Annotated in this window: 104 protein-coding genes, 1 tRNA gene and 2 pseudogenes (1 of these 107 only partly in view); 43 read left to right on the forward strand and 64 right to left on the reverse strand. The window is 61.0% G+C overall.

All coding sequences use genetic code 11. The annotated features are described in order from the left end of the window. The 4 genes in view from CGZ66_RS31880 to CGZ66_RS31895 are tightly spaced (at most 40 nt apart) and all read right to left on the reverse strand, a layout consistent with a single transcriptional unit that may run on beyond the window. A protein-coding gene (locus tag CGZ66_RS31880) for an extracellular solute-binding protein (RefSeq protein ID WP_095090686.1) crosses the window boundary here: on the reverse strand, positions 1-165 show its start. It extends 870 nt beyond the left edge of the window; the window shows 165 of its 1035 coding nt (coding positions 1-165); the start codon lies at positions 163-165; the stop codon falls past the left edge of the window. A gap of 40 nt (positions 166-205) precedes the next feature. After that, complete coding sequence (locus CGZ66_RS31885) at positions 206-1006, reverse strand: ABC transporter permease (RefSeq protein ID WP_095091672.1); 801 nt, start codon at positions 1004-1006, stop codon at positions 206-208. After that, a complete protein-coding gene (locus CGZ66_RS31890) occupies positions 999-1919 on the reverse strand; it encodes an ABC transporter permease (protein WP_095090687.1) in 921 nt (306 codons plus the stop codon). The genes CGZ66_RS31885 and CGZ66_RS31890 overlap by 8 nt, the downstream gene beginning before the upstream one ends. A 4-nt stretch (positions 1920-1923) precedes the next feature. Next, complete coding sequence (locus CGZ66_RS31895) at positions 1924-3015, reverse strand: ABC transporter ATP-binding protein (protein ID WP_095090688.1); 1092 nt, start codon at positions 3013-3015, stop codon at positions 1924-1926. Between the two features lie 249 nt (positions 3016-3264). On the opposite strand from CGZ66_RS31895, the gene CGZ66_RS31900 reads away from it, so the two are divergent. Then, on the forward strand, positions 3265-6363 hold the full coding sequence (locus CGZ66_RS31900; protein WP_143748920.1) for a caspase family protein: 3099 nt from the start codon (positions 3265-3267) through the stop codon (positions 6361-6363). 16 nt (positions 6364-6379) lie between these two features. Here CGZ66_RS31900 and CGZ66_RS31905 read toward each other — a convergent pair whose 3' ends face one another. Next, positions 6380-7336, reverse strand: a complete 957-nt coding sequence (locus tag CGZ66_RS31905; protein WP_095090690.1) for an NAD-dependent epimerase/dehydratase family protein — start codon at positions 7334-7336, stop codon at positions 6380-6382. A gap of 666 nt (positions 7337-8002) precedes the next feature. Here CGZ66_RS31905 and CGZ66_RS31910 point away from each other — a divergent pair. Both CGZ66_RS31910 and CGZ66_RS31915 read left to right on the forward strand, forming a co-directional pair. Next, positions 8003-8776 (forward strand): NAD kinase, encoded by a 774-nt coding sequence (locus CGZ66_RS31910; RefSeq protein ID WP_095090691.1) that lies wholly within the window; start codon positions 8003-8005, stop codon positions 8774-8776. Between the two features lie 194 nt (positions 8777-8970). Continuing rightward, positions 8971-10563, forward strand: coding sequence for a DEAD/DEAH box helicase (locus CGZ66_RS31915; protein WP_167392337.1), 1593 nt, complete (start codon positions 8971-8973; stop codon positions 10561-10563). A 101-nt stretch (positions 10564-10664) separates the two neighbouring features. Here the strand turns inward: CGZ66_RS31915 and CGZ66_RS41415 are convergent, their stop codons facing one another. After that, positions 10665-11558, reverse strand: a complete 894-nt coding sequence (locus CGZ66_RS41415; RefSeq protein ID WP_095090693.1) for a LysR family transcriptional regulator — start codon at positions 11556-11558, stop codon at positions 10665-10667. Positions 11559-11673: 115 nt separating this feature from the next. Here CGZ66_RS41415 and CGZ66_RS31925 point away from each other — a divergent pair, with 115 nt between their 5' ends. Then, positions 11674-12555, forward strand: a complete 882-nt coding sequence (locus CGZ66_RS31925) for an NmrA/HSCARG family protein (protein WP_095090694.1) — start codon at positions 11674-11676, stop codon at positions 12553-12555. A gap of 47 nt (positions 12556-12602) precedes the next feature. After that, positions 12603-12875, forward strand: coding sequence for a DUF2798 domain-containing protein (locus tag CGZ66_RS31930; protein ID WP_095090695.1), 273 nt, complete (start codon positions 12603-12605; stop codon positions 12873-12875). Between the two features lie 277 nt (positions 12876-13152). On the opposite strand, the gene CGZ66_RS31935 is transcribed toward CGZ66_RS31930, so the two are convergent. The 8 genes from CGZ66_RS31935 to CGZ66_RS31970 form a co-directional block, all read right to left on the reverse strand. Next, the gene (locus CGZ66_RS31935; RefSeq protein WP_095091673.1) at positions 13153-13758 is read right to left on the reverse strand and encodes a hypothetical protein; all 606 of its coding nucleotides are present in this window, start codon (positions 13756-13758) and stop codon (positions 13153-13155) included. Positions 13759-14002: 244 nt separating this feature from the next. Then, a complete protein-coding gene (locus CGZ66_RS31940; RefSeq protein ID WP_095090696.1) occupies positions 14003-14653 on the reverse strand; it encodes a YiaD family glycine zipper/OmpA-like lipoprotein in 651 nt (216 codons plus the stop codon). 152 nt (positions 14654-14805) lie between these two features. Next, on the reverse strand, positions 14806-15174 hold the full coding sequence (locus CGZ66_RS31945) for a GFA family protein (RefSeq protein WP_095091674.1): 369 nt from the start codon (positions 15172-15174) through the stop codon (positions 14806-14808). 136 nt (positions 15175-15310) lie between these two features. Then, the gene (locus tag CGZ66_RS31950) at positions 15311-15685 is read right to left on the reverse strand and encodes a hypothetical protein (RefSeq protein ID WP_095090697.1); all 375 of its coding nucleotides are present in this window, start codon (positions 15683-15685) and stop codon (positions 15311-15313) included. 192 nt (positions 15686-15877) lie between these two features. Beyond that, a complete protein-coding gene (locus CGZ66_RS31955) occupies positions 15878-16297 on the reverse strand; it encodes a GFA family protein (protein WP_095090698.1) in 420 nt (139 codons plus the stop codon). A gap of 141 nt (positions 16298-16438) precedes the next feature. Further along, positions 16439-17570, reverse strand: a protein-coding gene (gene prfB, locus CGZ66_RS31960; RefSeq protein WP_143748921.1) for a peptide chain release factor 2 whose coding sequence is annotated in 2 segments (ribosomal slippage) — positions 16439-17503 and positions 17505-17570 — 1131 coding nt in all. Because the reading frame shifts where the segments join, the coding sequence is not laid out codon by codon here. 117 nt (positions 17571-17687) lie between these two features. Further along, positions 17688-20144 carry a penicillin-binding protein 1A gene (locus tag CGZ66_RS31965; RefSeq protein WP_095090700.1) on the reverse strand — a complete coding sequence of 819 codons (2457 nt, stop codon included), beginning with the start codon at positions 20142-20144 and terminating at the stop codon, positions 17688-17690. Between the two features lie 213 nt (positions 20145-20357). Further along, positions 20358-21620 carry an N-acetylmuramoyl-L-alanine amidase gene (locus tag CGZ66_RS31970; protein ID WP_095090701.1) on the reverse strand — a complete coding sequence of 421 codons (1263 nt, stop codon included), beginning with the start codon at positions 21618-21620 and terminating at the stop codon, positions 20358-20360. Between the two features lie 653 nt (positions 21621-22273). Between CGZ66_RS31970 and CGZ66_RS31975 the strand changes: the two genes are divergently transcribed. Next, entirely contained in the window at positions 22274-25252 is a 2979-nt protein-coding gene (locus CGZ66_RS31975) for an Rne/Rng family ribonuclease (protein ID WP_095090702.1), read from the forward strand. Between the two features lie 177 nt (positions 25253-25429). Here CGZ66_RS31975 and CGZ66_RS31980 read toward each other — a convergent pair whose 3' ends face one another. From CGZ66_RS31980 to CGZ66_RS31995, 4 genes are all read right to left on the reverse strand, one after another. After that, positions 25430-28171 (reverse strand): beta strand repeat-containing protein, encoded by a 2742-nt coding sequence (locus CGZ66_RS31980; protein ID WP_095090703.1) that lies wholly within the window; start codon positions 28169-28171, stop codon positions 25430-25432. 122 nt (positions 28172-28293) lie between these two features. Continuing rightward, complete coding sequence (locus CGZ66_RS31985) at positions 28294-31305, reverse strand: beta strand repeat-containing protein (RefSeq protein WP_095090704.1); 3012 nt, start codon at positions 31303-31305, stop codon at positions 28294-28296. 204 nt (positions 31306-31509) lie between these two features. After that, positions 31510-32439, reverse strand: a complete 930-nt coding sequence (locus CGZ66_RS31990; protein WP_095090705.1) for a glutaminase — start codon at positions 32437-32439, stop codon at positions 31510-31512. A gap of 4 nt (positions 32440-32443) precedes the next feature. Further along, positions 32444-33592, reverse strand: coding sequence for a pyridoxal phosphate-dependent aminotransferase (locus CGZ66_RS31995; protein WP_095090706.1), 1149 nt, complete (start codon positions 33590-33592; stop codon positions 32444-32446). 145 nt (positions 33593-33737) lie between these two features. Between CGZ66_RS31995 and CGZ66_RS32000 the strand changes: the two genes are divergently transcribed. From CGZ66_RS32000 to aat, 6 genes are all read left to right on the forward strand, one after another. Beyond that, the gene (locus tag CGZ66_RS32000) at positions 33738-35132 is read left to right on the forward strand and encodes a M48 family metalloprotease (protein WP_095090707.1); all 1395 of its coding nucleotides are present in this window, start codon (positions 33738-33740) and stop codon (positions 35130-35132) included. Between the two features lie 71 nt (positions 35133-35203). Further along, complete coding sequence (locus CGZ66_RS32005) at positions 35204-36007, forward strand: DsbA family protein (RefSeq protein ID WP_095090708.1); 804 nt, start codon at positions 35204-35206, stop codon at positions 36005-36007. Between the two features lie 148 nt (positions 36008-36155). Next, entirely contained in the window at positions 36156-36590 is a 435-nt protein-coding gene (gene aroQ / locus CGZ66_RS32010) for a type II 3-dehydroquinate dehydratase (RefSeq protein WP_095090709.1), read from the forward strand. 26 nt (positions 36591-36616) lie between these two features. Then, positions 36617-37075 (forward strand): acetyl-CoA carboxylase biotin carboxyl carrier protein, encoded by a 459-nt coding sequence (gene accB, locus CGZ66_RS32015; protein WP_095091675.1) that lies wholly within the window; start codon positions 36617-36619, stop codon positions 37073-37075. Positions 37076-37085: 10 nt separating this feature from the next. Continuing rightward, complete coding sequence (gene accC / locus CGZ66_RS32020) at positions 37086-38429, forward strand: acetyl-CoA carboxylase biotin carboxylase subunit (RefSeq protein WP_095090710.1); 1344 nt, start codon at positions 37086-37088, stop codon at positions 38427-38429. Between the two features lie 12 nt (positions 38430-38441). Continuing rightward, entirely contained in the window at positions 38442-39059 is a 618-nt protein-coding gene (gene aat, locus CGZ66_RS32025; RefSeq protein ID WP_095090711.1) for a leucyl/phenylalanyl-tRNA--protein transferase, read from the forward strand. A gap of 11 nt (positions 39060-39070) precedes the next feature. Here the strand turns inward: aat and CGZ66_RS32030 are convergent, their stop codons facing one another. The 3 genes from CGZ66_RS32030 to CGZ66_RS32040 form a co-directional block, all read right to left on the reverse strand. Then, complete coding sequence (locus CGZ66_RS32030; protein WP_095091676.1) at positions 39071-39457, reverse strand: hypothetical protein; 387 nt, start codon at positions 39455-39457, stop codon at positions 39071-39073. 75 nt (positions 39458-39532) lie between these two features. Next, a complete protein-coding gene (locus CGZ66_RS32035) occupies positions 39533-40162 on the reverse strand; it encodes a DUF2155 domain-containing protein (RefSeq protein WP_095090712.1) in 630 nt (209 codons plus the stop codon). 141 nt (positions 40163-40303) lie between these two features. Further along, positions 40304-40702: an NADH:ubiquinone oxidoreductase subunit NDUFA12 gene (locus tag CGZ66_RS32040; protein ID WP_095090713.1), complete on the reverse strand. Its 399-nt coding sequence runs from the start codon at positions 40700-40702 to the stop codon at positions 40304-40306. A gap of 226 nt (positions 40703-40928) precedes the next feature. Between CGZ66_RS32040 and panB the strand changes: the two genes are divergently transcribed. Continuing rightward, positions 40929-41771 (forward strand): 3-methyl-2-oxobutanoate hydroxymethyltransferase, encoded by an 843-nt coding sequence (gene panB, locus CGZ66_RS32045; protein WP_095090714.1) that lies wholly within the window; start codon positions 40929-40931, stop codon positions 41769-41771. After that, complete coding sequence (gene panC / locus CGZ66_RS32050) at positions 41768-42619, forward strand: pantoate--beta-alanine ligase (protein ID WP_095090715.1); 852 nt, start codon at positions 41768-41770, stop codon at positions 42617-42619. Before panB ends, panC begins: the two co-directional genes overlap by 4 nt. 21 nt (positions 42620-42640) lie before the next feature. Here panC and CGZ66_RS32055 read toward each other — a convergent pair whose 3' ends face one another. From CGZ66_RS32055 to CGZ66_RS32085, 7 genes are all read right to left on the reverse strand, one after another. Beyond that, the gene (locus CGZ66_RS32055; protein WP_167392338.1) at positions 42641-42985 is read right to left on the reverse strand and encodes a VanZ family protein; all 345 of its coding nucleotides are present in this window, start codon (positions 42983-42985) and stop codon (positions 42641-42643) included. A gap of 178 nt (positions 42986-43163) precedes the next feature. Continuing rightward, the gene (locus CGZ66_RS32060) at positions 43164-43862 is read right to left on the reverse strand and encodes an AIM24 family protein (RefSeq protein ID WP_095090716.1); all 699 of its coding nucleotides are present in this window, start codon (positions 43860-43862) and stop codon (positions 43164-43166) included. A 161-nt stretch (positions 43863-44023) separates the two neighbouring features. Next, positions 44024-44506, reverse strand: a complete 483-nt coding sequence (locus CGZ66_RS32065; protein ID WP_095090717.1) for a GNAT family N-acetyltransferase — start codon at positions 44504-44506, stop codon at positions 44024-44026. A gap of 11 nt (positions 44507-44517) precedes the next feature. After that, positions 44518-45213 carry a hypothetical protein gene (locus tag CGZ66_RS32070; protein ID WP_095090718.1) on the reverse strand — a complete coding sequence of 232 codons (696 nt, stop codon included), beginning with the start codon at positions 45211-45213 and terminating at the stop codon, positions 44518-44520. Continuing rightward, the gene (gene gatB, locus CGZ66_RS32075; protein ID WP_095091677.1) at positions 45210-46715 is read right to left on the reverse strand and encodes an Asp-tRNA(Asn)/Glu-tRNA(Gln) amidotransferase subunit GatB; all 1506 of its coding nucleotides are present in this window, start codon (positions 46713-46715) and stop codon (positions 45210-45212) included. The genes CGZ66_RS32070 and gatB overlap by 4 nt, the downstream gene beginning before the upstream one ends. 210 nt (positions 46716-46925) lie before the next feature. Next, positions 46926-47357, reverse strand: coding sequence for a CBS domain-containing protein (locus CGZ66_RS32080; protein ID WP_095090719.1), 432 nt, complete (start codon positions 47355-47357; stop codon positions 46926-46928). A gap of 90 nt (positions 47358-47447) precedes the next feature. Continuing rightward, positions 47448-48209 (reverse strand): rhomboid family intramembrane serine protease, encoded by a 762-nt coding sequence (locus CGZ66_RS32085; protein ID WP_095090720.1) that lies wholly within the window; start codon positions 48207-48209, stop codon positions 47448-47450. Positions 48210-48598: 389 nt separating this feature from the next. Between CGZ66_RS32085 and CGZ66_RS32090 the strand changes: the two genes are divergently transcribed. The 5 genes from CGZ66_RS32090 to CGZ66_RS32110 all read left to right on the forward strand — a co-directional run bounded on the left by CGZ66_RS32090 (position 48599) and on the right by CGZ66_RS32110 (position 52629). After that, complete coding sequence (locus CGZ66_RS32090; RefSeq protein ID WP_095090721.1) at positions 48599-49231, forward strand: PAS domain-containing protein; 633 nt, start codon at positions 48599-48601, stop codon at positions 49229-49231. 117 nt (positions 49232-49348) lie between these two features. Continuing rightward, on the forward strand, positions 49349-49966 hold the full coding sequence (locus tag CGZ66_RS32095; protein ID WP_095091678.1) for a PilZ domain-containing protein: 618 nt from the start codon (positions 49349-49351) through the stop codon (positions 49964-49966). 279 nt (positions 49967-50245) lie between these two features. After that, positions 50246-50854: a transglutaminase-like cysteine peptidase gene (locus CGZ66_RS32100; RefSeq protein ID WP_095090722.1), complete on the forward strand. Its 609-nt coding sequence runs from the start codon at positions 50246-50248 to the stop codon at positions 50852-50854. A gap of 341 nt (positions 50855-51195) precedes the next feature. Further along, positions 51196-51945, forward strand: coding sequence for an NYN domain-containing protein (locus tag CGZ66_RS32105; protein ID WP_095090723.1), 750 nt, complete (start codon positions 51196-51198; stop codon positions 51943-51945). A gap of 123 nt (positions 51946-52068) precedes the next feature. After that, positions 52069-52629, forward strand: a complete 561-nt coding sequence (locus tag CGZ66_RS32110) for an ankyrin repeat domain-containing protein (RefSeq protein WP_095090724.1) — start codon at positions 52069-52071, stop codon at positions 52627-52629. Between the two features lie 40 nt (positions 52630-52669). Here CGZ66_RS32110 and CGZ66_RS32115 read toward each other — a convergent pair whose 3' ends face one another. Beyond that, the gene (locus CGZ66_RS32115) at positions 52670-53197 is read right to left on the reverse strand and encodes a gamma carbonic anhydrase family protein (RefSeq protein WP_095090725.1); all 528 of its coding nucleotides are present in this window, start codon (positions 53195-53197) and stop codon (positions 52670-52672) included. 19 nt (positions 53198-53216) lie between these two features. Next, entirely contained in the window at positions 53217-53558 is a 342-nt protein-coding gene (locus CGZ66_RS32120; protein WP_095090726.1) for a DUF6949 family protein, read from the reverse strand. A 121-nt stretch (positions 53559-53679) separates the two neighbouring features. Between CGZ66_RS32120 and CGZ66_RS32125 the strand changes: the two genes are divergently transcribed. Beyond that, positions 53680-54411, forward strand: a complete 732-nt coding sequence (locus tag CGZ66_RS32125; RefSeq protein ID WP_095090727.1) for a hypothetical protein — start codon at positions 53680-53682, stop codon at positions 54409-54411. A 64-nt stretch (positions 54412-54475) separates the two neighbouring features. Here CGZ66_RS32125 and CGZ66_RS32130 read toward each other — a convergent pair whose 3' ends face one another. The 3 genes from CGZ66_RS32130 to CGZ66_RS32140 form a co-directional block, all read right to left on the reverse strand. Continuing rightward, positions 54476-54679 (reverse strand): DUF3126 family protein, encoded by a 204-nt coding sequence (locus CGZ66_RS32130; protein WP_006200852.1) that lies wholly within the window; start codon positions 54677-54679, stop codon positions 54476-54478. A gap of 152 nt (positions 54680-54831) precedes the next feature. Then, entirely contained in the window at positions 54832-55680 is an 849-nt protein-coding gene (gene cysE, locus CGZ66_RS32135) for a serine O-acetyltransferase (protein WP_095091679.1), read from the reverse strand. Positions 55681-55965: 285 nt separating this feature from the next. Next, positions 55966-56604 carry a VOC family protein gene (locus tag CGZ66_RS32140; RefSeq protein ID WP_095090728.1) on the reverse strand — a complete coding sequence of 213 codons (639 nt, stop codon included), beginning with the start codon at positions 56602-56604 and terminating at the stop codon, positions 55966-55968. 210 nt (positions 56605-56814) lie between these two features. Between CGZ66_RS32140 and CGZ66_RS32145 the strand changes: the two genes are divergently transcribed. Then, entirely contained in the window at positions 56815-57447 is a 633-nt protein-coding gene (locus CGZ66_RS32145) for an HD domain-containing protein (protein WP_095091680.1), read from the forward strand. Here the strand turns inward: CGZ66_RS32145 and CGZ66_RS32150 are convergent. The 3 genes from CGZ66_RS32150 to CGZ66_RS32160 form a co-directional block, all read right to left on the reverse strand. After that, positions 57426-58193, reverse strand: a complete 768-nt coding sequence (locus CGZ66_RS32150; RefSeq protein ID WP_167392339.1) for an alpha/beta fold hydrolase — start codon at positions 58191-58193, stop codon at positions 57426-57428. The two genes, CGZ66_RS32145 and CGZ66_RS32150, sit on opposite strands and share 22 nt — an antisense overlap. A 20-nt stretch (positions 58194-58213) precedes the next feature. Continuing rightward, a complete protein-coding gene (locus tag CGZ66_RS32155; protein ID WP_095090730.1) occupies positions 58214-58777 on the reverse strand; it encodes a DUF192 domain-containing protein in 564 nt (187 codons plus the stop codon). Between the two features lie 215 nt (positions 58778-58992). After that, complete coding sequence (locus CGZ66_RS32160) at positions 58993-59589, reverse strand: cold-shock protein (RefSeq protein WP_095090731.1); 597 nt, start codon at positions 59587-59589, stop codon at positions 58993-58995. Positions 59590-59797: 208 nt separating this feature from the next. Between CGZ66_RS32160 and CGZ66_RS32165 the strand changes: the two genes are divergently transcribed. Then, the gene (locus tag CGZ66_RS32165) at positions 59798-60238 is read left to right on the forward strand and encodes a VOC family protein (protein ID WP_095090732.1); all 441 of its coding nucleotides are present in this window, start codon (positions 59798-59800) and stop codon (positions 60236-60238) included. Positions 60239-60377: 139 nt separating this feature from the next. Further along, positions 60378-60671, forward strand: coding sequence for a DUF2218 domain-containing protein (locus CGZ66_RS32170; protein ID WP_095090733.1), 294 nt, complete (start codon positions 60378-60380; stop codon positions 60669-60671). A 5-nt stretch (positions 60672-60676) separates the two neighbouring features. Here CGZ66_RS32170 and CGZ66_RS32175 read toward each other — a convergent pair whose 3' ends face one another. Then, a complete protein-coding gene (locus tag CGZ66_RS32175; protein WP_095091681.1) occupies positions 60677-61237 on the reverse strand; it encodes a DUF1697 domain-containing protein in 561 nt (186 codons plus the stop codon). Between the two features lie 15 nt (positions 61238-61252). Beyond that, on the reverse strand, positions 61253-62509 hold the full coding sequence (gene ilvA, locus CGZ66_RS32180; RefSeq protein ID WP_095090734.1) for a threonine ammonia-lyase IlvA: 1257 nt from the start codon (positions 62507-62509) through the stop codon (positions 61253-61255). A 203-nt stretch (positions 62510-62712) separates the two neighbouring features. Here ilvA and CGZ66_RS32185 point away from each other — a divergent pair, with 203 nt between their 5' ends. From CGZ66_RS32185 to CGZ66_RS32195, 3 genes are all read left to right on the forward strand, one after another. Beyond that, positions 62713-64116, forward strand: a complete 1404-nt coding sequence (locus CGZ66_RS32185) for an aminopeptidase P family N-terminal domain-containing protein (protein WP_095090735.1) — start codon at positions 62713-62715, stop codon at positions 64114-64116. 86 nt (positions 64117-64202) lie between these two features. Next, the gene (locus CGZ66_RS32190) at positions 64203-65276 is read left to right on the forward strand and encodes an alpha/beta hydrolase (protein ID WP_095090736.1); all 1074 of its coding nucleotides are present in this window, start codon (positions 64203-64205) and stop codon (positions 65274-65276) included. A 141-nt stretch (positions 65277-65417) separates the two neighbouring features. Then, positions 65418-66581, forward strand: coding sequence for an alpha/beta hydrolase (locus tag CGZ66_RS32195; RefSeq protein ID WP_095090737.1), 1164 nt, complete (start codon positions 65418-65420; stop codon positions 66579-66581). A 24-nt stretch (positions 66582-66605) separates the two neighbouring features. Here the strand turns inward: CGZ66_RS32195 and ade are convergent, their stop codons facing one another. Further along, entirely contained in the window at positions 66606-68423 is a 1818-nt protein-coding gene (ade, locus tag CGZ66_RS32200; protein WP_095090738.1) for an adenine deaminase, read from the reverse strand. A gap of 105 nt (positions 68424-68528) precedes the next feature. Beyond that, positions 68529-68906: a SecDF P1 head subdomain-containing protein gene (locus CGZ66_RS32205; protein ID WP_095090739.1), complete on the reverse strand. Its 378-nt coding sequence runs from the start codon at positions 68904-68906 to the stop codon at positions 68529-68531. A gap of 185 nt (positions 68907-69091) precedes the next feature. On the opposite strand from CGZ66_RS32205, the gene CGZ66_RS32210 reads away from it, so the two are divergent. After that, positions 69092-69757 carry an outer membrane protein gene (locus CGZ66_RS32210; RefSeq protein ID WP_095090740.1) on the forward strand — a complete coding sequence of 222 codons (666 nt, stop codon included), beginning with the start codon at positions 69092-69094 and terminating at the stop codon, positions 69755-69757. 729 nt (positions 69758-70486) lie between these two features. Next, positions 70487-71134 (forward strand): hypothetical protein, encoded by a 648-nt coding sequence (locus tag CGZ66_RS39565; protein ID WP_143748923.1) that lies wholly within the window; start codon positions 70487-70489, stop codon positions 71132-71134. Positions 71135-71563: 429 nt separating this feature from the next. Here the strand turns inward: CGZ66_RS39565 and CGZ66_RS32220 are convergent, their stop codons facing one another. From CGZ66_RS32220 to CGZ66_RS32245, 4 genes are all read right to left on the reverse strand, one after another. Continuing rightward, on the reverse strand, positions 71564-71947 hold the full coding sequence (locus tag CGZ66_RS32220) for a hypothetical protein (protein ID WP_143748924.1): 384 nt from the start codon (positions 71945-71947) through the stop codon (positions 71564-71566). A gap of 201 nt (positions 71948-72148) precedes the next feature. Beyond that, a tRNA-Leu gene (locus CGZ66_RS32225) sits at positions 72149-72233 on the reverse strand. A 365-nt stretch (positions 72234-72598) separates the two neighbouring features. Then, a complete protein-coding gene (locus CGZ66_RS41165; RefSeq protein WP_245331332.1) occupies positions 72599-73228 on the reverse strand; it encodes a hypothetical protein in 630 nt (209 codons plus the stop codon). 1745 nt (positions 73229-74973) lie between these two features. After that, positions 74974-75552, reverse strand: coding sequence for an NUDIX domain-containing protein (locus tag CGZ66_RS32245; protein ID WP_095091682.1), 579 nt, complete (start codon positions 75550-75552; stop codon positions 74974-74976). 155 nt (positions 75553-75707) lie between these two features. On the opposite strand from CGZ66_RS32245, the gene CGZ66_RS32250 reads away from it, so the two are divergent. The 4 genes from CGZ66_RS32250 to CGZ66_RS32265 all read left to right on the forward strand — a co-directional run bounded on the left by CGZ66_RS32250 (position 75708) and on the right by CGZ66_RS32265 (position 77961). Continuing rightward, positions 75708-76811, forward strand: a complete 1104-nt coding sequence (locus CGZ66_RS32250; RefSeq protein WP_095090746.1) for an NADH:flavin oxidoreductase/NADH oxidase — start codon at positions 75708-75710, stop codon at positions 76809-76811. 131 nt (positions 76812-76942) lie between these two features. Then, on the forward strand, positions 76943-77260 hold the full coding sequence (locus tag CGZ66_RS32255; protein ID WP_095090747.1) for an SH3 domain-containing protein: 318 nt from the start codon (positions 76943-76945) through the stop codon (positions 77258-77260). 153 nt (positions 77261-77413) lie between these two features. Further along, positions 77414-77692: a DUF982 domain-containing protein gene (locus tag CGZ66_RS32260; protein WP_095090748.1), complete on the forward strand. Its 279-nt coding sequence runs from the start codon at positions 77414-77416 to the stop codon at positions 77690-77692. Between the two features lie 29 nt (positions 77693-77721). Beyond that, positions 77722-77961: a DUF2188 domain-containing protein gene (locus tag CGZ66_RS32265; protein WP_095090749.1), complete on the forward strand. Its 240-nt coding sequence runs from the start codon at positions 77722-77724 to the stop codon at positions 77959-77961. 159 nt (positions 77962-78120) lie between these two features. Here CGZ66_RS32265 and CGZ66_RS32270 read toward each other — a convergent pair whose 3' ends face one another. Next, positions 78121-78405: a hypothetical protein gene (locus tag CGZ66_RS32270; protein ID WP_095090750.1), complete on the reverse strand. Its 285-nt coding sequence runs from the start codon at positions 78403-78405 to the stop codon at positions 78121-78123. A 53-nt stretch (positions 78406-78458) separates the two neighbouring features. Beyond that, positions 78459-79472 (reverse strand): alpha/beta fold hydrolase, encoded by a 1014-nt coding sequence (locus CGZ66_RS32275; protein WP_095090751.1) that lies wholly within the window; start codon positions 79470-79472, stop codon positions 78459-78461. Between the two features lie 184 nt (positions 79473-79656). Between CGZ66_RS32275 and CGZ66_RS32280 the strand changes: the two genes are divergently transcribed. The 6 genes from CGZ66_RS32280 to CGZ66_RS32305 all read left to right on the forward strand — a co-directional run bounded on the left by CGZ66_RS32280 (position 79657) and on the right by CGZ66_RS32305 (position 87554). Then, positions 79657-80400, forward strand: coding sequence for a competence/damage-inducible protein A (locus tag CGZ66_RS32280; RefSeq protein ID WP_095090752.1), 744 nt, complete (start codon positions 79657-79659; stop codon positions 80398-80400). 97 nt (positions 80401-80497) lie between these two features. Continuing rightward, positions 80498-81331 carry a universal stress protein gene (locus CGZ66_RS32285; protein WP_095090753.1) on the forward strand — a complete coding sequence of 278 codons (834 nt, stop codon included), beginning with the start codon at positions 80498-80500 and terminating at the stop codon, positions 81329-81331. A gap of 215 nt (positions 81332-81546) precedes the next feature. Continuing rightward, complete coding sequence (gpt, locus tag CGZ66_RS32290) at positions 81547-82047, forward strand: xanthine phosphoribosyltransferase (protein ID WP_006200882.1); 501 nt, start codon at positions 81547-81549, stop codon at positions 82045-82047. Between the two features lie 204 nt (positions 82048-82251). After that, complete coding sequence (locus tag CGZ66_RS32295) at positions 82252-82740, forward strand: NUDIX hydrolase (RefSeq protein ID WP_095090754.1); 489 nt, start codon at positions 82252-82254, stop codon at positions 82738-82740. Positions 82741-82866: 126 nt separating this feature from the next. Next, complete coding sequence (locus CGZ66_RS32300) at positions 82867-83178, forward strand: PilZ domain-containing protein (RefSeq protein WP_095090755.1); 312 nt, start codon at positions 82867-82869, stop codon at positions 83176-83178. A gap of 593 nt (positions 83179-83771) precedes the next feature. Continuing rightward, on the forward strand, positions 83772-87554 hold the full coding sequence (locus CGZ66_RS32305) for a vitamin B12-dependent ribonucleotide reductase (RefSeq protein ID WP_095090756.1): 3783 nt from the start codon (positions 83772-83774) through the stop codon (positions 87552-87554). A gap of 411 nt (positions 87555-87965) precedes the next feature. Here CGZ66_RS32305 and qatD read toward each other — a convergent pair whose 3' ends face one another. The 4 genes from qatD to qatA form a co-directional block, all read right to left on the reverse strand. Beyond that, the gene (gene qatD, locus CGZ66_RS32310) at positions 87966-88715 is read right to left on the reverse strand and encodes a Qat anti-phage system TatD family nuclease QatD (RefSeq protein WP_095090757.1); all 750 of its coding nucleotides are present in this window, start codon (positions 88713-88715) and stop codon (positions 87966-87968) included. Continuing rightward, the gene (gene qatC / locus CGZ66_RS32315) at positions 88708-90090 is read right to left on the reverse strand and encodes a Qat anti-phage system QueC-like protein QatC (protein WP_095090758.1); all 1383 of its coding nucleotides are present in this window, start codon (positions 90088-90090) and stop codon (positions 88708-88710) included. The genes qatD and qatC overlap by 8 nt, the downstream gene beginning before the upstream one ends. After that, the gene (gene qatB / locus CGZ66_RS32320; protein WP_095090759.1) at positions 90087-90761 is read right to left on the reverse strand and encodes a Qat anti-phage system associated protein QatB; all 675 of its coding nucleotides are present in this window, start codon (positions 90759-90761) and stop codon (positions 90087-90089) included. Before qatB ends, qatC begins: the two co-directional genes overlap by 4 nt. 256 nt (positions 90762-91017) lie before the next feature. Beyond that, on the reverse strand, positions 91018-92970 hold the full coding sequence (qatA, locus tag CGZ66_RS32325; RefSeq protein WP_095090760.1) for a Qat anti-phage system ATPase QatA: 1953 nt from the start codon (positions 92968-92970) through the stop codon (positions 91018-91020). A gap of 387 nt (positions 92971-93357) precedes the next feature. On the opposite strand from qatA, the gene CGZ66_RS32330 reads away from it, so the two are divergent. Next, the gene (locus tag CGZ66_RS32330) at positions 93358-94521 is read left to right on the forward strand and encodes a hypothetical protein (protein WP_095090761.1); all 1164 of its coding nucleotides are present in this window, start codon (positions 93358-93360) and stop codon (positions 94519-94521) included. A gap of 31 nt (positions 94522-94552) precedes the next feature. On the opposite strand, the pseudogene CGZ66_RS32335 reads toward CGZ66_RS32330, so the two are convergent. The 7 genes and pseudogenes from CGZ66_RS32335 to CGZ66_RS32360 all read right to left on the reverse strand — a co-directional run bounded on the left by CGZ66_RS32335 (position 94553) and on the right by CGZ66_RS32360 (position 102959). Then, positions 94553-95737, reverse strand: a pseudogene (locus tag CGZ66_RS32335) (IS1380 family transposase). A gap of 360 nt (positions 95738-96097) precedes the next feature. Beyond that, positions 96098-96757 (reverse strand): GntR family transcriptional regulator, encoded by a 660-nt coding sequence (locus CGZ66_RS32340; RefSeq protein ID WP_143748925.1) that lies wholly within the window; start codon positions 96755-96757, stop codon positions 96098-96100. 222 nt (positions 96758-96979) lie between these two features. Then, entirely contained in the window at positions 96980-97834 is an 855-nt protein-coding gene (gene proB / locus CGZ66_RS32345; protein ID WP_095090763.1) for a glutamate 5-kinase, read from the reverse strand. Positions 97835-97996: 162 nt separating this feature from the next. Further along, entirely contained in the window at positions 97997-99220 is a 1224-nt protein-coding gene (locus tag CGZ66_RS32350; RefSeq protein WP_095090764.1) for an ATP-grasp domain-containing protein, read from the reverse strand. A gap of 186 nt (positions 99221-99406) precedes the next feature. Then, a pseudogene (locus tag CGZ66_RS41170) lies at positions 99407-99911 on the reverse strand (transposase); the annotation flags it as partial. Positions 99912-100231: 320 nt separating this feature from the next. Next, the gene (locus tag CGZ66_RS32355) at positions 100232-101809 is read right to left on the reverse strand and encodes a M81 family metallopeptidase (RefSeq protein ID WP_095090765.1); all 1578 of its coding nucleotides are present in this window, start codon (positions 101807-101809) and stop codon (positions 100232-100234) included. 241 nt (positions 101810-102050) lie between these two features. Further along, positions 102051-102959 (reverse strand): dihydrodipicolinate synthase family protein, encoded by a 909-nt coding sequence (locus CGZ66_RS32360; protein WP_095090766.1) that lies wholly within the window; start codon positions 102957-102959, stop codon positions 102051-102053. A 165-nt stretch (positions 102960-103124) separates the two neighbouring features. Here CGZ66_RS32360 and CGZ66_RS32365 point away from each other — a divergent pair, with 165 nt between their 5' ends. Continuing rightward, positions 103125-103832, forward strand: a complete 708-nt coding sequence (locus CGZ66_RS32365; RefSeq protein WP_245331334.1) for a GntR family transcriptional regulator — start codon at positions 103125-103127, stop codon at positions 103830-103832. Positions 103833-103983: 151 nt separating this feature from the next. Here CGZ66_RS32365 and CGZ66_RS32370 read toward each other — a convergent pair whose 3' ends face one another. The 5 genes from CGZ66_RS32370 to CGZ66_RS32390 are packed head-to-tail and all read right to left on the reverse strand — an operon-like array spanning position 103984 to position 110365. Then, positions 103984-104826, reverse strand: a complete 843-nt coding sequence (locus CGZ66_RS32370) for an ABC transporter permease (RefSeq protein ID WP_095090767.1) — start codon at positions 104824-104826, stop codon at positions 103984-103986. 12 nt (positions 104827-104838) lie between these two features. Beyond that, on the reverse strand, positions 104839-105783 hold the full coding sequence (locus tag CGZ66_RS32375) for an ABC transporter permease (protein ID WP_095090768.1): 945 nt from the start codon (positions 105781-105783) through the stop codon (positions 104839-104841). 28 nt (positions 105784-105811) lie between these two features. Further along, positions 105812-107407, reverse strand: coding sequence for an ABC transporter substrate-binding protein (locus CGZ66_RS32380; protein WP_095090769.1), 1596 nt, complete (start codon positions 107405-107407; stop codon positions 105812-105814). Between the two features lie 26 nt (positions 107408-107433). Next, positions 107434-109296, reverse strand: coding sequence for an ABC transporter ATP-binding protein (locus tag CGZ66_RS32385; RefSeq protein ID WP_095090770.1), 1863 nt, complete (start codon positions 109294-109296; stop codon positions 107434-107436). A gap of 52 nt (positions 109297-109348) precedes the next feature. Continuing rightward, on the reverse strand, positions 109349-110365 hold the full coding sequence (locus CGZ66_RS32390) for a dipeptidase (RefSeq protein WP_095090771.1): 1017 nt from the start codon (positions 110363-110365) through the stop codon (positions 109349-109351). 149 nt (positions 110366-110514) lie between these two features. Here CGZ66_RS32390 and CGZ66_RS32395 point away from each other — a divergent pair, with 149 nt between their 5' ends. Continuing rightward, a complete protein-coding gene (locus CGZ66_RS32395; RefSeq protein ID WP_245331335.1) occupies positions 110515-111753 on the forward strand; it encodes an NAD(P)/FAD-dependent oxidoreductase in 1239 nt (412 codons plus the stop codon). A 427-nt stretch (positions 111754-112180) separates the two neighbouring features. Here CGZ66_RS32395 and CGZ66_RS32400 read toward each other — a convergent pair whose 3' ends face one another. Beyond that, on the reverse strand, positions 112181-113305 hold the full coding sequence (locus tag CGZ66_RS32400; protein WP_095091684.1) for an IS630 family transposase: 1125 nt from the start codon (positions 113303-113305) through the stop codon (positions 112181-112183). A gap of 45 nt (positions 113306-113350) precedes the next feature. Here CGZ66_RS32400 and CGZ66_RS32405 point away from each other — a divergent pair, with 45 nt between their 5' ends. After that, a complete protein-coding gene (locus tag CGZ66_RS32405; RefSeq protein ID WP_245330990.1) occupies positions 113351-113656 on the forward strand; it encodes a LexA family protein in 306 nt (101 codons plus the stop codon). A gap of 19 nt (positions 113657-113675) precedes the next feature. Then, positions 113676-113936 (forward strand): hypothetical protein, encoded by a 261-nt coding sequence (locus CGZ66_RS39570; protein WP_143748926.1) that lies wholly within the window; start codon positions 113676-113678, stop codon positions 113934-113936. Here CGZ66_RS39570 and CGZ66_RS32410 read toward each other — a convergent pair. Then, on the reverse strand, positions 113904-115163 hold the full coding sequence (locus CGZ66_RS32410; protein ID WP_095090773.1) for an ATP-grasp domain-containing protein: 1260 nt from the start codon (positions 115161-115163) through the stop codon (positions 113904-113906). The genes CGZ66_RS39570 and CGZ66_RS32410 overlap by 33 nt on opposite strands. Positions 115164-115343 lie beyond the last annotated feature (180 nt).

Genomic DNA, 115343 nt, shown 5'->3' on the forward strand with positions numbered 1-115343 from the left:
GGTGACGGTGACCTTGACCTTGTAGATCTCCTCGAACTTCTTGATGAGATCGGGGTTGGTGTAGTTGCCCCAATTGTAGATGTTGAGCTCACCTTCGGCGCGGGCAGCACCCGTCACGGCCAGCAGCGACAGCCCGATCGCCGTCGCGGTCAGTTTCCAGTTCATGCTCCATGCTCCCATTGTTGGGACCGTCGGCGTTGCCGCCTCAGGTCCGTTTCCTGCTGATGAAAAAGAAAGCCGTGACGATGCCTATCGACAGCATGAGGAAGGCCGTCGAGATCGCATTGACTTCCGGCGTGACGGTGCGCCGGAGCTGGCCGAGCATGTAGGTCGGCAGCGTGTCCTGCCCGCCCGATTTGACGAATTCGGTTATGACGACGTCATCCAGCGAGACGACGAAGGCGAGCATCAGTCCGGCGAGGATGCCCGGCCAGAGCAATGGCAAGGTCACGTGCAGGAATGTCTTCCACTTCGTTGCGTAGAGATCGGCCGCCGCGGTCTCGAGTGCCAGGTCCATGCTTTCAAGCCGCGCCCGGATCGGCAGATAGGCGAACGGGATGCAGAAGGCGGTGTGCGCTGCGACGAGGTAGCCGAGCCCGGAATACCCAGTCCAGATCTTGATGCGCGAGAACACGATCAGCAGCGCCACCGCGGTGACGATCTCCGGCACCATCAGCGGCTGGTTGATGAAGGCGTATTTGAGCGTCAGCCCCGGATATGGTTTGGTCCTGGTCGTCGCCAGCGCCGCCATCGTGGCGGTGATCGTCGCCAACATGGCGGCGACAGCGGCGATCTGGAACGAGCGGATCGACGCCTCGATGACCAGCCCATTGTTCCAGGCGATGTGGAACCAGCGCAGCGAAAAGCCTTTCCAGATCACAATGGAATCATTGTCGTTGAAGGCGTAGACCACGAGCGTGGCGATCGGCAGGTAAAGCAGGAAGAAACACACCATCGCCACGCTGACGAAGCCGTTCTGCCGCCGGACGTCGAAGCGATTAGCCATGGGCGCCATCCGACCTGGTCGTGTTGCGGACATAGAACAGCAACGCCACCATGACGATCGCCATCAAGGTGATCGAAAGCGCCGCACCAAGCGGCCAGTTTCTGCCCTGGCCAAACTGCAGCTCGATCAGGTTGCCAATCATCAGATTGGTGCCGCCGCCGAGCACCCTTGGCGTCACATAGGCGCCGAGCGAGGGGATGAAGACGAGGATCGAGCCGGCGACGATGCCTGGCGTGACCAGCGGGACGATGATGCGCCTCAGCACCTGGGACCGCGTCGCGTAGAGGTCGTAGCCCGCCTCGACCAGGCGGAAGTCGATCTTCTCCATGCTGGCGTATAGCGGCAGCACCATCAGCGGCAGGAACACGTAGACCATGCCGGCCAGGACGGCGAAATTGGTGTACATAAGCTGCACTGGATGGTCGGTGATCCCAAGCAGTTGCAGCACCGAATTGATGATGCCGTCATTGCGCAGCACCTGTTGCATGGCGAAGGTGCGGATCAGGAGGTTGGTCCAGAACGGGATGGTGATCAGGAACAGCCAGATGTCGCGCCGGTGGTCCGGCCGTGTGGCAATGAAATAGGCGGTGGGGAAGCCGAGGATCAGGGTCAGCACAGTGGTTGCCAGCGACAGCGATACCGAGCGCCAGAAGATCGACAGATAGGCGGTGGCCAACGACAGCGTGTCGTCGAAGACGTCACGCTCGAACAGCACGCTCACCCAGGCATCGGTCGAGAACTGCCATTTCACATCGCCGTAGTTGCCTGGCGTCAGAAAGGAATAGACGACCACGATCAGCAGCGGCCCCAGGGCCGCGACGAAGACGATCAGCAGCGCCGGGGTGGAAAGCAGCCAGCGTGACCTGATATCGTCACGTTCAGCCTTTTCGGCTACCTCTATCGCGGTCGCCATAGCCCTAGTCCTTCAGCACTTGGGCAGCGTCGTCGCCGATCGATATGCCGACCTTGTCGCCGTTTTCGAAGCCGCAGCTGGCGCTGCGCGAGTTCTGCTGGCGCACCATGAAGGCGTTGCCTTCATCCAGCCGGACATGGATATGCGTGTCGGTGCCGAAATAGACGATGGTCTCGATCGTGCCGGTCAGGTCGCCGCGGCCTTTGACGAGCTTGGCATGCTCAGGCCGGACCATCAGCGTTGCGTTGCCGCCTGCGCGGAAGTCCGCGGCGGCGGTCGCGCAGATCTTCGCACCCGAGCGCAAGGTAATCCGCGCCCGGCCATCGCCTGCACTTTCGACCATGCCGGTCAGGAAGTTCGTCTCGCCGATAAAGTCGGCGACGAAGCGTTCCGACGGGTGGTCATAGACGTCCCAGGGCGTGCCGACCTGCAGGATGTTTCCCGCCGACATCACCGCGATGCGGTCCGACATCGTCAGCGCTTCCTCCTGGTCGTGGGTGACGAAGATGAAGGTGATGCCGGTCTCGTGCTGCAGCCGCTTCAGCTCGATCTGCATTTCCTTGCGCAGCTTGTAGTCGAGCGCCGACAAGGGTTCGTCGAGCAGCAGCACCTTCGGCTGCGGTGCGAGTGCCCTTGCCAGCGCCACACGCTGCTGCTGGCCGCCGGAGATCTGGCTGGTGCGGCGATTTTTGAGCGCCTGCATGTGGACGAGCTTCAGCATCGCGTCGACACGCGCCTCTATCTCGGCCTTCGGCCTGCCCAGCATCTTCAGGCCAAAACCGATGTTGTCGGCGACCGTCATGTGCGGAAACAGCGCATAGGACTGGAAGACGGTGTTGACCGGCCGCTTGAACGGCGGCAGCGGCGCGATGTCCTGGCCATAGAGCAGGATTTCGCCGTCAGTCGGATAGTCGAAGCCGGCGATCAGCCGCAGCAGCGTCGTCTTTCCGCAGCCCGACGGGCCGAGCAGCGTGAAGAATTCATTTTCGCGGATCGCGACGGAGACGTTGTCGAGTGCTCTGACCTGGTCCTGACCGGTTTCCCGAAAGATCCTGGTGACGCCCTTCGCCTCAACGGCGGGCCGTATGGCTGTCAAGATATTCCCTCTCCTCCGTGGTCATTCACCAGCGCAAACCGGCTGACCAACTTGATCCTCACCACTAGGGATAACTATGACTAAACATACAGTCAATATCTTTTTGTGACCACGAGCAGGGCATCAACCGTTGAGGATGCGGCCGATGCGTCGATGAACCCATCATGATATGCTCGGGACGAGGCCGTTGATGAATTTGGGGCAAGTCGTGGCGTGACCGCCGCGGCCTGCAGGGTTTGGATCAAGCTCATGCGCCTGTTTCTGGCGGCCGTGCTGCTGATGACCATGGCGCTCTTCTCCGCTGCGCGCGGCGAGGAGCGTATTGCGTTGGTTGTCGCCAGTCCTGCCTATGAAGGCGCGTCGGCCATCGACAACGCCGAGATGAGCGCCGAGCTCGTTGCAACAACCCTGCGGTCTCTCGGTTTCACCGTCCGGCAAGTGGCTGACGGCGACCGCGCCGATGTGGCGCACGCCATGTATGGCTTCGCCAAGTCTCTGAGTGCCGCCGATTCCGTCGGCATCTTCTACTATGTCGGCCATACGGCCCAGGCCAATGGCAAGAACTATCTGCTGACGCGCGGCACGCGAATCGAATCGAAGGATGCGATCGATCAGACGGCGCTACCTCTCGATCTGTTCATGCAGGCCCTCGAGGCCACACCGACTTTGAAGGTGGTTGTGCTGGACAATCCTGGCGACGGGCACAACCCCACTCCGGGCGTGATGCAAGGTCTGGCGGAGGTTGACCCGCTCTCTCACGCCATCGTCGCCCTCTCGGCCAAGCCGGGAAGCGTCGCGCTGAAGGAAGCCACACCCGTCACGGTGTTTGCCGATGCGCTCACGGCTGCGCTGACCAGACGAGGTGTGGGTATACGCACCATCCTCGCCTCGGTCAGGCAATCCGTTTTCGACAGGACATTCGGTACTCAGTGGCCGTGGGTGGCCTATGGCCGTTCGGCAGACACAAATTTTGTGCTGACGCCGAGCGAGCCGGCCACCGCCGCACCAGCACCGGCCGAGGCGCCGCCTGAGGCGGCCGCGCCAGAGCCCGCACCGGCGCCCTCGATGAGCGCAGGCGGTAGCGGCTATGACAGCCCGGCCAGCGGCTACGATTTGCCAGGCGGCGGCTCGGCGATCGACGGTAGTGAGTACGGCTCCGGCGGCTACGATGGCAGCAGCCAGGAGCCGCCGCCCGCGATGGATGTCGCGCCGGGGTCGGGCAGTCCCGACGCAGGGACGGGAAACAGCACCGACGAAGCCGCTCAATATGAGGAATACAAGCGGCAGGAGCTGCAGCGTCAACAATATGAGGAGCAGGCCCGACAGAAGTACGAGGAGCAGCGAAAGTATCAGGAGGACGCGGCCAAGGCGGCAGCCGCGGCGCAGAACAATCTCGGCGATACCTATCCGGGTGACGGCGGAGCCGCCGGCATGGAACCCAGCCCGCCTTCCGACGCGCCATCGACCATGACGCCACCTGCCCCGTTGCCTGACACGGCGACATCCGAAGAGCCTCCGGCGTTGCCGCCTGTCCCGTCGCCAGCGCCCGCCCCACCGCCTGTCATAAAGCCGCTTTACCCGTTACCCGATTTGCCGACGGCCGAAGCGCCTTCCGTGCCGCCGTCGGAGGCGCCTCCCGACGCCGTTCCTCCACCGGCGGACAACAATGCGGTTGAGGTCGTGCGCCATCCGACCATCGACGCGCCCAACGAGGTCGTGGCAGGAGAGATCGTGACGGTGTCGATCGCACTGACCGAGGAGCAGTTGACGCCCGAGGTGAAAGTGAAGGCGGCGCCCGGCTCGTCGGTAGCGGCCGACGGTGCACTTTCAATGGCGATGCCGGCGGGAACCGACGCCTGGCCCATCGACATCGATCTGTTCGCCTCCGGCTTCGACCTCGCCGATGGCGGCAAATGGAGCCGGCAAACGACGCTCTACCGCGAAGGCGACAGCGATTTCGTCCGCTTCGACCTCAAGGCGCGGCCCATTGCAAAAGACAGCAAGCCCGCCCAATTCATCGCCCGCATCTACAGCGCCGGACGGTACCTCGGATCGGCATCGCGACCCGTCACTGTTCGTCGAAAGACGCCCGTCGAGGCCGGCGCCCAGGACACGACAGCCAATCGCGCTGCCGCACCTGCCATGCTGATGCTCGCCTCTGCCCCTCCGCAGCCGGCGCTGACCGGCAGCGTCCAACTTGGCAATGCCAGTCCCGACGACGTCGCCGATCTCGATGTCACCATCCTTTATGACGATCCGAGCGGACTGGGTCCTGGCCAGATCATCATCCATTCGCCGCATCTGGCCGGTCCGGTGACCGACACCTTCTCGACGCCACCGCAAATGGCGGCATGGCTGGATTCTGAATACCGGCGGCTGCTGCAGCTCGGGTTGAGCTTGCGCGGCGCGGTGTCGTTGCAGCAGCCTGCCGCAACCAGCGACCCGGACGAGCAAAAGCGCTTTGTCACACTGGCCGCCGAGGGTTTTGGCGACATGCTCTACCGCGATTATGTGCCCGCGGCGTTCAAGGATGTGTTCTGGTCGCTGCGCGACAAGGGCGAACTGCATTCGATCCAGGTCACCTCCAACAGCCCCACGCTGCCGTGGGAGCTGATCCGCCCGCAAAGTGCCGACGGCGCAACTCGCGACGGCTTCCTCGGCATGAGCTACCGGCTGGCCCGCTGGGCGCCGCGCAGCACCTCCTCGCAGGTCGACAATCCACTCGACCGCATGGCTTTCACCGGCGTCGCGGCCGTCGCTCCCTCCTATATCGACAAGCAGTTGCTGCCATTCCAGGAGGTCGAGATCGACGCGTTGAGCAAGCTCGCCGGCTATCGCCGCTTCGATGGCGATTTCGTCTCTTTCGAAAAACTGGTCGGTGAGGTCTCGACCGGCTTCATCCATTTTTCCGGCCACGGCGAGTTCAACCAGCCGAGCAGCGGCCGGCCGGTGTTTGCTATCGACCTGGTCGACCAGTCGCTCGATCCCGATACCTGGCGTGCGCTGGTCAGCGCCGCGCATGGCAAGGGCAATCCGTTCTATTTCTTCAATGCCTGCGACACGGGCAAGTCCCAGCTGCTCGGCGGCTTCGTGCAGGGCTGGGGCCCGGCGGTGCTGGCCGGTGGTGCGTCGGGCTTCATCGGCGGCATGTGGCCGTTGACCGACCGCGCGGCCGCAGCCTTCTCAAGTGACTTCTATGGCGGCATCAGCGCACGGCTCAAGGACGGACCGGTTTACCTCGCCGAGATGCTGCAAGTGGTGCGCAAGCGCTTCTATGAAACCGGTGACCCGACCTATCTTGCCTATACATTCTACGGCAACGCCAATTTGCAGGTGGTGGCGCAGTGAGTGGCCGATTTTTGCGTCACATCCTGGCTGCGGCGATCTGTTGGCGAAACCACTCGAACGTCCGTTCGATGCCTTCCTGGTAGCCGGTTTTTGCTCGCCAACCAGGAAGGACCTGCCTCGCCAAAGTCAGGTCCGGACATCGGTTGGTTGGATCCTGGGGAACCGGAGGCTGGTGCTCGATGCGGCTGCCAGGGACAAGCGAGCTGACGAACTCAGCGATGCGCAGAACCGAAACCTCTTGATTGTTGCCGATGTTCAGCGGACCGCGGTGCGAGATGCTGTCGCGCCAGAAGAAACGTTCCAGTCCCTCGACAATGTCGTCGACATAACCCCAGCTGCGTGATTGGGAGCCGTCGCCGTAAACCGTCAGGACCCCTGTCGTCAGAGCCTGGATGACAAAGTTCGAAATGGCGCGGCCGTCGTCCATCCGTGTTCGCGCCCCATAGGTGTTGAAAATCCTGACGACACGAACATCAAGCCCGCTGACCCGCTGCTGCTCGAACAGCAATGCCTCGGTGCAGCGCTTGCTTTCATCATAGGCGGCCCTGGGACCTGTGCAGTCCACCGATCCCCTGTAACTTTCGGATTGCGGGGAAACCTGGGGATCGCCGTAGATCTCCGAGGTCGAGGCAAAGCAGAAACGACCGCCGGGCTTGAGCAGCGTCAGAAGATTGAGCGCACCACCTATGTTGGCCTTGATCGTGCGTATCGGCTCGCGCATGTACCAAATCGGCGAAGCGGGCGACGCGAGATGGATGATCTCGTCAAAGCGCTGACTGGATGAAAAGCTTTCGGCGTCGGCAACCTGGAGGCTGAAACGCGGGTCGGTGACATGCGCAATGTTGTCTCGCGTGCCGGTCCATAGATTGTCGACGACGACCAGTCTTTCCAGATCGCTTCGCCGCAGCAGACGGTCGATCAGATGTGAGCCCAAGAAACCGCAGCCACCTGAAACCAACACGCTGCGCGACATGGAAAATTCCCGCTCCAGACACCCGGCCAGTCAACGCGCCGCAGGGCTTGTTTCCCAAGAACATCGGATAGCTGGCTACCGCCACCGACCCAAAGTTCATCCGCCAATCAAGGCTCTCATCTACGTTGCAAAGGGCCGCAGGCGCAACGAGCAAGCTTTGTCGCACGCCATCGACGCGCGCGGGCCACCGGCCTCGGCTCAGGGAGAAACAACAATATGTCTTCGGGAGTTACAGCGCCCGTTGCGGGCATGGCGCTCCGGCTGCGTCGCCGCAGCGCGACGCCGTGGGCTGAGGCCGGAAGCTCATCTCTTCGGACTGGCGCACCAGTGCGGCGAAGACAAGAGCGAAACTTCCCAGCATCAGGAAGACGATGATAAGGCGTGCTACCGGCAATATGTCGGCCTCGACTGGCTAGGCCCCCGCCACCATCCACTGTCGGCTACCATGACCGATGCGGCTTTACGATAGTTTAACCTTCGTCTTAACCATCACATTCGCGTTGCCTTTGACATGATGCGCGAACGGCATGTCCGCATTTCGCCGTTTTGCGATCGCCAGCCTGCCGGAACAACGGCTCTCTTTGCAGACGTACCCTGCCCATGCTACCCCGGCGCTGGCGCGGCCCCGGTAACCGGCTGCCGCCAATCGGTCGTCATCGGGGAGCCATGAGCCAAACCGCCAGCCGCATCGCCTTCGTCTCGTCCGACACCGCTGACGCCAAGACGGCGCTGGAAAGCCTGTCGGCGCGCTATGGACAATCCTCCATCGAGGATGCCGGGATCGTCGTCGCCCTTGGCGGCGACGGCTTCCTGCTGCAGACCCTGCGCGACACGATGGGGACGGGCAAGAAGGTCTACGGCATGAACCGTGGCACCATCGGTTTCCTGATGAACGAATATCGCTCCGGTGGCCTCACCGAGCGTCTCGCGGCCGCCGTTGCCGAAACGATCCGCCCGCTGGAGATGCTGGCGGTGACCTCGGAAGGCGAAACGGTTTCGGCGCTGGCGATCAACGAGGTGGCGCTTTGGCGCCAATCCTATCAGACGGCCAAGATCCGCATCACCGTCGACGAGCAGGTACGGCTCGAGGAACTGAGTTGCGACGGAGTGATGATCGCGACGCCTGCCGGGTCCACCGCCTACAATCTTTCCGCGCATGGGCCGATCCTGCCGCTAGACGCGCCGCTGCTGGCGCTAACCCCGGTCAGCCCGTTTCGCCCGCGCCGCTGGCGCGGCGCACTGCTCTCCAACAAGGCGACCGTGCGCTTCGACATCCTCGAGCCGGAAAAGCGGCCGGTGAACGCCGCCGCCGACCATACCGAGGTCAAGGCGGTGACCTCGGTCACGGTGCGGGAATCACCAACCGCGACGGCAACGTTGCTGTTCGATCCCAATCATTCCTGGAACGAACGCATTCTCGCCGAGCAGTTCCGCTATTGAGCTAGCGCAGTGATCAACGCCTCGATTAAGCATCGCGATTAAGGTTACAACTTCACAATCGTGCCATTCCCACCCGTTTCTGTTGACAAATCGTGGGCTTGCGCCTAATCGCAATACCAATCTTGCAGGCGCGTGGCGCTTGCCGCGACACACATGCTGTTGCGCTTCCCCGAACCAGCCAAAGACAACAACACTTGTCCTCAGACACCACGACCGCTCCAGAAGCGTTGACCTTTTCAGACCTAGGCCTGTCGCCGAAGGTCCTTTCCGCAGTCACCGATGCCGGCTACACCCAGCCGACGCCGATCCAGGCCGGCGCCATCCCGCACGCGCTTCTCGGCAAGGACGTGCTGGGCATCGCCCAGACCGGCACCGGCAAGACGGCATCCTTCGTGCTGCCAATGCTCACAAGGCTGGAAAAGGGGCGCGCCCGCGCCCGCATGCCGCGCACCCTCATTCTCGAGCCGACCCGTGAACTCGCGGCGCAGGTCGAGGAAAACTTCGTCAAATACGGCAAGAACCACAAGCTCAACATCGCGCTCTTGATCGGCGGCGTCTCGTTCGACGAACAGGACAAGAAGCTTGAGCGCGGCGCCGACGTCTTGATCGCCACGCCCGGCCGACTGCTCGACCATCGCGAGCGCGGCAAGCTGCTGCTCAACGGCGTCGAGATCCTCGTCATCGACGAAGCGGACCGGATGCTCGACATGGGCTTCATCCCCGACATCGAGCGCATCTGCGAGATGATCCCGTTCACCAGGCAGACGCTGTTCTTCTCGGCGACGATGCCGCCGGAAATCACCAAGCTCACCGAGAAATTCCTGCACGCGCCGGTGCGCGTCGAGGTCTCGAAGGCCGCGTCAGCCGCCACCAACATCATCCAGCGCCTGGTCAAATCCGGCTCCAAGCCGTGGGACAAGCGCGAGACGCTGCGCAACCTGATCAAGGCTGAGGACGCGGAGCTGAAGAACGCCATCATCTTCTGCAACCGAAAGGTCGAGGTGTCGGAGCTGTTCCGCTCGCTGCTGAAGTATGATTTCGATGCCGGCGCGCTGCATGGCGACATGGACCAGCGTGCGCGCATGCAGATGCTGGCCAATTTCCGCGATGGCAAGCTGCGCTATCTCGTCGCTTCCGACGTCGCCGCACGTGGCCTCGACATCCCCGACGTCAGCCACGTCTTCAACTACGACGTGCCGATCCATGCCGAAGACTACGTCCATCGTATCGGCCGCACCGGCCGCGCCGGGCGCTCGGGCAAATCCTTCACCATCGCGACCAAGTCGGACACCAAGTATATCGACGCCATCGAGCGGCTGATCGGCAACAAGATCGAGTGGCATGATGGCGACCTGTCGACAGTGGTCGCCAGCGAAGGCGGCGAGGACGATGCTCCGCGCCGTGGCAAAGGCGCGCCGCGCCGTGCCGGTCGCAAGGACGACGATCGCAAGGACAGGGGCGAGCGCAAGAGGGGCGGCGAACGCCGCTCCAAACACAGCGAGGAAGACGCCCCGGCCGTCATTGCGCAGCAGCACGAACAGCCTGACGTGGCAGAGACCGCAGTCACCGACATCGGCGAACGCCGCGCGCGCAAGGATGCGATCCGCTCGGAAAATACCGAGCGCAAATCATCCGATCGCAACGAACCGCGCGCTCCGGAACGTGGTGACACCAGGCCGCAGCGCGACAGCAACCGCCCTGCCCGCCACCGCCAGGAAGACAACGACGCCACTGTCGGCTTCGGCGACGACATGCCGGCCTTCATGCGGATCGTCGCCAAGGTCTGACCCCCAAGAGCCGCGCGTCCCGAGGATGCGCGGCAACCGCAAAACCGCCTCGATCTGCCCGGTCGCTCCTGACCTGGGAACCTTCAAACAGCCCGTCGATGCTACAGGCTTTTGAGTTCCAGGCGGGATGCCAATAAATCCAGAAACGCGCGAACCTTGGCCGAAGATGACCGGCCTTCCTGCCACAAGGCATGGATCGGCACCAGCGCCGGCTCGAATTCCGTCAAAACCAGCTCGACGCGACCATCGTCCACCAGATGTCTTATCTGCCAAAGCGGCGAGAAGCCCAAACCCAGTCCGTGGACTGCGGCGGCATAGACCGAGGTCATCAGATTGGAGCGAAAGGCGCCCGAGACCTTCACGGTCCGGGGTTTCCCGTCGACCTGAAACGTCCATTCACCTGGACGCTCGTTGACGGTTCTGACGATGCAACTGTGCTCACTCAGTTCGAAGGGATGGGTCGGCCGACCGCACCGCGCAAAATAGGAAGGCGCGCCGAACACGACGCGCCGCAACGCTCCCAGGCGTTTGGCTTTCAAGCTGGAATCCGGCAAGTCGCCGATGCGTATTGCCAGATCGAGACCTTCAGCACCAAGATCGGCAAATCCATCGGAAAGTTGAAGATCGACCTCGACCCGGGGAAACGTCCGCATGTATTCGGCGATGACGGGCATCAGGACGTTCGGGCCAAACAGAACCGGCGCCCCGATGCGCAGGACGCCCGATGGCTCCGATCGTTGATTGATCGCTTGAAGACTTGCGTCGTTTATCTCGTCGACCGCGGGCTTGATCCGGTTGAAAAACGCTGCCCCGACTTCACTCGGTGTCGAGCGACGCGTTGTTCTGTGGACCAACTCGACGCCGACTGATCCCTCCAACGCCGCCAAGGATCGGCTGACCGACTGCAGCGAGCGATTCAGGCGGCGTGCAGCAGCCGTCAGACTTCCAAGCTCGACGATCGCGATGAAAGCCTCGAGATCGTCTATCCGGCTCATGCATTCTCCCGATTATCGACATAATCTATCACAGTTCAGGATAATTGTAACGCCGTTTGCGACATCGTACCTCTCTGCAAGTTGTCCCGCGAGGACAGGCTTGAAGGGAGTTGTCATGCAAGCACCCAATCCAAGCGTACTGGTTGTTGGCGCCAGCGGCCGATTTGCCGGATTGGTCGTGCCCGAACTTGTGCGCCGCAATGCCACGGTTCGCGCGCTCGTCCATGATCCGGAGAACGCCGAGAAGGCCCGAATGCTAGGCGCATCCGAGGTCGCCACTGGCGATTTACGCAATCGCCGGAGCCTCGAAAGCGCTGTCGAGGGCGTTGACGGGGTCTTCCATATTGGACCGGCCTTTGCCCCCGATGAAGCCGCCATGGGGGTTGCCATGGTTGAAGCCGCTGCGCAGGCGGGCGTTCAGAAATTCGTCTTCTCGTCGGTGATCCAGCCGACCAATACGAAGCTGAAAAACCATGCAAGCAAGGTGCCAGTCGAGAACGCTCTCTACTCGACGACGATGGAATATACGATCCTGCATCCTGCCAATTTCATGCAGAATATCGCAGCGGCCTGGCCGTCGGTCGTTGAGCACGGTGTTTTCTCGGAACCTTTTCCAAAGACAGCGAAGGTGGCGCGTGTCGATTACCGCGATGTTGCTGAAGTGGCAGCGATCGCCTTGACCGAAGCGCGACTGTCCTATGCGACGATCGAGCTCTGCGCGGGTATGCACAGCCGGGAAGAGATCGCGTCAATGATGGGGGAGGAACTTGGCCGCCCGGTCATCGCGGGCAAGCCGACATTTGCCGAGTGGGCTGCGAATGTCCCCCTCCCCTACAACGACCTCCAGATGCAATCATTGGCCAGGGTATATGGCCACTACGCCCTCCATGGCCTTGGCGGGAACAGTCTGACATTGCGCGCCGCTCTGGGTCGCGAACCGCGTTCGTTGCGCAGCTTCATTCGCAGCCTGGCCCTGCAAACGGCACACGCCACCTGATCGCGCTCAGCCGCGCATGCGTCCACTTTCTGAACAGGAGATACTTGATGCGATCGTCATCGGACAACGCTTTGAAATCGAAGAAACTACCGCCCTCCTACAATGCGCTGGTAATGCCATTCGTTCTTTCCATCTTGATGTCGAGCATTGTTTCGGCGGTATCGACGCTGATCAATGCGGGCTGGACAACCGGTTTCGTGGCGACCTGGCCGTATGCATGGGGAGCATCATGGCTTGTGGCGTTTCCGAGTCTGCTGCTGGTCTTGCCGATCGTGCGCCGGATCGTCGCGGCAATTGTCGATCAGCCGACCTCGACCTGATGGCGTCGCCAGGGTCTGATCCCCAGCCGCTTTCGAGGGCAAGCCAGCCAGCCATCGGCTTGCCCTGATGGTAAGCTCCTAGCGGTTCATCGCTTCACCGAAACGACGGACCGCTCCAAATCTTGCTTTGACGCAATTTCCTGAGGGAAAGCGCGATGCGCTTTCCCGGGAGAACCGTCTCACACCTTTCCGGGAATTGCCTCTTCGTTTGGACGCAATTCCGGACGGAAAACCGCTTCACACTTTTCCTGGAATTGCTCCCAGCCTGGCTCGCCCGTTACATCGGGCCAGGCATCATCTTGGTCGGTTTCTCAAGCATCGGAAACTCGGCCTTGTTGCACTTCACCTTCGGGTTCGTCGGACTGAACAGGCCGTTCGGATTGTCCACGAACCAGGCGTGAAGATCGTAGTGGACGAACTCCCTCGGGATGAGCGGATAGTGTCCCTCCATCGGGCCCATGAAGGTTTGGCCAAACAGCTTCGGCGGCGCTTTGATGTCCGGTGTCAGTGGCACCAGCCATTCCGCCCCGACAAGGCGCAGACCTTTTCTCGTCGGTTCGTAGATCAGCACATTGGGGTGCATCGGATCGAGTTTTTGGCCGACACTTGGGACGTTGACGAAATGGATGCCCATGGCGCCTTTCGGGTAATCCATCGTGCCGGGTATCTTTTCTCCGCTGTAGTAGACGCAGCCGACCGTCGACAGATAGAGGTCGCGGACGGCGGCGGTATAGTCCTCATATTTGGCAAGCGACTTCTTCAAGGCATCTATGTCGGCCTTGCCGGCATCCTCGGCCTGAGCCGTGGCGACGCCCAACCATGCGCCTACAAGACTGGTTAAAGCGAGGACGCCGCAGCGCCCAAGGCTGGCTGTTCTTGTCATGCATTCCTCCCAGATTGTCTGAATCTGGCCGTGCAAGACCGAGGCGGGAAAAAATGCTGATTGCGCGGCCAGTTGTATCCGCCTCATCCCCTCCGGAACAGGGACGATGCTATTCCTTTCCGTGGCTGCGGGAAACTAGTTCGTTAGAACTAGCTAATTCTCTGAACGCAAATCTGCGCCGGCATCCGCTCAAACAAAAACGGCCCCATATATGGGGCCGTTTTGCATTCGCTTGCCGGACAGATCAGGTGAGCGGCGACAGCTGGATCTCGACGCGGCGGTTCTGGGCGCGGCCTTCGGCCGTCGCATTGGATGCGATCGGCCGTGTCTTGCCGAAACCGGTGACGGCGAAGCGGCGCTGATCGACACCCTGACCGGACAGGTAGTTGGCAACCGCCAGCGCGCGCCGCTGCGACAGATCGAAATTGTGCTGGTCGCCACCGGTCGAATCAGTGTGGCCGAAAACGTCGACCGTGGTCTGCTTGAACTTCTTCAGCACCAGCGCGACCGAATTCAGCACCTGGTAGAAGCCGGGCTTCACAGCATCCTGATCCGTGTTGAAGGTGATGTCGGAGGGCATGTTGAGGATGATCTGGTCGCCGCTGCGGGTCACGCTGACACCGGTGCCCTGAAGCTGCCGGCGCAGTTCGGCTTCGTTCTGGTCCATGGTGGCGCCGATGGCACCACCGGCAAGCGCGCCGATACCCGCGCCGATCAGTGCGTTGCGGCGGTCGTTGCCGCCGGCAAGCAGGCCGAGGCTGGCACCTGCCAGGGCGCCAAGACCGGCACCCGCGGCTGTGTTGGAAATCTTCTGGTCGCCCGTGTATGGATCGGTGGTGGTGCATGCGCTCACAAGCAAAGCCGTCGCCACAACGACGAGCACAGTCTTTTTCATAGGATCGTCCCTCTCCAGGTCACGCCATTGCGATGGCGCCAAATCAGCCCTTCCCGCGACTTGTAACATGAAATGCGGCGAAAAGCGGAACGGCAAAAGCTACCGCAACGGCTTTTCCCCGACGCCGATTGGCCGGTCGCCCCATGGCGAGGCTACCAGAGATTCTTGCCGTCGATGACGACCACCTCAACCTTGTCGAGATCGAAATCGTCGAACAGCCGCGAATTGACACTGATCTTGGGATTGTCGAAATCCGGCTCGCCAGTCGACCAATCCGGCGTTTCCGTGAAGGTGCCGCAGCCGCATGTGGCGCAAAAACCGTGCTTTACGGTTTTTGATCCCCATTGGTAGACGGAAACATTCTCCGGCGGGCTGGTGAGCTTGAACTGCGACGGGACGTAATAGGCCCAGAGCGAGCCGCGTTTCGAGCAGAACGAGCAGGTGCATTGCGTCACCGTCTGCGGCGCCTGCGAAACCTCGAATGTCGTCCCCTTGCAATGACAGCTTGCCTTGATGGTCATCAACGAACTCCTCCTGTCGCCCACCGCCTCGTGCGGCAAAGGCAGCATAAAGAGGCGCTCCTGACAACTCTCTGTCAGCAGAGGCGCCAGACGGCGCGCCGTCTGAACCTTCATTCTAAATCCAGGCCGGAAAGGCCTAGAAGGACGACGGCGGCACGAACAGGCAGATGGTCTTGCCGGCATCGAGCCCGGCTTCATGCGCGCACCAATGGAACTCGCCGTCGGGCGAATCCTTGATCCGTCTGTCGCTGTAGGCCAACACCTCCCCGGTGTCCTTGATGACATACCCTTCCGGGCGCTCGCTGATCGAGGTTTGCGACACCTCATGGCAATCGTAATTGGCGCAGCAGGCGAACGGATAGCTCCAGCCTTGCGGCTTCGCCGCGGTCGGCTTGGCATCATGCGCCAACGCCGGGGACGACAGCATTGCGATCATTGGAATTGCAAGCAGGGAAAACAGGAGTCGGCCGGCCGGTCGAACGGCTTTGGCCGATCTGGGTGTGGCAGACATGGAAACGTTCCTTTCAGACGAGCCATCAAGCGTTTCGCTTGCCCGTTCCCTGAACGTCTCTTCCCAGCGGCCGGATCGTCAGCTAGCAGATATGCCGCGCCCAGCCATAAATGCTTTTGTCTCCCCTCAATGCGGTGATGGTGAGCGCAAATGTGAGTCGGCGCAAGAAATTGCTGCGTGGCTGACCGACGCCTATTCGTCGACAGATCCGGCAATCACGTGCTCTTGATATTGCGGCAGGTCGTCGGTGATGGTGAACCAGCCCGCCTTGGACCCGACGAAGATATGGGCGGACGGGCGGATCGACGGATCGTCGGCAAGGGTTCCCATCGCCACGTGGACGAAAGCCCCTTTGCGAACCAGCGAATAGAGCAATGAGCCGCACAGCCCGCAATGCGCATCATGGCCGCTTTGATCGCCGAAGATCAGCAGCTTGTCCTCGCCTTCGCTCAAGGCAAATTTTTCGAGCTCGATACCGGCGAACGGCTTGAAGGCCGAACCCGTGGTTCGTCGGCAATTGGAACAGTGGCAGTTGGCCGCGTAAACAAACTCGTCCCGAACGGCGTATTGCACAGCGCCGCACAGACATTTTCCGACAAGCTTGCGAGCCATTGTCCTATCCAGGTCTATGTGGGGCCGCGGTTCTGGAGCCCTGCTCCATCCAGACGGAATCGGGAGGGAATTCCATCTCAGTGTTTGAACATGAACCTTTCGGAAAACCGGTACCCGATTTTCGGGATCATGCTCCCAGGACTAATCCAGATCCGCCACCGCTTCACCCGCACCGCCCTCGATACGCTGCGACAAGGAGGCTTCCATGAAATCGTCCAGGTCGCCATCGAGCACGCTTGACGGGCTGGTGCTCTCGACGCCGGTGCGAAGGTCCTTCACCAGCTGGTAGGGCTGCAGCACATAGGAGCGGATCTGGTGACCCCAGCCGATATCGCTCTTCGACGCTTCGGTGGCGTTGGCAACCGCCTCGCGCTTCTTCAGCTCTTCCTCGTAGAGGCGCGAGCGCAGCATCTCCCACGCCTTGGCCTTGTTCTTGTGCTGCGACCGTTCGGCCTGGCAAGCGACCGCGATGCCGGTGGCAAGGTGGGTGATGCGCACCGCCGAATCGGTGGTGTTGACGTGCTGGCCGCCCGAGCCGGACGAGCGATAGGTGTCGATGCGGACATCGGATTCGGAAACGTCGATCTCGATCGTGTCGTCGATGACCGGATAGACCCAGATGCTGGCGAACGACGTGTGACGGCGCGCGTTGCTGTCATAGGGCGAAATGCGCACCAGGCGATGAACGCCCGATTCCGTCTTCAGCCAGCCATAGGCGTTGTGGCCCTTGATCAGCAGCGTGGCGGACTTGATGCCGGCCTCTTCGCCGTCATGCACTTCCAGCACCTCGACCTTGAAGCGGCGCCGCTCGGCCCAGCGCGTGTACATGCGCAAAAGCATCGAGGCCCAGTCCTGGCTTTCGGTGCCGCCCGCGCCGGCATGGACTTCGAGGTAGGTGTCGTTGGCGTCGGCCTCGCCCGACAGCAGCGTCTCGACCTGGCGGGCCTTCGCTTCGCCCTGCATCGAACGGAGCGCGGCTTCCGCCTCGGCGATGACGCTCTCGTCGCCCTCTTCCTCACCGAGTTCGATCAGCCCGATATTGTCTTCCAGCGCCTGCGTAAGGCCTTTCACCGAGGCGATGCCTTCCTCGAGGCCCTGGCGTTCGCGCATCAGCTTCTGCGCTTCCAGCGGTTCGTTCCAGAGGCTGGCGTCCTCGGCGCGCACGTTGAGGTACTCAAGCCGCTTTATGGCCTGATCCCAGTCAAAGATGCCTCCTCAGCAGGGTAATCGCCTGCCTGATCTCGTCGACAATATTCTGCGTTTCCGCGCGCATGGCTGACTGTTCTGTCCTGTTTGATGAAATCGGTCGGCGCGATACATAGGGAGGCCGCCGCCGGCTGTAAAGCAAAATGGGCCGGCACAAGGCCAGCCCATCCGCTCATGAAAATCGTCAGTAGAGGCCGCCGCCGCCGGACTGGATGGCCTGGTTGGCCTGCGGCGACAGCGCACCGCCGGTGGCATTAGAGCCGTCGGCGCCCATGCCGATGACCCAATAGCTGTCGGCAGGCCCGGTACCCGGCTTGAAGGCTTCGATGATGGTGCCGGGATCACCCGAAGCGGCACGCATGCCGGTCTTGCGATTGATGGCGATCAGATTCATGCCTTCCGGCACCTTGAAGTCGACATTGGGCGTGCCATCCAGCGCCACCCGCATGAAGTCCTTGAAGATAGGTGCCGCGAGACCACCACCGGTAGCGCCATGGCCAAGGCCGCGCGGCGTGTCGTAGCCCATATAGAGGCCGACGACGAGGTTAGGCGTAAAACCGATGAACCAGGCGTCCTTTTCGTCGTTCGTCGTTCCAGTCTTGCCGGCGATGTGGCGGCCGAGTTCGCCGATGGTGGCGCCGGTGCCGCGCTGCACGACACCTTCCATCATCGAGGTGATCTGATAGGCGGTCATCGGATCGAGCACCTGCTCGGAATTGTCGACCAGTTCCGGTTCCGGCTGGTTCTGCCATTCGGGCGCATTGCAGCCCTGGCAGCCACGTTCGTCCTGCTTGAACACCGTCTTGCCGTAGCGGTCCTGGATGCGGTCGATCAGCGACGGCTTGATCGACTTGCCGCCGTTGGCCATGATCGAATAGGCCGACACCATGCGCATCACGGTCGTTTCGCCGGAGCCCAGCGCCATCGGCAGATACGGCGCCAGATGGTCGTAGACACCAAAACGCTCGGCATACTCGACGACCAGCTTCATGCCCATATCGTTGGCAAGCCGTACCGTCATCAAATTGCGCGACTTCTCGATGCCGGAGCGCAATGTCGCCGGACCAGCAACGGTGCCGTCATAGTTCTTCGGCGTCCAGGTCGTGTTGCCGCTCTGGATGGTGATCGGCCCGTCCATGATCACCGAGGCCGGCGTATAGCCATTGTCGAGCGCGGCCGAATAGACGATCGGCTTGAACGAGGAGCCTGGCTGCCGCATGGCTTGCGTCGCGCGATTGAATTCGGACTGCGCGTAGGAGAAGCCGCCGACCATGGCCAGCACGCGGCCGGTATGCGGATCCATGGCGATCAGGCCGCCCTCCACCTCGGGAACCTGGCGCAGGCTGTAGGCGCCATCGGCGCCATCGTTCTTCTGCACGAAAATAACGTCGCCCGGCTTCAAGACGTCCGCCGGCGACTTGGCCTTGACGGTCTTGCCGTCGACCAGATGGCGCATGGCGAAACCCATGTCGTCCTTTCTGACGGTGCCTTCGACGCGTTCCTTGACGATCTCGCCCGACGCCTGGCGCGCCGGCTGCAGGCCGATCGACAGGCCGGTCTCTGAACTGTCGAGCACGACGGCCAGCGACCATTCGGGAACATCCTCCAGCCCCTTGACATTGCCCAGCGGCACACCCCAGTCGCCGGACACGTCGATGGTCGTCACCGGCCCGCGATAACCGCGCAGCGTGTCGTATTTCATCAACCCGTTCTGCATCGCCTTGCGGGCAATGAGCTGAACCTTCGGATCAAGCGTCGTGCGGACGGAAAGGCCGCCTTCGTAAAGCGCATTCTCGCCGTAACGGGCGATGATCTGGCGGCGCACCTCCTCGGTGAAGTACTCGCCGGCGAAAAGATAGGTGCCGTTGCGGCGCGGCGTCACGCCCAGCGGCTCGGCCTTGGCCTTGGCGCCTTCCTCACGCGTCACGTAGCCATTCTCGACCATCTGGTCGATGACCCAGTTGCGGCGCTCCAGCGCGCGATCGGCATGTTTGAAGGGATGGTAGTTGTTCGGTCCCTTCGGCAGCGAAGCCAGATAGGCGGCTTCGGCCACGGTCAGCTCGTTGACCGACTTGTCGAAATAGGTCAGCGCCGCACCGGCGACGCCATAGGCGCCGAAGCCGAAGAAGATTTCGTTGAGGTAGAGCTCGAGAATACGATCCTTGGGATAGGCCTGCTCGATGCGGAAGGCGAGGATCATCTCCTTGATCTTGCGCTCATAGGTCTGGTCCGAGGACAACAGGAAGTTCTTCGCCACCTGCTGGGTGATCGTCGAGGCGCCGACCTGGCGCTTGCCTGAGCCAAAATTCTGCAGGTTGACGATGATGGCGCGGCCAAGGCCGGTCACGTCGATGCCGGGATGGTTGTAGAAGTTCTTGTCTTCGGCGGACAGGAAGGCTGCCTTGACGCGATCCGGTATGGCCTGGATCGGCAGGTACAGGCGCCGCTCACGGGCATATTCGGCCATCAGCGCGCCGTCCGACGCATGGATGCGGGTGGTCACCGGCGGCTCGTATTTGGCCAGCACCTCGTAGTCGGGCAGGTCCTTCGACAAATGGCCGATGTAGATCGCAACGCCCGCCGCGACCAAAAGGGCCAGCGTCGTGCCGATGCCGAAAAAATAGCCAATGAGACGAATCATACCCGCTCCAGTCCTTGGTTCGGGAATTTCCTAAACGAAGCCGCCTTCCGCGCAAGCTTTCGAGCCGGTCCCAATCCGCAATCGAAAACTCATGTCGCCACCATGTGGACAAAATACGGCAATGCCTGAATTCGTGACCGCAGGCCGTAAATAAAGGCGACAGCTGTTGTCGCCGCGCAACGCTGCCCCTGGTTGTGGGCGACCCGGAGCATGTCAGCCTCCGGTTCCGGCTCCGGTCTTGGCTGACGCGAATAGCGCGACGGCATTGGTTATACTCTGAGCCGCCTTGCCGCGCCAGTCGGCGTTGAGCAGCTGCGCCTCGTCCTTGGCATTTGAGAGATAACCCAGTTCGACCAGCACGGATGGCACGTCGGGTGCTTTCAGCACCTTGAACCCCGCCGAACGCTGCGGATTGTTGATGAGGCCGACGCTGGTCGAAAGCTGGCCGACCAACGTGTGGGCGAAGCTCATCGAGAAATTGTGCGTTTCGCGGCGGATCAGGTCGATCAGGATATCGGTGACTTCCTTGCTGTCGTTCTTGATTTCCATGCCGGCGAACTGGTCGGAGAGATTTTCGCGGTCGGCAAGCGCCTGCGCCTCGGGATCCGAAGCCTTGTCGGAAACGGTGTAGACGGTGGCGCCGCGAATGCCTTTGACACTGATTGTGTCGGCATGGATGGAAATCAGCAGATCGGCCTCGTGCTGCCGGGCAATGCGCACGCGATCATCCAGGCGCAGGAACTCGTCGGTATCGCGCGTCATGAACACATCGTAGTTACCGACGGCCGCCAACTTGTCGCGCAACTCGGTGGCGAAGGCGAGCGTGACGTTCTTCTCGATGGTGCCGTTCAGGCCCTCGGCGCCGCCGTCGATGCCGCCATGGCCAGGATCGATGACGACAGTGAAGCGATGGCCCGGATTGGACACCGGTCCGGTGCCGACCCGCGCTCCCTTGTCGGTCGAAACCGTCGATCCGGTGGTCAGCGCCTGATTGGCAAGTGCCGCGTCGAACTCGCGAGCGGAGGCTGCCGAGATGTCGATGGCGATGCGGTAGCCGGTTCCGTCCTCGTTCTTGAGCACATCTAGCTTGTCGACGGCGAACGGTCCCTTGCCGGTGAGGATCAGCCGCGAAACGCCCTCGCCGAGCGCGCCCAGGCGCACGCCCCTGACCAGGCCGCGCGCCTTCAAGTCCTTGGCGTTAATGGCGAATCGCGTATTCGCAAGATCGATGACAAGGCGATTGGGACCGCGCAGCAGGAACCATTTGACATCGGGTTCGCGGTCGAAATCCATGACGATGCGCATCTTGGTGGCATCGCCCGCCATCTTGTAGCCTTTTGCCACCAGCGGTGCGTCGGCCGCATTGGCAACGGAGGACGAGGCGGAAGAGATCACCAGCAACAGCAGGAGGCAGAAGGCACCGATGATCCGGCCGCCAACACGACATCCCTTGTCTGTGAAGTCTGCCAGTCCCATTTGTCTTCCAGTCGCTCCCGGTTTGGCGCCAGGCGCCCGTCGTTTCGTCGAAGTGCCGGTTAGGCCGCGAACTCGATTAACGATTGGTATCCAGAGAAGGTTAACCAAGCCTTTTCATGCAAGGGTCGGAGCCTGTTCTTACGTTGCGGAACTGCTTTTTGTCGGCATCGGAAATCGGGGTTGCCTTCCACCCCGCCAAATCATAAAAGCGATACTGGATCACTGCAATCCTGGAACCGCCCTCCTCCGCAGCTTCCTGCTACAGGGTTAGATGAAAGGCGGCTCCTTTCGCTTCATGCGAAAAGGGTTCAGGTGATCGCGACGAAATTTCGCAGGTGTGCGCCCGTGGCGGGGGAATCGCCTGCGTGAGGAAAACGGCCGGGTTTGTTCCCGCGCCGGCTCTGTATGAGCAAACAAGCTGGTCCGGTTCGTCCGGGCTTTGGTTCAAAAGGTTCTGCTGGTGACGATGGCTTCAAGCGCAATTATGGAAAGGTCCGCATCAAACCGCGCCAATATGGCTGCGGGCGGCACCGCCATGGCGCTCAAGCGGCGGCCGGCGGACGTTCAATTATCCGGCACCCACACTCCAGACATGCAGCAGCGGGCTTTGCCTCGCAAGCTGCGGCTGACGGCTGCCGGGGGGAAACGAAATAATGCCCAACAAAATGCTGATAGACGCCTCCCACCCGGAGGAAACACGCGTTGTCGTCGTTCGCGGTAACCGTATTGAAGAATTCGACTTTGAATCCCAGGACAAGAAGCAGCTCAAAGGAAACATCTACCTAGCCCGCGTAACGCGCGTAGAGCCCTCCCTTCAGGCAGCCTTTGTCGAATATGGCGGCAACCGTCACGGTTTCCTCGCCTTCAGTGAAATACACCCCGACTACTACCAGATTCCGGTCGCCGACCGTCAGGCACTGCTGCGCGCCGAAGCGCAGGAGGCCGAAGACGAGGAGGACGAGGATGGCGACGGCGATGATCGCCAGAGCCGCGATCGCGGGCGGCGCGGACGCCGGCGCGGTGGCAAGAGCCGCGACCGTGGTGAACACAGGCGCGACGCAGGCGCTGCCGGCGAGGGCGAAGGCTCCGGCGAGGCAGGCGAAGGTGGCGATAATGGCGGCGATGTCGTTGTCGAGGAGATCTCTCACACTTCCGAGATCATCGAACACGCGGCCGATGCGTCCGAACATGTCGATACTTCCGAACATGCCGATGCGTCCGGGCATGACGAAGGTTCTGCCGAGCAGGACGAAACCGAAACGCGCAACGGCGGCCCGACGTCGATCGCCGCCTCGGTCGAAGCCGATGTGATTTCCGAAGCCGTCCCGCAAGCGGAAGGCAGCGAAGCGCCGTCAGGCGACAATGATCGCGGCATGCTCGAGGAGGTGCAATCCTCGCACCCGGACGACCATGAGGTCGAATCGGTCGGCGCCGAGGATGCGCTGGAAGAAGTGCGCAACCGCCGCAAGCCGGTGCGCCGCCAGTACAAGATCCAGGAAGTGATCAAGCGCCGCCAGATCCTGCTGGTGCAGGTCGTCAAGGAAGAGCGCGGCAACAAGGGTGCTGCCCTCACCACCTACCTGTCGCTTGCCGGCCGCTATTCGGTGCTGATGCCGAACACGGCGCGCGGCGGCGGCATTTCGCGCAAGATCACCAGCGCGGTCGACCGCAAGCGCCTCAAGGAGGTCGTTGCCGATCTCGAAGTGCCGCAGGGCATGGGCGTCATCCTGCGCACCGCCGGCGAGAGCCGCACCAAGGCCGAGATCAAGCGCGACTACGAGTATCTGATGCGGCTTTGGGAAAATGTCCGCAGTCTCACCTTGCAATCGACGGCCCCTGCCCTGGTCTATGAGGAAGGCAGCCTGATCAAGCGTTCGGTGCGCGACCTCTACAACAAGGATATCGACGAGATCCTTGTCTCCGGCGAGGAAGGCTACCGCGAAGCCAAGGACTTCATGCGCATGCTGATGCCGAGCCACGCCAAAGTGGTTCAGCCGTTCCGCGACACGACGCCGATCTTCGTGCGCAATGGCATCGAGGCGCAACTCGACCGCATGCTGCAGCCGCAAGTGACGCTGAAGAGCGGCGGCTACATCATCATCAACCAGACCGAGGCGCTGGTCGCCATCGACGTCAATTCGGGCCGTTCCACCAAGGAGCACTCGATCGAGGACACGGCACTCCACACCAACCTCGAAGCGGCCGAGGAAGTCGCCCGCCAGCTCAGGCTGCGCGATCTCGCCGGCCTGATCGTCATCGACTTCATCGACATGGAGGAGAACCGCAACAACCGCTCCGTCGAGAAGCGGTTGAAGGATCACCTCAAGAACGACCGTGCGCGCATCCAGGTCGGCCGCATCTCGCATTTCGGCCTGATGGAGATGTCACGCCAGCGCATCCGCGCCAGCGTGCTGGAATCGACCATGAAGCCCTGCCCGCATTGCGGCGGCACCGGCCATGTGCGGTCCGATTCGTCGGTCGCGCTGATGGTGGTGCGGGCGATCGAGGAATTCCTGCTCAAGGATTCGCGCAGCCACATCACGGTGCGGACGCCGGCGGCGACCGCGCTTTACGTGCTCAACCACAAGCGCGGCACGCTGGTGGAACTGGAAAGCCGCTTCGGCCTGACCATCACCGTCGAGGCCGACGATTCGGTTGGCGCGCAGCACTATGCGATCTTCCGCGGCGCGCTGGCGGAAAAGCCGGAAGGCTTTGTCGAGGTGCGTAGCCTGCCGGCCTATGTCGAACCGGATGAGCCCGAGGACGAGATCGTCGTCATCGAGGAAGACGACGAGGCGCCGGTACAGGCCGAACAGCCACGCCAGCAGCAGCCGCAGCAACAACAGCCACGGCCTGCCGCCGGTGGCGAAGAAGGCGAAGGCCGCGACCGCAAGCGCCGCAAGCGCCGGCGGCGTCGTGGCGGCAAGGACCGCGACCGCGAACACGGCGCACCCGCGGACGGATCTTCCGTCTCCGCACCGGTCGCTGAGTTCTCCGGCTCGGCAGCCACTGCCAGCGACGGCGACGCGGAAACAGACGACGACGCTCCTCTCGGTATTGCCGAGACGTCCGAAACGGTTGAGGCATCGGATGAAGGCCAAGGCAAGAAGCGCCGGCGCGGAAAGCGCGGCGGCAAGCGCAACCGTCGCGAAGACGGTGAAGGCGAAGCCGAGGCAAACGCTGGCGAAACGGTCGAATCACTCGACCGCGAAGTAGCGGAAAGCGTGGCGGTCTCCAGCGAGCCGGTAGCTGCCGCACCGGCCGAAGAGCCAGTGGCGCTTGCTCCGGCCAATGACGACGCGCCGAGCACGGAAAAGCCAAAGAAGCCACGTCGTGCCGCCAAGCCGAAGAAGGCTGCGGCCGAGGTCGTCGCCGAGGAGCCGACCGCCGAGGCGCCGACTGCCGAAGCGGTCGCGGAGGCACCGGCCGAGACGCCGGCCACTGCGTCCGACGAGGCAGCGGCAGCGACTGTCGACGAGGCGCCGAAGGTCCGCCCGTCACGGCGCAAGCCGGCGGCAGTGGATGCGCCGGTCGTGCCGGTGGTGTCTTCGACGGTTGCCGACGAACCGGCGGCCAAGACCGAGGACAAGCCGAAGCGCGCCGGATGGTGGCAGCGGAAAGGCTTTTTCTAAGCCTTTCAGCCGCTTGACTTGATTTCTTGACAAAAAGAATCCCGCGCCGACCGAAAGACGGCGCGGGATTTTTCATATCTGGCGTTGCGGCTGGTCGCGAGGACGGGAAAGCCATTCAAAGTGTGAAACCGCTGGCGCAGAGAGTATCGTCGACGGAAACCGAAGTGCCTTCTGACCTTACACCACGACGAAATCGGCGTTGGTCAGCGCCAGGTTTGCGGCCAGTGTGGCGAAATGGGTTGAGCCGCCGGCGGCACTGCCGTTGCTGTCATAGGTGAGCCAGCCGGTGTCGGTCTCGTAGATGATGTGGTCGTTGCCGTCACCCGCAAGGCCAGTTGTGTTCTTGACGAACTGGTCGGCCGTCAGCGTGCCGTTGCCGCCAAGCGCGGCAAAGGTGGCATTATCGACCCGGATGGTGTCGTCGACCACCGAGAAGTCGGTGATGCGGTCGACATTGGTCGAGGCATTGAGCGCCGTGGTGAAGGCGAAGATGTCCTGGCCGGTGCTGCCGGACATCGTGTCGTTACCGCCCCTGCCGTCCAGCACGTTGTTGCCGGAATTGCCGGTCAGCGTATTGGCCAGGCTGTTGCCGGTGGCGTTGATCGAGGCCGCGCTGCGCAGTGCGACGTTCTCGATGTTGCCCGTGAAGTGGTTACCGTCGCCAAGGTTGATCGAGATGTAGCCATTGACGGTGTCGGTGCCGTTGGCGCCGACCGTGCTTTCACTGACGCGGTCTCCGACGTTGTCGACGAAGTAGGTGTCGTTGCCGGCCCCGCCTTCCAAACGGTCGGCACCTTCCTTACCGTCCAGCGTATCGTTGCCGCCAAGGCCGATCAGCGTGTTGACGCCGGAATTGCCGGTCAGCGCGTTGGCCAGGCTGTTGCCGGTGGCGTTGATCGAGGCTGCACTGCGCAGTGCGACATTCTCGATATTGCCCGTGAAGTGGTTGCCATCGCTAAGGTTGATCGAGATGTAGCTGTTGACGATATCGTTGCCATTGGCGCCGGCGGTGCTTTCACTGACTATATCGCCGGCATTGTCGACGAAGTATGTGTCGTTGCCGATGCCGCCTTGCATCGTATCGGCGCCCTCCTTGCCATCCAGCGTATCGCTGCCGTCAAGGCCGATCAGCGTGTTGACGGCAGAATTGCCGGTGATGACATTGGCGAAGGAATTGCCGGTGCCGTTGATGTTCGCCGATCCAGTCAGCGTCAGGTTTTCCAATTCCTGGCCGGAGAGATTGAAAGAGATGGAGCTGTTGACCGTATCGGTGCCCTGACCATTAGCCTCGATCACATGATCCCCGGCATTGTCGACGATGTAGGTGTCGTTGCCTTGCGCTCCGCTCATCGTGTCGGCGCCGCCGAGCCCGTCGATGACGTTGTTGCCGGAGTTGCCGGTGATCACATTGGCGATCGAGTTGCCGGTGCCATTGATATTGCGGGCGCCGATCAGCGTCAGTTTCTCCAACTCCTGGCCCGAGAGGTTGAAGGACACGGTGCTGTTGACTGTATCGATGCCCTGGCCATTCACCTCGACCACATGGTCTCCGTAATCGTCAACGAAGTAGGTGTCGTCGCCGGTGCCGCCGCTCATCAGATCGGCGCCGGCATCGCCGCTGATCGTATCATTGCCGCCAAGGCCCGACAGCGTGTCGTTGGCTTCGCCGCCATTGATGTGGTCGGCAAAGACATTGCTGCCTTGCCAGATGTCATCGGCGGCGGTGCCGACGAAGACGGTAGGGTCGAAGATCTGGGCACGGATGCAGTCGATGCTGCCGTCACCGGCGTCTATAGACTGCCAGGTGACCACCAAGCGGCCATCGGCCAGTGGCGTGATCGCTGGGGTGTACTGAGCACTGGTTGCCGTCGAATTGACGATGAAGTCGCTGCCGGCCGCCACGCCGTCGGCATTGTACACGCGGGCACGGATGCAGCCGTAGCTTCCGTCGCCTTCGTCAAGAGAACACCAGACTGCAACGAGACGGCCATCGGCCAGCGCCGTGATGGCCGGAGCAATCTGACTATCCGTTGTTGTCGAATTGACGATGAAGTCGCTGCCGGCCGCACTGCCGTTGGCACTGTAGACGCGGGCGCGGATGCATTGATTACTGCCGTCGCCAGGGTCAGATGAGACCCAGGTGGCCACGAAGCGGCCGTCGGCGAGCGCTGTGATCGCGGGATCAAACTGAGAGCTCGGTGCCGTCGAATTGACTATGAAGTCGCTCCCTGCGGCGCTGCCGTTGGCATTGTAGATTCGGGCGCGGATGCATTCCAACGAACCGTCGCCAGGGTCATAGGACCGCCAGATGGCAACGAAGCGGCCATCGGCCAGTGCCGTGATCGCAGGGTTAGTCTGATCGCTCATTGTCGTCGTGTTGACGATGAAGTCGTCGCCAGCCGCACTGCCGTTGGCATTGTAGACGCGGGCGCGGATGCAGTGTCCAGAGCCATCGCCGGTGTCATAGGACTCCCAGGCAGCTATAAAGCGGCCATCGGCCAGCGCCGTGATCGCAGGGTTGACCTGATGGTTCGTTGCTGTCGAATTGACGATGAAGTCGTTGCCGGCTGCACTGCCGTTAGCATTGTAGACGCGAGCGCGGATGCAATTGCCATCGCCGTCGCTAGTGTCTTCGGAATACCATGTGGCCACGAATCGGCCATCGGCCAGCGCACTGATCGCAGGGGCGAATTGATAGGCCGTTGACGTCGATTCGATGATGAAGTCACTGCCGGCGGCGCTGCCGTTGGCGTCGTACACGCGGGCGCGGATGCAGCCGCCATCGCCGTCGCCGGTGTCAAAGGATGCCCAGGCGGTCACGAAGCGGCCATCTGGCAGCGCCGTGATCGCGGGAGCGAGTTGATAGTCCGTTGCCGTCGAATTGACAATGAATTCCTGTCCTACGCGTCCGATGGGCATGGCTCATTCTCTTTCGCTGCAGGCAGGGTGTGAAATGGCCAGCCGCCAGCATGGCATTGGCTGCACCTAAAGGTGGAATCAAGGTATCCCGTCTTGGTCAAGGACTGGTGGCACTTCTCACCTTACACCACGACGAAATCGGCGTTGGTCAGCGCCAGGTTTGCGGCCAGTGTAGCGAAATGGGTCGAGCCGCCAGCGGCACTGCCATTGCTGTCATAGGTGAGCCAGCCGGTGTCGGTCTCGTAGATGATATGATCGTTGCCGTCACCGGCAAGGCCGGTGGTGTTCTTGATGAACTGGTCGGCCGTGAGCGTGCCGCTGCCGCCAAGCGCGGCAAAGATGGCGTTATCGACCCGGATGGTGTCATCAGCAACCGAGAAGTCGGTGATGCGGTCGACATTGGTCGAGGCATTGAGCGCCGTGGTGAAGACGAAGATGTCCTGGCCGGTGCTGCCGGACATCGTGTCGTTGCCGCCCCTGCCGTCCAGTACGTTGTTGCCGGAATTGCCGGTCAGCGTATTGGCCAGGCTGTTGCCGGTGGCGTTGATCGAGGCCCCACTGCGCAGCGCGACGTTCTCGATGTTGCCCGTGAAGTGGTTGCCATCGCCAAGGTTGATCGAGATGTAGCCATTGACGGTGTCGGTGCCGTTGGCGCCGACCGTGCTTTCACTGACGCGGTCTCCGACGTTGTCGACGAAGTAGCCATCATTGCCCTGAGCCCCGATCATGGTGTCGGCGCCACCTTTGCCGTCCAGCAGATTGTTGCCGGAATTACCGGTCAGCGTGTTGGCCAGGCTGTTGCCGGTGGCGTTGATCGAGGCCGCACCGAGCAGCGCGACGTTCTCGATATTGCCCGTGAAATGGTTGCCGTCGCCAAGGTTGATCGACATAAAGCCATTGACGGTATCGTTGCCATTGGCGCCAGCCGTGCTTTCACTGACGTGATCGCCGGCATTGTCGACATAGTAGGTATCGTTGCCCTGTGCGCCGCTCATGGTGTCGGCGCCGCCTTTGCCGTCCAGTACGTTGTTGCCGGAATTGCCGGTCAGCGTGTTGGCCAGGCTGTTGCCGGTGGCGTTGATCGAGGCCGCGCTGCGCAGCGCGACGTTCTCGATGTTGCCCGTGAAGTGGTTGCCATCGCCAAGGTTGATCGAGATATAGCCATTGACGATATCGGTGCCGTTGGCGCCGGCCGTGCTTTCACTGACGATATCGCCGGCATTGTCGACGAAGTAGGTGTCGTTGCCGGCCCCGCCTTGCATGGTGTCGGCACCTTCCTTGCCATCCAGCGTGTCGTTGCCGCCAAGGCCGATCAGCGTGTTGAAGCCGGAATTGCCGGTGATGACATTGTCGATCGAGTTGCCGGTGCCGTTGATATCACCCGTGCCCGTCAGCGTCAGATTTTCCAATTCCTGGCCGGAGAGATTGAAAGTGATGGAGCTGTTCACCGTATCGGTGCCCTGTCCATTCACCTCAATCACCTGGTCGCCGGCGTTGTCGACGTAGTAGGTGTCGTCGCCGAGGCCGCCTTGCATGGTGTCGGCGCCGCCCTTGCCATCCAGCGTGTCGTTGCCACCAAGCCCGATTAGCGTGTTGATGCCTGAATTGCCTGACATGATGTTGGCAATCGAGTTGCCGGTGCCGTTGATATCACCCGTGCCCGTCAGCGTCAGATTCTCCAATTCCTGGCCGGAGAGATTGAAGGATACGGTACTGTTGACTATATCGGTGCCCTCGCCATTGGCCTCAGTGACATGATCACCGGCATTGTCGACCCAGTAGGTATCGTTGCCGGTGCCGCCTTTCATTGTATCGGCGCCGGCACCACCGTTGAGGACGTCGTTGCCCGCATCGCCGCTGATCGTATCATTGCCGCCAAGACCCGACAGCGTGTCAGCGCCGTCGCCGCCGTTGATGTGGTCGGCGAAGACATTGCTGCCTTGCCAGGTGTCCTCGGCGGCGGTGCCGACAAAGATGTTCGGGTCGAAGATCTGGGCGCGGATGCCGCCATAGAAATCCCAGGTGATCACGAAGCGGCCATCGGCCAGCGACGTGATCGCCGGAGGGCCCTCATAGCCCGTTGCTGTCGAGTTGACGACAAAGTCGTTGCCGGCCGCACTGCCGTCGGCGTTGTACAGGCGGGCGCGGATGCAGCTGCCATCGCCGTCGCCCGGGTCAAGGGAATACCAGGTAGCCACGAAGCGGCCATCGGCCAGCCCCGTGATCGCCGGAAAACGCTGATCGTCTACTGTCGTCGAATTGACGATGAAGTCGTTGCCGGTCGCACTGCCGTCGGCGTCGTAGATTCGGGCGCGGATGCAGCCGGCAGATCCGTCGGTGCCGTCATAGGATTCCCAGGTGACCACGAAGCGGCCATCGGCCAGCCCTGTGATCGAGGAGTTAAACCGACTGTATGCCCCTGTCGTCGAATTGACGATGAAGTCGTTGCCGGCCGCACTGCCGTCGGCGTTGTAGATTCGGGCGCAGATGCTGTAGTTCTCGCCGTCGTTGGTCGACTGCCAGGTGGCCACGAAGCGGCCATCGGCCAGAGTCGTGATCGCCGGGCCAGACTGATAGGCCCCTGTCGTCGAATTGACGATGAAGTCATTGCCGGCAGCTGAACCGTCGGCATTGTAGACGCGGCCGCGGATGCAAACGCTGGATCCGTTGACGGTGTTATAGGACTGCCAGGTGGCCACGAAGCGACCATCGGCCAGCGCCGTGATCGCGGGGGTAACCTGATCGAATGCTGTCGTCGAATTGACGATGAAGTCGCTGCCGGCCGCTGAACCGTCGGCATTGTAGACGCGGCCGCGGATGCAGGTACCATCGCCGTCGCCAAAGTCATCGGAACACCATGTGGCCACGAAGCGGCCATCAGCCAGCCCCGTGATCGCGGGGCTAGACTGATCGAATGCTGTCGTTGAGTTGACGACGAAGTCGTTGCCGGACGCTGAACCGTCAGCATTGTAGATGCGGGCGCGGATGCAGGTGCCGATGGTGTCGCCGTCATCATAGGAATGCCAGGTGGCGACGAAGCGGCCATCGGCCAGTGTCGTGATCGCAGGGTAATACTGATAGGTCGGTGCCGTCGAATTGACGATGAATTCCTGTCCTACGCGTCCGATGGGCATGACTCGTTCTCTTTCGCTGCAGACAGGGTTTGAAACAGAAGACTGCGTCAGGGGACCGTCTTGTTCAAGGACTGGTGCTACCCATTTGCAGTCGTCACCAACAAGAACGGACGACATTACTGTAGTCAAGGCAATTTTTGCAGATTTACCCGGTGGGCATGAAGTTTATCGGTCGAGCGGCGTTTCCGTGAACAATAGACCGCTCTACGGCGCGAAGATCGACCAGTTCATCATCCTGGCCAGCTTTTCCAGCGCGATCGAGCCCAGCTTGGAATTGCCGTTGGCGTTGAGGCCGGGCGACCAGACGGCGAGCGAGGCTACGCCCGGCACGATGCCCAGTATGCCGCCGCCGACGCCGCTCTTGCCGGGAATGCCGACGCGGAAGGCAAAGTCGCCCGAGCCGTCATAATGGCCGCAGGTCAGCATCATGGCGCCGATGCGGCGCGCCCGCTCGGCCGACACCACGCTATGTCCGGTCGCCGGATTCTTGCCGCCATTGGCGAGGAAGCGGCCGGCGAGCGCCAATTGCCGGCAGCTCATGGCGATGGCGCAGTGGTGGAAATAGACACCCAGCGCCAGCTCCGGCGCATGGTTGAGATTGCCGAAGGATTTCATGTAGTTGGCAAGCGCGAAGTTGCGATAGCCGGTGGCGCGTTCGGAGGCCGCGACCTCGCGGTCGATGATGATGGTCTCGTCGTCGGCTAGGAACTGGATGAAGCGCAGGATTTCGCCGATCGCCTCGCGCGGCTGGTGGCCGGCAAGCAGGATATCGGAAACGACTATGGCGCCAGCATTGATGAACGGATTGCGCGGAATGCCGTTCTCATGCTCGAGCTGGACGATCGAGTTGAACGGATTGCCCGACGGCTCGCGTCCGACCCGTTGCCACAGCGCATCGCCGACATTGCCGAGCGCCAGTGTCAAGGTGAACACTTTCGAGATGCTCTGGATCGAAAAGGCCTGATCGGCATCGCCCGCCATCAGCACGCGGCCGTCATTGGTGACGGCGGCAATGCCGAACTTCTTGGGGTCGACCTTGCCGAGCTGCGGAATGTAGGTGGCAACAGCGCCGCGATCGGTGCGTTCGGCCATTTCGGCGGCGACTTCGGCGAGCGCCTGTTCGAGTTCGGGCATGGTGCTACCTCAACCAGCGTTCAATGCGCGCCATCGCATCGACCATGTCGTCGTGGCTGCCGGCATAGGAGAAACGCATCGTGCGGTGCCCCGCCTGGGTGTCGAAGTCGCGGCCTGGCGTCGCCGCGACATGCGCCTCAGCCAGCATCTTTCGCGCGAAGGCCATGCTGTCGTTGGTATGCCTGGTGACATCGCAAAAGGCATAGAAGGCGCCGTCCATCGGCGCCGCCAGCGGAAAGCCGAGTTCCGGCAGGCGTTTCATCAACAGCTCGCGATTCCAGGCGTAGCGGCCTTTCACCGCTTCCAGCTCCTCAGTCGCCTTGAACGCCTCGATCGCGGCGATCTGCGACAGTTCCGGCGGCGAGATGTACAGGCTTTGGGCGACGCGCTCGACCGGCCGCACCAGTTCTTCGGGCAACACCATCCAGCCGATGCGCCAGCCGGTCATGCAATAGTATTTCGAGAACGAGTTGATCACCGTCACGTCGCCGCCATAGGCAAGTGCGGTGGTGTCGGGGGCGGCATAGGCCAGCCGATGATAGATCTCGTCTGATATCACGGCGATGCCGAGCTCCTGCGCCGTCCTCACCAGGGCTGCCAGCTCGTCGGCCGGTATCACCGCGCCAGTCGGGTTGGCCGGACTTGCAAACAGAACGCCTTTCAGCGGCTTTTCGCGATGCGCGGTTTCCAGATGGCCGGCATGCAGGTAGGCGGCGTCGGCGAGTTCGATCTCGACCACGTCGATGCCGAGTGCGGCCATGATGTTGCGATAGGCGGGATAACCGGGCGCGGCGATGGCGACGCGGTCGCCCGGGTCGAACATCGCCAGGAAGGCAAGGTTGAAGGCGGCCGACGATCCGGTGGTCACCGCGATCCGACTCGGTGGAATATCGAGGCCATAGTGATCGGCGTAGTGTTCGGCGATCGCCTTGCGCAGCGCGGCGAGGCCGAGCGTGTCGGTGTAGCCGATGCGTCCGTCCTGCAAGGCCTTGGCCGCCGCCGCGCGAACGCCGATCGGCGCAGGGTCGGAGGGCTGGCCGACGGCCATGGAAACAACCGGCACACCCTGGGCCTTCAGGCGGTTTGCCTCGGCCAGAATGTCCATGGCATGGAACGGCTCGACATTGCCACGACGTGAGAGCGAAACGACCATTTAACCAGTATTCCCGATGGTTGAAGGCGCCAAACTCGGGCGCACGCGCCGCACAAATGCCCGATTGATGTGAGGATCACAAGTTGAGGAAGTTTCCGGCGCCGACTTTTCATCTTTCGCCCGCTCGTCTACCAGTGGAACCATCATGTTGAGCCGACCCAGATCGACGATTGCCCGGACAGCGCGCGTCTTTGCGACGCTTTCGCTTGGCGTTGCCGTCGCGTTGGCGGATTCGGTCAGCGCCTTCGCCCAGAACGTGCCTGTGGTCCGCGACGCAGAGATCGAGGCGCTGGTGCGCGACTATGCGCGGCCGATCTTCAAGGCGGCTGGGCTGGCGAACGACGGCATCGACATCGTGCTGGTCAATGACCAGAGTTTCAACGCCTTCGTCACCGGGCGCCGGCTGTTCATCAACACCGGCGCGCTGATGACGGCCGAGACACCCAACGAGATCATCGGCGTCATTGCCCACGAAGCCGGCCATATCGCCGGCGGCCACCAGCAGAAGCTGCGCGAACAGCTCGAACGTGCCAAGACGATGGCCATCATCGCCACATTGCTAGGCGCCGGCGCCATGGTCGCCGGTGCCACCACCAACAGCCGCGGCCTTGCCGGCGCCGGTATCGGCATGGCGGCGGGCGGCGGCGAGATGGCGCAGCGAAGCATCCTCGCCTATCAGCGCACCGAGGAGATAACCGCCGACCGCTCGGCGATCACCTATCTCAACTCCACCGGCCAGTCCGGCATGGGCATGCTGAAGACGTTCCACCGTTTCCAGACGGCGCTGTCGCTGTCGGGCGCCCAGGTCGATCCCTACCGGATCAGCCATCCGATGCCGCAGGACCGCATCGCCAATCTCGAAGTGCTGGTGAAACAGAGCCCCAATGTCGACAAGGTCGACCCGCCGGCGCTGCAGCAGCGGCACGACATGATGCGCATGAAGATCGCCGTCTATATGGAAGGCCAGGCGGGGTTGGCGCGGCTGGTGCGCAAGATGCCCGGCAGCCTTGCCGCACAATATGGCGATGCCGAGTCAACGTACCTGTTCGGCAACATAGCCGCCGCGCTCGCCAAGACCAATGCACTGATCAAGGCGCAGCCGAAGAATGCATATTTCCAGGAACTGCGCGGCGACATCCTGATGAAGGCGAACAAGCCCAAAGAGGCCGCGGATGCCTATGCCAAGGCAGTCAGCCTCGACCCGGCGCGGTCGGGATTGCTGCCTGTCTCGCTTGGCCAGGCGCTGATGGCCGTCGGTACGCCTGAATCCCTCAAGAAAGCCGTCGTGCAGATCAACAATGGTCTGCAACGAGACAAGGAAAATGCGGCCGGTTACCGCTACCTTGCGCAGGCCTATGGCGAACTGGGTGACATACCGGGCGCAGAACTTGCCACCGCCGAAGGTCATTTCTATTCCGGCAACTATAAGGATGCTAAGATCTTCGCCATGCGGGCACAGCAGCAGATGAAGCGCGGCGAACCGCGCTGGCTTCGCGCCCAGGACATCATAAACTACGCACCAAAGACCAAGATCAAGTGAACCTTCCGGCGGCACGCTGCGACACAGTCAGACGAACCGGGCCGGAAAAACAGGTAGAAGGAACAGGAACGATGAAAAAGGCACTGCTGCTGGGCACCACGGGGGCCGTGGCCGCCCTGGCCATGCTGGCTTTCGGATTCGTGGCCGGAAACCCACAGATTGCCAAGGCCGGTACGGCGCAGCCGGCCCAGACGGCAGAGGCCGACACCAAGATCGACCGCACCGAGGTCGAAGGCATCATCCGCGACTATCTGTTGAAGAACCCGGAAGTGCTTCTGGAGGTTCAGGACGCGCTCGAAGCCAAGCAGAAGGAAGAGCAGCGCATCGCCCATATGGGTGTCATCAAGGATGCCAAGGACCAGATCTTCAACTCGGCCTTCGACGGCGTCGTCGGCAACCCGAACGGCAAGGTCACCATCGTCGAGTTCTACGACTACAATTGCGGCTTCTGCAAACGCGCAATCGACGACATGCGGGCGCTGACCAAGTCCGATCCGGACCTGCGCTTCGTGCTCAAGGAATTCCCGATCCTCGGACCGGATTCGCAGAAGGCGAGCGTGGTTTCGATGGCGTTCCACCTGATGAAGCCGGAAAAGTATGGCGAGTTCCACAACGCACTGCTCGGCGGCCAGGGACGCGCTACCGAGGCGGCGGCGATCAAGATCGCGCTTTCGCTCGGCGCCGACGAAGCGACGCTGCGCGAGAAGATGAAGGACCCGTCGATCAACGAGGCCTTCTCCAAGACCTACGATCTTGCCAACAAGCTGGCGATCACCGGAACGCCGTCTTATGTGGTCGGCAACGAGGTGGTGTTCGGGGCGCTTGGACAGGAAGTGCTGGCTGAAAAGATCGAGGCGGCGAAAGCCGCGCTCTGATCTTGCTCACGAGCGCATTCTCACGGGCACATTCCGCGCGTTGTGGACAGTGAAAGAACGCACTTGCGCTCTTTTCGCAGGCGTCTATGCCCATTATAGAGGGCCCAGCGCGCCGGCTTGATGTCGGCGCCGGGAAAGGTCGGCTTTTTTGAAAACGGTTTTCGTCCTGAACGGTCCCAATCTCAACGCGCTCGGCAAGCGCGAGCCGGGCATCTATGGCGGCAAGACGCTTGCCGCGATCGCCGAGGACTGCAAACAGGCCGGCACAGCACTTGGGCTCGAGATCGATTTCCGCCAGTCGAATCACGAGGGTGACCTTGTCGACTGGATTCAGGAAGCTGGCGACAAGGCCGCCGGCATCGTCATCAATCCAGGCGCCTACAGCCACACCTCGATCGCCATCCACGACGCCATCCGCGCCATCGCGCCGTTGCCCGTCGCTGAAGTCCATCTTTCCAACATCCATGCGCGGGAACCATTCCGCCACGTGTCCATGGTCGCGCCGGTTGCCGTCGGCATGATCTGTGGCTTTGGGCCGCTCGGCTACACGCTGGCCCTGCAGGCGCTGGCCGCACGCCTATGACCGGCCAACAAACAGAAGGCTCGAAAATGTCGATAAAGAAGACCGGTGTTGACCAGCAGCTGATCCGCGACCTGGCGGGCATACTGAACGACACCAACCTCACCGAGATCGAGGTTGAACTGGGCGACCTGAAGGTGCGTGTTTCGCGGCAGGCTCCGGCCGTGCACGCGATCGCGGCACCGCAGCCGGCCTATGCACCGTCATCCGCCCAGCCGATTGCCGCGGCAGCCCCGGCAGTGGTCGACGTGGCGAAGAACGCGATCACCTCGCCGATGGTCGGCACCGCCTATCTGGCGCCATCGCCCGACGCCAAGGCGTTCATCGAAGTCGGCCAGAAGGTCAAAGAAGGCCAGACGCTGCTGATCATCGAGGCGATGAAGACGATGAACCAGATTCCTTCGCCGCGCTCCGGCACGGTGACGGCGATCCTGTTCGAGGATGCGACGCCGGTCGAATACGGCATGCCGCTCGTCGTGATCGAGTAGAGCGGGCAGGATGTTCCAGAAGATCCTCATCGCCAATCGCGGCGAAATCGCGCTTCGGGTGCTGCGCGCCTGCAAGGAACTCGGCATCCAGACGGTGGTGGTGCATTCGACCGCCGACGCCGATGCCATGCATGTGCGGCTCGCCGACGAAAGCGTCTGCATCGGGCCGCCGCCATCGCGCGACAGCTACCTCAACATCCATCAGATCGTCGCGGCCTGCGAGATCACCGGCGCCGATGCCGTGCATCCGGGCTATGGCTTCCTGTCGGAAAACGCCAAGTTCGCCGACATCCTGGCCGCCCACAACATCACCTTCATCGGCCCGTCCGGCGACCATATCCGCATCATGGGCGACAAGATCGAGGCTAAGCGCACCGCAAAACGGCTCGGCATTCCGGTGGTGCCCGGTTCGGACGGTGCGGTCACCGATGAAAAAGAGGCCAAGCGCATCGCCGGCGAGATCGGCTATCCCGTGATCATCAAGGCGTCGGCCGGCGGCGGCGGACGCGGCATGAAGGTGGCGCATACCGAAGCCGACCTCGAGGTCGCCCTGCAGACGGCGCGCTCGGAGGCCGGTGCTGCCTTCGGCGACGATGCCGTCTACATCGAGAAATACCTTGAGAAGCCGCGCCACATCGAGGTGCAGGTGTTCGGTGACGGTTTTGGCCGCGGCGTGCATTTCGGCGAGCGCGATTGTTCGCTGCAGCGCCGCCATCAGAAGGTCTGGGAAGAGGCGCCCTCGCCGGCCCTCAATGCCGAGGAGCGTGCGCGCATCGGCGGCGTCTGCGCCAAGGCGATCGCCGACCTCGGCTATTCCGGCGCCGGGACGATCGAGTTCCTGTACGAGAATGGCGAGTTCTATTTCATCGAGATGAACACGCGCCTGCAGGTCGAGCATCCAGTGACCGAAGCGATCACCGGCATCGACCTCGTGCACGAGCAGATCCGCGTCGCCTCGGGCGGCGGACTTTCGGTCAAACAGGAAGACATCAAGTTCAACGGCCACGCCATCGAATGCCGTATCAACGCCGAGGATCCGCGCACCTTCACCCCCTCGCCCGGCACGATCACCCACTTCCATACGCCGGGCGGTCTCGGCATCCGCGTCGATTCCGGCGTTTACTCCGGCTACAAGATCCCGCCCTACTACGACAGCCTGATCGGCAAGCTGATCGTGCATGGGCGCAACCGCGTCGAGTGCATGATGCGGCTGCGGCGCGCGCTGGATGAATTCGTCGTCGACGGCATCAAGACGACGTTGCCGCTGTTTCGCGATCTCGTCGGCAATGCCGACATCGCCAATGGCGACTATGACATCCACTGGCTGGAAAAATATCTGGCCAAGGAAGAGTAGTCAGGGGACGCGATGACCCGCCCCTTCGCGCCCGGCTATCGCATCCCGACCGACCTTTTGCTCAAGGCCTACGCCTCGGGCGTGTTCCCGATGGCCGAGAGTGCCAGCGATCCGGAGGTGTTCTGGGTGCGGCCGGAAACGCGCGGCATCATCCCGCTTGACGGTTTTCACACGCCGAAAAGCCTCAGGAAAACGATCAAGAAGCACCCTTTCGACATCCGTTTCGATTTCGATTTCGAAGCGACGATCGACGGTTGCGCCGAAAGGCGCGAGGAGCGCCGCTCGACCTGGATCAATGCGCCGATCCGCGAAGCCTATGTCCAGTTGCACCGGATAGGGCATTGTCATTCGGTCGAGGCTTGGCGCGAGGACCGGCTGGTCGGCGGCCTCTACGGCGTATCGCTTGGCCGGGTGTTCTTTGGCGAAAGCATGTTCGCCAGGGAGACGGATGCTTCCAAGACCTGCCTTTATTATCTCGTCGAGAGGTTGAAGGCGCGCGGCTTCGCTCTGCTTGATACGCAATTCACCACCGAGCACCTCAAGCGCTTCGGCGCGGTCGACGTGCCGCGCGGAAAATACGAGAAAATGCTGGCCGACGCGCTGAAGGGCGAGGCCGCATTCTACCCCTGACGATCGGCCTCTTACTTCCCGGCCGCCGCTTCCAGCGGCGTCTGCGAATGGAACATCATCTTCCAGCCATTGACGCGATGGACGTAGCCGGTACTGACCAGCGCCGCGTAGGGCTCGCCGTTCTCACGCGTCGCATGCGCCTCGTAGGTCAGCATGACGATATCGCTGCCCGGCTCAATTATTCCCTTGAGCTCGATGTCGAGATCGCGCCAACGGTTGGGCTTGGTTGCGGTCTTGGCGAGATCGGCATTGTCCATCGCCTGTGCCATCTGCGGAAACGCCACAAGGCACTCGGTGTCGGCATTGGCCGCGTAGTAGGCCGCGTCACCTGTCCAGAATCCTTTTTCGAGTTCGAGCAATTCCGCCTTGCCGGCGGTGATCCGCTTGCTGTCTGACATCGGAATATCCTCCATGCGCATGAATGCGCGGTCGTCCGTGGTCCAACGCGTGGTGGCCACGACGGTTCCAGAGGATCAGTTGGCTTCGGTGGTATCCGGTTCCGTGGTATCCGGTTCCGTGATAGCCGGTTCCGTGATAGCCGGTTCCGTGGCATCGGGTTGTACCACGTCCGGAGTGGCGGCAGGCTTCGGCTGGGCCGCGGCAGGCTTCGACGCGTCGGCTTTGGTCGCGTCAGCCTTGGCGGCGTCGGGCGCCGGCACATCCGACTTCTGCTTGCATTCCTTTAGCCAGACGTCATAGACGGCATGCTCGACGGCGTTGAGGCCAGGGCTTTCGGCAAACATCCAGCCGGTGAAGATGCGGCGGATCTTCCGGTCGAGCGTGATCTCGTCGACCTCGACGAAGGAGTCTGTCTTCGGCTCCTCGGTCTGCGGCCGCGAATAGCAGACGCGCGGCGTCACCTGCAAGGCACCGAACTGCACCGTCTCGTCGATATAGACATCGAAGGTGATGATGCGGCCGGTGATCTTGTCGATGCCGGCAAACTCGGCGATGGGATTGGTCACCCGGTCCGATCCTGCGGGCGCCGCCGGCGCCGGTGCAGCGGGTGCCGGTTCAGGCGAAGCGGCAAAGGCCGTGGTGCTGACGGCGAGACTGGCGGCTAGCGCCAGGCCGCCCGTCGATATTCGGTTGAAAAAGCTCATCTAGGGGTACCGGTGGTTCGCGCCCGGGTGATTCTGTCGATCGCCAAGGCTAGTCGCCGTTTTTTGATCAGCAAGCAGCTAAACACCAATTGTGGCGATAAAGGACCGGCCTGCACCTTGCGCGATTACAAGTCGGGGCCGTTACGATCCGGGTGTCCAGGCGTCATAGTCGCCCGTGACCTGCGGGCGATGCTGATTGGTCAGCACCGAGCCTTTCGGGCGGTAGGCCGCCGGGGTGCCGGTCAGATTGGGCTGATGTGGCTTCTGCCAGTCGCGGGGCTTGTAGGTCTCGCTGGCGGGCGCGACATCAACACGGTGATGCATCCAGCCATGCCAGCCGGGCGGTATCGCGGAGGCTTCCGAATAATTCCGGTAGATGACCCATCGGCGCGTGCGGCCTTCCGAATCGATGCCGCCTTCGTAATAGACATTGCCTGTCTCGTCCTGGCCGACCTTCTTGCCGTGCCGCCAGGTGTGCAGGCGCGTTCCCAGCGTCTGGCTGTTCCACCAGGTGAAAAACTGCGTAAGGAAAGTCTTCATCTCAGAACCCTCGCGCCGGCAGCGCCCGTTTCCTGCTTATGGCGTCAGGCCTTCGGGAAGGCAAGGGTTTTGCCGCAAGGTGCACGCAAATGGCTTGCCGGAAACCCGACACAAGCCCGTGATCTTATCGACAGCAAGATGCGCGCTTGCCAAGCCACTGCGGTCTTTCTAAAGCTTTGCGCGGCAAGGCCGGTATCCGACCCGCGCAGGCCGACGGAGGTGACGATTGGCCACGGAAATGCCGACCACCGACATTCGCATCAGCGCCGACACGATTCGCCGCCGCAAGGGCGGCACACCGATCGTCTGCCTCACCGCTTACACCTATCCCATCGCCCGCTTGCTCGACGACCATGTCGACCTGCTCCTGGTCGGCGACAGCGTCGCCATGGTGCTGCACGGCCACGAGACGACGCTGGGTGCCTCGCTCGAGATGATGATCGCGCATGGGCAAGCGGTGATGCGTGGCGCGGCCAAGGCCTGCGTCGTCGTCGACATGCCGGCCGGCACCTATGAGGATTCGGCGGCGCTGGCCGTTGCTTCGGCGCGGCGGATGATCGACGAAACCGGCTGCCAGGCGGTTAAACTCGAAGGCGGCGTCGACATGGCCCGGCAGATCGCCGCGATCGTCGCTGCCGGCATTCCGGTGATGGGACATATCGGTCTCCAGCCGCAATCTGTCGAGAAAGACGGCGGCTACAAGATCAAGGGCCGCACCGAGGAGGCCGTCGCGGCCTTGGTTCGCGACGCACTCGCGGTCGAAAGCGCCGGTGCGTTCTCAGTGGTCATCGAAGGCACGGTCGAGACCGTCGCCGCCGACATCACCCGCCGCATCGCCATTCCAACCATCGGCATCGGCGCCAGCAGCGACTGCGACGGACAGATCCTGGTCATCGACGACATGGTCGGGCTGACCGTCGACCGCGTGCCGAAATTCGTCAAGGAATATGCCGACCTGCGCAGCGTCATCTCACACGCCGCCGAACGCTACGCTGCGGAGGTGCGAAGCCGGGCATTTCCCGGCCCCGGCCATGTCTTTTCGGCGACAAAGCACGGGGATGACGCATGAGCCGGCCCGTCATCGTCGACAGCGTTGCCGCACTGCGCGCGCAAATCCGCGACTGGCGGCGCGACGGCCTTCGTGTCGCCATGGTGCCGACCATGGGCGCATTGCATGACGGGCACATCTCGCTGGTCAGGATCGCACTCGAAAAGGCCGATCGCTGCGTCGTGTCGATCTTCGTCAATCCGACGCAGTTCGCGCCGACGGAAGACCTCGACAAGTACCCGCGCCAGCTCGCCCACGACCTCGATCGGCTGAAAGCGGCCAAGGCCGACCTTGCCTTCACACCGACGGTTGGCGAGATGTATCCCGCCGGTTTTGCCACCAAAATCTCGGTCGGCGGTCCCTCCGCCGGGCTCGAATCGGACTTTCGGCCGACGTTTTTCGACGGTGTCGCCACCGTCGTGGCAAAGCTCTTCCTGCAGGCAACGCCTGACTGCGCGATCTTCGGCGAGAAGGACTACCAGCAGCTTTGCGTGGTCAGGCAGCTCTGCGGCGACCTCGACCTGCCGGTCGAGATCATCGGTGCACCGACGATCCGCGACGCACATGGTCTCGCCATGTCGTCACGCAATGCCTATCTCGATGAAGCCGAACTCAAGATCGCCCGCCAACTCAATGTGATATTACGCGACACGGCGGTGGCTTTGACGGCAGGTGCCGACCAAAACGACGCAACCGCGGAGGCCAGCCGTGCCCTGGTCGCGGCCGGCTTCCGCAAGGTCGACTACGTCGAGGCCCGTGAAAGCCTGACGCTTGCGCCGTGGCGTCGCGACGTTGAGGGGCGCGTGCTTGCGGCCGCCTGGCTCGGCAAGACGAGGCTGATCGACAATGTGGACGTTGGCTCCACCTAGCGCCGCGGGTTGCTGCCGCGCCTACCTCTCTCCCATTCGTCCGCTGGGCCTGACGAACAGTTGCCCCACAAAGATCCCAACAATTCCGGCTGATGCTTTCACGAGTGCATCGGCAAACTGCGCGTGGCGACCGGGATCAATGATCTGAAGCAGTTCCAGGACGCCGGCGGTCACAACCACGAAGATCGCAGCTTGATACAGACGGTTGGGGAAGCCGAGCGCCAGGACGAAGCCCAAGAGCACATAAGCCAAAGCGCGCTCAACATTCGCCTCGGCTATGTGTGGCCGCATCTGGATCGGCGACAGGGTTGAGAAAATGATGATGGCGAGCAGCACCAGCGCTGCAATGCGGGACAGTTTGGTCATGTTCCTGCATATCCGTCGTGAGCCGGCGCAGCAAACGCCGAGATGACGCATGGCCGTGTGCGGAACCGATGACGGCCAGCAATGCCGGTGGAGCGTAATGTGAGCGCAGGTCGCCCCGGCTCCCGCGCCGGAGCCATGCCCCCAAACCTGCGAAGATCGCGAACCATCTGATCGCCGCCTATTCCTCGGTTGGCATGTGCAGATACATCGACTGGATGCCGACCCGGCCCGGCCCGGTGAAGCGGTTGACGATGAAATTCATGTTGGCGCCGAAGAAGCCGCTCGACAGGCGATCGATCTTGGTCTCCATCCTGACCGAGACATCCTTGAACAGCCAGCCGCCGGGCTCGATGTCGATGGTTTCGCCGGCGGCGAGCGTTTTCTCGAAGACGTTGCCGTAGCCGTGCAGCCAGACGATGCCATCGCCGGCATCGCCGCGAAAGCGGTCGATGAAGAAGCCACTCTGGCCAAACAGCATCGTCGCCAAGCCGCGCACGCGCTCGAAAGTGTACTCGACGTTGCCGGTGGCGGCGAGAAACTGGTGCTCGCGCACCTGGATCTCCTCGCCACGCCTGAGATGGATCGGCACGATATGGCCAGGCCCGTCGCGGCTGAAGGCAATGATCCCTGCTCCGGACGCTTCGGTGACGAATATCTGCATACCGGCCATCATGCGCTTCAGCGCACCCTTCAGCGATTTCAAGCCGATGTTGATGGTCGAGTTCTTCCACAGCAGGATGTGATGCTCGAAATAGACCGGCATGCGCGTCACATCGACCGAAAGCACGGGCACCAGTTCGCCGGCGATATGATAAGTGACGCCGCCAAAGGTTTCGTCCGACACCTGTGTCGGCATCAGTTCCGGTAAGCTCGGCATGAAAATCCCCCCGACGCTGCCCAACACAAGCGTCCGTCTGTTCTGGCTTCCAGCAGGGTCAGCTGAAGGAGCTTTGCTGCGGGACTTTCAAGCCGTCAAACGAAAATAGGGCTTTGTCGTGGTGCTCGCGCGAAGGTGATCGAGATACGCCGGCAGATACCTCAGCCGGCAAGAGCCCTGATGTAGACGCGCGTAGGATGTCCTAAGGCCCCGGTATGTTCGCCGACATCGGCGGATCGCAAGAAGCCGTTTGCCTCGTAGAAGGCGATGGCTCGGATGTTCTGTTCCTCCACCTCCAGACGGATGGCGCGGGCCTCTGGGAAGCTTTCGATGACCTCATCGAGCAGCATGCCGCCGATGCCTCGCCCCTGCAGGCTGGGCAGCACGTAGAGCTGCTTGAGCATGATCAGTTCGGCGCCTTCGGCAAAAGCCATGCCGCCGATCAGCTTGCCATCATCGGCCACCAGGAATTCCGAGTTCGGCCGCGTCAGCCGCGACCGCAGCGAAGAAATCGAGTGCCAGCCGTCGGTGATCTCGGTCACCTTGGCAGCGCCGTAGATTGCGTCATAGGTCGCATGCCAGGTCTCGACCAGCAGCGCACGCACTGCGGCAAGGTCGCGTTCCCCGGCGGTGCGAACGAACATGGTTCTCCCCCCTATGTTGCGACCGGCTTGCGCCGGAAGTCGACCACGGCAAGCAGCACCACCCAGACCAGAAGCACCATGCTGCCCGGCATGTTGGCCGCCATGGCGGTGCCGGAGAAACCGGTTGCAGCGGTCGCGAAACCACCGACCAGAACACCCACGGCGCCGACACCGCCGAGCAACGACAGCCACAACGGACAGCGCCTGGCCTGACGCAGGGCGACATTGGCTAGCAGGACCGTCAAGCCCAGCAGCATGGCGCTGATCGCGGCAAAACCGACTTCGATCTGGCGTACGGCGAAGGCGGCGCTGAACAACGATGGCTTTGTCGCCGCATCGGCGGCGGCCCATGCATTGACCACCGCTTTCAGCGCAATGCCGTCGACGGCCTGCAAGGCAGCTGCCGCCGCCAGCGACGCCGCGCCGAACAGGATCGTCAGAAGAGCCCAGCCGCGTGGCGGCCCGTCCGACAGACGGCCAAGGATCAGCACCAGGCCTGCAACCATCGACAGGACGCCGGCAAGCTGTGCCATGTGGCTGAACAACCAGATGTGGTCGGCGGCATATTCACCGAAGGCGGCAAGCGCGTCATTCGGGTCTTCATGCATCGGATGCAGCGACGTGCCGACAAAAAGCAGCACGGCGCCGGCAATCAAAAGGGCCGACGAGACGCTAGCCGGGTTGCCGGGCTTCGTGTCTCCGCTCATTGATCCGCGATGCCGAGCTTGGCCTTGACGAGGTCGTTGACGGCTTGCGGGTTGGCCTTGCCGCCGGTCGCCTTCATCACCTGGCCGACGAACCAGCCGGCCATGCTCGGCTTGGCGCGGGCCTGTTCGACCTTGTCGGGGTTGGCGGCGATCACCTCATCCACGGCCTTCTCGATGGCGCCGGTGTCGGTGACCTGCTTCATGCCACGGCTTTCGACCAGCTGGCGCGGATCGCCACCCTCGTTCCAGACGATCTCGAACAGGTCCTTGGCGATCTTGCCGGAAATGGTGCCATCCTTGATCAGATCGATGACCGCGCCGAGTTGGTCGGGCGAAACCGGAGCGTTTTCAATATCCTTGCCGGCCTTGTTCAATTGCCCGAGCAGGTCGTTGATGACCCAGTTGGCGGCAAGCTTGCCGTCGCGGCCGGCGGCCACCTTCTCGAAATAGTCGGCGATCGGCTTTTCAGAGACCAGGATCGAAGCATCATAGGTCGACAGGCCGAGCGAAGCGATCAGCCGCGCCTTCTTGTCGTCCGGCAATTCCGGCAATTTCCCAGCCAGCGCGTCGACATAGGCCTGATCGAACTCCAGCGGCAAAAGGTCGGGATCGGGGAAATAGCGGTAGTCGTGCGCCTCTTCCTTGGTGCGCATCGAGCGCGTCTCGCCCTTGACGGCGTCGAACAGCCGCGTTTCCTGGTCGATCTTGCCGCCATCCTCCAGAATGGCGATCTGCCGGCGTGCCTCATAATCGATGGCCTGGCCGATGAAGCGGATCGAGTTGACGTTCTTGATCTCGCAGCGCGTGCCGAACTCGCCACCCGGCTTGCGCACCGAAACGTTGACGTCGGCGCGCATCGAGCCTTCATCCATGTTGCCGTCGCAGGTGCCGAGATAGCGCACGATGGTGCGCAGCTTGGTGACATAGGCCTTGGCTTCATCGGCCGAGCGCATGTCCGGCTTGGAGACGATCTCCATCAGTGCCACGCCCGAGCGGTTGAGGTCGACATAGGACATGGTCGGATGCTGGTCGTGCATCGACTTGCCGGCATCCTGTTCCAGGTGCAGCCGCTCAATGCCGACCTCGATGTCCTCGAACTCGCCCTGACGATCCGGACCGACCGAGACGGTCACCGTGCCCTCGCCGACGATCGGCTGCTTGAACTGTGAGATCTGATAGCCCTGTGGCAGGTCCGGATAGAAATAGTTCTTCCGGTCGAAGACGGACTTGTGGTTGATCTGCGCCTTCAGGCCAAGGCCGGTGCGGATCGCCTGCTTGACGCATTCCTCGTTGATGACAGGCAGCATGCCCGGCATGGCCGCATCGACGAGGCTGACATTGGCATTGGGCGCTGCACCGAAGGTGGTCGAGGCGCCGGAAAACAGCTTTGCCTCCGAGGTGATCTGAGCGTGGACCTCGAGCCCGATGATGATCTCCCAGTCGCCAGTGGCGCCGGGGATCAGGCGTTTTGCATCGGGGGTACGGGTGTCGATGAGGGTCATGATGGCCTGCGACTTGCGGTGACTGAACTCACATTTGAACGTGAATTTCACGTCGAACGTGGAAGTCATTCGCTAGTGCAAACCGCCAAAAGAGACAAGCGTAAAGCCACAACCTGGCCTTTTCAGCCGCCTCGAACCCGACCGGGATCGACCACAGCCAGACCGCGGCTCCGCCGGTCGGTTCGCCGGCCGGCGGTTTCCGTTCACCGCTCAAGCGGTGGCGATGTAGGCCCTGATCTCGTCGGCCTCGCGCTCGACGTCCTCGATGCGGCGCTTGACCACGTCGCCGATGGACACGATGCCATCGAGCATACCGTCCTTTTCCACCGGCAGATGGCGGAAGCGGCCCTTGGTCATGATCTCCATCACCTCGTTGACGGTGTGGTTCTCATTGCAGATCTTCACCTTCGGCGTCATCGCCGAGCGCACGGCGATATCGAGCGCGGCTCCACCTTCCCTGGCGACCACCCGCACGATGTCGCGCTCCGAAAGAATGCCGACGATCTTGCGATCGCCATTGGTGATGACCAGCGCGCCAATCTTGTGGTCGGCCAGGATGCGGATGGCTTCGCTCAGCTTTTCGTTCGGCCCGAGCGTCAACACGTCATGGCCTTTCTTCTCGAGAATTGCCTTAACCGTCATGGCGTCCTCCTCCTCTGCTTTGCCTGCCGGTTCCTGCCCTGACCGGCTTTCACATAAGAGTGAACATGGTGCGCCGTGATCGGTTGCATTTCAAGTGCGGCGGTCGGTGGTGTCCCATTCAGGCGCCTGCCATCGTCGGTCGAACCAGCGCAGGCCGAAGAAGCCGGCGACAAAGCCGCCAATATGGGCCTCCCAGGCGATCTGGCCGTCAATTCCGGGGGCAAAGCCGAGAAGGCCAGTGGCTAGGTTGATGATCATCCACACGGCAAGGAAGATCACGACGCCGCGCGAGCGCAGGACGATGGCGATTGGCAGCACGGGGCCGGCGAAGGCAGCCTTGCCGGCCGACGAGCGCTGGGTGTGGAAACCGAAACGCGCGGCAGCGCCCATCATGCCGGAAATAGCGCCCGATGCCCCGACCAGCGGCGCTTCTCCGTACGGATGCATGGCCCAGAAAAGCGCAACCGAAGCCAGCCCGGTCACGGCAAAGAACAACGCGAACCGAAGCGGCCCCAGGCGATTTGCCAATGGCGAACCGAAAGCGGCGAGCCAGACGATGTTGATGGCAATATGGGCGAAGCTGCCATGCAGGAAGGCGTAGGTGAACGGGCGAGTGAAAAGGAACCAGTCGAAGCCGTATTTGCCGGTGTAGAGAACAGGGATGAAGGCCCCGTCGTAGAGCAGCGTCAGTTGCTGTTCCTGCGTCAGCACGTACTGCTGCAACAGGTAGACGACCGCGCATATGCCCATCACCGCCAGCACGACAGGTGGCAGATTGAACACCGGCTCGCGCCGCTGTTCGGGTCCATCCTCGATCGGCTCGATTTCCGAGGGGCCTTCCGGTTCGCTCATATGAAATTGCACTCAAGCAGGGATTCGGGTTCGAGCATCTAGATCACCCCCGAACGAACCGCAAACGGCGAATCGCCTCATCGCGAATCAAAAAAAAGCCGCTCAAGGTTTCCCTTGAACGGCCGGTCGAGCCCCCTGCTCCCCTAAAACTCTTAACTGAAGTGCTGCCGATCGTCGCGAAACGACCGCTTCTGGAGTGGTTTTTGTGTGCCATAGGGGCCGCTTCGCTGCAACGTCAACCAGTTGTTAACCTTAACGGCCCCGACCCGTGAACAAGTGTTAACGACGCTGGCACGCTTCCTGCTCCGCAACGCATGTAGGTCATCGGAGGGCGCCCTTTCTGTTCACCGATGGGACATCAGACGACAGATTGCGCGGAGCAGAATAGCATGAACCAGAACGGATCGATCACGCTGTTCCAATATTGGAACCGCCTGCGTGACGGACGCCCCGCCCCGAAGCGTTCGGAGGTCGAGCCGGCCGACATCAAGTCGCTGCTGGCCGATACATTCATCCTGGAAAGGGACACGCGCGGACAAGCCGTCTTCCGGCTCGCCGGCACCAGACTTTGCGCCTACTATGGCCGCGAACTCAAGGGGTTCTCCTTTCCGTCGCTGTGGCGCGAGAAGGATCAGCGGCTCGTCTCGAGGCTGATTCATGGCGTCTTTGACCAGAAGTCGGTCGTGCTGATCGCCTTCGAGGGTTTCAGCCGCAACGGCCGTACCAACAAGTTCGAACTGCTTGCCTTGCCGCTTGACGGCGGTGTTGAAAATCCGCGCTGCCTGGGCGTGATCAGTGCCGTGGAGAAGCCCTTCTGGCTGGGTGCCGATCCGATCACCGACACCTTGATCGATTCGATTCGCGTCATCGATCCGGAGAAGGAGCTTCTCAACAACCGTCCGGCGATCGATGTTCCTTCGCTGGTTCCGGATGAACTCGCGGCACCCGAGACGATATCGGCGCTTGGCCGCGCGCGCCGCATCCGCCATCTCGTCGTCTTCGATGGCGGGCGCGAGGAATAGGGGCCAAATCTCGCCGCAACGGGGCCTGCTTTTCCCCTTTGTTAACCCCCATTGTTGTACTTCTCCGATGAAGTTCCTCGCATCGACGCGCGGGATGCCAAACGAGGTGTGGCAGTCATGAGGTCAGCGGCGGTCGACTATGCGCCGTCCCAAGCTGAAAGGCGTAACTTTCAGCGCGTCCGGGTCAAGATTTACGGGCGCTTCATGCTGGAAGACCGCACCGAACATCCGTGCCAGGTCGTCGACATGTCACCGGGCAATGTAGCGCTTCGCACCGAACGCATCGGCATGCCCGGCGAAAAAGTCATCGCCTATATCGACCATATCGGCCGCATCGAAGGTGTCGTCACACGCACCTTGCAGGACGGTTTCGCGATGACCGTCATCGCGTCCGACCGCAAGAAGGACAAGCTTGCCGCGCAATTGACCTGGCTTGCCAACAAGCACGAACTCGACCTGCCGGAAGACCGTCGGCACGAGCGTGTCGCACCGCGCAATCCGACCAGCGTGCTGCAGCTCACCGACGGCCGTCAGTACCAGTGCCGTATCATCGACCTGTCGCTTTCCGGCGCCGCGATCGAGATCGACGTCAAGCCGGCGATCGGGGTCCAGGTCATGCTCGGCACGATGCGCGGGCAGATCGTCCGCCATTTCGAGGACGGCGTCGCCATCGAATTCGCCGTCATCCAGCGTCCCGAAACGCTCGATTCCGAATTCAACACCCCGCGCGCCTGACAAGGCCTGAAGCACTTCGGGAAACCGGCCCTTAGCGGCCGGTTTTTTGTTTTTCGAGCCCAGAAGGAGACGCTTCGACAATCCGAGGCCATTTCCTACTGGGCCGCATGACATAGAGGCTCGCGGAGCGCCTCGCAGCAAAATCCAAACAATTCAATACTCAAATGATTCAAATTTTACGCTTATTCTACTGGGGTTTTACTCAATATCTACTTCGCACTTTTGCCCCAAATAAATCCACATGTGGCAATGTCTCCTTCGAACGGGGAGACTACCGGAATGAAGAAGACGAGGGGCAAGCTGTTGCTGGTGGCAATGGCGATGCAGCTTTCCGCATGGGGATCAGCATATGCCGCGGGACCGGCCTATATGCACACCGGCGGACGCACCACGCAGCCTGTTGGCCATTATGAATTCTGCCAGCGCATACCTAGCGAATGCAGCGAACGGACGCCCAAGGGCCCGCCGGTCGAACTGACCCGCAAATTGTGGGCGACGATCGTCAGCATCAACAATTCGGTCAACGCAAGGGTCAAGCCGCGCACCGACATGGAAAATTACGGTGCCGAGGAATATTGGGCCTATCCCGACAATGGCTATGGCGATTGCGAGGACTACGCGCTGGAAAAGCGCCGCGAATTGATGAATGCGGGCGTGCCGGCCGGCAATCTGCTGATGACGGTCGCGCGCCAGCCGAACGGCGACGGCCACGCGGTGCTGACCGTGCGCACCAGCCTTGGGGAATTCATCCTCGACAATCTTGAAACCAAGGTGCTCGCCTGGACGGACACGGACTACACCTATCTCAAGCGCCAGTCAGACCAGAATTCCGGTGTTTGGGTGACGATCAACGATGGCCGTTCAGACGCGGTCGCCAGCGTCCGCTAATGCATGTCGCTCAAAAGCGGCCCCCGTTTTGAGATAACGACATGCATAAACTAGAGGTCAAGCGCGTCGCATGAAGGCGACCGCTTCAGGAGAAACCCGGTCGAGTCCCCACCCTCCCCGTCCCCAACGACCGGGTCAAAGGAGCCGGCCCCGTCCCCGGGCCGGCTCCGCCATTTCTGGGATTACCTTTTGAAATTCCGATAAAGGCACAATTCCAACAGCTTAGATTTCGATTTGCGGCTTACTTCTGCTACAACGGCAGAGTAGCGAACCGCGGTTGGTGATGAGTTTCACCAGCTACAGTTCGAAACTCGAGAGTGCGTCAGCCCAGGAAGTGTCGCATGCCGACCGAACCCCGATCACCGCGCCTTGCGGTTCTTATCGACGCCGACAACGCTTCGGCCAAGATTGTCGACGGCCTGTTCGAGGAGATCGCGAAGATTGGCGAAGCCAGCGTCCGCCGCATCTACGGTGACTTTTCAAACGTCCGGTCGAAGGGATGGGCTGATGTCTTGTCAAAGCATGCGATTATCCCGCAGCAGCAATTCGCTAATACCATCGGGAAAAACGCGTCCGATATCACACTGGTGATCGACGCCATGGACCTGCTTCACAGCGGTCGTTTCGATGGTTTCTGCCTGGTCTCTTCCGACAGTGATTTCACCCGGCTTGCTGCGCGCATACGGGAACAAGGCGTCGACGTGTTCGGGTTTGGGGAGCAGAAAACGCCGGAAAGTTTCCGGCAAGCATGTCGGCGTTTCGTCTATACTGAAAACCTTCTACGTGGCACCGCAAACACTCACGATAGTGCGCCCGCAGCCAAGCCGCTTCAATTGCCCAGTGCCGCGATTCCCATGCTCAAGAAAGTCATAGGCCAGATGGAAGGCGAGGATGGTTGGGTACATCTCGGAACCTTCGGACAACGGCTATCAAACCTGTTTTCAGATTTTGATCCCCGCAGCTACGGTTTCAGCAAACTGAGTGATCTGGTGAGGAATACAGACGCATTTGAAATCGAAGTCCAGGGCGGAGCCATGCGAATACGGACCAAGCCTACGGCTGGGAAGAAGGTAAAAAAGAAAGCCGCTTAGCGATGCCTAGAGGGTCATAGGTCCCATCGACCCGCCAATCGCGTCAGAACATCAAGACTGCCTTTCCACGGGCAGGAGATCGAGGCACTATAGGCCGTTGGTTTCGCCTTCTGGATCACGGCGATGTTGGAAATCCCGGAAGATCGATGCGAGCGCCATCGCCTGTTCAAGGCGATCGACGATGCCTTCAAGGCTGGCGATTTCGAGGGCCTCGGCGTGGCCTTGGGCGGCTCGCCCTGCTGGTTCGACGAGCGCATGCCGTTCGAACTCGGCCTCGGGCATCCGCTGGAGTATGCGATCTATTGGAGTCCCTTAGGCTTCATCTCGACTTTGCTGGATGCGGGCTCGGATCCGAATTATCAGGATCACGGTGGATTTCCGGCAATCATTGCGGCGCTATCCACCGACCGGGCCGACAGACTGGAAATCGTGCGGGTGCTGATCGAGGGTGGCGCCGACCCCAACATGCGGGGCGTGAACGACTGGACGCCGCTTCACTATTCGGTGGCCATCCGGAGCGTCGAGGCGATCGGCCTGCTTTTGGCGGCAGGCGCCGACCCCGCGCTCGAAACCCGCATCGATGACTACAGGACAGCCGCCGAGGAAGCCGACATTGCCGGCTTTGAAGCCGGCGCTTCCCTGCTGCACGATGCGATGGCCAGGCGCAGTTCCAACCGACGGTGAGTTGGGGCGCGATGAAACCATCGGCAAGCGAGGTCTCGCCTCAAACCTTCTTCAGTCCCGCCTTGAAGCGCTTGCCGTTGGAGACGTAGTGCGCGGCCGAGCTGCGCAATCTGGCAACAGCCGCCTCGTCCAGCACCCTGATCGCCTTGGCCGGCGAGCCGACGATCAGTGAATTGTCCGGAAATTCCTTGCCCTCGGTGACCAGCGCGCCGGCGCCAACCAGCGAGTTCCTGCCGATCCTGGCGCCGTTCAGCACGATGGCGCCCGTGCCGATCAGGCTGTTGTCGCCAATCGTACAGCCGTGCAGCAAGGCGCGGTGGCCGATGGTGCAGCCTTGCCCGATGGTCAGCGGAAAGCCGGGATCGGTGTGCATGACCGTGTGTTCCTGCACATTGGTGTCGTCGCCGATGACGATCGGCTCATTGTCGCCGCGGATGACGGCGCCGAACCAGAAGCCGGCATTGCGGCCGACGCGCACGTCGCCGATCAGCGTCGCATCGGGCGCGATCCAGTTTGAGTCCGCATCCGTGAAGCTCGGCTCCGTTCCATCGATCGCGTAAAGTGGCATTTTTGGTCTCCGAATCGTCTCAGCCCGGAAGGCTGGAGCCTAGGAGACCGATCGTCCAGGAGGCAATGGCAAGCACGACGACGCCCAGTGCCAACGACCAGGCGATGGCCGTGCAGCCGCAGGACATCAGCGCCAAGGTCGAAATGCGGCGGTCACGCCGGGCATCGAGGGCGTCGTTGACCAACATGAAGGGGCCCGCACAAGCGGTGGCGAGCAGCGAGCGCAGCAGATGCGACGGCGACACGTAGGGCTCGGCGAAGGCGACCTTGCGGCCCGACACCAGTTCCATCATCGATCCAGCCAGCCCGCAGGCTGTCATCCCGACGACAAAAGCGAATACGGTGAGTTCCAGCGTGCCCATCTTTACGTTCCATTTACCATGAAATTGCACAGTCGTTCCATGAAGGCTGCAAGAGCCGTGCCGCGCGATGTGTGCCGCCCAAGGACACCCAAGGGCGGACGGCCGATATCCGAGGACTGAGATGAAGCAGGCAGCGATCAGCGACGGCCCCCAACTCACCGTGGTCGATTCCATGCTGATGAAGCGGGTGTTCTACGCATTCGCGGCGCTGGCGCTGCTGTCGGTAGCGATCAGCCTTGCCGGCAAATGGTTCGGCCATTCGATCGCCATGGCCGGATACACCGACGACGCAACGATCCATCAGGTGGTGATCGGCAACAATGTCATCGCGGTGCCGGCCAACGTGATCCGTTTCGCCCAGGCCCGGCGCGACGGCATTGCCTCGCGGCTCGACCTCTATCTGCGCTATCCCCAGATGGACGGCTACAGCGAGCCGGCGCGCGACGATTTCAATCACATGGGAGCGAGCAGGAACATCATCTTCCTGTCCTTCGAACAGCAGATGATGTCGCGCGACATGAGCGGCCGGTTCGCGCCGATCTACAGTGCGTTGATCACCCAACCGGGCATTGCTGGCCCCGGCGGCACAACGGTGTACGGCTTCAACGAGAAATCAGGCTACCTGAACGAGGTGCTGGTTGTCGGCAAGCGCCCTGGCAAGGACCCGTTCGTGGCCCGCTGCCTGAGCGGGCCGAGTGCCGAGGAATCGCTGGCGCCCTGCGAGCGCGACGTCCAGGTCGGCGAAGAACTCAGCCTCACCTATCGCTTCCCCAGGGAGTTCCTGGGTGATTGGCAGGCGCTCGACGCGGCAATCGCCGGCCAAGCCGCGCGCTTCCTGAAAAGAGGACATTAGGAAGGGGAAACCGGGCTGGCCGACCGCATTCTAAGCGGAGCCGGCCGAGCGCAGGATTGCTGGCTCAGGCCAGGTCGATGTCGAGGATCGCCATCGAAAAATTGTAGTCGCCGTCGTCCTCGTCCTTGAAGACGATGCCGAGGAACTCGTCGCCGACATAGACCTCGGCCGAATCTTCCTTGCGCGGCCGTGCCTTGACCTCGAGCTTGGGGTTCTGGAAGACGCGCTTGAAATAGGCGTCCAGCTTTCTGATTTCATCCGGCTTCAACAGTCTTCTCCGATCATCGGGCTTGCTCGTTCGATCGCGCTTCTGGCACGTCGACAATGGCGATGTAAAGGCAAGCGGCCCGATAACACGGGAACAACCGCCCGCTCCGTCCCACGGCCGGCAACCGGCCGCAGGCAGCGGGCAGATGAAAATCAGATGTCGAAGCTGACGACCTGATCCATCGTCTGCGACGGCAGAAGCTGGTCCATCTGGCGCGACGGCTGATCGCAGCCGGTTTCGCCGACGACGCGGGCCGGCACGCCGGCAACCGTCTTGTTGTGCGGTACGGGCGACAGCACCACCGAGCCTGCCGCGATCTTCGAGCAATGGCCGATTTCGATGTTGCCGAGGATCTTGGCCCCGGCCCCGATCAGCACGCCGTAGCGGATCTTGGGGTGACGGTCGCCGCCGGCCTTGCCGGTGCCGCCCAGCGTCACGCCATGCAGGATCGACACATCATCCTCGATGACCGCGGTCTCGCCGACGACGAGGCCGGTGGCATGGTCGATGAAGATGCCCTTGCCGATGCGGGCGGCCGGGTTGATGTCGGTCTGGAAGACCGAGGACGAACGGCTCTGCAGATAGAGCGCGAAATCCTTACGGCCCTGCTTCCACAGCCAATGCGCCAGCCGATGGGTCTGGATGGCGTGAAAGCCCTTGAAATAGAGCACCGGCATGATGAAGCGGTCGCAGGCCGGATCGCGGTCGTAATAGGCCTGGATGTCCACGCGCACGGTCGTCGGCCAGTCCTTGTCGTCGGCCAGCATCGACTTGAAGGTCTGGCGGATGAGATCGGAGCCGATGTCCTGATGGTCGAGCCGCTCGGCCAGCCGATGGATGACCGCCTCTTCCAGGCTGTCCTGGTTGAGGATGGTGGAATAAAGGAACGCGGCAAGCAGCGGGTCGCGGTTGACCGCCTCCATCGCCTCGTCGCGGATCGAGCGCCAGATCGGATCGACCGGCTGCAATGCGCTCTGTCGGGAAATGCTGATGCTGTTCATCGCCGTCTCGTCCTGCGTCTGCCGGCCTGGCCTGTTGTGTCTGCCTTGTCGGGCCGCACATATAAGCCAGATCATAGCACGATTGAACTCAATTTTCCTTAGTGCAATGTCAAATGGATTTGGTTCGCGGGAATTCAAGCGGCCATGGAAAACGAACCCTTGATCGACGACGCGCCGAACAAGCGACCCTTCCTCGCTTGACCGGGCGGAAAGCATGGCGATCAGATGGCCTGCGAGCCCAAGTGAACCGCGACGTCGATGGCGCCGCGCTACCATGGCCGCTGGTCAAGTCGGCAGCGGCTTGCCGGCCTGTTCCGCCACCATGTATTCGGCATACCAGTCGGGCCAGTTTTCATCGCGCTGTCCGCCGGTCCGCGTCTCGTGCTCGCCATGCGCGGCCGCCGCACGCCGCAGCGCGGCGGCAAGTTCGGTCGATGAGGTGAATGTCGTGTCGTGTGCATCCACGCGCCCAGGCAATCGCTGGGTGATCTCCTGCAGCAGCCAGCTGTTGCCGTCCGGGTCGCTGAACGAGGCAAAGGAGGAATAGCTTCGCCCCTCCGGATCTCTGCCGCTGATCGGCGGCTGCCCGGGGGCCGCACGGTGAAACACTTCGCTCGCATCGACCCCGCGCGCCACCAGTTCGGCACGTGCCGCCACGATATCGGACACCACGAGATAAAGTCCCTTTGCCGAGCCTGGCGCGGCGGTCGTGAGACCCTTGCCAAAATGGATCGAGCATGGCGAACCCGGGGGCGTGAACTGTATGACCCGAAACGCATCGCCAACGACGAAGTCGGCGTCCAGCCTCCAGCCCAGGCCACCATAGAAACGCTTGGCCCGATCGGCATCCGAAACGGAGATGATGACGGCCTCCAGCTTCATGTCGATAGTCCCCGGTCTGGAGGTCTCGGTTGCGGTGGTCATGTCAGGCTCCTTGGGTTTGAGTGCTTTGAAAATGACAACAAGCGTCCGAGCGGGTGACCGTGTGGATCCTGCTCATGCCAAGCAGCTTCCCGCCATCGTGCGAATTGGTCAATCGGCTGCGGCACCATGACTCCCCCGACGCCTTCCGCTATGCCGCGTTTTGGCCCAGGATGCCGGGAGTAGTTCATCGGGTGGATAGTGACGCCGTTTCTGGAAAACGAACCCTTGATCGACGGCGCGCTGAAAAGTGAGCTTTCGGCGCTCTACGCCGCGCAAGACCGCCACTATCACGACCTTGCCCATATCGAGGCGATGCTGGCGCTCGCAGGCGACTATCGAGGGTTGCTCGGCGATCCCGAAGCCGTCGAAGCGGCGATCTGGTTCCACGATGCCATTTATGACAGCAAGGCCAAGGACAATGAGATCAAAAGTGCCGCCCTTGCCGAGAAGAAGCTCGCGGGCCGGGCTGAAGCCGGGCGCCTCGACCGCATCTCGGCGATGATCGTCGCTACAGCCACCCACCAACTGCCGTTGTTTGACGACCCGACGACAGTACGGGACGCCAGCCTTTTCCTCGACATGGATCTGTCGATCCTGGGTGCTCAGCCAGAAGCCTTCGATGCCTATGAACGCGCTGTCCGGCGCGAATATGCCTGGGTGGAGGAGCCGATGTGGCGGGCCGGCCGCAGCGCGGTTCTGAAGAATTTCCTCGCCCGCCCGCATATCTTCCACACCGAAGAGTTTCGCCGGCGCTTCGAGCCGCAGGCCCGAGCGAATATGGCGCGCTCGTTGGCGGCCCTTACGCCCGCGCCGCCGTCCGCTCAGAGCGGATTTTCGGCATAGAACTCCAGCACGCGTTGCTTGAAGGTCTTGTCCCCGACCGCCAGCATATGGTCCCGGCCCTCGATGTGAAAGGCCCTGGCGTTCGGCAACAATGCCGCGAGTTCGTCGGGCGAGCCGCCAATGTCGTCCGTCGTGCCGACGGCGATCAGCGTCGGCTGGGCAATGCGCGCAAGATCGTCCTCGCTCAGCAATTCTCTCGACCTGGCGATACAGGCGGCCAGCGCCCGGCGGTCGCTGCGGGTCTGGTCGGCGAAGGCGCGAAACGATCGCCCGCGCCGATGACTGGTTGCCGCGGGATCGTCGGCGAGCAGGGCCGCAGCGATCGGATCCCAATCGCCGACGCCGTCGATCATGCCGATGCCGAGACCGCCGAAGACCAGCGTCGCCACCTTGTCCGGATCGGACAGCGCCAGGAACGCCGCGATGCGCGCGCCCATCGAATAGCCCATGACATGGGCGCGCTCGATGCCGAGATGGCCAAGCAAGGCGGCGGCATCCGAAGCCATCTTGTCCGGCGTGTAATCGGCCTCGTCATAACTCTTCGACGACGAGCCGTGGCCGCGATTGTCGAAGGCGACGGCGCGGTAACCGGCATCGTTCAGCGTCTTGAACCAGCCCGGCGATACCCAATTGACATAGTGGGTCGAGGCAAAGCCATGGATCATCAGCACCGGATCGCCCTTACCCGACGCCGGCTGGCGGTCGAGGAAGGCAAGATCAAAGCCGTCATGGGTGAAAACCTGCATCAGCGATCCCGCCTGCGCACTCAACCGGCATCGCCGTTGGGCGCATCGCCATTGTCCGATGGCGGCACGCCCGGACCAGACGCCGTGCCAACGGCCGGATGGCGTAACAGGTCGCCATACTCGATGCCTTTCCTGGCGGCGGTGCCAGCTTTGAGCTCCAGCACGAAACGCACCGGCACGCCAGGCGAAATGATGGCCTCGGATTGCGGCTCGCCGTGTTTGATCGCCCGGATCTTGCCGTCCTGGCCGACAAAGATCAGATCAAGCGGCATCGGGGTGTTCTGCATCCAGAAGCCAACCTGCTGCTGGATATCGAAGACGAACAACATGCCATGGTCGTCCGCCATGTCCTGGCGGTACATCAGCCCAGCCTCGCGCTCCGCGGCGGTGTTGGCGACTTCGATGGAAAAAGAACGATCGCCGCCTTTCGTCACCACAACCAGCGGCGCCGGATCGACAGGAAGGATCATCGCCCGGCTGTCGGCCGCGGTCGGCCGGTCGGAATAGAAGTAAGCACCTGCGGCCACGACCACGGCGACAATGGCGCACAACACACCCGCCGTCAGCCAGTTCCTGTAAGCCATTCAAAATCCTCGGCCGGAAATTGTCCTGGAGCACGTCGCCTCGGATCAGGCTCGTGGGCATGCCTTTGGGCGACATGCATTAGACCACGATCCCGAAAAGTGGAACCGATTTTCTCGGACAAACGGAAACCGTATGTCCAGAGATCATGGTCAAACAAAGAAGAGATAGAGCGCCATCCCGATCTGTCGGGATGGGCCACTTTTGGGCGACTGAATTAGTGCGAGACCGGCAAGGTCCCGATGTCGGGGTGAATCTCGGCGGCCATAAGGCCCTTGTCGCCGCGCCCGAAACGAACCAGCACGACTTGCCCCGGCCGAAGCTCGGTGATGCCGTAACGGCGCAAGGTCTCCATGTGGACGAAGATGTCCTCGGTGCCCTCGCCGCGGGTCAGAAAACCAAACCCCTTGGTGCGGTTGAACCATTTCACCAAAGCGCGTTCGAGGCCGCTTTCCGGCGTCACCGCGATATGGGTGCGCTGCTCCTGCATTTCGGCAGGATGGACCGCGGTGGTGACGTCCATGGAGAGCACCCGGAAGGCCTGCAATCCGCGATCGCCCTGCTTGACGAGGCAGACCACGCGTGCGCCCTCCAGGGCCGTCTGGAAGCCGTCCTTTCGAAGACATGTCACATGGAGAAGGATGTCGCCCGAGATGCCGTCATCTGGAAGGATGAAACCGTAGCCCTTGGCCACATCGAACCACTTGATGGCGCCAGCGACTTCGAGCAGATCGGCAGCATCGCCGCCTTCGTCACGATGCAAGGCGTCGCCAAGGGTTCCGTTCCGCCCCGTGAAAGAGGCCTTTTCCCCCATAACAATGCCCCCTTATTTTTCAAGAACACCGCAACTGATTCTTGACACCAGATTAACACCGCGGCTTCCGGTGTGTGCAAGACCTGACGTGCCTTTTTTGGGGGAATACCGGATTTGTTCTTTGCCGGCATTGCGCAGTGCCGAACGATTGCCCTTTGAGCGGGTCGACCCTATGTTGCGCCGCAACGCAATTCATCGAGGAAATCACATGCGCTATCTGCACACCATGGTCCGCGTCGCCGACGTCGACGCCTCGCTCGATTTCTACTGCGCCAAGCTCGGCCTCAAGGAGGTGCGCCGCTACGAAAACGAGCAAGGCCGCTTCACGCTGATCTTCCTGGCCGCACCGGAAGACGAGGAGAGCGGCGTCAACGAAAAAGCACCGTTGGTCGAACTGACCTACAATTGGGATCCGGAAGACTACAAGGGCGGGCGTAATTTCGGCCACCTCGCCTATGAGGTCGACGACATCTACGCCACCTGCCAGCATCTGATGGACAATGGCGTCACCATCAACCGGCCGCCGCGCGATGGCAACATGGCCTTCATCAGGTCGCCGGACGGCATTTCGATCGAGCTCCTGCAAAAAGGCCCGGCCAAGGCCAAGGCCGAGCCGTGGGCTTCAATGGCGAACACCGGCAGCTGGTAGGCCTCGATCCGGGCGAAAGATCGCCCGGCAGCCTTTGGCGTTTTGCGCGACGGCACCTATCTACCCGGCTGTCGCGCCAGCCTGGCAAGCCTGGCGCCATGTCAAGCAATGGGCGCCTGCCCTCCCGGAGAGTTCACTGATGCCGACCAGCCATGCCGATGTCGCCACCGAACATGCCAGCCGCTATTTGCAGCAGCTGTGCAAGCACTGGGCGCACAAATTCCCCGTCGAGTTCGATCCGCACCATGGCACGATTGATCTCTCGCTCGGTCGCACGGTGATGGATGCCGATGCGAGCGCGCTGCATATCACGGTGTCAACCGAGGAAAACGGATCACTCGAGCGGCTGGAAAGCGTCGTCGCCGATCACATCAAGCGCTTTGCATTTCGCGAAGAACTGACCTTCGACTGGAAGCCCGCCACGGCAGCGTAACCGGCCTAAGCTCCGCCTGCCTGACCGGCCATCGCCAGCAGAGCCAACACCGAGCGCCAGTTGCGAGCGGTGCCCGGCACTTTCAGCGTACGCGGGATCAGGCCGGCAAAGACCGATTTGCCGAGCCCGTCCGGCGCGTGCAAATAGAGCACGTCGCCCTTGATCAAGAACCGTTCGGGACCGGTGCACTTTTCGGCCAGCCGCGCCACCTCATCGCCGGTCGGCTCGCGCTCCAGCACATAGGCGTGGAGCTTCGTGTGGTCCGCGGCCACTTCCGGATAGGGATTTTCGGTCACCAGCCGCTCGAACCAGCCGAGATCGCGCACCATGATGCGCGAATGGAATCCCCATTTCTTCTCGAAGGCTGCTTCGATCTGTTTCGTCAGCGTCGCCGCGTCACCCGCCTTTGCCCGAAACACGGCATTGCCGCTCTGGACATAGGTGGCGACATCGGAAAATCCGAGGTCCTGGAAGAACGACCGCAGCTCCGCCATCTTGACGATGCGGTTGCCGCCGACATTGATGCCGGAAAACAGCGCAACGAAGCTTTTTCCCTGACCAGTCATCTGATCATCGATCACTCATATGATGAACCCGGCCAGCGTCTCGTTGTCGGTGATATCCTGGTACTGGACGCCTTCGGCCTCAAAATTGGCCTTGAGCAGGTCGAAATTGCGGCGATCCTTGGTTTCGATGCCGATCAGCACCGAACCGAAATTGCGGGCCGATTTCTTCAGATATTCGAAGCGGGCGATGTCGTCGTCGGGCCCAAGCATTTCAAGGAAATCGCGCAAGGCGCCCGGCCGCTGCGGAAAGCGGATGATGAAGTATTTCTTCAGGCCCTCGAAGCGCAGCGCCCGCTCCTTGACGTCGGGCAGACGCTCGAAATCGAAATTGCCGCCCGAAACCACGGCGACGATCGTCTTGCCCCTGATCTCCTTCCTGGAAAAATCCTTCAGCGCGTCGATCGCCAGCGCGCCGGCCGGCTCCAGCACGACGCCTTCGACATTGAGCATCTCGATCATGGTCGCGCATAGCCGGTTCTCCGGGATCAGCCGCACCATGTCGGCCGGGAAATCCTTGAGATGCCGCAACGGCTCGCGGCCAATCTCGGCGACCGCCGCGCCATCGACGAAATTGTCGACCTTGGCGAGCTTCAGGCGCTTTCCGGCAATGAGGCTCTCCCGCAGGCTAGGCGCACCGGCCGGCTCACAGAAGACGAAGCGGGCTTCGCGGCCCTGATCGGCGAAATAATGGGTGACGCCGGCGGCGAGCCCGCCACCGCCGACCGGCAGCATGATGATGTCAGGCATACGGGCGCCCGGCATCTGGTCTGATATCTCATAGGCGACAGTCGCCTGGCCCTCGATGATGTCCTTGTGGTCGAAGGGCGGCACCATGTGGGCGCCGGAACTTTCGGTGAATTCGAAGGCGGCGCGGTAGCAATCGTCGAAAAAGTCGCCGACCAGCCTGATCTCGACGAAATCGCCGCCGAACAGCCTGGTCTTGTCGATCTTCTGCTGCGGCGTCGTCACCGGCATGAACACGACGCCTTTCTTGCCGAAGTGGCGGCAGACGAAAGCGAAGCCCTGCGCATGGTTGCCGGCGGACGCGCAGACGAACAGTTCAGCCTCGTTGCCGGCCGCAAGCGTCTTGCGGAAGAAATTGAAGGCGCCACGGATCTTGTAGGAACGCACCGGCGACAGGTCCTCACGCTTCAGCAGCACCCGAGCCCCGGTCTTTTTCGACAGGTAGTCGTTCTCCTGCAGCGGCGTTTCCGGAAAGATCTGGCGGATCGCGGCGGCAGCGGTGGCGACACGGGAAGAGAAACTGTTCATCGGAAAACCACCTTGCACCGCCTGTTATCCGCAGACCTCTATCATCGATCGGGCCGCGCTCCGGCTGTTGTTGCACGCGCTACCGTCGTGCGGCCGATCCCGCCTATTGCATATCCGGGGCCCCGACGCCATTGTCCTGCCAGTCTTGCCCCTCTGCAACGGGCATTCGCAGAATCCTTGCAAGCACTTGGAGGCGTTTGTTCATGCCTGTCGCATCGGTCGGCCTGAAATCCATGTCGCTGCCGGAATTCGGCGAGCCGACGGTGATGCCGCTGGTTGCGCGCGCCACCCACGAAGCCCGCATCGCGGCGTTGACGGCACTGGGCGCCAAGGCCGGCCTTGATGCCTTCGCCATCTATGGCGACCGCGAACACGCGGCCAATGTCGCCTATCTCTCGGGCTATGATCCGCGCTTCGAGGAAACGCTGCTGGTCATCGTTCCCGGCAAGCAGCCAAGGCTTCTCGTCGGCAATGAAGGCTGGGGCTATGCGGAACTCTGCGATGGGCCATACGAACGTGTCCTCTACCAGACGTTCTCGCTGCCGGCGCAGCCGCGCGATCGCTCGGACGCGCTGCCCGACATCCTCGCCGGTAGCGGCCTGAAGCCCGGCCAGCGCATCGGCGCCATCGGCTGGAAGCCGTTCGGCGCGGGTGACGCTGGCTTTGGCGAGACGGCGCTCGACCTGCCCTCCTTCATCGCCGATACGTTGCGTGCGCTGGTTGGCGACAAGGGCGCGGTCGTGAACGCGGCCAACCTGCTGATGAACCCCGCCGACGGGCTGCGCGCCATCAACGAGGCCGACCAACTGGCTGCCTTCGAATTCGCCGCGACCTTCACGTCGCAGGGGTTGCGCAATGTCCTGCAAGGCATCGAACCCGGCATGACCGAATTGCAGGCGGCCCGCTTGATGGGCATGAACGGCTTGCCGCATGGCTGTCATCCGATGCTGTCGGCGGGCAAGCGCGCCGCCTACGGCCTGCCTAGCCCGCGCCTCGACATCATCAGGCGTGGCGACCCGATCACCATGGCCTATGGCATCCAGGGTGCGCTCAATGCACGCGCCGGTTTCCTCGCCGAGAAGGCGTCCGAACTTCCGCATGCCATCCGCGACTATGTCGAAAGACTGGTCGCGCCCTATTTTGCCGCTGTCGTCGACTGGTACGAAGCGATCGGCATCGGCACCACGGGAGGCACGCTGTGGAAAGCGGTGCATGGCCGCATAGGCGATCCCTTCTTTGGTGTTTCACTCAATCCTGGCCATCTCGTCCATATCGACGAATGGATGCATTCGCCGGTGTTTTCCGGCTCCGACATCAGACTGCGATCGGGCATGGCGCTGCAGGTCGACGTCATCCCGGCGACCGGCAGCGCCTATTTCACCACCAATATCGAGGACGGCATCGCGCTCGCCGACGAGCCTTTGCGCGAGGAGATCGCGGCGCGCTATCCCGAGGCCTGGAGCCGCATCGAGGCGCGACGTGGCTTCATGGCGGATGTACTCGGCATCCGCCTCAAGCCGGAGGTGTTGCCCTTCTCCAACATTCCGGCGTTTCTGCCGCCGTTTTGGCTTTCGCGCAACAGTGCGATGACTGTGACCGGGCGCTGACCACATTTCGGCTGGACGCGACTTAGTTCTGCCGCACTCTGGCTGTCGGGGGTGGCAGGCCTTTTGGCCGGAGTTGGAATTTCTGAGTGCCTTTGAAGAATATCTTTGCCATTGTCCTTGCCTTGCTCGTCGCCGGCTGCGCCGGTACGCAAACACAGGAACTGCTTGGTAGCGCGATCGTCGCGACGCCGGTGACGGAGATCGCCGGCAACCACAGCATCTTCATCGCGACGACGCGCAAGAAATCCGACGATCCCAACAAGGTTTTCGACGGTGAGCGCTCGGCCACGCTGAATTACGCCCGCGTCACCGTCACAGTGCCAGGCTCCCACCAGACCGGCCAGATCGAGCGCCGGTCGCGCGGCAAATCCGACGACCCGGCGAAATATTTCATGGCGTCCGAAGTCGTCGGCTACGACGCACAGCCGAAGTTCTCCAGCGCGCTCAACGCTGACATCGCGGCGCGGGGCGGCCGCGTCATGGTCTTCGTTCATGGCTACAACACCGGTTTCGATGATGCCGTCTACCGCTTGACGCAGATCGTCCACGATTCCGGCTATCCGGGCACGCCGGTGCTGTTTTCCTGGGCCTCCGGCGCCAAGACCACCGACTATGTCTATGACAAGGAAAGCGCCAGCGCGGCCCGCGACCAGCTCGAAGTGACCTTGAGGATGCTGGAGCAGTCCGGAGCGCGGCGCATCGACATCGTCGCCCATTCGATGGGAACCTGGGTGACGATGGAAACGCTGCGCCAGATGGCCATCAGCGGCGACCGCGATCTCGGCGGCAAGCTGGGTGACGTGGTGCTGGCCTCGCCCGACATCGATGTCGATGTGTTCAAGAGCCAGATGAGGCGCTACGGCAAGCCTGACAAACCATTCATTCTGCTGTTGTCCGACGACGATCGGGCACTGAGGCTTTCCGGCCTGATTGCCGGCTCGCGGCCACGCGTCGGCGACTACAAGGATGCCGCCGATCTTGCCTCCTACGGCGTGACCGTGGTCGATCTTTCGAAGGTCAAGGGAAGCGATAGCTTCAACCACACCAAATTCGCCGACAATCCCGAACTGGTGAAGATGATCGGCCAGCGGCTGCGCGACGATGACGGTTTTGCCAGCGATCGCGACGTGACCGATCGCATCGGCCTGCTCGGGCAATAGACGAAATCCCACGATTTTGCCGTGCCTGTTCAGCATTGCAGACGTCTAGGCTCACTTTGAACTGGACCGCGCCGCGCTCTGGCTTTATCGGAATATCCAGCGACGTCATGCGCTTGACGTCCCCCTTTGCGGAGCCGGCGTGTGACCGTGCGTTCGAAGAGCTACCTTGTCGTCGCATTCGCGCTCGCTGTCGCCGGCTGCGCCGGCCAGAAAACCCATGATCTGCTGAACAAGACGACGATCACGGTGCCCGCTTCCGACATCGCTGCGACGCATGAGATCTTCGTTGCCACCACCCGGCAGAGGGCAACAAAGAACCCGCGACAGGTCTACGACGGCGACCGTTCGCTGACCACCAGCTTTGCCCGGGTCGACGTGACCGTTCCCAAAAGCCATCAGCTCGGCGCCATCGAGCGGGTCAAGGGATCCGCAAACAGCAATCCGGCCAAGGATTTCACCGCCAAGGACGTGACCTTCTATGAAGGCGCGCCGCAATTCGCCAAGGCGGTCGGCGCCGACATCGCCATGAGCGGCGGACGTGCGCTGGTTTTCGTGCACGGCTTCAACAACGGTTTCGACGACGGCATCTATCGGCTGACGCAGATTGCCCACGACACGAAATATCCCGGCACTCCGGTGCTGTTTTCCTGGGCGTCAAGCGGCAAGACGACCGGTTATATTTACGACAAGGAAAGCGCCAACGCGGCGCGCGACGACCTCGAGGCGACGCTCAGGATGCTGGCCAAGACGCGGGTCAAGAGCATCGACATCATCGCTCACTCGATGGGAACCTGGGTGACGATGGAAGCGCTGCGGCAGCTCGCCATCACCGGCGATCGCGATCTCGGCGGCAAGCTCGGCTATGTCGTCCTGGCCTCGCCGGACATCGATGTCGATGTGTTCAAGAAGCAGATGATCCGCTACGGCAAGCCAGACAAGCCGTTCGCCATCCTGCTTTCGGGCGACGACCGCGCGCTCAAGCTGTCTTCCCTGATCTCTGGCGACAAGCCGCGCGTTGGCGATTACGGCAATGCCGCCGACCTTGCCAGCTATGGCGTGGTCGTGGTGGACCTGACCAAGACCAAGAGCGGCGACCGTTTGAACCATGCCAAATTCGCCGACAACCCGATCCTGGTGCAACTGCTCGGCGACCGGCTGCGCACACCGGCCGCTCTACGAGCGGACGAGCCCGACGCGGTGCGGTTCGATGACATCGGCCAAGGTATAGGCAAGGCCGTCGGCTCGGTCGCCGAGGTCGTGATCACCACGCCGTTCAAGGTGCTGACCGTCGGCGCTGGCGGGTGATCAGCCGAGCGCCAACGGCTGATCTCAGACGAAAAGATCGACCTTCTGGAACGTCGTCACATCGATCAGCCCGACGTCGGAAATCCTCAGTTCCGGAATGACGACCAGTGCCAGCAGCGAGTGCTGCATATAGGCGTTGTTCAACGAACAGCCCATCTTGCGCATCGCTTCGGTCAGCTTCTCGGCCTTGGCGGCGACGATTTCCGCCCGCTCGTCCGACATCAGCCCCGCGATCGGCATTTCGACCAGCGCCAGTTCCTTGCCCTTGGAGAACAGCACGACGCCGCCGCCGACCTCGCCCAGTCGATTCACGGCCAGCGCCATGTCCTGCTTGTTGGTGCCGACGACGATGATGTGGTGCGAATCGTGCGCCACGCTGGAGGCCATGGCGCAATCGCCCATGTAGCCGAAGCCGGAGACGAAGGCGTTGGTGACGCCGCCTGTGCCCTTGTGGCGCTCGACCAGCGCGATCTGGCAGATATCGTTGCGGCGATCCATGGCGACCAGCCCGTCCTCGACCGGCAGATCGGCCTCCAATGCTCTCGTCGGCGCCTGGTTCTCGATGACGCCGATGACGCGCACGCGCACCTCGTTGGCGCCCTTGGGAGCCGCGATGTCGAAGTCGCCGGCCTTGAGTTTCTTGCCGAGCTTGACGGTGTTCTTGGCCGTCTTCGGGTAGTCATAGGCTGGAATGTCGATTTCGAGCTTGCCGCCCTTGGCCAGCCTGACGCCACGCGCATAGACCTCATCGATGGTCATCGCCGAGAGATCCGAGACGATCAGCAGGTCGCCCAGCCGGCCCGGCGCGATCGAGCCGATCTCGCGTTCGAGCTTGAAATGCTGGGCGGTGTTGAGCGTCGCCATCTGGATTGCCGTTACAGGCTTCAACCCTTGTTGGATGGCGTGCCGCACCACCCGGTCCATATGGCCTTCATGGACCAGCGTGCCGGAGTGGCTGTCGTCCGTGCACAGGATGAAGTTGCGCGGATCGATACCGCTCTCCGTCACCGCCTTGATCTGCGTGGCGACGTCATACCAGGCCGAGCCCAGCCGCAGCATCGCCTTCATGCCCTGGCGCACGCGCGCAATGGCATCCTCGGCCCGCGTGCCCTCGTGGTCGTCTTCCGGCCCGCCGGCGACGTAGCCGTGGAACGGCAGGCCGAGATCGCGCGAGGCATAGTGTCCGCCAACCGTTTTCCCCGCTTTCACGGTCGCCGCGATCTCGCCAGACATGACCGGGTCGTTGGCGGCGACGCCGGGGAAATTCATCACTTCGCCCAGCCCGATGATGTTTTCCCAAGTCATCGCTTCGGCGACATCAGCGACCGTCAGCTCGGCGCCGGCATGTTCCAGCCCTGGTGCCGAAGGCACGCAGGACGGCATCTGCACATGCACATTGACCGGCATCGCGACGGCTTCGTCATGCATCAGCCGCACGCCGGGCAGGCCCAGCACATTGGCTATCTCGTGCGGATCGATGAACATCGAGGTGGTGCCGTGCGGAATGACGGCGCGGCAGAACTCGGTGACCGTCACCATGCCGCTCTCGACATGCATATGCGCGTCGCAAAGGCCGGGAACCAGATAGCGCCCGCCGGCGTCGACCACCTTTGTGCCCTGACCGATGGCATGGCTGGCGTTCGGCCCGCAATAGGCGAAGCGTCCGCCGGCAATGGCGATGTCGGTCCCGGCGATGATCTCGCCCGAATGGACGTTCACCCAGCGGCCGTTGCGGATGACGAGATCGGCGGGTTTGCGGCCCATGGCGACATCGACCAGCTGCGTCGCCATCTCGGTCCAGGGTTTGGGTTTCGTCGCATGCGCCGATGGCTTCTTGGCCATGAAAGACTCCTGTTTGCCCGACTGTGCCAAGCCAGTGTGGTTTTGACCAGCATCAAACTGGGACCTGTCGCGCCATGACAAAGGCTGTCCGGCCTTTCACGAAGGCTACCGCGCGCTGACGTCGACAGTGACTTTCGACTTTCCGGCCGAAATTTGTTCGGCGAGACGCCTGAGTTCGCCCTTGGCGAACCTGCCGCTGATCATGACCTCGCCGCCGAGGATGGGTTCGACCAGCCGCGGCGACATCACGACGTTGCCGTCGACGCTGAGATCAATCGTCTTCCCGACATTCGCCTTGGTGAAGGCGGCGAATGCCCGCCCACTGTCCGGCGTCATCTTGAGGTTGAGCGCCATTTGTCCTGGCTCCGGATCGGGTACCACCACGACCTCGGCGATGGTTAGCGTCAATGGCTCGGCCATGGCGAGACCGCAGGCGAACAGTCCGACGGCTGTTGCAGCGATCGGGCCAAACAGGACGCGCATCGGGAATTTTCTCCACAAACCGCCGATCTTGCACGGCGACGCTGCCGCGGCAATGCCGCTTGTCTCCGGCCTGGCGGCACCGGGCTTGCGGGCGGCATCGGCCAGAATAGGATTCCGTTTTGTCGTAAATCGGGTTACCCTTCCTGCAAGGGCCTTTCTGAATTCGTCATTTCGGGGAGTTCGATGTGCATCGCCTGATGGTCGCAACTGCCGGTTTTCTCGCTGCCCTGGCCGTGCCAGCTTCCGCAGCCGACCCCACCGTCGACATCCCGATGACCGCGCCCGGCTTCGACTGGACCGGCTACTACGCCGGCCTGCAGGCCGGCTATGGCTGGGGCCAGTCCGATATCACGGGGACGGGGGGCGAGCCATTTTCCGTCTCGCCCGACATCGACGGCGGTTTTGTCGGCGGCCATATCGCCGGCCTGTGGCAGTTTGACCAGGCAGTGATCGGCGCCGAGGCCGACCTCAACTACTCCTCGGTCGACGGCACGACCGAGGCGGAGCCGGGAAACACTTTCGGCACCGACGTCAAATGGTTCGGATCAATCAACGCCAAGGCCGGCTACGCAATGGACCGGCTGCTGGTCTACGGCATCGGCGGCATCGCCTTTGCCGGCATCGAAACGTCGCAAGCGACAGGCACGGCGTTCGACAGTTCACGCACGAGTGTCGGCTGGGCAGTGGGTGCCGGCGTCGACTACGCGCTGACCGACAAGTTCGTCGTCGGCGCCCAGTATCGCTACTATGATTTCGGCTCGGAGCATTTTGACGCGTCCGGCGATTTCACCGACCGCGACCAGGATGTGAAGTTGAACACGGTCGGCATAAATTTGAGCTACAAGTTCTGAGCCTCGCCAGCGGCCTGGCGCGACCCGGCCAAGGCCGTGGCTCAAGGAGTTCTTTTGGTGGAAGGGGCGGCCGACGCCCCCAGTTGGGCGGGGTGATGGGTTGGGCTGAGAAGCGCCGGCCTGGGCGGGTTTGATCCGCCGAGTAGTATCATACCAGTACCTCCGGCGCGCATAATTCCGTGATCGCACCAGTACGATCAAACCGCCCGGTCTGGCTTCCGTATTCAGACTTGACCAGGAACACGACTTGACGGCCCGCATCCTGACATCTGAAAGAAGGCTGGCCTGCGGATGTGGTGGAATTGGTAGAGGCAAGGGATCTTAGATGCGAGCCAGCCCATCCAGACGTGTCCTTCACAGTCTTGGCCAGCCTTGTTTTCCGGGCTTTGCAGGCGCGACCTGAGCCCGACATATCTATCAATCCCTACCCTTCCCTGCTCTTCCGGTGCCAATTGCGGTGCCAAATCAAAAGCCCGCCACCTTGAGGCGGGCCGTTGGCGGCGCGGTGTACCTCATCCGGCTGTACCTCATAGAGCCATCTTGCATTTCGCGTTCTTCCCTGCACTCCATCGGGAGCGGCCCGCTTCAGGGGAACGCTCAAAGCTGGTTGACCAGGGGAGAGGTTGACCAAGATTTGTTCAAGTGCCACGAGGGATGTACCTCGTGTTTCCGCCTTGAAGAGGCCCGCCGTCGTTAGCCAGGCGGGCCAAGACGAGAAGGAGAACGAACTTGGACACCTTATTGGCGCTTGCCGCTCTGGCCGTATCTCTGGTTGCACTTGGCATGTCCGTCTTCTTCTGGAGGCGACAATTTCGCCCGATCGTAACGGCCGCGGTTAAAACTCACAGCGGCGGGAACGATGGGATCGCCTACAATCTCGTGGTGCTGAACTCTGGATCAATTCCCGCGAAAAATATCCGCCTGATCGTTCACGACCAGGCTGGCCTCAAAGCGGCGCTCGGAGTCGGTGCCAATGAGGATGCCAAAAAGCGGTGGCTGGCGTGTTTCACTCAGTCGACGGAAATTCCACTCCTCCAAAACGGCGATAAGACGACCTGCTCATTCGGGATGACACACAGCGATCCGCGGCAAAGCTTTTGGAAACCGCAAGCCCAGTTTTGGATCCGTATTGAATATGAAGGTTGGTTCGGCGCCAAGTACGATTCGGACCCACTTAACGTTTTGCAGATCGCCGATTCGGACAGCTTCACCGGAGGGATGTGGGCACCGGTCAGAAACCCGCCACCAGGGACAGCGGGAACCTCTCAAACTGGGTCGAAATTGGGATCCCGTCCACCGTCCGGCATTCCTCGGGCATCTCCCCAGCGTCCCGTTCGCCATCCTCGATCCACGCGGTATCATCGACCTTCATCGTGACCCGCTGATCGGTTCCTATGGTCCAGCCGATTGATGGCTGGTCTGCATCCTTGTCGTGCGGCTCGCCCAGCACTTCGCCGCCGTGCTCGTTTTCAGCTTCGCACTCGTCTTTGCTTGGGAACGTAGCGTGCTCCCCGCCCAGCGCTTCTGGGTGTTATCCCGAGTTTCTCATGGAAAGGCCCACTGATCGTCCCCACGGGCTTTCCCGTGACGTTGATGGCGTTCGCAGGCGCCCATGCTCGCAGTCGCTATCCGGCTCATAGTCGCTGCATGGCGCTACGCGATCGATCGACTGGGAAAGCCGGCCGGAGACGAAGCCGCCCTACCGTCGAGTTTCCCAAGGTGGGTTCCACGACCTCAGACACACCCGTGCTTCCGCACTGATCGCCAGCGGGCTCGATGTGGTTGGAAGCGAGTTCGACCAGTCAACTAGTAGACTGCAGTGTCCACGATTGACAGGTTGCCCATCGTTCCACGAGACGGAAGGACGCTAACATCAAGTCTTGTCGCGTACTCCGCCCCCTCGAAGCTGCGAAGGAGCCTATGACGCTTGACCGTTAGCTCCCAAATCAGCCGGTCATCCTCCATGAGGCAGTAGTGTGGCTGCAACCCTGGAGGGATGTGTTTGGGTTGATCGGGTAGTCTCAGAAGGTCGAACAGCACTTTAACCCTGTTGTCGACATCGGCAACGTCGCTTGCCACCGACAATCCACCAGCCGGTTCATAAAAATGGACGTCCATCCTGATGAACAATGACGCGCGTTCACTTGCAACCACCACGAAGTCCAGCCCGTGTCGTTCGAAGGTGGCCACGCCCTCCCACGTGCTTTCATTGTAGGGCTTAGACACCCAACGCTTGTGGTCAAGAAGGGGGCTAGTCTGCCAGAGGCGAACAAGCTGGTGGTGCATTTGGGTCCGGAAGTCGACGGCAAAATTCGAGTGCGGGCCACCTTTGTTGCCTGACGGTATCCGCCCCAAGAAGAACAACTCAAATCGCATAAGCAAATAACCTGGTGGTGCGGGCGGCGGGACTTGAACCCGCATGGCCGAGGCCTCCGGATTTTAAGTCCGGTGTGTATACCAATTTCACCACGCCCGCAGTCGCCGCAGATTTAGTTGGACCCGCCCTGTTTGGAAAGCGCAAAAGGCGTTTCCCACATCAGGAAAGCATGTGGGAAATTAGCGGTAATTTCCTACAATCCGTGGAGATTTGTGGGAAAATTGGATGTGCAAAGCCGTGCTTTGTAGCGACCTAGCAGAAATCCAATAGACTTAAAATCCCTCGATCTCTGATCGTACGGGTTCGATTCCCGTCGTCCGCACCACTCTTGGCTCACACGCCTCCAGGCAAAAGGCTCCCTCGGACGAACCAGGGACCGCAGCCAAACGGCTGCCGGCGCGCAGTGTCACGCCAGCGGCTTAGCGAAAAGGCTGTTCGGGGCCTCTGCGGTGAGGCGAGCGCCCTTACTTGATATAAACCAGCACGTAGCGGCCCTTGTAGGGCTGGTAATACTTCGTCCCGCATTTCCAGACCACGGCGCCACCGTTGTAGGTGGTCTTCACGCATCCTTTGGGCAGGGTCGTGATGTAGATGGTCGTCCTCTGGATCACGACCGTCTTTGCTTCCGCCGGGTTGACCAGGCGAAAGCCCAAACTGCCGTCAAAGCCGTCGCCGGCCACCGAAGAGATCGCGAGCACGCCACAGATGGCGACCGCGCGAAAGAACGAACTGCGACTGATCATAAGCATTCCCCTTCCCTTTACTTGCCGCTCTGGCAGCCTACCAGCAACGCGCAAAGCCTCAAAGGACTTAAAATCCCTTGAGCTTTGATCGTGCGGGTTCGAATCTGTCGTCCGCACCATGTTGAAATCAGCGCTCAATGGAGAAGCCCGCCACGGTCGGGCGGCGGGCCCTTCGTCGCGCCCGTGCGATCCGGACTTCTTATCGCCATTTGGATTTGGTGCCGGGGCCTCTCGCACGTCTCGCGGTGGCGGATCGACATGTTCAGGCTCCGGCGATGCTTCCTTGTCGGGACGACGGAGTGTCTTCTTCGTGTCAGGCTTCGGTGGCGGATCGTTGACTCTGCTTGGCATGTCCACTTCCCCCATCACTGAAACCGGATCTCTTGTTCCGTGAGCCAGTCAAAAGGCTCGCCATGTGAGGCACGGCTGTACCTCATCCGGGTGTACCTCATAGAGCCATCTTGCATTCGGGGTTCGTCCCTCACACTCCGTCGGCAGCGGGCGCGCTTCAACCTTTCGGTGGTATCCCTTCATGCGGATGCGCTCTGGCTCTCGCATTAGCGTGAGCGCATGCTTCGGGTTAGCCAGCACAGCGCCTCCTCGAGCCCGGACTGGTTAGGCCCAGCGGCCACCGCTGCTAGTCCCCTAGCAAGTCGCTGGGCCGCCCCGGCAAAAATCCAATCCCGTCAGCGCATCACCTTCGGCGCGATCTCCGCGATCATCACCTTGTCGCCGAGCTCCCTTGCCGCCCTCGCTTTGGCCCTGACTCTGGTGGTCCAGCACGGTCCGCCAATGCAGCTTCTCGAAAACGCTCACCATCTAGGTTGCGGCCGGTTTGTGCTCCACCTTTTGCTACTTCCTTCGTTCATATGGGTGTGTTCCCCTTATATTAGCGGTAGCATATATATCGTCGCCAGCCGGCGCCGCCCCAACCCGCCCCGCCGGTCAGGCCCAGCCGCCTAGCTGCCGGTCACAACTAGCAACCAGGCCGCTGGGCCGCCCCGCCCCGGGTCGTGTCCCACCGCAAAGTCGGTATGATCCAAACGGCGAAAATGCCGGCTCCGCGCCACTCGCTGAAATCGCCAGACATGTCCCGCACCCGTTTCCCAATGCATCGACTCGCGATCGGGCCGAGCCTGTCGATCAGCGCCTGGACATCGACTTTGTGGATTTGCCGCACAGCGGCCAATAGCAGGGGAAAACGTCCGAACAGGCTTCTGTTGCAGGGTAGCTAATATTAGGGTTGGCTTCAGCCGGCTTGCCCAACAAGAAGCCCCAAGCCGGTTAGGCTCGGCGGCCTCTCGTCACCCCGATCGGCTGTCGAGCCGCATGAAGGCTGATGGCTGAATGAAAAGCCTCGCCGCTCCATTTGCGAAGCGGCGAGGCCCCCACCCACCCCAATGCCGGCCCCAACACCCGGCATTGCTGACACTGCAAATCTGGTGCCAAGCGCAAGTGACCCATTACGGGACATTTGCGTGCGTCAGCTTGGGAGGCCGTGGGCCAGGATTGGTCCGGCCGGAATCGCGCGTGGGCGCAGGCGTGGCACGGTTCTTGCTCCGACAGCTTCAGACATGCCGGGCGCAAGACGCTGTTCCACATCGACACCGGCGTGTGAGGTTGGGACAATGATGTCGCGCAAGCTTCTGTTCGGCCTTCCCGCAGTGTTCCTGGTCACGGCCCTGGCGGTAGCCCTCTTGTCGTCCGAGATGTCATGGGAATTTCTGACGGCGATCCAATCCGATTCGGTCTTTTGTTCAAGCGGTCCATCACGCGAGACCGTATCGGCGTCGGCTTCAACGTCACGGACTTTGCCGTCATGTGGATAGCTCAGCCAAAATTCGGAAACGAACAGCGTCCCGCAGCGTCTTACCGAGATTGGGTCATGGCACGCTTGGCCTTGATCACTCGGTTGGCATCGGCTTTTCGCGAATTCGTTGCACCGCGCTATCGGCCAGAACTTCACTATATGCGCGGCCCCGGCCCAGCCTCTGCACGCCGGGCGCGCGAACGCTGAATATCCACGGCCAACCGCCCCTATTCGGCCATCGATCCGAGAGCCAGCCTGGCGACAGGATGCAAGCGCCAGAAATCGATCAAGCAGGAATCGGATACAGCTTCAGATGCTGGATGAGGATGATGGTCTTGGCGTCGATGATGCGGCCATCGGCAATGCCGGCCAGCGCCTCGTCGAGCGGCATTTCCAGCACTTCGATGTCCTCGCCCTCTTCCGGCGCGCCGCCGCCGGCCGAGATGCGGTCGGCAGGCGAATAGCGGGCGACGAAGAACCAGAGCCGTTCGGTGACGCTGCCCGGGCTCATATAGGGTGAAAACAGCCGTTCCACGTTCTGCAGCCGGTAACCCAGCTCTTCCTCGGCCTCCTTGCGGATGCAGGTTTCCGGATCGTTTTCGTCCAACAGGCCGGCACAGGCCTCGATCAGCGGCTCGCGGTGGCCGGTGACGTAGGCGGGATAGCGGAACTGACGTACCAGAAGCACGGTCGAGCGCGAGGGATCGTAAGGCAGGATCACCGCGCCGTCGCCGCGATCATAGGTCTGGCGGATCTGCGTTTCCCACTGTCCGTCACGCCGGCGGTAGTCAAGGACGGTCTTCTTCAGGACAGCCCAGTCGTCCGAGAGGATTTCCTCCGAACGGATGCGAATGCGATCTTCCATCGTGGTCTCCATGCTACCCGGTCGAGGCGTAGCCGCGAACCGGCATTTGCGCAATGCAGGCAATCGGTCCAAAAAGGGCGTGTCACCTTCTCGTGTCTGGCGCGCCTTCGATCCACTACCTAGATAGCGGTTTACCCCTCCCGGAGCCCTTTCTCATGACCGCATCGCTTTTTCAGCCAATCACCCTTGACGGCCTCACCTTCCCCAATCGCATCGCCGTCGCGCCGATGTGCCAATATTCCGCCGAAGACGGCTCGGCCAGCGACTGGCACCTCTACCACTGGATGAACCTTGCCATGTCCGGCGCCGGCATGGTCACGGTCGAGATGACCGATGTCGAACGGCGCGGGCGTATCACGCATGGCTGCCTCGGCCTTTATTCCGAAGACAATGAGGCGGCCGCCCGCCGCACACTGGACGCGGCCAGGCGCGTCGCCGCTCCCGGCACGAAGTTCGGCACGCAGCTTGCCCATGCCGGCCGCAAGGCCTCCAACCGCAAGCCGTGGGAGGGGGGCGGGCCGCTGCAGCCAAACGAGGATCCCTGGCAGACGGTGTCGGCCTCCGCCATCGCCTACGACACCGGCTGGAACGTGCCGCGCGCGCTGGAGGAAGAAGAAATCCTGCAGCTCATCGAACGCTTCGCCGAGGCGGCAAGACGTGCCGAACGCGCCGGCTTCGATTTCCTCGAACTGCACGCGGCACACGGCTATCTGATCTTCCAGTTCCTGTCGCCACTGTCCAACCAGCGCACGGACCGCTGGGGCGGCTCGCTGGAAAACCGCATGCGTCTTGCCGTCGAGATCGCCAAGGCAGTGCGGAAGGCAGCGCCAAATCTGATGCTCGGCGCGCGGCTGTCGGTAAAGGACTGGGTCGATGGCGGCTTCGACATCGAGGATGCGATCGAAGTGGCAAAAGCCCTCAAGGATGTCGGCGTCGCCTATCTCTGCTGCTCGAGCGGCGGCAATTCACCGTTGCAGAAACTGCCCACCGGACCGGGCTACCAGGTGCATCTGGCGGAAGCCGTGCGCAAGGGAGCCGGCATTGCGACCCGCGCGGTTGGCCTGATCGACGACCCGAAGCAGGCCGAAGCGATCGTCGCCGAGGGCCGCGCCGACATCGTGGCGCTGGCGCGCGCCTTCCTGGCCGATCCGCGCTGGGGATGGCGTGCGGCGGCCACGTTCAGCGAGACAATCCACCCGGCGCCGCAGCTTGCCCGTTCGGTGACGACGATGCAGCACTGGATGAAGGCGGCGGGCTGATCGATCGGTTCTCCTGATCCCGGCGCGGCTCGCAGTTCTGGACAGTTTGCCACAGCTTGGCTTCAATTCTGTCCGCAAACTGTTACCTTGGGTGAGGCTGCAGCGGGCACGAACGGGCTTGGGAGGAAATCATGTCGTTCAGGGCATTCTTGCCTGTTGCAGCACTGACAGCTGTGGCCGGACTTTGGATCGGCGCGTCGACACCGGCCAGCGCGCAATATTGCGAGGGCACGGTGCACGGCCTGTCCGGCCGCTACAATCTGGCGACCGGCAGCGGCTTTCTTGCCGTGCGGACACGGCCGAACTCGTCGTCGCGGATGATCGGCCAGCTGTTCAATGGCGATCACACCGAGATCTTCGACCGCCGCGGCAACTGGTATCAGGTCGAGATCGGAGGCAGGACCGGCTGGGCAAATGCACGCTGGTTGCGCAACGATTGCGGCTACTGAGACGCCCGTGCATGTCACCCAAAATTGGATCCGGTTTTGGGATGACGACATGCGTCAAACAAGGACCTAGAGCGTGTCGCAAACGCGACGCGACTTTTGGGCGCAGGCTCAAGGACATGGTTGCAACCAAATTGGCTGCTTTGCGTTGCGGCCATGATGGACAACAAACCTTTTGAAGTGCCGGTCGTCGTCGAACTTGGCCACGTCGGCAAATATCGTCAAATCCGCAGTGCCCAGGAAGCGGCGGAGTGCCTGATGACCGTTTGGCCGCTCAATCGCGGCCCGCGCCATCGTGATGCCCTCGACACTTGCCTCAAAGTGCTGGAAGGTTATCGTTCGACAGCAGATGCGCGCCGGGCACTGATTGAAGCCGCCAAGGAATCGGAAGTGCTGGTGCCCGACGACAGACTGCCCGACGGCCGGCTGCATTGAGCAGACGGACCTTTCAACTGGAGGTTTTGATGGCGAAGCTGACTTACAAGATCGTCGAGCATGACGGCGGCTGGGCCTATAAGGTCGGTGCGACCTTCTCGGAGACGTTTCCCACGCATCAGGACGCACTGCGCGCCGCCGAAATCGCTTCGGCCGAGCAACAGGTCGCCGGGGCTACGGACGGCATCCAGTACGAGGACGCCGAAGGCAAATGGCACGACGAACTGGCCGACGGCCGGGACCGCCCGCAGACAGAAGTCTCCGAGTAAATTCTTGTATCCTGGTCTCAGTAATCGGGCAGGCAGGGCGCCGACTGCGGACGTCCGGAGAGAGGACGTCCCGCAGCCGGCGGCTGCCCTGCGGGCTTTGTCTTTTTGAGCGCGATCTTTCCGAAAACCGATTACTCGCTTCTGGGGATCGTGCTCCGACTATTTGCCGCAATACTGATCGTTCACGTTCCCCTGGGCATTCGCATCGGGACCGGCGGTGTCGGAGGCGCAAGGGCCGATCGGGCCGGTATTGCCCAGGGTGTTCAAGCCTGAGCGGTCGCCGTTGATGCTTCCGGTGGTGGTGGTATCGACGCTTGTATGGGTTCCGTTGCCGAACGGCCACCAGTCGTGATTGTTGGAATAGGTGCTGTCTGACGACTGCGCCATAGCCGATGTGGCAAGACCGATCGTCAGGACGGATGCTGCAAGAAGTTTCGTAACCATTGAACTACTCCGTGTCTTTGCCGCCTTGGGGGCGACACGGGTAAAACCGGCAATCAGCCTGATGGTTCAGTGAAATTGTCGTGAGCCGGCGGTGATGCCCGACCGGCGAAGGCTCGATTGGCGACGCGCTCGATGAAGGCGACGATTCGCTCCGGCGCGACGAATTGCGGCATGTGCCCCATGCCCTCGACCAATTCGAAATCGAGCCCCTCGATCCTTGACCTCATCGGCGCACCCTGGGTGTGAAACGTGGTGACGCGATCGGCATCGCCGAAGAGAATGCCGGCCGGCATGGCGATCTCGCCGTAGCGCTTCTCGATGCGGCCAAGGTCGCGCTCAATCGCCACGACATCGGAGGACATGGCGTAGAAATGGGCCGGCCTGAGCCCGAGCCAGCCGCCGCCTCCGACCATGTAATCGCCGGGGAGGACCTGCGGCGCGAAGATGAATTCCATTGTCGGCCGCGCATATCTGAGGCTTGTCGGTATCGCCACCGTATAGCTCATGATCCAGCGCCACAGGCGTGACGGAATGTAGAGTGAGCCGAACTTTTCGCGCCCGCCGGCTTCCATATGGGTCAATGGCGCCAGGAGAGCGATGCCGGAAATCGCCTCGGGATGTTCCACCGCCAGGGTCAGCGCGATGGCACCACCCAGGGAATGACCGACCACCAGCGGCTTTTCCAGCCTGAGAGCTTCAATGAAGCGTCGCACGACCTCGGCCTGTTCGGGCAGCCGCCCCGTTGCGCCGCTCGCACGCACCGAATAGCCCGCTCCCGGTCGATCGAGCGCGATCAACCGGTAGTCCGCACCTAGCCGCCCGAACAGCGTGTGCCGGAAATGGTGGAGCTGGGCGCCAAGCCCGTGCAGGAAGACGATCGGCAGCCCCTCGCCCTGATCGACATAGTGGATGCGGTTGCCGTCTACCTCGATGAATTTTCCGACCGGCGGCACCAACCTTTCGGCCTTGGCCGCGATCCACAGCGTCGCCAGCACCAGACTGGCGATCCCCAGGACCGCCAGCAACAAAAGTCCGGCCAGCAGCCATGACAGAATCGACCAGAGCATTGTTCACCCGCACCAGAACCGGCTTGAGCTTAGCCGCATCCGGTGCCGCTGCAACCTTGCATCGAAACCGGGCCTGGTTCGATGGATATCTCGCATACCGGCACAGATTGTTCGCCGCCCAGCCGGCATTGCGGCTGCTGCCGCGCCGCGCTATCTGAGGCGACTCGTCTTGCCGGAGCCTTCCATGCCCGAAATCGTAACCGCCGCCATGCTCGTCATCGGTGACGAGATCCTGTCCGGCCGCACCAAGGACAAGAACATCGGCCATCTCGCCGATATCATGACGGCGATCGGCATCGACCTGAAGGAAGTGCGTATCGTTCCGGACGAGGAAGACGAGATCGTCGCGGCGGTGAATGCCGTGCGCGCACGCTACACCTATGTGTTCACCACCGGCGGCATTGGCCCGACGCATGATGACATCACGGCCGATTCGATTTCCAAGGCCTTCGGCGTGCCTTGCGAATACGATGCCAAGGCCTATGCCATGCTCGAGGCAAGCTATGCCGCGCGCGGCATCGAATACACCGAGGCCCGCAAACGCATGGCGCGGATGCCGCGCGGCGCCGATCTCATCGACAACCCGGTGTCCGTTGCGCCCGGCTTCCGCGTCGGCAACGTCCATGTCATGGCCGGCGTCCCGTCGATCTTCCAGGCGATGCTCGACAATGTCGTGCCGACGCTGAAGGCCGGCACCCGGATGCTGTCGGCAAGCGTACACTGTCCCTTCGGCGAAGGCCTCATCGGCGGACCGCTGGGCGACATCCAGAAAGCGCATCCGGACACGATCATCGGCTCCTATCCGAAATATGGCGATGGCAAATTCTGGACCGAACTGGTCGTGCGCGCCCGCAGCCAGGAAGCGCTTGACGCAGCACGTGCCGATGTCGAGGCAATGGTGGCCGGGTTCGCCAGCAATCCGGGCTGATCTGGTCCAGACCGGAACCAAGCACGACGCTGCGACGTTTCCTTCTGGCGAGTTCGATCGGCCGCAATTCTATCGCTTGTAAACTGAGGGGATTACCATGCGATTCAAGACCATCGTCGCCATTTTGCAAAACGAACAGGACGCCGAGCGCGTGCTGGACTGCGCCGTTCCGCTCGCCAACCGGTTCCAGAGCCATCTGACCGGCATCCACGCCGAAACGCTTCCGGTGCCCTACACCTCGGCCACCGGCTTTCCGGACACCGAGTTCCTGCAGGTTTCGGCCGACATGAACCGCGAGCGGGCCGAGAAGCTACAGGCCATTTTTCTCCGGCATATCGAGAACTCCGGACTTTCCTTCGAGTGGCGAAGCCTGGAGAGCTTTTCGGGCGACAGCGCGCTGACCGGCATTTCCAGCGTGCGCGCCGCCGATCTGATCATCGCCGCGCAGCGCGAGACGGGCGGCGACCCGAGCGCGGATGTCGATACGCTGGTCTATGATGCCGGGCGGCCGGTGCTGGTGGTGCCGCACGCCGGCCCGCTGGTCACCACCTTCAAGCATGTGCTGCTCGCCTGGAACGGCAGCAAGGAGGCCGCCCGCGCCGCCTTCGACGCGCTGCCGTTCATCATCGAAGCCGAGAAAACCGACGTATTGGTCATCGACCCACCAGACTCGCTCGACGAGAGCCCGGAAGCCGCCGGCGCCGAAATCGCGTCCGCGCTATCGCGCCATGGCGCCACCGTCAGCGTCTCGGTGCAAAGGTCGGGCGGCAATTCCATCGACGACATCATCCAGACCAGAATCGCGGAGACCGGCGCCGATCTGCTGGTGCTCGGCGCCTACAGCCACTCCTGGCTGCGCCAGCTTCTGTTCGGCGGCGTGACGCGCACCGTTCTGCGCACGGCGCCGGTGGCGGCCTTCCTGTCGCGCTAGTGCGTGTCGCCCAAAAGTGACCCTGGTTTTTGGCGAACGACATGCAGAAAACAAAAACTTGAAGCGCGTCGCTTGAATCCGTTCAACTCGACGCGCTTTAAGTCCACAGCGATCGCCGGCCCAGCCCTTGCCAAGGCCAAGGCTTTCCAGTTAATTCCGCGCGCATTCCCCTGTTTTCTTTGCGCGCGATCCCCGCGTGCTGCGGAGTGCGCGACATGTCCCTTCCCGAAAAAGCCTTTCCAGTCTCCTGGGACCAGTTCCATCGTGACGCCCGCGCGCTTGCGTGGCGGCTTGCGGGTGCCAACAAGGGGCAATGGAAAGCGATCGTCTGCATCACGCGCGGCGGGCTGGTTCCGGCTGCCATCATCTCGCGCGAACTCGGCATCCGTGTCATCGAGACGGTCTGCGTCGCCTCCTATCACGACTACACCAGCCAGGGGCAGTTGCAGGTTCTCAAGGAGATCACCCCCGCCCTGCTGGCCGATGACGGCGCCGGCGTGCTGATCATCGACGACCTGACCGATACCGGCAAGACGGCGGGCATTGTGCGCGCGATGATGCCGAAGGCGCATTTCGCCACTGTCTACGCCAAGCCAAAAGGCAGGCCGCTGGTCGATACGTTCGTCACCGAAGTCAGCCAGGACACCTGGATCTATTTCCCGTGGGACATGGGCTTCACCTATCAAAAGCCGATCGCCGACGATCACGCCGGCTGATTCGCGACAGCGCGTTTAAATTTGCAACCGCCACCGGGCCCATTTGCTTGGGAAATGGTCCGATAGGTTACCATTTCTTGTGAATTCGACCTTTGTTGGCGGAAATTGGCCAGTGCATCCAAAGTTTTTACTTTTATTGCTGACAATTGGCCGTAAGACTCGTGAGGCGGCAAACGATTCTGGAGGCTGGGGCTAGCTTCTCCGATGTTGACAAGGCCAACGACGCACAACCATCTGGCCGAAAGGGTCCGGCGACTCTTCGGTACGGCGCCGTGCCGTCTGCAGGTTGCTGCCCTACCCTGGCGGGATACCGGTAACGGCGTCGAGGTCCTGCTGATCACCAGCCGCGATACCGGCCGCTGGGTGTTGCCCAAGGGCTGGCCGGAGGCCAGGGAGCCGCTCTGCGAGGCTGCCGCGCGCGAGGCCGGCGAGGAGGCCGGACTGCGCGGAACGGTGTCGCACCTTGAGGCCGGTCGTTATTTCTACGCCAAGGTGTTGGCTTCCGGCGAAGAAGTGCCGTGCGAAGTCCTGGTGTTTCCGCTGCACGTCGACAAGATCGCCGATCGCTGGAAGGAAAAAAACTCGCGCACCCGCAAATGGGTCAACTCCAAGGACGCGGTACGCATGATCAACGAACCCGACCTTTGCCAGATCATCGCCTATTTCTGCGCCGATCCGCATAGATTTCCCTGATCGGCCGCGATCTCCGGTTCCAGGAGTCCGCTCCACACCAAGTACGCCCGCACGGTTTTCGATGCGGGGCCGTGAATGGTCTGCTAATCATTCACGCATAAGAATCGCTCGGTCTGGCGTGTATCGATGGTGAACCCTGTAGACCCACTGCCGGAAGATTCCGGCGAGCCCAAGCGCGAGCATCGTCCGCGCGTGCTCAAGGGCGGAACGATCATCACCGGGATTCAGAGCTCGGAGGTCGGCTGCACGTTACGCAATCAGCACGACAGCGGCGCCGAACTGAAGATACCGCTCGAGGCTCGGGTTCCCGATCGCTTCCTTCTCTACGTGCCGCTCGACGGCATCGCCTATCGGTGCGAGGTTCGCTGGCGCCGCAAGGACCGTGTTGGGGTGCAGTTCACCGGCACCGAGCCAAAGCCGAAAATGCATTACGGCTGATCCCTCGTGATTCAGCGGCGAAGTGGTCGCCGCGCGGCAATTCTATCCCCGTTATCCACATATGTGACACACAAGATGTTGGGGTCACAAAAGCTACGCAAACGAATCCTTGACGGCGCAAAACGAGTCGCCTTTTATAGGCCATGCGCTGCTGTTGAGAGTGCGACCGGAAAGTTCTGAGCCCGGTCTTTTTCCCGGATTATGTGCGTTTTGCCCGCATTTCCGCCCGTTCACGAGGCCGGCGGAAGCGTTGGGGTTGTGGGGCGGTTGGGGACAATAGGGAGAATTGTCGGACTGGAATAAATTGTCTGTTAACACTATATTTAGTGTTTGCAGGCAGGTTCGACGCTAGATAGTGTGAACTTCCCTCGAGTGAGGGAATCGGAAAAAAATCAGTTTTGAGGGACCCGCGGGGTTCGTCAGCGTGTTGGACAGGCACTTCGCAAGGAGTTTGACCAGCAGGGACGGCGGAGACTGCGAAATGGAGAGCCGGCCGTTTTCGAACGCCGGCAGGCGGCGGACATGCGTGTTTCGCATTGGGGGCAGAAATCTCCTGACGAAAGCGCTATATATAGACAAAAGGGATCGGACCAATGCGCATCGAGCGTCGTTTCACCAAGCAAGGGCAATCTGCTTACGCGGAGATCGAATTCCGCAAGGCGCTTTCGGAGATCAAGAATCCGGATGGCTCGGTGGTGTTCCGTCTCGACAATATCGATGTGCCGGCGCAGTTCTCACAGGTTGCCGCCGACATCCTGGCGCAGAAGTATTTCCGCAAGGCTGGTGTCCCGGCGCGGCTGAAGAAGATCGAGGAGAACGACGTCCCCTCCTTCCTGTGGCGCTCCGTCGCCGATGAGGCCGAGCTTGCCAAGCTGCCGGAAGCCGAGCGCTACGGTTCCGAGATCGACGCGCGCCAGGTCTTCGACCGGCTGGCCGGCACCTGGACCTACTGGGGCTGGAAGGGCGGCTACTTCAAGGCGTCGGAGGAAGACGCGCGCGCCTTCCGCGACGAGCTTGCCTACATGCTGGCCACCCAGCGCGTGGCGCCGAACTCGCCGCAATGGTTCAACACCGGCCTCCACTGGGCCTATGGCATCGACGGCCCGAGCCAGGGCCACTTCTATGTTGACCCTTTCACCGGCAAGCTGACCAAGTCGAAATCCTCCTACGAGCATCCCCAGCCGCATGCCTGCTTCATCCAGGGCGTGCAGGACGACCTCGTCAACGAGGGCGGCATCATGGACCTTTGGGTGCGTGAAGCGCGCCTGTTCAAATATGGCTCCGGCACCGGCTCCAACTTCTCGCTGCTGCGCGGCGAAGGCGAAAAACTGTCCGGCGGCGGCCGCTCGTCCGGCCTGATGAGCTTCCTCAAGATCGGCGACCGCGCGGCGGGCGCCATCAAGTCGGGCGGCACGACACGCCGCGCCGCGAAAATGGTCATTGTCGACGCCGACCATCCCGATATCGAGGAATTCATCGACTGGAAGGTCAATGAAGAGCAGAAGGTCGCCTCGCTGGTGACCGGCTCCAAGATCGTCAAGAAGCACCTCGAAGCGATCATGAAGGCCTGCGTCAACTGCGAAGGCCATGACGACGACTGCTTCGACCCGTCGATCAACACCGCGCTGAAGCGCGAGATCAAGGCGGCCAAGAAGTCCGCTGTGCCGGAGAACTACATCTACCGTGTCATCCAGTTCGCCAAGCAGGGCTACACGTCGATGTCGTTCAAGACCTACGACACCGATTGGGATTCCGATGCCTACCTCACGGTTTCGGGCCAGAACTCCAACAATTCGGTGTCGCTGAAGGACAATTTCCTGCGCGCTGTCGAGGACGATGCCGACTGGCACCTGACCGCCCGCAAGGACGGCAAGGTCCTGAAGACGCTGAAGGCGCGGGACCTGTGGGAAAAGATCGGCTACGCCGCCTGGGCGTCGGCTGATCCGGGCCTGCATTTCAACACGACCATGAACGACTGGCACACCTGCGCCTCCGCCGGTGCGATCCGGGCGTCCAACCCGTGCTCGGAATACATGTTCCTCGACGACACGGCCTGCAACCTGGCATCGATCAACCTTCTGCCCTACCGCAACGCCGACGGCACGATCGACATCGCCGCCTACGAGCACACCGTGCGGCTGTGGACCGTCGTTCTCGAAATCTCGGTCATGATGGCGCAGTTCCCGTCGAAGGAGATCGCCAAGCAGTCCTATGAATACCGCACGCTCGGTCTCGGCTACGCCAACATCGGCGGCCTGCTGATGACGTCGGGCATCCCTTACGACTCCGACGAGGGCCGCGCCATCTGCGCCGCCCTCACCGCGATCATGACCGGCACGGCCTATGCCACCTCGGCCGAGATGGCCGCCGAACTCGGCGCCTTCGCCGACTACGACCGCAACGCGCAGAACATGCTGCGCGTCATGCGCAACCATCGCCGTGCCGCCTATGGCGAGAAGCAGGGCTATGAGAAGCTCGCCGTGAACCCGGTGCCGCTGGTCGCTTCCGACCTGAAGCAGCAGGACCTTGCGGTGCACGCCAAGGCCGCCTGGGACCGCGCCATCGAGCTCGGTGAGGAGCACGGCTATCGCAATGCGCAGGCGACCGTGATCGCGCCGACCGGCACGATCGGCCTGGTCATGGATTGCGACACCACCGGCATCGAGCCTGACTTCGCTTTGGTGAAGTTCAAGAAGCTGGCCGGCGGCGGCTACTTCAAGATCATCAACCGCGCCGTGCCGGAAGCACTGCGCACGCTCGGCTACTCCGAAGCCCAGATCGGCGAGATGGAGGCCTATGCGGTCGGCCACGGCAATCTCAACCAGGCGCCTGCAATCAATCCCGGCGCGCTCAAGGCGAAGGGTTTTACCGACGAGAAGATCGCAGCACTCAACGCAGCCTTGAAGTCGGCCTTCGACATCAAATTCGTCTTCAACCAGTGGACGCTCGGCGCCGACTGGGTGAAGGAGACGTTTGGTTTCACCGACGAGCAGCTCAACGACTTCTCATTCGAGATGCTGCCAGCGCTGGGCTTCTCCAGGAAGGACATCGAGGCCGCCAACATCCATGTCTGCGGTGCGATGACCTTGGAAGGCGCGCCCTTCCTCAAGGCCGAACACCTCGCCGTGTTCGACTGCGCCAGCCCGTGCGGCAAGATCGGCAAGCGCTCGCTGTCGATCAACAGCCACATCCAGATGATGGCGGCTGCGCAGCCCTTCATCTCCGGCGCCATCTCCAAGACCATCAACATGCCGAACGACGCGACGGTGGAAGACGCCAAGGGCGCCTACATGCTGTCGTGGAAGCTGGCGCTGAAGGCCAACGCGCTCTACCGCGACGGCTCGAAGCTCTCGCAGCCGCTCAACTCCTCGCTGCTCGCCGATGGCGAGGACGACGAGGACGAGGCGATCGAACAGCTGATCGCCGCACCGGCGGCGGCGCGCGCCGCACAGATCACCGAACGGATCGTCGAGCGCATCATCGAGCGCGTGTCGCGCGAGCAGGAGAAGCTGCCCGGCCGCCGCAAGGGCTACACGCAAAAGGCCAAGATCGGTGGTAACACCATCTTCCTGCGCACCGGCGAATATGACGATGGCCGTCTCGGCGAGATCTTCATCGACATGAACAAGGAAGGCGCGACCCTGCGTGGCCTTCTCAACAACTTCGCCATCGCCATCTCGCTAGGCCTGCAGTACGGCGTGCCGCTCGACGAATATGTGCACGCCTTCACCTTCACCAAGTTCGAGCCGGCCGGCATGGTGCAGGGCAATGATGCGATCAAGAGCGCGACGTCGATCCTCGACTACGTGTTCCGGGAACTCGCGATTTCCTATCTCGGCCGCAACGACCTCGCCCATGTCGATCAGTCGGACTTTTCCAACACCGCGCTTGGCCGTGGCATCAGCGAAGGCAAGACCGATGCGGTCTCCAAGGGCCTGACCCGCGGCGCCTCCCCCGTGAAACTGGTGTCGCGGGTGAGCGGCAACGATCCGAAGGGCTTTGCTGCTCCCTCGGGCGCCCCTGCCCGCTCAGTGCCGACCGCCTTCTCCGGCTCCAACGTGCTGGCGCTGAAGCCGGCCACCGACGAAGCGGTCGCCTACAAGCGCGACTATGAGGAACGGGCAAAGGAATTGGCCGAGGACATCGCTTTCGAGGAAGCAGCGGGTGCTGCTTCGGACGCCACGGCGGCACTGTTCACCGACGCCGCGGCCAATGAAGCGGCCGAGGCAAAGAAACTCGCCAACGACCGCCGCGCCAAGTCACTGCTCCAGGGCTACACCGGCAATTCCTGCTCCGAATGCCAGAACTTTACGATGGTGCGGAACGGGACTTGCGAGAAGTGCGATACTTGTGGTGCCACGAGCGGGTGCAGCTGAGTGACATCCGAGGTGGTGCCACACCCAAAGTTGGGTACCTGAAAGCCAATGTTGTGTACTTGGAGCGGCTCGACGGCCGCTCTTCAGATCGCTGGAAAGGTGAGAAGGAACGGATTGCGCGACAAGTGTGCCATCTGTGGGGGGACAAACGCTAGGTAATCCCAATCAGTAGGGAGCCTGACGCGTCACTGAATCTCGCTCAACGTCAAGGTAGATCGCTCATTCGACACACGAAGTTTGCTCACCCTGATGTGAAATAGCAAAAGTGCGAGTAAGCAGGCCGACTTTCGACCCGCACGCGTTGGCCGTGTTGGTGGCACCGTTACCTGGCTGTCCGGTCCTTGGCTGCAGCGGTTAAGGGTCCAAATTCTTACGCCATCGGGTCTTCTCCATTGAGAACGGACTCGAACATCACACAGTCAATAGACCCCTCATGTTCCGCAGGACGTGGCTCCCGACCTCCGCGCGCTCTATGCCAAGTGCAGGTGCGCAGAGATCCAATGCCATTCGAACGTCTTTTGGGCGTGCGGGTCCCGACAGTCCCTCTGCAAAAGGTCCGTCTGTCTCGGTGAGGATCCGGTCGAGAGGAATCACCGACGTTATGATCGAAGCGGTCCGTTCATTCCTCAGCATCGGCACGTTCACCGAGAACCAGCAACCCATTTCGACGGCGCGCCGGGCCTCCGCCTTGCTTCCCGAGAACCAGTGAAGCACGACCTTCGAGCGTCCTGGCGGCAGATGCGCCTCGATCATGTCGAGGACCGGCGTCGCCGCCCTCACGCTGTGAACCGACAAGATACGGTCGCCCAGCGTTGCGCAGGCCTCCAGAACCCGACGGAACACTTCTCGCTGTAGGGGGAGCGATTTGAAATGCGCCGGACCCGCGTCCAGGCCCACCTCCCCGACATAACGCGTTTCCGGCAGAAGCTTCTCCCAGAGCTCGATCTCATTGCCGTGAGTCGTGACGAGTTGCGGGTGGATGCCCAAAGCCGCGCGCACGTGCTTGGTGGCTGCAGCAGCGTCACGGTTCCTGGCCCACGCCCGCGGCGTGGTGGTCATCGCTAGCGTGTACACCCTTCGAGCCTCGCACTCACGGACGATCTGCTCGAGGTCCGGAAAGAGATCGAGATGGCAATGGAAGTCTACAAGCGGTTCATTCACTTCGTTGGTCCAGCGGAGCGGCCCTGACGCCCTTCAGAAGTTCCGCTACCTCTGCCATACCGTCTTCGTAAACCCTAACCAGTTCGGGAACCTTGGCCGCGTCTTCCGCGAGGGAGCCGGGTTTGTAAATCCAAAGCTTCGCGAATTCGGGATTCTCAGCCAACCGGGCGATAGTGAACTGGAATCCACGGATCTGCCGCCCCTTGGCCTTGTTGGTATCCATAATTTCGGCGGTGAGGTCCGGAACGGCGTAGCCGGTCTCGTCTTTCGGCGTCCATGGTGCCTTCAGCAACGACGATCTCCTTATGATGCAAGGAAGGCAGTAGCCGCAGTGCGACTCGCTTTCCGCCGACCAACGCTTCGTCGAAGGATGAGCGCAGGAGACAGACATCGGCGCGAGCTTCTGCAGTGCATCGGCATCGACACATTCGGCGACCATCTGCCCCTTGGTGCGGTTCCAGTAAGGATTCTCGATCGTCACATCGATCCCGATCTTGACGAGCAACTCGTTCCATCGGTGGATGTAGAACGGATGCGTGGTCCTCGTGCTGTTGCTCCCGAGCCGGGTCTCGTCTAGCGGGACGTTGAGCGAGATCAATCCGTTCTCCGGCACACGCAGTGTGAACGACTTCTTCAGAGCGGTTCCGGCGAATATTCCCAGCGCAATGAACAGGAAAGAGCGCCCCCGGGTCGAATTCTCCCCTGCGGTCCCTTCGAAAACGTGGTGTGGGATCACCATCCCTAGCCGCACACGTGCTAATGGCTTCTTGGAAATGCCTAGGCTGTCCAACGTCCTGAAAAGCCGACGCTGAGGGCCGCTAACACCACCCTCTCCGCCATGGCTGACGAATAGTGGCCGTCTACCGCCCTTGAGTTCGTCGATCGCACCGATGAGGCTGTCGAGACCGCCCGAGAACAGTGATACGCCATCGAAGTCCTCCCGCCGGATAACCCGCGGCACGCGACTGGCGCCGGGCCTCTTTCCGGCTAACGACCTAAAGCGAACCCTCCATAGATCGCCAGTTAGGAATCTGAGCATCCGGTCGAGTGTCGGGACCGCCGCGTTCCAGCGGTCAGGATCGCTGACCGGGACAACAATGGAAAGCTCCCGCGTCCACCCATCCTGGGAAGTTTGAAGCCTGCTGACCCTTGTGTCGGCTGTATGAACGAGCACGGCCAGTGTGATTAGATCGACGCCGATCGCGGTCGGGGAAAGACTCATCGCCGCCATTCGCATGAGCGTTCGATCAACGCCGAATGCGAGATGTCCACCTGTATTCAGTAGATCGAAGCGGGTGACAACCTCGTCCACTTCAGCTTTCGGGCGGTATCGGTCTTCCTGTCCGTGCACGCCGGAGATCACGTATCTAGTCATGCGGGTTCTCCGGCTGTATCGTCGCCATATGTTCCGAGAACGGCCATCGCCCATTCGTATACGCGGTCTATCGTCTCGCGTATGGCGCTGCGCGCGAACAACTTGCCAGTCCTTGCCATGGCCTCCTTCACCGCGCCACCAACGAACTGCCTGATATCCGCCTGCGCCAACTTTACCTGTTCGATATCCTTGGGCAGCAATACGATACCCGATGCGATCCCGTTCTTGATCCGGTTGTCGATGGTGCCGGCGATGAAGCGTTCGATCAGAAGATTGATAGTATCCACCGATGGCTTCTCGAGGTCGATTTCCGGCACGGCAATGATTTCCTCGAGCGCGTGCATATATGCGTCGCGGTTCATGGAGTCTTCGAGGTCGCCGCCGTCTCCACAGACGAAATCGACGAGGGACGCGTAGATCTCTGCGAGGGATCGGCTTGCGAGCGCTTCGAGGTTCAGTCGTCGGACGGTTTCGCGAATGCCTTCGCTCGCGGCTTCGAAGAGGATGTCGCCGAAGCGTGCGACGGCTCCGCCGCTCGTTGATGACAGCCGCCGTGAGGCATTTCCTGCACCGCCCGATCCCTGTCGGACAAACGATCCGATCGACCTGGAAAGTCTGTCTAAGCCCTTCTTCCTGTCGCCGCTATCACTCGATCGCAGACGCTTGTTCATAAGCGTTCGCCCGGGCCTAAAGTAGGTTTTCGGGTCTTGCTCCTCTGCGGGCTGTGCAGGCATCCGATCCGCCGGATCCTGGCGTTTGTCATTACCGGGAGACGGATTTCCATCATCCGAGGCCGGCGGGGATGGGGTGTCTTCGGGAAGAGGTTCAGGTGATATTGGGGGCCCGCCCGGCGGAGCGTCGTCCAGCCAGCTAGGGAGCAGAGGATTGCCGTTCTTGTTACCGCGGAATGGTGTCGACGTCCCCATGTCAGCCGCCCTTCGCTTTCGTCATCACTTCGACGGCTTTCCTCAGCGGAGCCCCTCCCTCTTTCGACCACCTGGCTTTTAGTCGCTCGAATCGCGTTACTGCCGCGGTCGACGTGAAGGTGCTGGTGAATTTGGAACTCGCCCATGACCCGAGGCTACCAGGGGGCAGTTGTTCCAGGACTTCCACATATCGTCCCTGGTACGCCGGGTGGGCCGCGACGATCGCCGACAGCGCATCGACGGAAGCGGGCTGGGTGCTCCACGACTTCTCCATGAGGAGCATCGACTTGAACTGGCTGAAAACCTGCTCGACCTCAGCACCGTCGAGTTGTTCGATATCAGGACGTGCAGATGCAACCGCAAACTCGCCTCCGAGGAGCTTCTGGACGAGCGCTCTCAGCTTCGCCGACATCGGCTTTGAGCCTTCGACGAAGTTTTGCCTGTCGTTGACGACGAACAGGTAGGGTTTCAGGGAAATCTTCCCGATCCTCGGCTCGACGCGAGCCCAGCGGACCACCTCGGGCTGGGTCGCCCATTCCGCAGCCAGTTCGAGACCATCCGTGGACAAGTCTTCCGACTTCGCCTCGTCTTCGTCCGCCTGTCTCGGCGCGGACGCTCGAACGAGAGCTTCAAGCGTCGCGACATCCCCACATAGGCCGTCCTCCGAGGATGCGGCGGTGCCAGCCATATGCTTGAACATGGAGTCAGGCAGGTACATCTCCGCCAACATGAATTTCGCCAGCACTGCGGCATCGATCGCATCCCCGAAGCCCCGGGCTTCTGCGATAGCCAGGCGGAGGTTGAGCGCGTTGATGAACCTCTTGATCTGCCTTGGATTGCCTTGGGTTCCCTGTGCCAATACCGGGCTGATGGTGTCTGCGGTAGCCGCAAGAAGGGCGACACCATCCGGGACAGCGACGAACGCCGCCGTCAGGTCGTCGTCGCTTAGTGCCTTCCGCTCCCAAGGCTGCGCCAGCAATTCACCTGCCCGAGCGAGGAGCTTCTTGAACGAGGCGTGGTCCTCACCAACGGCCGTCCCGATCAGCAGCATAGTTACGTAGATACGGGTTTCGGCCTCTCCCAGGGACGGTATCCTGAAAGGAACCTGGATCAGTTTCTCCAGGTAAGCCCTTGGATATCCACCCCTGATCTTGTCTTCAGGAAGGTCCTTGAAGTGGTCCTTTACCGCATATTCGATCATGGCCTCGTCCGCACCGATGACGAACGCGGTGTTCGGAAGCGATACGAACAGACGGATGGCCTCGAGCGTCTGGATCGCTGTTTCAGGAAGGCAACGGTCCAAATCGTCGACGAGGACGACGAGACGCTTGACCCCTGTCTCCTTCAGGAGTTGACCGAACGCTTCCTTGAAATCCCAAAGTTCCTTAGGCACGGATGCCTGGCCGGGTGAGTCCCTGAGTACGCCTTTAACCTCGGATACGGCAGCCCGCGCGTTCTCTGCAGTGGCGGCGGTGCCAGGATTCGTGGCGAACGACTCCGCCATCGCCATCATCGTCATGAGCGGCACTCCCATGGCGAGATCCATCGCCACGCCTCCGGCGCGCTTCGCCACCTTCAGAAGGTCGATGCTCTTGAGGATCCGCTTCAGAAGGGCTTTGGCCTCGTTCCCAAGCGTCCTGTTTTCGATGAGCTGCGTGACGATACCCTCGATCAGCGCGATCTTGGCATCCTCGAAACCTTGGAATTCCCATCCGTTGAATCGGATGCACAAGCTGCCGCTGTCCTTCGCAGAGCCTTCTCCAAACGCGTGCTCTAACATATGAAGAACGCTTGACTTACCTGCGCCCCAGTCACCATGGACGCCTATGGTCACTGAAGTCTTAGACCTGCAAATCAGGTCTACGATGACCTTGGAAATTGCCTCATTTCGGAGCAAGTCAACCTTCGTCTCCTGATCTGCAATATAACCGATCGATGCTACCGTCGAACGCATTGGACCGTTCCGAATCTTATGCTTCCATTTCAATCGTAACGAAATAATAGATAGGTGCGAGCCCCATCCCTCCCTGATCCTCGAAATTCACAGTGCTGTTAACATCTTTGCTCGCAAGTATGTGAGGTCCTGCTCGGCCGGCTCGTGGAAGTCTTCCGCGGGGGCCCGGGAGGGCCAGTAAGTACGAGGTCCTCCTCACCCCTCGGGCAAGGTCATGACGCATACCGGGGGAGGTTTCTTCGCGTTCGCGAGGCGATCGCGGCTTTGTACTGGGACAAGATCGGTCCAGTCCCTCAAAAGCTGGACGGTTTGCCCTTGGTCCGCCAGCGATGTTGTTACCTCGTTGACATGGCGGGCGCGATTCGGTTCTGACCACGGCGGTGGCTTTTGCCTACGGCGGAACCTTCGCGTGACGAATATGTCGACGGTGAAGACGAAATTAATCCTTCAGACGACCCCCTTCGGGCGTTCCACGATCCCTCTCTTTGGGATGCGAACCACCCCGTCTCTCGGGCCTTCCAGCGTCTTGCGGACGAGGTGCTCCAAAGACGAGATATTGGCATCGGCCGACTGCCTTCCGACGCGACCGCAATTGAGGCGCGTTTCGAGCGTTCTCGTCTCTCGGGCATCGCTGCTAAGTTAGCGAGCGAGACGGCGACCGACAATGCGGACATCTCCGCCATCGAGGCTTGGCCTTGGGGTAACACAGTCTCCGCGATCCTGTATGCCACCGCGCAAGCCACCGCCCACCACGTCCTTCGAGATCGAAGCCTGGACGAGCCAGCCGTCAACTCCTCCGTTCACGACACCTTGCTGAGACGGCTCGATGATGTAGCCCGAGCCTACAGATCTGCTGGTTGCGGCCTACCGGCGGGAAAATATCTCCACGCCGGCGCCGCGAAGATGGAGCGGACCAAGGATCATATGGGTGCCGACCTTGCCATTGTCGTCGGCGCGTCTGTGCTGGGTCTGCCACGCTTTCGCGTCGTTCTCATCCAAGCCAAGCACGCGGACGCCCGCCAGCGCGACCGAGCCAACGTCGGGCGCAATGAAGGGAGACAACTCGACAACCTGTTGTCAACCGGAATGGGGTACTATCTCTTCTATCCTCGGGTCGTGACCGATGCAGAAGGGTGCGATACGCGACTTCTGCCGACACTCCGCCCTGCGCCTGCGGTGTTCGCGGACGTCGCGACCGCGGCGAGTACTTCCAACCGATACATGGTGGGTTGCCATGCCGACCGTGTCGGGAGCGTCGACGCCACGGATTTCGCCGAGTTCGTCGCATCGAGGATGGCGGGCGACGATTTGTCTGTCGGCCGCCTGTTTCCTTGCGCTCAGAGCGCCGCCGCCGCCCTGGAGGTTAAAGGGAAGCCGCTGGTGCCACAGGTCCTAGCGTGCGACCTAAGCGGGCGCCTCTCAGTTCTCGAGTTCTTAGTCGCCATGAGGGGCTACGGCCTGGAGACGACCGCCGACATGCCCTTCCCGAAGTACGAGGAACTGAAGTCCGATCACAAACCGGATTTCCCGTCATCCCCGGCGATGAGGTAGTCTGCCTTCAGGCATCCCAGTCGTCGACGCCTCAGCAGGTTACCAGCCCGAAGCATGGCGATGCCCCCGTCAGTGGAGGAAATCTCGTCGACGGTAGCCCACCTGTCCGCATCGCGCAGCAGTTCCACGACCAACTGTTCGACGTCGTTGTAAGTCTCGCGCGGAAGAGAGCCCATCGTGAACCGGTCTTCCACGACTTGATGTGGTTCTCGGCAGCGCCGCGCCGGCAGTAGACATCCTCGTAGAGCGCCTTGGCCTTGCCACTTGCAAGGTTGGTGACGATGAAGCGGGTATCGGCACCTTGGGCGCCGACCTCGACGCGGGCGATGATGCGCTCTACGCGGCTCCAACTGGCGGCGCCGTCAAAAAACTCCTTGAAGCGGCGGACCTTGTTCGTCTTCGATGCTTCAAGGCGCGCCATCGTGCTGCTCTCCAGGTCCGCGACATGCTTGCGCAGGGTCGTGGTGGGCGCCACGCCGAGGATGAAGTCGACATCGTTGGCGCGGCACCAGTCGATGACCTGCGGACTACAATAGTGGCTGTCGGCCCGGATCAGGATCCGGATGTTCGGCCAATTGCTCCGGATCGCCCGCACCAGGCGGCGCAGGTGGGGGCGGATTTATGCCCCGCTCGGCCGCTTCGCTGGTCGCAGGACCGCACCGACGAACCGGCCGTCGCCATCGAACACAACAATCGGCTGGAAGCCGTATTCGTCGTGATGGGCATTGAACAGGCGGAGCTGCTGGCCGCCATGCACGGCGTCAAAAGTGTCGTCAATGTCGAGCACGATCCGCTTCGGAACCTGGCGGAAGGAAGCGCAATAGAGGTCGACCATCGCCCGGCCCATAACGACCAGTTCCCGCACGCCAGGCAGGTTCTCCAGCCGGCACATCGTCGATTGAGAGGCCAGATCCCGACCCGAAGGCAGCGCATCCTGGGCCATCTTGAAGATCGGATCGCAGCGCAGCCGGTTGGCGTCGTTGCCATCCTCATAACCGGCGGCGATCATCTTCATGCGAAAGCCGATCATGTCCGCCAGGCTGTGGATGACCTGGTCCGGGCAGCGCGGATCGTCGATGCAACGCGCCACACGGTCCACCTCGGCCAGAGCCAGAACACCACTGTTCGAGGACAACATGCCGCCGTCAAAACGGGCGACGACGGACTTGCCGCCGACTGATGACAAACCGCTCAGCGGCAGCGTAAGATCATTCATGGCGGGTGTGGTCTCCGGGAAATGGTTCGGATCGGCTTAAGCAACCAAATCCTACGTCATTTCAACGGCTTGCACCACATCCGCCAACCCCCATGAATTTTCCGGGCTAGCTAGCGCGTTGTTGATCAGTGGCGCCAGGATAGCCAAGTTCATATTTCGGCACCACAGTTTGACCCATCAAGGGCAAATTCCTGCGATGCAGCAAACGTCGCAATCTGCTCGGATCCTGTGCGGACGGTTTATCCGACTTCGCAGGAGGGCGCCGGCGCCGAAACGGCGATGTTCACCTAAAAGCCTTCCTTAGCCCATCGTCTCGCTGGGGAAGATGCGGAGCAGGAAATGGAAACCCAAAAAGTTTGTTTATGATAACAACTTGATAGCGTTACATATATGACAACGAAGATAGTCTATTGCGTCGGAATTGCGCGCACCGCAAAGCCGCAGAAGCTCACGATGCTCCTTGTCGGCAGCGTGAATTCGACCAGACACCACAAGCGGTACTCGAACAAGTGGATGGGTGCGTAGGTGTATTTTTTCAATTACCGCCAATGTTTCAGAACGGTTAGACGGGAGGTATAGGCGTTTGTGGAATTGCCAGTTCATCTCTCCATGTTGAGAGATGCGTTTGTCCTGAGATTCTTTTTCAAAATCATCTAAGATCGCCTCGGCAGCAAATAAGTCTGATTCTTGAAAACGAGTAAGTGCATGCGATAGAATATCACATTCTAAAAGGATCCTGAGATCTAGCAGTTCGATAACTGTCTCGCGCTTCATTGAAATGGCGACGGCGCCTTTATGCGTTCTGAGGGAGACCAGTCCTTGCGCCTCCAATTGTCGGAGTGCCTCGCGAACTGGCACTCGGCTCACCTCATACTCTTTTGCGATAGTTTCCTGCAGGAGGGAGTCGCCGTCCCGAATTTCGCCGCTAAGAATGCGCTCTCGCAAAGCCTCAACAAGCATTTCAGGTAAGCTTTGTCGTCTAATTGGGAATCTTGCTTTCGCCGCGATGGGAGTTGCCAACCCTTGGTCCCTCTTCGTGCACGCATTCGTTCGAATGGTGTTGTCACATTGTTTGAAGTGCGGAGGAGTGACGATCTGGCCTCATGCTGTAAGAAGTGGACCGACCTCCCCTGGCCCATTGCCACCAAGGCGATGGTCCCTGCTTGCGCTAGTGCATCCGAGCCACTGTAGGCACTCGTCCAAACGACGATCGGCTGGGCAATTCAAACTGGGCGGATTTCTTCAAACGACTCCCCATGTTGCGGTCTCCTTCGCGGCTGGAATAAACCATTTTGATGGCGCACCGTTCTCGAGGGCGGCGAGCGGGTAAGACTTGTTTCCTTTCGCAATGACCACGTTGCAGCCCGCTTCCATCGCTATCCTTGCTGCCATCAACTTTGTTATCATGCCGCCCGAACCATGGCGCGCGGGGGAAAGGCTGGCCATGGTTTCCATCTCCGGGGTAATGCGCGACACCTGTGGGATCATGCGAGCCATCGGGTTGTCGTGTGGATCCTCCGTAAAGAGGCCATCAACGTCGGAAAGCAGAATGAGAACGTCGGCCTCAGCAATTTGCGCGACCCGTGCCGCCAGCCGATCATTGTCGCCTAGACAGGTCTCGGGCGTTGCGGTCGCGTCGTTCTCATTGATAACGGGTACGGCGCCAACTTTGAGGAGTTGTTGAAAGGCTGACCGCGCATTGCGGCGGCAGCGCTGGTCGTCTACATTTGCGCGGGCCAATAGCACCTGCCCCAGGCCAAACCCATGGCGTTTCAAGCTCTGTTCATTAGCGAGCATCAGTCGAATCTGACCAATCGCGGCGGCCGCTTGCTTCTCCTCAATTCGCAAAGATCTGCCCAGCTGCTTGAAGTGACGTGATCCAACAGCAACGGCACCGGAGGTGACAATGATCACCTGCTGGCCGCGTGCGAAAAATCGGACGACATCCTCTATCAACGTTTCAAGCCAAGGACCGCGCACCTCTCCCGTCTCTATATCGGCAACCACTGCGGAGCCAATCTTCACGATCAGCCGGCGAGCCGAAAGCAATTGGCTCGTCCTCGTCGCAAGACATATCTCCGTAATCTCTTCTTGCATTCAACAGCTTTCAGTTGCACGAGCGGTCAGGAACAAAGTTCGGCATCTCGTCGACTTGCGTCTCTCTCGCTCTCAATTGCATCAACGTTCGGACGGCGATTACCTACCAATCTGACGCCGCCCTGCCCCTTGTGCGGAAAAATTGAGTGCTGCCGATAATTTCTATTCGCCAAGCGTCGGAAATGGTGCGATCGACCAATCGATTAGATCGACGGCACGCTGAAGCGTCGCTTCGGTTAGAGCACGGCTGGGTGAGGCGGCGATAACATGTCCGATCCAGTCCCGGTGATCGCCTTTCCTGACGATCGGCGTATTGGGTCCAATATAGAATTCAACCTCGGCGATGCCTGGAACAGCAGTTGCGCGATTGTCGCCGTCGATCCAATCAAGGGTGCCATCGCGATCAGGAACCAGGATTCGTGCAGCCGCAACCTGCGAATGCCGTTTGCGCAGATTCCATTGGTCGCCTATGACAAGCTTGATGTGCTCGGTGACGAGATCGAGCCCGTAAGTCAGCTGAACCAGTTGAGGACCGGGCGCGCCACCAAGACGCGGATTAACTTCAATGACGACCGGGCCACGCTTCGTCCACCGGAATTCTATGCAGGTTGGCCCCCAACCAAGGCCGAGAGCGCGCAAACAGCTCAGCGAGACATCGACTATCCGCTCTTGCTCTTCATCAGTCAGTAGGGCCGGTAGGGTCACTTCACGAAACACGAAATACGGTTCGGGGCCGAACTCCCCGGCGTAAATCCCGATGACCTCATCTCCCATTATCTCGGTACTATAGTATGGGCCTTCTGCGAATTCTTCGACTAGTATCCGCGGCGAAGATTGCCAGACGTGCTTTCCGCAGAACAGATAGGTCGCGTGTTCGGCCAACTCATCGAAGTTGCGGCATAATCGGACACCGCTGCTACCGACGCCTACGGCTGGTTTAAGAATTACCGGCAGCCCAATTTCAGCGGCAGAGCTTTCTATGTCCACCGCATTCGTTGCCAATCGATAAGACGGTACTGAAACGCCGGCCTCCGCGAGGAGCTGACGTTGGGTGAATTTGTCGCAACATCGTTCAATCGAAGTAGGGTTTGGTCCCGGTAAATCGAAATACCGGCAGAGCTTGCCAACTGTCGCATAGACCGACTCCTTGGCGCACGTAATTCCGGCAATGTCATTGGTCGTACCCAGCCGGGAACATTCGCCGATCAAGGCAGCGAGATCGTCTGTATCGACACGGATCGCCTCAGCCCCTTCCGCCGCAATATAGTCGTACTGAGCTGGATCAGCCGACAGGGTAATCGGATGTAGGCCAAGACGCTGGGCCGCCTGGATGTACAACCGACCTGTCCTCGAGCCTTCAACCAGGATAAGCACTGTTTTGGCCATTAGCTGTTGATCCCCAGTTGCATGCCGTGCCGTGCCTCAGTCCAAAACGAGTCGACGTCAGGCTTTTTGACGCGCCTAGTCTCAAGACCTGTCGCGAAAGTATCATCGTCGGCGATTTGCGGTCGTGAAGTTGTGTGAATTTATTGTAAACAGCGGTTAATGCGGAGTGCTGGATCCTGGGCGAAAGGCGAAAGCGGTGGCAATGATGGCTGAGACAACCCTGGGGCCGCCCTTGCCGGCATGGGCGGTACCATTTCTCGTGAAATGGCCCCCCTGTGCGATGTCGAGCACTGCACTTTGCTAACGACTGCCTCTGCCTTCCTAGGCCTGACGCCGCTCAGGCCGCGAGGTGTCAGCTTGCGCGTGAACTCCGTCCAGTTCGGCTCGGCCTCGCGCCGGCCGTCCGCATTCCGCATTGACGGCGACGGGCGAAGATGACGGTCACCGAGACGATCCGCCAACCCCGGCGGCCCTTCAGGTAGGTGGCGTCGATACTCAGGTAGGGCCAATAGCCCTCTCGAACCGTTCGAGGAAGGCGTCGATCTCCTCGCCCCCTCGGCCAGCCGACGGACCTGGCTCTTGGAGATGCCGCTCATCCCCCTTGGCCTTGACCAGGTCGTCAACCGAATATGTCGAGATGCCCTGTACGTGGCTTCCTGGAAACGGCGGTCAGCGCCTTCTCGCCTTCTCGTTCTCTCCTTCCGAAATGGGTTGGCTTCAACAACCAAACCAACGGAAGTGCCGATATTCACGACACGCCGCTCACTCGCTACCAACGGCGCGCTCGCGGGCGGCTACACTACCTGAAGGGACATGGCCGGCGGAACTTCGGTGCGACATCCGCGTGGGTGAAAGGTGCAGCCACCAGGTGGATTGATGGATTTGGCCGGGCTGCATGGGCTTTCGAAACGCGCCCCGCATGGGGCGAGTTCGATGCTGCAGCCTGACCACAGCACCCCTTGGTCGGTTACTCTGGAATAGACTGATTTTGCGAGCCCAAATCCAAAGCTGTTACTCTAGGCTCTCGGCAACATGAAACTCACTCCGCTGACTGGCCATCGAGATCGGCATCCTGCGTACGCCGTGGCGCAGGTTCTTATACTCCAGAGTGTCATTCCGGCACCAATGCGCTCCAGGGGACTCCACCGTAAGAATCTCTTCGGCGATTGGCGCAAAGTCGGCACGGAAGTGAACTGCGCTTTTGACTGCCACAACCGACTGCTCGCTCGGCTCTATCCCGACCGCCCTCAACAGATCCTGATCGAGACACTGAAAGCGGACACTTGCTACGACGACCTGTACGCTCGATCCAGGGTCAAGGATGAGCAAGCGTGCCATGCGCCCAAGATCTACTTGCACACCGCCTAGGCATGGCCCATTAGCCACGAACACCCCGTCGGAAAGTGCTTCCACACGAACCCTGGCGAGATATGGTTCCGGATCGAAGTCATAGCGCCCACCAAGTCGAACATTGAGTTCCGCGCCCAGACCTGCGGTGTGCGCTTTTTCAGCCGTTTCTGAATCCCAAAGCAAGCCAAGCACACTATTTCGAAGGCCGCCCTCAACCATACCCTTCAGAAGTCCGATGGTATCCGACGTTCCTCCACAGCCAGGGTTGTCCTGCACATCGGCAAGGACAATCGGTGAACCTTTGCGCCCGTTGCGAGCAGCATGTTCGACAGCTTCCTTTACATCCAGAAGCGACATATGGAATCTTTCTTCAGCCTCCAGTATATCGTTCAGTTGCATATCTGCCGCCTTTGCGACTGCCGTCTCGTCGACCCCATAAGCGACAACTGCGGGCCCGCACTCGCGAATATCAGCCAACGGAAAGCCCAGCGCGACGTCTACGTTTAGAACTGCTCCTCTGACCCGTTCCGGCAGCCCAGCATAGAGTGACAGGCATGGCTCTAGATCAGTACACTGAGCAGGTAGCGGGATCAGGAATGGCGTCTTCCGGAGCGCTTTGATGAAGGGCCTCCCGTGGCGAATCCGCTGCTCCAGTAAATTGAAGGCGCGCCTGCCAGTATCAGCCATGTCTATGTGAGGGTAAGTGCGGAAAATAGTAATGCCATCGGATAGCTCGACCATGGCATCGGTGACATTGGCATGAAAATCCAAACTGATCACAATTGGAATATCTTGCCCGACGATTTCTCGCACGCGCCTTAATAATTCGCCTTCGCCGTCCTCATATGATTCGACAACCATCGCCCCATGCAGGTCAAGATAGATGGCGTCGAGGGTACCTGCGCTAGCGATCCCGTCACAGATCATTCCTGCAATTCGCTCGAAGGCGTCATCTGAGACGAAGCTGGTCGGCTCCGCCGCGGCCCAGACCAAAGGTATCAACTCATAGGTATCCTTCGCTGCGCTGATGAAGCCCCCGATGGGAATTTCAATCGGAGGAAAGACATCGAGCATGGCCGCACCGGTAGTGATAGCGGGCCACCCGCCACCGCGAACGAAGTCGTCAAAAGGGGCGCCGAACGGAGCAAATGTGTTGGTTTCGTGTTGAAAACCAGCGATAGCTACACGTGGGCGACCCGACCTAGAGCTGGCGAAGGTTGTCGGCGTTGAACGAACCATATCTCGACCTTTTGAACTTCAGTTGCTGTCTTATGAACGAACGACGTTTTGCCTCATAATCAGGGACGGCATGCCGAACGAGATTTTGCGCTCGCCTAACCACGAATGGGCTTGCTAACGTCCGGGAAGAGTATTTTCTGCGGTCCCAGGTGGTCTAACAGATGCGCACACCCCGACCCGAAGCGAACAACCCTTGCGCGATCGGATCATTGCGACGCACCGATTTCCTGCCGATCCTGAATCAGGCGGCCTTCTTGACCCGCTTGGCCAAAGTCTCGATTGCTAGCTGAATCGTCGATATGACGAACTCACGCTCTTCGCCGACCAGCGGCAAGCGTGGTGCACGCGTCCATTCCGGTGCGCCATAGACCAGGTTCTCGGCGAGCTTGATGTACTGAACCAGCTTGACGTGGGTGTCGAGATGGAAGGACGGCGTCAGGATGTGATAAAGCGCGCGCGCCTCCTCGTACTTGTTTTGGGCGCAGAGATTGAAGAGCTCGACGCATTCTGACGGCCAAACATTGGTCATGCCCGAAACCCAGCCGGTGACGCCAAGCGCGCAACTTTCGACAATCAGATCGTCGACGCCGCAGAAGACGCTGAAGCGGTCGCCAAGTTCGACAAACATGTCGGTGACGCGACGAATGTCGCCGGTTTCTTCCTTAACGCAAACGATTTCGGGAGTGCCGACGAGTTGCCTGAGAACGTTGACAGTGCAGTCTACGCCGTAGGCGATCGGGTTGTTGTAGATCATGATCGGCAGCGACGAGGCGCTGGCGACGCCCTTGTACCACTCGACCGTTTCGCGATCGTCGGTTTTGTAGCCGAGGCTTGGGAATACCATGAGCCCTTGGGCGCCAAAGGATTCATAGAGCTTGGCGTTGGCCCTCGCATTGTCGAGTGTTATTTCTGCAAGCCCGGAAAGAACCGGAACACGACCGGCTACCACTTCGACAGCACTGCGGATGATGTCCTCACGATCCTTCAGCGACATCGAAGCGTTTTCGCCTAGCATCGGAAGCACAATGACGCCGGAAACACCTGCCTTGACGAGGCGGTCAAGGCTGTCCTTGGTCGCCCGAAGGTCAACCTTGCCATCCATCGTCAACTTCGTTGTGACTGCGGGGAATACACCAGTCCACTTTGCCATGATTCTACATCCATATGCGATCCAACTGGATCCAATCTACATGACACCAAATGACATGTCTAGCCTTTTACGTCGTCCTTTTTTGGGATACCCTCAGCAAGCCGAGCCATCAGCATAAGCGAAAGAGGCGGCATTTCAATTTTGTGTGGTTGGATCCAAAAAACAATGGACAATATGCTGGAGCAGAAGAAGCAGCGCTCGAAATATCGCCTTCAGAGGCAGAGCCTACCGGAAGCGCTATCAGAGTCGTTGCGGGAACGAATTCTCAGTGGCGAGTTCAAAGAGGGTGACCCCCTCATACAGGAGGCTATCGCGGCGGAATATGAATGCAGCCGAATGCCTGTGCGCGAGGCATTTCGCCAGTTGGAAGCAGCCGGGTTGATAGTTTCCAAGATTCACAAGGGTGCAATTGTTTCGACATTGCCATCTGAGCAGATCATGGAATTGTTCGAACTTCGGGCAACGCTGGAATGCGATATTCTGAGCCGCTCTCTAGAGCATCTGTCGGACGAGGACTTGGCTCACTCGGCGCAAATTCTCAAGCGACTCGAAGTGGCATATCACACGCGCGACATTGCCAGGGTAGGCACTTTGAACTGGGAGTTTCACCGCAGTCTCTATCGGCCCGCCGGACGCATTCAGACACTCGCCATTCTCCAGGGCATCAACGTCCAAATTGATCGATATATCAGGATTCAGCTACTTTTGACTTCGGGCTTCGAAGAAGCGGAGCGCGAACATCGCCAAATTCTGAGCATGTGCAAAGACCGCGACCGTCAAGTTGTGGAGTTTATGCGAGGGCACATAATCAGGGCTGGTCATAACCTTCTGGAAGCGCTCAATAAGCGTCGAGTGAGCGACCCTGCTGCATAATCGCACCTGACGGAGGTCAAAGAAAGCACTTGATTACAACTGTGCTTCACAGGCGCTTTGCTTGTTCACAGGGACTGACCTGAGACCAATCTTTGCTCCAGCTCAATGGAGAGTCCGGGGTTTCATTGGTTTGGCTTCCTCCCCGAGACGCTCAATCAGGTAGGGTGAATCGCGGGTCGAGCATGTCCCGTGCCCCATCGCCTATCAAATTGATTGCGAGCACGACAACCGCAATAAGCACGCTTGGATAGAGAATCATATGTGGGGCGATCAAGGCAAAGGACCGTCCCTCGGCAACGATGTTGCCCCAACTCGGATGCTCGGGTGGAACGCCAACACCCACAAAGCTGAGGTAAGCCTCATAAAGGATCGCCACGCCGCAGATATACGTGGCCTGCACCGCGATCGGCGCCAACGCGTTCGGCAGGATGTACTTGAACAAAACACGGAGGGGCCCAGCGCCGTAGGACCGAGCTGCCTCTACGAAAACTTGCTCCCGCAGTGTCAACGTCAAGCTCCGGGCCAGTCGCGCAACACCCGGCACTTCCGGGATCGCCAAAGCTACGATCACAGTCAGGACCCCGCCACCAAAGATCGTCGCCAAGGCAATCGCAAGCAGGATCCCAGGTATAGCCATCATGCCGTCCATAATCCTCATCAAGATCTTGTCTGAGAGTTGCCCGGCTCCGGCGACGAGGCCCAGTATCGTTCCGATCGTTGTGGCCAGAGCCGCTGTAGCCAACCCGATCACGAGTGAAATCTGCCCCCCGTAAAGCACCCGCGCGAGAATGTCGCGACCGAACATATCGGTTCCCAGTAAATGACTATAGCTAGGTGGCTTGAGCCTTGCATCCGGAGTCATGGACAAGGGATCAACGCTAGTTAGGATCGGCGCCAAAAATGACACAAATACAACAACAAGCACAAAAATTGAAGCCACCAGCAAAGGAGTCGAAACCGGCCTGTTTTTTCGCCACGACAGAGAAAACGTCATCTCCAAATCTCCTCAGGTATATTTAATTCGCGGGTCGATAAACAAGTACGATAGATCAACCAGTAAATTTATCAAAACATATAGAAACGAGCTTATTAGCAAGACTCCCTGTATTACTGGCACATCCTTGTGTTGGATGGAATCGACCAAGAGACGTCCAACCCCAGGGATGGCAAACACTGTCTCGGTTATCACCACGCCGCCAAGCATATAAGCAAACGACATTCCAACTATCGTGACGAGAGGCACGGCGATGAGCCGGAGGCAGTGCCGCATGATAATTGTGAACTCATCGAGGCCTTTTGCCCGCGCGACCCGAATGAAGTCCTGGTTAAGGACCTCGATCGCACTCGCTCTCGTGATCCGAGTGATCAGCGCGGTCTGCGCAAATCCCAACATGGTTGCAGGCAGAAGCACATGCCTCAAAACTTCCCATGCTCCGCTTTCGAGCCCAGGGAACCCCGAGATAGGCATTGATCCAAAGTACACCCCGAACGTAAATATCAGCAAATAGCCAATGAGGAAGGCGGGTATTGCCGTTCCAGCAATACCGAAGAACGATACCAGTTGATCGGCGATGCCGCCCCTTCTCCGTGCGGCCAGCAGTCCTAATGGCACAGCGATGATGACAGAGACCAGAGTTGCTGCGATTGCCAGAATGATCGTCGGTTCGACTCGCGAGAGGATGAGAGCCAATACCGGCTGTTCAGAAAAGATCGAATTTCCGAGATCGCCCCGCAGGGCGCTCCCCAGCCAATGAAAGTACTGGGGTACAATTGGAGCATCCAGGTGAAGCCGCTCTCGAATAGCAGCGATCTGAGCGGGCGACGCATAGTCGCCCGCCAGTACCACCGCCGCATCCCCGGGGCTCAAATACGTTAGTCCGAAAACCACGGCCGTTACGACCCCCATCACCGGTATGATGGAAAGCATTCTGGTGATGAAATACCTGATCATAATAACCTCACGGCCGCGGATTGACGCGCTACTTGCTCTTGCGCCGGATATTCCAGAAATACACTTCAGGCGTTTCGGGGTTAAAACCTTCAATCTCAGCTCGGTAGACAACGGCCGCGGTGTTTTCTCCTGTCATTATGAAGGGCAGATAGGTAGATGCGCGGGCCTGGAGTTCACTGGCGATCTTTTTCTTCTCATTAAGGTCCCCGGCGCTGATGAATGCTGCCCGCAAGTCCTCGATACCCTTGTCGCAGGGCCATCCGAACCAAGCCTTGTCACAGTTAGAGGCAAGCATGAGATGTGTAAGCGGAGACGAGGCAGGCTGGCCTTCCATGATATTAGGGAACAGGTTCCAACCGCCTTCGGAAGCCGGCGCCTTAGAAGTACGGCGCGACGTCAGGGTCGTCCAATCCATTGCTTGCAGGTCAACCTGAGCACCGGCTTTTCTCAGTTGCTGCGCCATGTACAGCGCCCTTGCATGGGCTTCGGACCAATCTGTCGGGTCGAGAACCACAATCGGCTTTCCGTCGTAGCCGGCTTCTTCGAGGAGCTTTCTTGCCTTGTCAAAATCGGCGGCCCCCCGATGACCACTATAAGCGGACTCGTCGCCGTAAGTCCCTTCGCAGGTCAGAAAAGCATAGCAGGTGTGCCAGAATTCCTGGTCACCCACCGCTGCGCGATTGATCTCGGCCTGGTCAATCAGATAGGTAAGGGCCTCACGCGCCTTGACGTTATCGAATGGAGGCACCACGTGGTTTATGACGTACAGGCCTTGCGTGAAAAATCCTTTCGCTACCACGAGGTCCGGATTGCCTTTCAAAGCCAGAGCATTATCCATTGGAGGACCCGGCCAGATGTCTTGCTGCCCGGTCATCATTTCCGCCATCGCGGTGTTTGCATCCGGCACGTAAGACATTTCGATCTTCTCGAACGTCGCCTCTTTCTTGCCGGCAAAGAAGCTCGACGCATCGGTCCGCGGAATATAGTTGGGGTTTTTGGTATAGATGCGCGTTTGTCCTGGCTTCCATGACGTATAGTCAAATTGATAAGGTCCAGAGCCGGTTGTATCGGTTAACTGGTCCGTGGGCGGCAACGACGCAACTCGCTTGGGCATGATAAATGCAGGGTTCCCTGTGATACTGGCAAGCGCAGCGGGCACGTCGAATGGCTGACTCAACTCAATGCGAAATGTCAGATCATCGACTTTTGTCATTTCCTTGAGCCTGGCAGCCAACAACTGTCCGGTCTGGTCCCGGGAAGCCCAGCGCTTCAGGGACTGGATAACGTCGTCGGTCGTAATTGGGCCACCATCGGAAAATTTCAGATCTTTCCGAAGCTTAATGGTATAGCTTTTTTTATCGGCACTAAAGTCGACCTTGTCAGCCAATTGAGGACGTGCGGTGCCGTCTTTATCGAACTCAAACAACTTGTCGTAGATCAGATAGGCATGAACCAAGGTCGTGCCTGACGTCGTTACGATGGGGTCTATGGTCTTGAGATCTGTGTCAGCAATCACGCGGAGCGTATCGGCCATTGCCGTGCTGGCGAAAAGAATCCCGGCAAACAACGACGAAAGCATTACCCGCTTAGCGACGCTCTTGCTGCTGCTAGTGCTGGTCTTCATTTTTTAGTTCCCCTTTTTTTGGCCATTCAACAACAACGTCGGGCAGCGACGGCCGGCGCTTCCTTCTTTTCCCATTCTGGGTCCCAGATCATGACGGCGTGGCCGGATGAGACCTCGCGATACTGGCGCACGGGCGGGATGTAGTCCGCAGGTCGGATCGGGCTCTTAATCTCGTCATTGTTGAGCGGACGCTTCTGCAGTCGCCGCGCCGGATCGGCGATCGGCACTGCCGCGAGCAGCCGTTTGGTATAAGGATGCTGCGGATTCTGGAAGATCGCTTCACGCGGGCCGATCTCGACGATCTCTCCGAGATACATGACAGCGACGCGATGGCTGACGCGCTCGACCACCGCCATGTCATGCGAGATGAAGAGATATGCGAGCCCCATGCGGGCCTGCAGATCCAGCATCAGGTTGACGACCTGGGCCTTCACCGAAACATCGAGCGCCGAGACCGCCTCGTCTGCTATAATGAGCCGCGGCTCGAGGGCCAGCGCACGCGCAATGCAGATGCGCTGGCGCTGACCACCCGAAAACTCGTGCGGAAAGCGGTTCACCATGTCAGGCGAGAGACCAACGCGCTGCAGGAGGTCAGCGACCTTGTCGCGTGCTTCCGAACGGCTGGCAAGATTGTTGATCAGCAGCGGCTCGACAATCGCGGTGCCGACATTCATCCGCGGATTGAGCGATGCGAACGGATCCTGGAAGATCATCTGCATGCGATTACGTTGCTTGCGCAATTCGCTTTGGCTAAGCTTAAGAAGGTCGACGCCGTCGAGCAAAATCGAGCCCGACAGGGGCTCGGTCAATCGCATCAGCGCGCGGCCAGTCGTCGACTTGCCACAGCCTGACTCGCCGACCAGTGCTAAGGTTTCGCCGCTCTTGACGCTAAACGATATATTTTCAACTGCGTAGACGCGTCCCTTGACCGAAGAAAACAGACCCGAACGGATTTCAAAGCGCTTCGTCAAGCCGGCAACCTCTAGCACCGGGCGCTCGGGCTCCCTGATGGTGTCCGGCACCTCGGCCGGCACGTCGGATTGGCCAGTCGCGCGGTCGACGACCGGAAAGCGCATTGGTCGCCTTCGACCCTTCATCGAACCTAGCTTTGGAACGGCCGAAAGCAGCGATCGCGTATAGGGGTGATCGGGGCTGTGGAAAATGTCCTCGGTCGGCGCGGCCTCGACCACCTGCCCGTTGTACATGACCACCGTGCGGTCGGCGATCTCGGCGACGACGCCCATGTCGTGCGTGATGAAGAGGACGGACATGCCCTCCTCCTCCTGCAGCTCCTTCATCAGCTCCAGGATCTGGGCCTGAATCGTTACGTCAAGCGCCGTCGTCGGCTCGTCAGCGATCAATAGTTTCGGCTGGCAGGCTAGTGCCATCGCGATCATCACGCGTTGGCGCATGCCGCCCGAGAACCGGTCTGGATATTCGTGCAAACGCGCCTTCGCGGCTGGGATGCGCACCTTGTCCAAGAGACGAACGCTCTCGATTTCAGCCTCGGACCGTGATAGGCCGCGATGCAGGATCAGCGCCTCGGCGATCTGAAAGCCAATGGTCAACACGGGGTTCAGTGATGTCATTGGTTCCTGGAAGATCATGGCAATTTCGTTACCGCGGATACGGCGCATCTCGGCATCCGGCAGAGTGAGCAGCTCCTTGCCCTCGAGCTTGATTGACCCTTTGATCTCGCTCGAGCGCTCGGGGTTGAGCCGCATGATCGAGAGCGCAGTCACGCTCTTGCCGGATCCGGATTCGCCGACGACGGCGACAGTCTCTCTCGCTCCGATCTCGAACGACACGTCATTCACAACGGGATTCCAGCGCCCTCCCACTCGGAAGGAGGTGACCAAATGTGAAACTGAAAGGATGGGAGGAGTCATCTGCTGTTTAGCGCCGCGAAAAGTTTAGGTCCAGGCGTGCGGAGGTCTTCCATCACTCTCCCCAGACTTCTCGGAAGACACGCAGCCAGTTCAATCCCAGTAACTTGCGTACGTCTTCTTCCTTGTACCCGCGGCGAATAAGCCCCTCCGTCATTCCGAGGAACATTTCGGGCGTCTCAATCTCGGGCGGGTTGTAATGGGGTGGGCGTGGGTAGGCGTCCGGGTTCCAAGCGCCCCCGCTGACAGCCTGCTCCCACTGGCTGATCACTGTGTCGAGGTCGGAGAACGGAAGCGTTCCCCACCAGTAATCGAGTCCCAGGCCGACGTGGTCGATGCCGATGAGCGAGACGAAATGATCGATATGCGCTATCAGGTCGTCAAGCGACGGGCGCGCCGCGGCGCCGTTGGCAGGCACAACGAACTGCGGGACGGCGGTGATGCCGACAAGCCCTCCCGTGGCCGCTGCTGCCTTCGCTTGGTCGTCGTGGATGTTTCTCTTGCTGGGAAACACGGTGGCAGAATTCGAATGAGAGAAGACCGCAGGCCTCGTCGTCAGCGACAAGGCATCCATTGTTGTCTTGTAGCCGGTGTGGGTACAGTCGACGACAACCCTGTTCTCATTCAGCCTCCGAACAAGAGCCTTGCCAAACCTGCTAAGCCCGCCGTCGATCTCTTCTTCGCATCCGTCCCCAACGTAGTCTTTCCTGTTGTAGGTAAGTTGCACCATCCGCAAGCCCAGCGCTTGAAAAGCCTCGACTAGATTAAGCTCTGTTTCGAACGGTCCTGTGCCCTGAAAATGGAATAAGATGCCCATCTGACCATCGCGCTTCGCAGCCTCGATATCAGATGCCTTTTCCACCAGCTTTAGGTCTTTTCTGGAGCGTATAGAGTACAACCAGCTGCCGATCTCCTTTAATGCCGCGGCAGGAGAACCTTCGCCTACGTTGACAGTCGGAGTCACGCACGTGACCCCGCCAGCTTTGTAGGACTCCACATATTTCTTTTGCTCAAGAAGCGGGGCGACGGCATCGATAATGACCGCATCGCGGTGAATTCTTTCGGCGTCCAAGCCCAATCCTCCCAGAAAGTTCGCTAGCCGGCCAACGAGGCATCTGAATACAAACCACTTGGATCCAGAATTGTCAAGGCGTTGTAGATTGGATACAGTTGCCAATATGCATATCTGGTCTCCAGAAGAGAGAAAATTAGATGGCTGGGATGAGTGTCATTGTCGTCGGCGCCGGCATTGTCGGACTGAGTGTTGCCTACGAGGCGCTACTGGGCGGAGCGGCGGTCACAATCATCGACCGAGACCCTGAGGGCGACAAAGCGTCGTTCGGCAACGCCGGCGGCATCGCCGTAACCGAAGTGATACCCTTATCTGTCCCGGGATTGTGGAAGCAAGTGCCCTTCTGGGCTCTGGATCCGCTGGGCCCACTAGCGGTCCGGGTTAGGCATACGCCTCATTTATTCCCGTGGCTTTGGCGTTTCGCAAAAGTGGGCTCAGCATCCGAAGTGCGACGGATTTCTGGCGCGCTCGCGGAGATCAACAGCCGCGTCTACGACGATCTCGTGCCGCTCTTCAACAAGGTCGGCCTTGCAAACGATCTGTTTCGCAAGGGGGCGCTTACGGTCTACGAGACCGAGAGCGGTCTGACGCGCGACCGGCCGGAGTGGGAAGCAAAGCGTGCATTCGGCGTTGATAGCCAAGAGTTATCGGCGTCGCAGGTCAGGGACATGGAACCAGCGCTCGGTCCGATTGTGAAAAATGGGGTGTTCACGCCTCAGTGGTCGCATGTTTCGGATCCAAAGAGGATCGTGGACGTTTTGCGCTGCTGGCTTGCCGATAACGGCGCGGAAATCTTGAGAGGCCAGGTTGACCGTGTAGAGCCTATTAGAACCGACGGTGCGGCGCTTACGCTAAGCGGCGGCAAGACACTGAGGGCAGCAAAGATCGTCATTGCAGCAGGCGCGTGGTCGGCACAACTCGCCAAGCAATTGGGAGATCGCGTGCTGCTCGAGAGCGAGCGCGGATACAACACAACGATCCCCTCGCCGGGCCTCGCCCTAGAACGCGAAGTGATATTCGCAGATCGGAAATTTGTGGCGACGCCGCTCTCGATCGGCTTGCGGATTGGCGGAGCGGCCGAGTTTGGCGGCTTGAAGGCTGCGCCGAACTTCAACCGCTCGAAAGCCCTCGTGACGCTTGCCAAGATCTATCTTCCGGGCATCAAGGAAGAGGGAGGAGTAGAGTGGAGCGGTCATCGGCCTGCTACGCCAGATAGCCTGCCAGTCATAGGCCGGTCTGGCCCGAGCCCGCGTATCATCTATGCGTTCGGTCACGGTCATCTTGGACTGACACAGGGGCCAACAACCGGCAAAATCGTCGGGGACCTCCTGTTCGAACGACAGCCATGCCTGAATGTGGAGCCTTTTTCTGTGGCCCGCTTCTCTTAAAAGGCGAAAAGGCGTCTATAACCCATAGGACTTTTGAGGCCCGGCCGGCCCGTAAGAGCTCGTAGGCGAAAGTCCTGCTCGGCGCGACCTTCCGTCGTTGATCAGCTTCCGGTCCGGTCTGCAACCCCGTGCCCCACAAGCCAGCGGACCGAAGAGCGTGGGCTCAACGGCGGCGCAGCTCACCGGGCGCGCTCGTCGCGCCCAGAGGGCAACCGCCGCCGTGGTCGGATAGGATAGTGTTGCAGAAGAAGAATTCCAGTGGCGCCGTGATGTCGCGACGCGAGTGCCGTGCGGCTCGGGACCGCAATGCAGACGATATTGCCGGCCAGCCCTTGGCGACAGATCACGCACCAGCGAAAAGCCGATCACGCCGATGCCGACCAAAGCGATCTAGGGTTTCGACATCACTAGTACCTCTGCACAGAGGTTATGACTCTTTGGAAGTCGGCTTGGGATAGGCTTTGGCCATCTTAAGGCGTGCGTTTTCGGTAGAGAACATCCAGTTGATGCGAGCGCCACTGGTGTTTCGCAGGTGCTCCCAGGCAGCGGTCTCCGCGACGAGGCGATCATAGCTATTGATGCGACGATCGAGGCACTGGCCGCGCAGGACGCCGATTTCGATCTCGACCATGTTGAGCCAGCTGGCGTGTTTGGGCGTGTAGTGGAATTCCAGCCGTCGAAGGACGCGTCGCGCCTCTGAAGCAGGCAGAGCCTGGTAGAGCGCGGCGGCCGAGTGGGTTGACAGATTGTCGAGCACCACCCTGACGCGTTCGGCCTGCGGGTAATGGATATCGACGAGGTCGCGCATGCAATGGGCAAAGTCTTCCGCGGCGCGCCGCTCGGTGACCTTGACTTTGCGCCAGGAGCGGTGTGCGTCGAGGAAGACGAACAGGTTGGCGGTGCCGTTGCGCTTGTACTCGCAGTCATACCGCTCAAGCCGGCCCGGTTCGGCCGGGATCGGCTGTCGCACCTCGCCGATGAGTTGGGTCGGGCTTTCGTCGAAGCACACCACCGGTCGCTTCGGGTCCGGTGCCTCGGCATAGAGGTCGAGCACGTCCTCCATGCGCGCGACATACTCGGCGTCGACCTTGGGGATGCACCACATGTCCTTGCGCCAGGGCTTGAGATCGTTGTCTGCCAAGCGTCGGCGCACCGTCTCGCGCGACAGTTCCTGGTGATCGGTCAGCTTGACGAACTCACCGGCCAGCAGTTCCAGGGTCCAGCGGGCGCGGCCCGGCGGCGGACTGGAACAGGCGGTGGCCACCAGCCGGGCTTCTTCCTTGCCCGTCAGCTTGCGTTGCGCGCCTGCGCGTGGCTCTTCGCTGAGCGCCGCCTCCAGACCCATCTCCACGAAGCGGCGCTTGGTGCGATAGACAGTGGAGCCGCCGACCACCACCGTCGCGGCAATGGCCTCGTCACCCAAGCCCGCGTCGACGGCGAGCAGGATCTGCGCCCGCTTGAGCTTGCGAGCCGGCTGCTTGCCGCCTGCCAGCATCGCTGTGAGTTCATCGCGTTCGGGTTGGTCGAGATCGACACGATAGCGTAGATTCATCCAGAAAGCCTCCTCGGTTGCCAAGGGTTCCGGATGAATCGAAAATTGAATCAATTACTTGACGGGCAAACGCCTGCGGGTCCCAGCTTCACCGAAAAACAGGGCCAGTACCTCGCCTTCATCTGGGCTTATATGCAGATCAACCGCCAGCCGCCGGCCGAACGCGACATGCAACGCTATTTCGGCGTCACCCCGCCGTCCGTCCACCAGATGGTGCTAACCCTCGAACGCTCCGGCCTCATCCGCAGGCAACCAGGTGTCGCGCGCAGCATCCAACTGCTCGTCGACCACGACATCCTACCCAAACTTCAGCCGGTTCAACCCGTCATAACCTCTGTGCAGAGGTACTAGCTTCTCAGGAATTCGGTGAGTGCGGCGCGAGATCAAGGCGCCACTGGGCGTCTTCGGCACCGACCGTCATTCGCTCGCGTTGCGCAACGCGCCGCAGAAGTTGACTGCACGCCGTGAGATAATCGTCAATCGTTTGCGGACATGCGGCTTGATCTTCTTCAGGCCGACAATCCCGTCAAAAACTGTTTCTCTCCTTTCTCTCGACGGTTACCAATGTTCGGCGACGATCACCTTTGCCTGGTGCCACCTACGCTTGCGCGAAGCCGTAAGGAGCGGCTGATTGTTGCTCTTCGCCAACGATCGGAAATGGTGTGATCGACCAACTGATTAAGTCGACAGCACGCTGAAGTATCGCCTCGGTCCGAGCATGGCTGGTTGAAACGGCCATAACATGTCCCATATGGTCTCGGTAATCGCCTTTCCTGACAATCGGCGTCTTGGGTTCAACACTCAATTTGACCTCGACGACACCTGGTATAGCAGCCGCCCGACTGTCGCCATCGATCCAATCGAGAGTGCCATCGCGATCAGGAAGTAGGGACCGCCAGGCCGCGATGCAGGAATGCCTTCTGCGCAAATCCCATTCCTTGCCAATGACAAGCTTGATGTGCTCGGTGATGAGATCGACACCGTAAGCCAGTTGAACCAGTTCAGGCCCGCCACCAAGACGCGGATTGACTTCAATGACGACCGGGCCACGCGTCGTCCACCGGAGTTCAATGCATGTTGGCCCCCAGCCAAGGCCGAGAGCTGGCAAACAGCTTAGCGAAACATCGACGATACGCCTATGCTCCTCATCGGTCAGTGGGGCCGGAAAGATGCCCTCCCGAAAGACGAAATGCGGTGGGGGGCCGAAGTCAGCGGACCCAATCCCAATGACCTCATTTCCCATTACATGGGCTACATAGAAAGGGCCTTGTGCGAATTCTTCGACCAGCATCCTCGGCGAAGACCGCCATATGTGCTTCCCGCCCAACAGATAGGCCGTATGTTCGGCCAAATCATCGACGTTGCGGCACAATCTGACACCGCTGCTGCCGCTGCCTACGGTTGGCTTTACAATTACCGGCAGTCCGATCCCGGCGGCAGACTTTTGTACATCCGTCGCATTCGCCGCCACGCTAAAAGCAGGTATTGGAACGCCGGCCTGTGCGAGGAGTTGACGCTGAGCGAGTTTGTCGCAGCATCGTTCAATGGATGTTGGGTTCGGTCCCGGTAGATCGAAATGCCGGCAGAGCTTGGCAGCTGTCGCATAGACCGACTCCTGGGCACTCGTAATGCCCGCAACGTCATACGTCGCACGGAGCCGCGAACATTCACCGATCAGCGCATCGAGATTGTCTGTCTCGACATGAATTGCCTCAATGCTTTCTGCCACAAGATCGTCGCACCAAGCTGGATCAGCCGAGAGGGTAATTGGATGAAGACCGAGGCGCTGGGTCGCTTGGACGAATAGCGGGCCATTATACCTTGTGCCTTCAATCAGGATGAGCGTCCTTCTCGCCATGGGCTGTTAACTCCGACGTTGCGTGCTGTGGGTCTGAGGCGTAAAGGAGGCATTGGCTTTTTGCCGTATCCCCGAATTTGGCAGTTGATATACCACGGTCATGGATCTGCGGTCGCGAAGACTTGTGAATTTATCTTACAAGATCTGTTACACGGCTGAATTGGTCGATTCCTCGGTAGT

This window comes from Mesorhizobium sophorae (genome assembly GCF_002270415.1).
GTDB lineage: Bacteria > Pseudomonadota > Alphaproteobacteria > Rhizobiales > Rhizobiaceae > Mesorhizobium > Mesorhizobium sophorae.

Excerpts from the sequence above, each read along its gene's own strand:
- CGZ66_RS32295 (WP_095090754.1), top strand. The coding sequence starts at position 82,252 with ATGTTGACAAGGCCAACGACGCACAACCATCTGGCCGAAAGGGTCCGG.
- CGZ66_RS31900 (WP_143748920.1), top strand. The coding sequence starts at position 3,265 with ATGCGCCTGTTTCTGGCGGCCGTGCTGCTGATGACCATGGCGCTCTTC.
- CGZ66_RS31890 (WP_095090687.1), bottom strand. The coding sequence starts at position 1,919 with ATGGCGACCGCGATAGAGGTAGCCGAAAAGGCTGAACGTGACGATATC.
- CGZ66_RS32250 (WP_095090746.1), top strand. The coding sequence starts at position 75,708 with ATGACCGCATCGCTTTTTCAGCCAATCACCCTTGACGGCCTCACCTTC.
- gatB (WP_095091677.1), bottom strand. The coding sequence starts at position 46,715 with ATGACCCTCATCGACACCCGTACCCCCGATGCAAAACGCCTGATCCCC.
- CGZ66_RS31910 (WP_095090691.1), top strand. The coding sequence starts at position 8,003 with ATGAGCCAAACCGCCAGCCGCATCGCCTTCGTCTCGTCCGACACCGCT.
- CGZ66_RS32260 (WP_095090748.1), top strand. The coding sequence starts at position 77,414 with ATGATGGACAACAAACCTTTTGAAGTGCCGGTCGTCGTCGAACTTGGC.
- CGZ66_RS41415 (WP_095090693.1), bottom strand. The coding sequence starts at position 11,558 with ATGAGCCGGATAGACGATCTCGAGGCTTTCATCGCGATCGTCGAGCTT.
- CGZ66_RS32270 (WP_095090750.1), bottom strand. The coding sequence starts at position 78,405 with ATGGTTACGAAACTTCTTGCAGCATCCGTCCTGACGATCGGTCTTGCC.
- accC (WP_095090710.1), top strand. The coding sequence starts at position 37,086 with ATGTTCCAGAAGATCCTCATCGCCAATCGCGGCGAAATCGCGCTTCGG.
- CGZ66_RS32035 (WP_095090712.1), bottom strand. The coding sequence starts at position 40,162 with ATGAGCTTTTTCAACCGAATATCGACGGGCGGCCTGGCGCTAGCCGCC.
- CGZ66_RS31970 (WP_095090701.1), bottom strand. The coding sequence starts at position 21,620 with ATGGGACTGGCAGACTTCACAGACAAGGGATGTCGTGTTGGCGGCCGG.
- CGZ66_RS32095 (WP_095091678.1), top strand. The coding sequence starts at position 49,349 with ATGAGGTCAGCGGCGGTCGACTATGCGCCGTCCCAAGCTGAAAGGCGT.
- CGZ66_RS32285 (WP_095090753.1), top strand. The coding sequence starts at position 80,498 with ATGCGATTCAAGACCATCGTCGCCATTTTGCAAAACGAACAGGACGCC.
- CGZ66_RS31885 (WP_095091672.1), bottom strand. The coding sequence starts at position 1,006 with ATGGCTAATCGCTTCGACGTCCGGCGGCAGAACGGCTTCGTCAGCGTG.
- CGZ66_RS32085 (WP_095090720.1), bottom strand. The coding sequence starts at position 48,209 with ATGAGCGAACCGGAAGGCCCCTCGGAAATCGAGCCGATCGAGGATGGA.
- CGZ66_RS32400 (WP_095091684.1), bottom strand. The coding sequence starts at position 113,305 with ATGAATCTACGCTATCGTGTCGATCTCGACCAACCCGAACGCGATGAA.
- CGZ66_RS32205 (WP_095090739.1), bottom strand. The coding sequence starts at position 68,906 with ATGCGCGTCCTGTTTGGCCCGATCGCTGCAACAGCCGTCGGACTGTTC.
- CGZ66_RS32255 (WP_095090747.1), top strand. The coding sequence starts at position 76,943 with ATGTCGTTCAGGGCATTCTTGCCTGTTGCAGCACTGACAGCTGTGGCC.
- CGZ66_RS32370 (WP_095090767.1), bottom strand. The coding sequence starts at position 104,826 with ATGACGTTTTCTCTGTCGTGGCGAAAAAACAGGCCGGTTTCGACTCCT.
- CGZ66_RS32120 (WP_095090726.1), bottom strand. The coding sequence starts at position 53,558 with ATGGGCACGCTGGAACTCACCGTATTCGCTTTTGTCGTCGGGATGACA.
- CGZ66_RS32165 (WP_095090732.1), top strand. The coding sequence starts at position 59,798 with ATGCGCTATCTGCACACCATGGTCCGCGTCGCCGACGTCGACGCCTCG.
- CGZ66_RS32060 (WP_095090716.1), bottom strand. The coding sequence starts at position 43,862 with ATGCCGAGCTTACCGGAACTGATGCCGACACAGGTGTCGGACGAAACC.
- CGZ66_RS32065 (WP_095090717.1), bottom strand. The coding sequence starts at position 44,506 with ATGTTCGTTCGCACCGCCGGGGAACGCGACCTTGCCGCAGTGCGTGCG.
- CGZ66_RS32355 (WP_095090765.1), bottom strand. The coding sequence starts at position 101,809 with ATGGTTCGTTCAACGCCGACAACCTTCGCCAGCTCTAGGTCGGGTCGC.
- CGZ66_RS32100 (WP_095090722.1), top strand. The coding sequence starts at position 50,246 with ATGAAGAAGACGAGGGGCAAGCTGTTGCTGGTGGCAATGGCGATGCAG.
- CGZ66_RS32160 (WP_095090731.1), bottom strand. The coding sequence starts at position 59,589 with ATGGGGGAAAAGGCCTCTTTCACGGGGCGGAACGGAACCCTTGGCGAC.
- CGZ66_RS32245 (WP_095091682.1), bottom strand. The coding sequence starts at position 75,552 with ATGGAAGATCGCATTCGCATCCGTTCGGAGGAAATCCTCTCGGACGAC.
- CGZ66_RS32055 (WP_167392338.1), bottom strand. The coding sequence starts at position 42,985 with ATGACCAAACTGTCCCGCATTGCAGCGCTGGTGCTGCTCGCCATCATC.
- CGZ66_RS32385 (WP_095090770.1), bottom strand. The coding sequence starts at position 109,296 with ATGACTCCTCCCATCCTTTCAGTTTCACATTTGGTCACCTCCTTCCGA.
- CGZ66_RS31940 (WP_095090696.1), bottom strand. The coding sequence starts at position 14,653 with ATGAAAAAGACTGTGCTCGTCGTTGTGGCGACGGCTTTGCTTGTGAGC.
- CGZ66_RS32115 (WP_095090725.1), bottom strand. The coding sequence starts at position 53,197 with ATGCCACTTTACGCGATCGATGGAACGGAGCCGAGCTTCACGGATGCG.
- CGZ66_RS31955 (WP_095090698.1), bottom strand. The coding sequence starts at position 16,297 with ATGGCTCGCAAGCTTGTCGGAAAATGTCTGTGCGGCGCTGTGCAATAC.
- CGZ66_RS32000 (WP_095090707.1), top strand. The coding sequence starts at position 33,738 with ATGTTGAGCCGACCCAGATCGACGATTGCCCGGACAGCGCGCGTCTTT.
- aat (WP_095090711.1), top strand. The coding sequence starts at position 38,442 with ATGACCCGCCCCTTCGCGCCCGGCTATCGCATCCCGACCGACCTTTTG.
- panC (WP_095090715.1), top strand. The coding sequence starts at position 41,768 with ATGAGCCGGCCCGTCATCGTCGACAGCGTTGCCGCACTGCGCGCGCAA.
- CGZ66_RS32395 (WP_245331335.1), top strand. The coding sequence starts at position 110,515 with ATGAGTGTCATTGTCGTCGGCGCCGGCATTGTCGGACTGAGTGTTGCC.
- CGZ66_RS31950 (WP_095090697.1), bottom strand. The coding sequence starts at position 15,685 with ATGTCTGCCACACCCAGATCGGCCAAAGCCGTTCGACCGGCCGGCCGA.
- proB (WP_095090763.1), bottom strand. The coding sequence starts at position 97,834 with ATGCAAGAAGAGATTACGGAGATATGTCTTGCGACGAGGACGAGCCAA.
- CGZ66_RS32300 (WP_095090755.1), top strand. The coding sequence starts at position 82,867 with ATGGTGAACCCTGTAGACCCACTGCCGGAAGATTCCGGCGAGCCCAAG.
- CGZ66_RS32040 (WP_095090713.1), bottom strand. The coding sequence starts at position 40,702 with ATGAAGACTTTCCTTACGCAGTTTTTCACCTGGTGGAACAGCCAGACG.
- CGZ66_RS32140 (WP_095090728.1), bottom strand. The coding sequence starts at position 56,604 with ATGACCACCGCAACCGAGACCTCCAGACCGGGGACTATCGACATGAAG.
- CGZ66_RS32150 (WP_167392339.1), bottom strand. The coding sequence starts at position 58,193 with ATGCAGGTTTTCACCCATGACGGCTTTGATCTTGCCTTCCTCGACCGC.
- gpt (WP_006200882.1), top strand. The coding sequence starts at position 81,547 with ATGTCCCTTCCCGAAAAAGCCTTTCCAGTCTCCTGGGACCAGTTCCAT.
- CGZ66_RS32105 (WP_095090723.1), top strand. The coding sequence starts at position 51,196 with ATGCCGACCGAACCCCGATCACCGCGCCTTGCGGTTCTTATCGACGCC.
- CGZ66_RS32090 (WP_095090721.1), top strand. The coding sequence starts at position 48,599 with ATGAACCAGAACGGATCGATCACGCTGTTCCAATATTGGAACCGCCTG.
- CGZ66_RS31935 (WP_095091673.1), bottom strand. The coding sequence starts at position 13,758 with ATGACAAGAACAGCCAGCCTTGGGCGCTGCGGCGTCCTCGCTTTAACC.
- CGZ66_RS32155 (WP_095090730.1), bottom strand. The coding sequence starts at position 58,777 with ATGGCTTACAGGAACTGGCTGACGGCGGGTGTGTTGTGCGCCATTGTC.
- cysE (WP_095091679.1), bottom strand. The coding sequence starts at position 55,680 with ATGAACAGCATCAGCATTTCCCGACAGAGCGCATTGCAGCCGGTCGAT.
- CGZ66_RS32030 (WP_095091676.1), bottom strand. The coding sequence starts at position 39,457 with ATGTCAGACAGCAAGCGGATCACCGCCGGCAAGGCGGAATTGCTCGAA.
- CGZ66_RS31990 (WP_095090705.1), bottom strand. The coding sequence starts at position 32,439 with ATGCCCGAACTCGAACAGGCGCTCGCCGAAGTCGCCGCCGAAATGGCC.
- CGZ66_RS32375 (WP_095090768.1), bottom strand. The coding sequence starts at position 105,783 with ATGATCAGGTATTTCATCACCAGAATGCTTTCCATCATACCGGTGATG.
- CGZ66_RS32380 (WP_095090769.1), bottom strand. The coding sequence starts at position 107,407 with ATGAAGACCAGCACTAGCAGCAGCAAGAGCGTCGCTAAGCGGGTAATG.
- CGZ66_RS32360 (WP_095090766.1), bottom strand. The coding sequence starts at position 102,959 with ATGGCAAAGTGGACTGGTGTATTCCCCGCAGTCACAACGAAGTTGACG.
- CGZ66_RS32110 (WP_095090724.1), top strand. The coding sequence starts at position 52,069 with ATGTTGGAAATCCCGGAAGATCGATGCGAGCGCCATCGCCTGTTCAAG.
- CGZ66_RS31980 (WP_095090703.1), bottom strand. The coding sequence starts at position 28,171 with ATGCCCATCGGACGCGTAGGACAGGAATTCATTGTCAATTCGACGGCA.
- CGZ66_RS32125 (WP_095090727.1), top strand. The coding sequence starts at position 53,680 with ATGAAGCAGGCAGCGATCAGCGACGGCCCCCAACTCACCGTGGTCGAT.
- CGZ66_RS32265 (WP_095090749.1), top strand. The coding sequence starts at position 77,722 with ATGGCGAAGCTGACTTACAAGATCGTCGAGCATGACGGCGGCTGGGCC.
- ilvA (WP_095090734.1), bottom strand. The coding sequence starts at position 62,509 with ATGAACAGTTTCTCTTCCCGTGTCGCCACCGCTGCCGCCGCGATCCGC.
- CGZ66_RS32070 (WP_095090718.1), bottom strand. The coding sequence starts at position 45,213 with ATGAGCGGAGACACGAAGCCCGGCAACCCGGCTAGCGTCTCGTCGGCC.
- CGZ66_RS32080 (WP_095090719.1), bottom strand. The coding sequence starts at position 47,357 with ATGACGGTTAAGGCAATTCTCGAGAAGAAAGGCCATGACGTGTTGACG.
- CGZ66_RS32175 (WP_095091681.1), bottom strand. The coding sequence starts at position 61,237 with ATGACTGGTCAGGGAAAAAGCTTCGTTGCGCTGTTTTCCGGCATCAAT.
- qatC (WP_095090758.1), bottom strand. The coding sequence starts at position 90,090 with ATGACTAGATACGTGATCTCCGGCGTGCACGGACAGGAAGACCGATAC.
- qatA (WP_095090760.1), bottom strand. The coding sequence starts at position 92,970 with ATGCGTTCGACGGTAGCATCGATCGGTTATATTGCAGATCAGGAGACG.
- CGZ66_RS32350 (WP_095090764.1), bottom strand. The coding sequence starts at position 99,220 with ATGGCCAAAACAGTGCTTATCCTGGTTGAAGGCTCGAGGACAGGTCGG.
- CGZ66_RS32275 (WP_095090751.1), bottom strand. The coding sequence starts at position 79,472 with ATGCTCTGGTCGATTCTGTCATGGCTGCTGGCCGGACTTTTGTTGCTG.
- CGZ66_RS31965 (WP_095090700.1), bottom strand. The coding sequence starts at position 20,144 with ATGATTCGTCTCATTGGCTATTTTTTCGGCATCGGCACGACGCTGGCC.
- CGZ66_RS32170 (WP_095090733.1), top strand. The coding sequence starts at position 60,378 with ATGCCGACCAGCCATGCCGATGTCGCCACCGAACATGCCAGCCGCTAT.
- CGZ66_RS32280 (WP_095090752.1), top strand. The coding sequence starts at position 79,657 with ATGCCCGAAATCGTAACCGCCGCCATGCTCGTCATCGGTGACGAGATC.
- CGZ66_RS31945 (WP_095091674.1), bottom strand. The coding sequence starts at position 15,174 with ATGACCATCAAGGCAAGCTGTCATTGCAAGGGGACGACATTCGAGGTT.
- CGZ66_RS31925 (WP_095090694.1), top strand. The coding sequence starts at position 11,674 with ATGCAAGCACCCAATCCAAGCGTACTGGTTGTTGGCGCCAGCGGCCGA.
- CGZ66_RS32410 (WP_095090773.1), bottom strand. The coding sequence starts at position 115,163 with ATGGCGAGAAGGACGCTCATCCTGATTGAAGGCACAAGGTATAATGGC.
- CGZ66_RS32185 (WP_095090735.1), top strand. The coding sequence starts at position 62,713 with ATGCCTGTCGCATCGGTCGGCCTGAAATCCATGTCGCTGCCGGAATTC.
- CGZ66_RS31930 (WP_095090695.1), top strand. The coding sequence starts at position 12,603 with ATGCGATCGTCATCGGACAACGCTTTGAAATCGAAGAAACTACCGCCC.
- CGZ66_RS31975 (WP_095090702.1), top strand. The coding sequence starts at position 22,274 with ATGCCCAACAAAATGCTGATAGACGCCTCCCACCCGGAGGAAACACGC.
- CGZ66_RS32305 (WP_095090756.1), top strand. The coding sequence starts at position 83,772 with ATGCGCATCGAGCGTCGTTTCACCAAGCAAGGGCAATCTGCTTACGCG.
- CGZ66_RS41165 (WP_245331332.1), bottom strand. The coding sequence starts at position 73,228 with ATGCCAAGCAGAGTCAACGATCCGCCACCGAAGCCTGACACGAAGAAG.
- CGZ66_RS31985 (WP_095090704.1), bottom strand. The coding sequence starts at position 31,305 with ATGCCCATCGGACGCGTAGGACAGGAATTCATCGTCAATTCGACGGCA.
- CGZ66_RS31995 (WP_095090706.1), bottom strand. The coding sequence starts at position 33,592 with ATGGTCGTTTCGCTCTCACGTCGTGGCAATGTCGAGCCGTTCCATGCC.
- CGZ66_RS32005 (WP_095090708.1), top strand. The coding sequence starts at position 35,204 with ATGAAAAAGGCACTGCTGCTGGGCACCACGGGGGCCGTGGCCGCCCTG.
- CGZ66_RS31905 (WP_095090690.1), bottom strand. The coding sequence starts at position 7,336 with ATGTCGCGCAGCGTGTTGGTTTCAGGTGGCTGCGGTTTCTTGGGCTCA.
- CGZ66_RS32365 (WP_245331334.1), top strand. The coding sequence starts at position 103,125 with ATGGACAATATGCTGGAGCAGAAGAAGCAGCGCTCGAAATATCGCCTT.
- ade (WP_095090738.1), bottom strand. The coding sequence starts at position 68,423 with ATGGCCAAGAAGCCATCGGCGCATGCGACGAAACCCAAACCCTGGACC.
- accB (WP_095091675.1), top strand. The coding sequence starts at position 36,617 with ATGTCGATAAAGAAGACCGGTGTTGACCAGCAGCTGATCCGCGACCTG.
- qatB (WP_095090759.1), bottom strand. The coding sequence starts at position 90,761 with ATGAACAAGCGTCTGCGATCGAGTGATAGCGGCGACAGGAAGAAGGGC.